This is a genomic window from Shinella yambaruensis, assembly GCF_022899355.1.
In the GTDB taxonomy this organism is placed as follows: domain Bacteria; phylum Pseudomonadota; class Alphaproteobacteria; order Rhizobiales; family Rhizobiaceae; genus Shinella; species Shinella yambaruensis.
On sequence record NZ_JALJCK010000012.1, the window covers coordinates 110,469 to 219,336 of the forward strand.

Annotated in this window: 109 protein-coding genes, 1 tRNA gene and 4 pseudogenes (1 of these 114 running past the window's edge); 47 read left to right on the forward strand and 67 right to left on the reverse strand. The window is 63.5% G+C overall.

Annotated features, from left to right (window positions below):
• From MUU56_RS25030 to MUU56_RS25040, 3 genes are all read left to right on the forward strand, one after another.
• Nucleotides 1-196, forward strand: the 3' end of a protein-coding gene (locus MUU56_RS25030) for an ABC transporter substrate-binding protein (protein ID WP_244769991.1). Its footprint begins 803 nt before the window's first position; only the last 196 of its 999 coding nucleotides appear in the window; its start codon lies off the left edge, out of view; the stop codon is at nucleotides 194-196.
• A 145-nt stretch (nucleotides 197-341) separates the two neighbouring features.
• On the forward strand, nucleotides 342-1,229 hold the full coding sequence (locus MUU56_RS25035; RefSeq protein WP_244769992.1) for an ABC transporter permease: 888 nt from the start codon (nucleotides 342-344) through the stop codon (nucleotides 1,227-1,229).
• Between the two features lie 76 nt (nucleotides 1,230-1,305).
• Nucleotides 1,306-1,890 carry a methyltransferase gene (locus tag MUU56_RS25040; protein ID WP_244769993.1) on the forward strand — a complete coding sequence of 195 codons (585 nt, stop codon included), beginning with the start codon at nucleotides 1,306-1,308 and terminating at the stop codon, nucleotides 1,888-1,890.
• 3 nt (nucleotides 1,891-1,893) lie between these two features.
• Here the strand turns inward: MUU56_RS25040 and MUU56_RS25045 are convergent, their stop codons facing one another.
• Nucleotides 1,894-2,802, reverse strand: coding sequence for a DMT family transporter (locus MUU56_RS25045; protein ID WP_244769994.1), 909 nt, complete (start codon nucleotides 2,800-2,802; stop codon nucleotides 1,894-1,896).
• A gap of 140 nt (nucleotides 2,803-2,942) precedes the next feature.
• Here MUU56_RS25045 and MUU56_RS25050 point away from each other — a divergent pair, with 140 nt between their 5' ends.
• A complete protein-coding gene (locus tag MUU56_RS25050; protein WP_244769995.1) occupies nucleotides 2,943-3,413 on the forward strand; it encodes an Lrp/AsnC family transcriptional regulator in 471 nt (156 codons plus the stop codon).
• Between the two features lie 107 nt (nucleotides 3,414-3,520).
• Here the strand turns inward: MUU56_RS25050 and MUU56_RS25055 are convergent, their stop codons facing one another.
• Nucleotides 3,521-3,937, reverse strand: coding sequence for a DoxX family protein (locus tag MUU56_RS25055; RefSeq protein WP_244769996.1), 417 nt, complete (start codon nucleotides 3,935-3,937; stop codon nucleotides 3,521-3,523).
• Nucleotides 3,938-4,148: 211 nt separating this feature from the next.
• The gene (locus tag MUU56_RS25060) at nucleotides 4,149-5,387 is read right to left on the reverse strand and encodes an MFS transporter (protein ID WP_244769997.1); all 1,239 of its coding nucleotides are present in this window, start codon (nucleotides 5,385-5,387) and stop codon (nucleotides 4,149-4,151) included.
• Between the two features lie 354 nt (nucleotides 5,388-5,741).
• Between MUU56_RS25060 and MUU56_RS25065 the strand changes: the two genes are divergently transcribed.
• Nucleotides 5,742-6,680, forward strand: coding sequence for a diacylglycerol/lipid kinase family protein (locus MUU56_RS25065; protein ID WP_244769998.1), 939 nt, complete (start codon nucleotides 5,742-5,744; stop codon nucleotides 6,678-6,680).
• Nucleotides 6,681-6,851: 171 nt separating this feature from the next.
• On the opposite strand, the gene MUU56_RS25070 is transcribed toward MUU56_RS25065, so the two are convergent.
• Complete coding sequence (locus tag MUU56_RS25070; protein ID WP_244769999.1) at nucleotides 6,852-8,210, reverse strand: glutamine synthetase family protein; 1,359 nt, start codon at nucleotides 8,208-8,210, stop codon at nucleotides 6,852-6,854.
• 147 nt (nucleotides 8,211-8,357) lie between these two features.
• Here MUU56_RS25070 and MUU56_RS25075 point away from each other — a divergent pair, with 147 nt between their 5' ends.
• Entirely contained in the window at nucleotides 8,358-9,731 is a 1,374-nt protein-coding gene (locus MUU56_RS25075) for an aspartate aminotransferase family protein (RefSeq protein WP_244770000.1), read from the forward strand.
• Nucleotides 9,732-9,736: 5 nt separating this feature from the next.
• On the opposite strand, the gene vapC is transcribed toward MUU56_RS25075, so the two are convergent.
• From vapC to MUU56_RS25110, 7 genes are all read right to left on the reverse strand, one after another.
• On the reverse strand, nucleotides 9,737-10,126 hold the full coding sequence (gene vapC, locus MUU56_RS25080; RefSeq protein ID WP_244770001.1) for a type II toxin-antitoxin system VapC family toxin: 390 nt from the start codon (nucleotides 10,124-10,126) through the stop codon (nucleotides 9,737-9,739).
• A complete protein-coding gene (locus tag MUU56_RS25085) occupies nucleotides 10,123-10,353 on the reverse strand; it encodes a type II toxin-antitoxin system VapB family antitoxin (RefSeq protein WP_244770002.1) in 231 nt (76 codons plus the stop codon). Before MUU56_RS25085 ends, vapC begins: the two co-directional genes overlap by 4 nt.
• Before the next feature lie 64 nt (nucleotides 10,354-10,417).
• On the reverse strand, nucleotides 10,418-11,920 hold the full coding sequence (locus tag MUU56_RS25090) for an AMP nucleosidase (RefSeq protein ID WP_244770003.1): 1,503 nt from the start codon (nucleotides 11,918-11,920) through the stop codon (nucleotides 10,418-10,420).
• 114 nt (nucleotides 11,921-12,034) lie between these two features.
• Nucleotides 12,035-12,355 carry a YnfA family protein gene (locus MUU56_RS25095; protein ID WP_244770004.1) on the reverse strand — a complete coding sequence of 107 codons (321 nt, stop codon included), beginning with the start codon at nucleotides 12,353-12,355 and terminating at the stop codon, nucleotides 12,035-12,037.
• 121 nt (nucleotides 12,356-12,476) lie between these two features.
• Complete coding sequence (locus tag MUU56_RS25100) at nucleotides 12,477-12,653, reverse strand: hypothetical protein (RefSeq protein ID WP_244770005.1); 177 nt, start codon at nucleotides 12,651-12,653, stop codon at nucleotides 12,477-12,479.
• Between the two features lie 31 nt (nucleotides 12,654-12,684).
• Nucleotides 12,685-12,849 (reverse strand): hypothetical protein, encoded by a 165-nt coding sequence (locus MUU56_RS25105; protein WP_244770006.1) that lies wholly within the window; start codon nucleotides 12,847-12,849, stop codon nucleotides 12,685-12,687.
• Between the two features lie 348 nt (nucleotides 12,850-13,197).
• Nucleotides 13,198-13,536 (reverse strand): DUF2147 domain-containing protein, encoded by a 339-nt coding sequence (locus tag MUU56_RS25110; protein ID WP_244770007.1) that lies wholly within the window; start codon nucleotides 13,534-13,536, stop codon nucleotides 13,198-13,200.
• A 466-nt stretch (nucleotides 13,537-14,002) separates the two neighbouring features.
• Between MUU56_RS25110 and MUU56_RS25115 the strand changes: the two genes are divergently transcribed.
• Nucleotides 14,003-14,272 (forward strand): SEL1-like repeat protein, encoded by a 270-nt coding sequence (locus MUU56_RS25115; RefSeq protein ID WP_024270734.1) that lies wholly within the window; start codon nucleotides 14,003-14,005, stop codon nucleotides 14,270-14,272.
• 76 nt (nucleotides 14,273-14,348) lie between these two features.
• Here MUU56_RS25115 and MUU56_RS25120 read toward each other — a convergent pair whose 3' ends face one another.
• From MUU56_RS25120 to MUU56_RS25135, 4 genes are all read right to left on the reverse strand, one after another.
• Nucleotides 14,349-15,470, reverse strand: a complete 1,122-nt coding sequence (locus MUU56_RS25120) for a pyridoxal phosphate-dependent aminotransferase (RefSeq protein ID WP_244770008.1) — start codon at nucleotides 15,468-15,470, stop codon at nucleotides 14,349-14,351.
• Nucleotides 15,471-15,595: 125 nt separating this feature from the next.
• On the reverse strand, nucleotides 15,596-16,024 hold the full coding sequence (locus MUU56_RS25125) for a PilZ domain-containing protein (RefSeq protein WP_244770009.1): 429 nt from the start codon (nucleotides 16,022-16,024) through the stop codon (nucleotides 15,596-15,598).
• Between the two features lie 126 nt (nucleotides 16,025-16,150).
• A complete protein-coding gene (locus MUU56_RS25130) occupies nucleotides 16,151-16,507 on the reverse strand; it encodes a hypothetical protein (RefSeq protein WP_244770010.1) in 357 nt (118 codons plus the stop codon).
• Between the two features lie 116 nt (nucleotides 16,508-16,623).
• On the reverse strand, nucleotides 16,624-17,847 hold the full coding sequence (locus MUU56_RS25135; protein ID WP_244770011.1) for an acyl-CoA dehydrogenase: 1,224 nt from the start codon (nucleotides 17,845-17,847) through the stop codon (nucleotides 16,624-16,626).
• A gap of 229 nt (nucleotides 17,848-18,076) precedes the next feature.
• On the opposite strand from MUU56_RS25135, the gene MUU56_RS25140 reads away from it, so the two are divergent.
• The gene (locus MUU56_RS25140) at nucleotides 18,077-19,105 is read left to right on the forward strand and encodes an extracellular catalytic domain type 1 short-chain-length polyhydroxyalkanoate depolymerase (RefSeq protein WP_244770012.1); all 1,029 of its coding nucleotides are present in this window, start codon (nucleotides 18,077-18,079) and stop codon (nucleotides 19,103-19,105) included.
• A 120-nt stretch (nucleotides 19,106-19,225) separates the two neighbouring features.
• On the opposite strand, the gene iolB is transcribed toward MUU56_RS25140, so the two are convergent.
• The 5 genes from iolB to MUU56_RS25165 form a co-directional block, all read right to left on the reverse strand.
• Nucleotides 19,226-20,020, reverse strand: a complete 795-nt coding sequence (gene iolB / locus MUU56_RS25145; RefSeq protein ID WP_244770013.1) for a 5-deoxy-glucuronate isomerase — start codon at nucleotides 20,018-20,020, stop codon at nucleotides 19,226-19,228.
• Between the two features lie 35 nt (nucleotides 20,021-20,055).
• Complete coding sequence (iolE, locus tag MUU56_RS25150; RefSeq protein ID WP_244770014.1) at nucleotides 20,056-20,973, reverse strand: myo-inosose-2 dehydratase; 918 nt, start codon at nucleotides 20,971-20,973, stop codon at nucleotides 20,056-20,058.
• Nucleotides 20,974-21,121: 148 nt separating this feature from the next.
• A complete protein-coding gene (gene iolD / locus MUU56_RS25155) occupies nucleotides 21,122-22,972 on the reverse strand; it encodes a 3D-(3,5/4)-trihydroxycyclohexane-1,2-dione acylhydrolase (decyclizing) (RefSeq protein WP_244770015.1) in 1,851 nt (616 codons plus the stop codon).
• Between the two features lie 81 nt (nucleotides 22,973-23,053).
• Nucleotides 23,054-24,988 (reverse strand): bifunctional 5-dehydro-2-deoxygluconokinase/5-dehydro-2-deoxyphosphogluconate aldolase, encoded by a 1,935-nt coding sequence (locus tag MUU56_RS25160; RefSeq protein WP_244770016.1) that lies wholly within the window; start codon nucleotides 24,986-24,988, stop codon nucleotides 23,054-23,056.
• A 121-nt stretch (nucleotides 24,989-25,109) separates the two neighbouring features.
• On the reverse strand, nucleotides 25,110-25,967 hold the full coding sequence (locus tag MUU56_RS25165; protein ID WP_244770017.1) for a MurR/RpiR family transcriptional regulator: 858 nt from the start codon (nucleotides 25,965-25,967) through the stop codon (nucleotides 25,110-25,112).
• A 213-nt stretch (nucleotides 25,968-26,180) separates the two neighbouring features.
• Here MUU56_RS25165 and MUU56_RS25170 point away from each other — a divergent pair, with 213 nt between their 5' ends.
• Nucleotides 26,181-27,302: a Gfo/Idh/MocA family protein gene (locus MUU56_RS25170; RefSeq protein ID WP_244770018.1), complete on the forward strand. Its 1,122-nt coding sequence runs from the start codon at nucleotides 26,181-26,183 to the stop codon at nucleotides 27,300-27,302.
• 98 nt (nucleotides 27,303-27,400) lie between these two features.
• A complete protein-coding gene (locus MUU56_RS25175; protein WP_244770019.1) occupies nucleotides 27,401-30,754 on the forward strand; it encodes a caspase family protein in 3,354 nt (1,117 codons plus the stop codon).
• 372 nt (nucleotides 30,755-31,126) lie between these two features.
• Here the strand turns inward: MUU56_RS25175 and MUU56_RS25180 are convergent, their stop codons facing one another.
• A complete protein-coding gene (locus tag MUU56_RS25180; RefSeq protein ID WP_244770020.1) occupies nucleotides 31,127-32,239 on the reverse strand; it encodes a calcium-binding protein in 1,113 nt (370 codons plus the stop codon).
• Between the two features lie 246 nt (nucleotides 32,240-32,485).
• Between MUU56_RS25180 and MUU56_RS25185 the strand changes: the two genes are divergently transcribed.
• Nucleotides 32,486-32,575: transfer RNA gene (locus MUU56_RS25185), tRNA-Ser, on the forward strand.
• 590 nt (nucleotides 32,576-33,165) lie between these two features.
• Nucleotides 33,166-33,285: pseudogene (locus tag MUU56_RS25190) on the forward strand (transposase); the annotation flags it as partial.
• Nucleotides 33,286-33,316: 31 nt separating this feature from the next.
• Here the strand turns inward: MUU56_RS25190 and MUU56_RS25195 are convergent.
• A protein-coding gene (locus tag MUU56_RS25195) for an IS3 family transposase (RefSeq protein ID WP_244770021.1) occupies nucleotides 33,317-34,530 on the reverse strand; the annotation gives its coding sequence in 2 pieces (ribosomal slippage) (nucleotides 33,317-34,194 and nucleotides 34,194-34,530; 1,215 coding nt in all).
• A gap of 70 nt (nucleotides 34,531-34,600) precedes the next feature.
• Between MUU56_RS25195 and MUU56_RS25200 the strand changes: the two are divergent.
• Together MUU56_RS25200 and MUU56_RS25205 are read left to right on the forward strand one after the other, a co-directional pair.
• Nucleotides 34,601-35,688 (forward strand): annotated as a pseudogene (locus MUU56_RS25200) (IS3 family transposase); the annotation flags it as partial.
• 261 nt (nucleotides 35,689-35,949) lie between these two features.
• Nucleotides 35,950-36,435: a hypothetical protein gene (locus MUU56_RS25205; RefSeq protein ID WP_244770022.1), complete on the forward strand. Its 486-nt coding sequence runs from the start codon at nucleotides 35,950-35,952 to the stop codon at nucleotides 36,433-36,435.
• A gap of 432 nt (nucleotides 36,436-36,867) precedes the next feature.
• On the opposite strand, the gene MUU56_RS25210 is transcribed toward MUU56_RS25205, so the two are convergent.
• Entirely contained in the window at nucleotides 36,868-37,248 is a 381-nt protein-coding gene (locus MUU56_RS25210) for a hypothetical protein (RefSeq protein ID WP_244770023.1), read from the reverse strand.
• A gap of 383 nt (nucleotides 37,249-37,631) precedes the next feature.
• Here MUU56_RS25210 and MUU56_RS25215 point away from each other — a divergent pair, with 383 nt between their 5' ends.
• Nucleotides 37,632-38,465 carry a hypothetical protein gene (locus MUU56_RS25215; RefSeq protein ID WP_244770024.1) on the forward strand — a complete coding sequence of 278 codons (834 nt, stop codon included), beginning with the start codon at nucleotides 37,632-37,634 and terminating at the stop codon, nucleotides 38,463-38,465.
• Between the two features lie 49 nt (nucleotides 38,466-38,514).
• Here the strand turns inward: MUU56_RS25215 and MUU56_RS25220 are convergent, their stop codons facing one another.
• Nucleotides 38,515-38,793: a hypothetical protein gene (locus MUU56_RS25220; RefSeq protein ID WP_244770025.1), complete on the reverse strand. Its 279-nt coding sequence runs from the start codon at nucleotides 38,791-38,793 to the stop codon at nucleotides 38,515-38,517.
• 142 nt (nucleotides 38,794-38,935) lie between these two features.
• Between MUU56_RS25220 and MUU56_RS25225 the strand changes: the two genes are divergently transcribed.
• Nucleotides 38,936-39,277 (forward strand): hypothetical protein, encoded by a 342-nt coding sequence (locus MUU56_RS25225; RefSeq protein WP_244770026.1) that lies wholly within the window; start codon nucleotides 38,936-38,938, stop codon nucleotides 39,275-39,277.
• Nucleotides 39,278-39,469: 192 nt separating this feature from the next.
• On the opposite strand, the gene MUU56_RS25230 is transcribed toward MUU56_RS25225, so the two are convergent.
• On the reverse strand, nucleotides 39,470-40,237 hold the full coding sequence (locus tag MUU56_RS25230) for a DUF3800 domain-containing protein (RefSeq protein ID WP_244770027.1): 768 nt from the start codon (nucleotides 40,235-40,237) through the stop codon (nucleotides 39,470-39,472).
• 12 nt (nucleotides 40,238-40,249) lie between these two features.
• Entirely contained in the window at nucleotides 40,250-40,447 is a 198-nt protein-coding gene (locus MUU56_RS25235; RefSeq protein ID WP_244770028.1) for a hypothetical protein, read from the reverse strand.
• A 106-nt stretch (nucleotides 40,448-40,553) separates the two neighbouring features.
• On the opposite strand from MUU56_RS25235, the gene MUU56_RS25240 reads away from it, so the two are divergent.
• Nucleotides 40,554-41,579 carry a beta family protein gene (locus MUU56_RS25240; protein WP_244770029.1) on the forward strand — a complete coding sequence of 342 codons (1,026 nt, stop codon included), beginning with the start codon at nucleotides 40,554-40,556 and terminating at the stop codon, nucleotides 41,577-41,579.
• Here MUU56_RS25240 and MUU56_RS25245 read toward each other — a convergent pair.
• Nucleotides 41,568-42,137: a sce7726 family protein gene (locus tag MUU56_RS25245; RefSeq protein WP_263195026.1), complete on the reverse strand. Its 570-nt coding sequence runs from the start codon at nucleotides 42,135-42,137 to the stop codon at nucleotides 41,568-41,570. The two genes, MUU56_RS25240 and MUU56_RS25245, sit on opposite strands and share 12 nt — an antisense overlap.
• Nucleotides 42,138-42,489: 352 nt before the next feature.
• On the opposite strand from MUU56_RS25245, the gene MUU56_RS25250 reads away from it, so the two are divergent.
• A complete protein-coding gene (locus MUU56_RS25250; RefSeq protein WP_244770031.1) occupies nucleotides 42,490-43,887 on the forward strand; it encodes a caspase family protein in 1,398 nt (465 codons plus the stop codon).
• 310 nt (nucleotides 43,888-44,197) lie between these two features.
• On the opposite strand, the gene MUU56_RS25255 is transcribed toward MUU56_RS25250, so the two are convergent.
• From MUU56_RS25255 to MUU56_RS25280, 6 genes are all read right to left on the reverse strand, one after another.
• Entirely contained in the window at nucleotides 44,198-44,773 is a 576-nt protein-coding gene (locus MUU56_RS25255; protein ID WP_244770032.1) for a hypothetical protein, read from the reverse strand.
• A gap of 360 nt (nucleotides 44,774-45,133) precedes the next feature.
• The gene (locus tag MUU56_RS25260) at nucleotides 45,134-45,427 is read right to left on the reverse strand and encodes a hypothetical protein (RefSeq protein WP_244770105.1); all 294 of its coding nucleotides are present in this window, start codon (nucleotides 45,425-45,427) and stop codon (nucleotides 45,134-45,136) included.
• Nucleotides 45,424-46,707, reverse strand: a complete 1,284-nt coding sequence (locus MUU56_RS25265; RefSeq protein ID WP_244770033.1) for a hypothetical protein — start codon at nucleotides 46,705-46,707, stop codon at nucleotides 45,424-45,426. The genes MUU56_RS25260 and MUU56_RS25265 overlap by 4 nt, the downstream gene beginning before the upstream one ends.
• A gap of 135 nt (nucleotides 46,708-46,842) precedes the next feature.
• The gene (locus tag MUU56_RS25270; protein ID WP_244770034.1) at nucleotides 46,843-47,211 is read right to left on the reverse strand and encodes a hypothetical protein; all 369 of its coding nucleotides are present in this window, start codon (nucleotides 47,209-47,211) and stop codon (nucleotides 46,843-46,845) included.
• Nucleotides 47,211-47,414: a hypothetical protein gene (locus MUU56_RS25275; RefSeq protein WP_244770035.1), complete on the reverse strand. Its 204-nt coding sequence runs from the start codon at nucleotides 47,412-47,414 to the stop codon at nucleotides 47,211-47,213. The genes MUU56_RS25270 and MUU56_RS25275 overlap by 1 nt, the downstream gene beginning before the upstream one ends.
• The gene (locus MUU56_RS25280; RefSeq protein ID WP_244770036.1) at nucleotides 47,414-47,755 is read right to left on the reverse strand and encodes a hypothetical protein; all 342 of its coding nucleotides are present in this window, start codon (nucleotides 47,753-47,755) and stop codon (nucleotides 47,414-47,416) included. The genes MUU56_RS25275 and MUU56_RS25280 overlap by 1 nt, the downstream gene beginning before the upstream one ends.
• Before the next feature lie 118 nt (nucleotides 47,756-47,873).
• Between MUU56_RS25280 and MUU56_RS25285 the strand changes: the two genes are divergently transcribed.
• Nucleotides 47,874-48,107, forward strand: a complete 234-nt coding sequence (locus MUU56_RS25285; RefSeq protein ID WP_317633330.1) for a helix-turn-helix domain-containing protein — start codon at nucleotides 47,874-47,876, stop codon at nucleotides 48,105-48,107.
• 335 nt (nucleotides 48,108-48,442) lie between these two features.
• Here the strand turns inward: MUU56_RS25285 and MUU56_RS25290 are convergent, their stop codons facing one another.
• From MUU56_RS25290 to MUU56_RS25300, 3 genes are all read right to left on the reverse strand, one after another.
• The gene (locus tag MUU56_RS25290; protein ID WP_244770038.1) at nucleotides 48,443-48,691 is read right to left on the reverse strand and encodes a hypothetical protein; all 249 of its coding nucleotides are present in this window, start codon (nucleotides 48,689-48,691) and stop codon (nucleotides 48,443-48,445) included.
• A 131-nt stretch (nucleotides 48,692-48,822) separates the two neighbouring features.
• The gene (locus MUU56_RS25295; protein ID WP_244770039.1) at nucleotides 48,823-49,773 is read right to left on the reverse strand and encodes a calcium-binding protein; all 951 of its coding nucleotides are present in this window, start codon (nucleotides 49,771-49,773) and stop codon (nucleotides 48,823-48,825) included.
• A gap of 131 nt (nucleotides 49,774-49,904) precedes the next feature.
• On the reverse strand, nucleotides 49,905-50,090 hold the full coding sequence (locus tag MUU56_RS25300) for a YdcA family protein (RefSeq protein ID WP_244770040.1): 186 nt from the start codon (nucleotides 50,088-50,090) through the stop codon (nucleotides 49,905-49,907).
• A 254-nt stretch (nucleotides 50,091-50,344) separates the two neighbouring features.
• Between MUU56_RS25300 and istA the strand changes: the two are divergent.
• A pseudogene (gene istA / locus MUU56_RS25305) lies at nucleotides 50,345-51,094 on the forward strand (IS21 family transposase); the annotation flags it as partial.
• Nucleotides 51,064-51,552, forward strand: a pseudogene (gene istB, locus MUU56_RS25310) (IS21-like element helper ATPase IstB); the annotation flags it as partial. The pseudogenes istA and istB, both read left to right, overlap by 31 nt.
• 268 nt (nucleotides 51,553-51,820) lie before the next feature.
• Here the strand turns inward: istB and MUU56_RS25315 are convergent.
• The 19 genes from MUU56_RS25315 to MUU56_RS25405 all read right to left on the reverse strand — a co-directional run bounded on the left by MUU56_RS25315 (nucleotide 51,821) and on the right by MUU56_RS25405 (nucleotide 67,734).
• Complete coding sequence (locus MUU56_RS25315; protein WP_244770041.1) at nucleotides 51,821-52,159, reverse strand: hypothetical protein; 339 nt, start codon at nucleotides 52,157-52,159, stop codon at nucleotides 51,821-51,823.
• A 108-nt stretch (nucleotides 52,160-52,267) separates the two neighbouring features.
• The gene (locus MUU56_RS25320; RefSeq protein ID WP_244770042.1) at nucleotides 52,268-52,720 is read right to left on the reverse strand and encodes a hypothetical protein; all 453 of its coding nucleotides are present in this window, start codon (nucleotides 52,718-52,720) and stop codon (nucleotides 52,268-52,270) included.
• A 544-nt stretch (nucleotides 52,721-53,264) separates the two neighbouring features.
• Nucleotides 53,265-53,567 carry a DUF982 domain-containing protein gene (locus tag MUU56_RS25325; RefSeq protein WP_244770043.1) on the reverse strand — a complete coding sequence of 101 codons (303 nt, stop codon included), beginning with the start codon at nucleotides 53,565-53,567 and terminating at the stop codon, nucleotides 53,265-53,267.
• A gap of 320 nt (nucleotides 53,568-53,887) precedes the next feature.
• Nucleotides 53,888-54,277: a DNA-packaging protein gene (locus MUU56_RS25330; protein ID WP_244770044.1), complete on the reverse strand. Its 390-nt coding sequence runs from the start codon at nucleotides 54,275-54,277 to the stop codon at nucleotides 53,888-53,890.
• Nucleotides 54,278-54,315: 38 nt separating this feature from the next.
• A complete protein-coding gene (locus tag MUU56_RS25335; protein ID WP_244770045.1) occupies nucleotides 54,316-57,720 on the reverse strand; it encodes a hypothetical protein in 3,405 nt (1,134 codons plus the stop codon).
• Nucleotides 57,721-57,722: 2 nt separating this feature from the next.
• On the reverse strand, nucleotides 57,723-58,802 hold the full coding sequence (locus MUU56_RS25340) for a hypothetical protein (protein ID WP_244770046.1): 1,080 nt from the start codon (nucleotides 58,800-58,802) through the stop codon (nucleotides 57,723-57,725).
• Nucleotides 58,803-58,915: 113 nt separating this feature from the next.
• Nucleotides 58,916-59,245, reverse strand: coding sequence for a hypothetical protein (locus MUU56_RS25345; RefSeq protein WP_244770047.1), 330 nt, complete (start codon nucleotides 59,243-59,245; stop codon nucleotides 58,916-58,918).
• 101 nt (nucleotides 59,246-59,346) lie between these two features.
• Nucleotides 59,347-59,643 (reverse strand): hypothetical protein, encoded by a 297-nt coding sequence (locus MUU56_RS25350; RefSeq protein ID WP_244770048.1) that lies wholly within the window; start codon nucleotides 59,641-59,643, stop codon nucleotides 59,347-59,349.
• Nucleotides 59,636-59,818, reverse strand: a complete 183-nt coding sequence (locus tag MUU56_RS25355; protein WP_244770049.1) for a hypothetical protein — start codon at nucleotides 59,816-59,818, stop codon at nucleotides 59,636-59,638. The genes MUU56_RS25350 and MUU56_RS25355 overlap by 8 nt, the downstream gene beginning before the upstream one ends.
• Nucleotides 59,815-60,726, reverse strand: a complete 912-nt coding sequence (locus MUU56_RS25360; RefSeq protein WP_244770050.1) for a YdaU family protein — start codon at nucleotides 60,724-60,726, stop codon at nucleotides 59,815-59,817. The genes MUU56_RS25355 and MUU56_RS25360 overlap by 4 nt, the downstream gene beginning before the upstream one ends.
• Nucleotide 60,727: 1 nt before the next feature.
• Nucleotides 60,728-62,158, reverse strand: a complete 1,431-nt coding sequence (locus tag MUU56_RS25365; RefSeq protein ID WP_244770051.1) for a replicative DNA helicase — start codon at nucleotides 62,156-62,158, stop codon at nucleotides 60,728-60,730.
• On the reverse strand, nucleotides 62,155-62,604 hold the full coding sequence (locus tag MUU56_RS25370; RefSeq protein WP_244770052.1) for a hypothetical protein: 450 nt from the start codon (nucleotides 62,602-62,604) through the stop codon (nucleotides 62,155-62,157). Before MUU56_RS25370 ends, MUU56_RS25365 begins: the two co-directional genes overlap by 4 nt.
• A complete protein-coding gene (locus MUU56_RS25375) occupies nucleotides 62,601-62,909 on the reverse strand; it encodes a winged helix domain-containing protein (RefSeq protein ID WP_244770053.1) in 309 nt (102 codons plus the stop codon). Before MUU56_RS25375 ends, MUU56_RS25370 begins: the two co-directional genes overlap by 4 nt.
• Nucleotides 62,906-63,118, reverse strand: coding sequence for a hypothetical protein (locus MUU56_RS25380; RefSeq protein WP_244770054.1), 213 nt, complete (start codon nucleotides 63,116-63,118; stop codon nucleotides 62,906-62,908). Before MUU56_RS25380 ends, MUU56_RS25375 begins: the two co-directional genes overlap by 4 nt.
• An 11-nt stretch (nucleotides 63,119-63,129) precedes the next feature.
• On the reverse strand, nucleotides 63,130-63,306 hold the full coding sequence (locus MUU56_RS25385; protein WP_244770055.1) for a helix-turn-helix transcriptional regulator: 177 nt from the start codon (nucleotides 63,304-63,306) through the stop codon (nucleotides 63,130-63,132).
• Between the two features lie 137 nt (nucleotides 63,307-63,443).
• A complete protein-coding gene (locus MUU56_RS25390) occupies nucleotides 63,444-64,211 on the reverse strand; it encodes a hypothetical protein (protein ID WP_244770056.1) in 768 nt (255 codons plus the stop codon).
• Nucleotides 64,204-65,412 (reverse strand): tyrosine-type recombinase/integrase, encoded by a 1,209-nt coding sequence (locus MUU56_RS25395; RefSeq protein ID WP_244770057.1) that lies wholly within the window; start codon nucleotides 65,410-65,412, stop codon nucleotides 64,204-64,206. The genes MUU56_RS25390 and MUU56_RS25395 overlap by 8 nt, the downstream gene beginning before the upstream one ends.
• Nucleotides 65,413-65,614: 202 nt before the next feature.
• Complete coding sequence (locus MUU56_RS25400) at nucleotides 65,615-66,553, reverse strand: tyrosine-type recombinase/integrase (protein ID WP_398433089.1); 939 nt, start codon at nucleotides 66,551-66,553, stop codon at nucleotides 65,615-65,617.
• A 113-nt stretch (nucleotides 66,554-66,666) separates the two neighbouring features.
• Nucleotides 66,667-67,734 (reverse strand): porin, encoded by a 1,068-nt coding sequence (locus tag MUU56_RS25405; RefSeq protein ID WP_244770059.1) that lies wholly within the window; start codon nucleotides 67,732-67,734, stop codon nucleotides 66,667-66,669.
• A 659-nt stretch (nucleotides 67,735-68,393) separates the two neighbouring features.
• On the opposite strand from MUU56_RS25405, the gene MUU56_RS25410 reads away from it, so the two are divergent.
• Nucleotides 68,394-69,434, forward strand: a complete 1,041-nt coding sequence (locus MUU56_RS25410; RefSeq protein WP_244770060.1) for a porin — start codon at nucleotides 68,394-68,396, stop codon at nucleotides 69,432-69,434.
• 124 nt (nucleotides 69,435-69,558) lie between these two features.
• Here MUU56_RS25410 and MUU56_RS25415 read toward each other — a convergent pair whose 3' ends face one another.
• Complete coding sequence (locus MUU56_RS25415) at nucleotides 69,559-70,437, reverse strand: alpha/beta fold hydrolase (protein ID WP_244770061.1); 879 nt, start codon at nucleotides 70,435-70,437, stop codon at nucleotides 69,559-69,561.
• 197 nt (nucleotides 70,438-70,634) lie between these two features.
• The gene (locus MUU56_RS25420) at nucleotides 70,635-72,701 is read right to left on the reverse strand and encodes a transglycosylase SLT domain-containing protein (protein WP_398433226.1); all 2,067 of its coding nucleotides are present in this window, start codon (nucleotides 72,699-72,701) and stop codon (nucleotides 70,635-70,637) included.
• A gap of 326 nt (nucleotides 72,702-73,027) precedes the next feature.
• Here MUU56_RS25420 and dapA point away from each other — a divergent pair, with 326 nt between their 5' ends.
• The gene (gene dapA, locus MUU56_RS25425; protein WP_244770063.1) at nucleotides 73,028-73,912 is read left to right on the forward strand and encodes a 4-hydroxy-tetrahydrodipicolinate synthase; all 885 of its coding nucleotides are present in this window, start codon (nucleotides 73,028-73,030) and stop codon (nucleotides 73,910-73,912) included.
• Between the two features lies 1 nt (nucleotide 73,913).
• On the forward strand, nucleotides 73,914-74,393 hold the full coding sequence (smpB, locus tag MUU56_RS25430) for an SsrA-binding protein SmpB (RefSeq protein ID WP_244770064.1): 480 nt from the start codon (nucleotides 73,914-73,916) through the stop codon (nucleotides 74,391-74,393).
• 24 nt (nucleotides 74,394-74,417) lie between these two features.
• Here the strand turns inward: smpB and MUU56_RS25435 are convergent, their stop codons facing one another.
• Nucleotides 74,418-74,888, reverse strand: coding sequence for a hypothetical protein (locus tag MUU56_RS25435; protein ID WP_244770065.1), 471 nt, complete (start codon nucleotides 74,886-74,888; stop codon nucleotides 74,418-74,420).
• A 221-nt stretch (nucleotides 74,889-75,109) separates the two neighbouring features.
• The gene (locus MUU56_RS25440; protein ID WP_244770066.1) at nucleotides 75,110-75,685 is read right to left on the reverse strand and encodes a LabA-like NYN domain-containing protein; all 576 of its coding nucleotides are present in this window, start codon (nucleotides 75,683-75,685) and stop codon (nucleotides 75,110-75,112) included.
• A gap of 411 nt (nucleotides 75,686-76,096) precedes the next feature.
• Between MUU56_RS25440 and rpoZ the strand changes: the two genes are divergently transcribed.
• The 8 genes from rpoZ (at nucleotide 76,097) to era (ending at nucleotide 83,017) form a co-directional block, all read left to right on the forward strand.
• Nucleotides 76,097-76,501, forward strand: coding sequence for a DNA-directed RNA polymerase subunit omega (rpoZ, locus tag MUU56_RS25445; protein ID WP_244770067.1), 405 nt, complete (start codon nucleotides 76,097-76,099; stop codon nucleotides 76,499-76,501).
• A gap of 188 nt (nucleotides 76,502-76,689) precedes the next feature.
• Nucleotides 76,690-78,921, forward strand: coding sequence for a RelA/SpoT family protein (locus MUU56_RS25450; protein ID WP_244770068.1), 2,232 nt, complete (start codon nucleotides 76,690-76,692; stop codon nucleotides 78,919-78,921).
• Between the two features lie 171 nt (nucleotides 78,922-79,092).
• On the forward strand, nucleotides 79,093-79,245 hold the full coding sequence (locus MUU56_RS25455; RefSeq protein WP_244770069.1) for a DUF3563 family protein: 153 nt from the start codon (nucleotides 79,093-79,095) through the stop codon (nucleotides 79,243-79,245).
• Between the two features lie 105 nt (nucleotides 79,246-79,350).
• Nucleotides 79,351-79,944, forward strand: a complete 594-nt coding sequence (locus MUU56_RS25460; RefSeq protein ID WP_244770070.1) for a DUF2062 domain-containing protein — start codon at nucleotides 79,351-79,353, stop codon at nucleotides 79,942-79,944.
• On the forward strand, nucleotides 79,941-80,351 hold the full coding sequence (gene acpS / locus MUU56_RS25465; protein WP_244770071.1) for a holo-ACP synthase: 411 nt from the start codon (nucleotides 79,941-79,943) through the stop codon (nucleotides 80,349-80,351). Before MUU56_RS25460 ends, acpS begins: the two co-directional genes overlap by 4 nt.
• Before the next feature lie 226 nt (nucleotides 80,352-80,577).
• Entirely contained in the window at nucleotides 80,578-81,348 is a 771-nt protein-coding gene (gene lepB, locus MUU56_RS25470; RefSeq protein WP_280531173.1) for a signal peptidase I, read from the forward strand.
• Nucleotides 81,345-82,064, forward strand: coding sequence for a ribonuclease III (rnc, locus tag MUU56_RS25475; RefSeq protein ID WP_244770073.1), 720 nt, complete (start codon nucleotides 81,345-81,347; stop codon nucleotides 82,062-82,064). The genes lepB and rnc overlap by 4 nt, the downstream gene beginning before the upstream one ends.
• Before the next feature lie 8 nt (nucleotides 82,065-82,072).
• On the forward strand, nucleotides 82,073-83,017 hold the full coding sequence (gene era, locus MUU56_RS25480; RefSeq protein WP_244770074.1) for a GTPase Era: 945 nt from the start codon (nucleotides 82,073-82,075) through the stop codon (nucleotides 83,015-83,017).
• Nucleotides 83,018-83,021: 4 nt separating this feature from the next.
• Here era and MUU56_RS25485 read toward each other — a convergent pair whose 3' ends face one another.
• From MUU56_RS25485 to MUU56_RS25495, 3 genes are all read right to left on the reverse strand, one after another.
• Complete coding sequence (locus tag MUU56_RS25485; RefSeq protein ID WP_244770075.1) at nucleotides 83,022-83,987, reverse strand: glycerophosphodiester phosphodiesterase family protein; 966 nt, start codon at nucleotides 83,985-83,987, stop codon at nucleotides 83,022-83,024.
• Nucleotides 83,988-84,056: 69 nt separating this feature from the next.
• Nucleotides 84,057-86,420, reverse strand: coding sequence for a putative bifunctional diguanylate cyclase/phosphodiesterase (locus tag MUU56_RS32860; RefSeq protein ID WP_244770076.1), 2,364 nt, complete (start codon nucleotides 86,418-86,420; stop codon nucleotides 84,057-84,059).
• Complete coding sequence (locus MUU56_RS25495; RefSeq protein WP_244770077.1) at nucleotides 86,407-87,456, reverse strand: polyamine ABC transporter substrate-binding protein; 1,050 nt, start codon at nucleotides 87,454-87,456, stop codon at nucleotides 86,407-86,409. The genes MUU56_RS32860 and MUU56_RS25495 overlap by 14 nt, the downstream gene beginning before the upstream one ends.
• A 228-nt stretch (nucleotides 87,457-87,684) precedes the next feature.
• Between MUU56_RS25495 and MUU56_RS25500 the strand changes: the two genes are divergently transcribed.
• Together MUU56_RS25500 and bla are read left to right on the forward strand one after the other, a co-directional pair.
• The gene (locus MUU56_RS25500; RefSeq protein ID WP_244770078.1) at nucleotides 87,685-89,994 is read left to right on the forward strand and encodes a Tex family protein; all 2,310 of its coding nucleotides are present in this window, start codon (nucleotides 87,685-87,687) and stop codon (nucleotides 89,992-89,994) included.
• A 145-nt stretch (nucleotides 89,995-90,139) separates the two neighbouring features.
• The gene (gene bla / locus MUU56_RS25505) at nucleotides 90,140-91,033 is read left to right on the forward strand and encodes a BKC/GPC family carbapenem-hydrolyzing class A beta-lactamase (protein ID WP_244770079.1); all 894 of its coding nucleotides are present in this window, start codon (nucleotides 90,140-90,142) and stop codon (nucleotides 91,031-91,033) included.
• A 31-nt stretch (nucleotides 91,034-91,064) separates the two neighbouring features.
• Here bla and MUU56_RS25510 read toward each other — a convergent pair whose 3' ends face one another.
• Nucleotides 91,065-91,388: an ArsR/SmtB family transcription factor gene (locus MUU56_RS25510; protein WP_244770080.1), complete on the reverse strand. Its 324-nt coding sequence runs from the start codon at nucleotides 91,386-91,388 to the stop codon at nucleotides 91,065-91,067.
• Between the two features lie 71 nt (nucleotides 91,389-91,459).
• Between MUU56_RS25510 and MUU56_RS25515 the strand changes: the two genes are divergently transcribed.
• Together MUU56_RS25515 and MUU56_RS25520 are read left to right on the forward strand one after the other, a co-directional pair.
• Nucleotides 91,460-91,948, forward strand: a complete 489-nt coding sequence (locus tag MUU56_RS25515) for an SRPBCC domain-containing protein (RefSeq protein ID WP_244770081.1) — start codon at nucleotides 91,460-91,462, stop codon at nucleotides 91,946-91,948.
• 14 nt (nucleotides 91,949-91,962) lie between these two features.
• A complete protein-coding gene (locus tag MUU56_RS25520) occupies nucleotides 91,963-92,325 on the forward strand; it encodes a hypothetical protein (RefSeq protein ID WP_244770082.1) in 363 nt (120 codons plus the stop codon).
• Between the two features lie 46 nt (nucleotides 92,326-92,371).
• Here the strand turns inward: MUU56_RS25520 and MUU56_RS25525 are convergent, their stop codons facing one another.
• Nucleotides 92,372-93,103, reverse strand: coding sequence for a L,D-transpeptidase (locus tag MUU56_RS25525; RefSeq protein WP_244770083.1), 732 nt, complete (start codon nucleotides 93,101-93,103; stop codon nucleotides 92,372-92,374).
• 205 nt (nucleotides 93,104-93,308) lie between these two features.
• Between MUU56_RS25525 and recO the strand changes: the two genes are divergently transcribed.
• Nucleotides 93,309-94,073: a DNA repair protein RecO gene (gene recO / locus MUU56_RS25530; protein ID WP_244770084.1), complete on the forward strand. Its 765-nt coding sequence runs from the start codon at nucleotides 93,309-93,311 to the stop codon at nucleotides 94,071-94,073.
• On the forward strand, nucleotides 94,070-94,579 hold the full coding sequence (locus MUU56_RS25535) for a PaaI family thioesterase (protein WP_244770085.1): 510 nt from the start codon (nucleotides 94,070-94,072) through the stop codon (nucleotides 94,577-94,579). Before recO ends, MUU56_RS25535 begins: the two co-directional genes overlap by 4 nt.
• A 102-nt stretch (nucleotides 94,580-94,681) precedes the next feature.
• Here MUU56_RS25535 and MUU56_RS25540 read toward each other — a convergent pair whose 3' ends face one another.
• On the reverse strand, nucleotides 94,682-95,587 hold the full coding sequence (locus MUU56_RS25540; RefSeq protein ID WP_244770086.1) for a PhoX family protein: 906 nt from the start codon (nucleotides 95,585-95,587) through the stop codon (nucleotides 94,682-94,684).
• A gap of 163 nt (nucleotides 95,588-95,750) precedes the next feature.
• On the opposite strand from MUU56_RS25540, the gene MUU56_RS25545 reads away from it, so the two are divergent.
• From MUU56_RS25545 to MUU56_RS25555, 3 genes are all read left to right on the forward strand, one after another.
• Nucleotides 95,751-98,603 carry a DUF2339 domain-containing protein gene (locus MUU56_RS25545; protein ID WP_244770087.1) on the forward strand — a complete coding sequence of 951 codons (2,853 nt, stop codon included), beginning with the start codon at nucleotides 95,751-95,753 and terminating at the stop codon, nucleotides 98,601-98,603.
• Between the two features lie 36 nt (nucleotides 98,604-98,639).
• Nucleotides 98,640-99,293, forward strand: coding sequence for an HD domain-containing protein (locus tag MUU56_RS25550; RefSeq protein WP_244770088.1), 654 nt, complete (start codon nucleotides 98,640-98,642; stop codon nucleotides 99,291-99,293).
• Between the two features lie 79 nt (nucleotides 99,294-99,372).
• On the forward strand, nucleotides 99,373-100,218 hold the full coding sequence (locus MUU56_RS25555) for an MOSC domain-containing protein (RefSeq protein ID WP_244770089.1): 846 nt from the start codon (nucleotides 99,373-99,375) through the stop codon (nucleotides 100,216-100,218).
• Here MUU56_RS25555 and MUU56_RS25560 read toward each other — a convergent pair.
• Complete coding sequence (locus tag MUU56_RS25560; RefSeq protein ID WP_244770090.1) at nucleotides 100,215-101,207, reverse strand: magnesium transporter CorA family protein; 993 nt, start codon at nucleotides 101,205-101,207, stop codon at nucleotides 100,215-100,217. The genes MUU56_RS25555 and MUU56_RS25560 overlap by 4 nt on opposite strands.
• Before the next feature lie 300 nt (nucleotides 101,208-101,507).
• Here MUU56_RS25560 and MUU56_RS25565 point away from each other — a divergent pair, with 300 nt between their 5' ends.
• From MUU56_RS25565 to MUU56_RS25590, 6 genes are all read left to right on the forward strand, one after another.
• The gene (locus tag MUU56_RS25565) at nucleotides 101,508-102,743 is read left to right on the forward strand and encodes an MFS transporter (protein ID WP_244770091.1); all 1,236 of its coding nucleotides are present in this window, start codon (nucleotides 101,508-101,510) and stop codon (nucleotides 102,741-102,743) included.
• A 170-nt stretch (nucleotides 102,744-102,913) separates the two neighbouring features.
• Complete coding sequence (nadA, locus tag MUU56_RS25570) at nucleotides 102,914-103,993, forward strand: quinolinate synthase NadA (protein WP_244770092.1); 1,080 nt, start codon at nucleotides 102,914-102,916, stop codon at nucleotides 103,991-103,993.
• A 220-nt stretch (nucleotides 103,994-104,213) separates the two neighbouring features.
• Nucleotides 104,214-105,812, forward strand: a complete 1,599-nt coding sequence (locus MUU56_RS25575; RefSeq protein WP_244770093.1) for an L-aspartate oxidase — start codon at nucleotides 104,214-104,216, stop codon at nucleotides 105,810-105,812.
• Nucleotides 105,813-105,998: 186 nt separating this feature from the next.
• Nucleotides 105,999-106,403, forward strand: a complete 405-nt coding sequence (locus tag MUU56_RS25580) for an endonuclease domain-containing protein (RefSeq protein WP_244770094.1) — start codon at nucleotides 105,999-106,001, stop codon at nucleotides 106,401-106,403.
• A complete protein-coding gene (gene nadC, locus MUU56_RS25585) occupies nucleotides 106,400-107,305 on the forward strand; it encodes a carboxylating nicotinate-nucleotide diphosphorylase (RefSeq protein WP_244770095.1) in 906 nt (301 codons plus the stop codon). Before MUU56_RS25580 ends, nadC begins: the two co-directional genes overlap by 4 nt.
• Nucleotides 107,306-107,374: 69 nt before the next feature.
• A complete protein-coding gene (locus MUU56_RS25590) occupies nucleotides 107,375-107,890 on the forward strand; it encodes a superoxide dismutase family protein (RefSeq protein WP_133033221.1) in 516 nt (171 codons plus the stop codon).
• Nucleotides 107,891-107,893: 3 nt separating this feature from the next.
• On the opposite strand, the gene MUU56_RS25595 is transcribed toward MUU56_RS25590, so the two are convergent.
• The gene (locus tag MUU56_RS25595; RefSeq protein WP_244770096.1) at nucleotides 107,894-108,724 is read right to left on the reverse strand and encodes a mechanosensitive ion channel family protein; all 831 of its coding nucleotides are present in this window, start codon (nucleotides 108,722-108,724) and stop codon (nucleotides 107,894-107,896) included.
• Between the last annotated feature and the right edge of the window lie 144 nt (nucleotides 108,725-108,868).

Below are 108,868 nucleotides of genomic sequence, written 5' to 3' on the forward strand. Positions count from 1 at the left end.
CGCCGGCGCCGACGTCATGGGCTATCTCAACAAGCGCGCCTGGTCGAACGACACGGTCAACAAGCTGATGGCCTGGATGACCGACAACCAGGCGAGCGGCGACGATGGCGCCAAGCATTTCCTGGAGGAGAACGAAGCCCTCTGGAAGGAATGGGTCTCGCCGGAAGCGGCCGAGAAGATCAAGGCCGCGCTCTGACCGGCTGATCGAACCGGGCGGCGCGTCCTCGGGCGCGCCGCTCCATCTTCGTTTCATCACATGCCGCCGGCGCCTGTTCGGGCGGCATCTATCAGGGTTGGCTTGAAGACCGACGCAGATCGGTCGGAGCCGGAAGGGGATCGACATGGAATGGTTCACGAAATTTCCGACGATGGACGCGAATACCCTGCGCGATCTCAAGAAGACGATCGATGAGGGCTTCCGCACCTTCACCCGCGCCTATGGCGACGGCATCGAATCGATCTTCGAGCCGCTGCAGCACTTTCTGATCTGGTCCGAGCGCTTCATGACGCGCACGCCCTGGCCGATCATCCTGCTATTGATCGCGCTCGTCGCCTGGTTCGCCAGCCGCAACTGGAAGATCGTCGCCGGCGCGGTCGGCACGCTGCTGGTCATCGGCTATTTCGACATGTGGGACGACACGATGAAGACGGTCTCGATGATCTTCGTCTGTACCGTGCTTTCCATCGTCATCGGCATCCCGATCGGCATCCTCATGTCGCGCTCGGACCGGGTGCAGAACGTCATCAACCCCGTCCTCGACGTCATGCAGACCATGCCGAGCTTCGTCTATCTCATCCCGGTCGTCATGCTGCTCGGCATCGGCAAGGTGCCGGGGCTCATCGCGGTGGTCATCTACGCCATCCCGCCGATGATTCGCCTCACCAATCTCGGCATCCGCCTCGTCGACAAGGACGTCCTGGAGGCGGCGGACGCCTTCGGTTCGTCGAGCTGGCAGAAGCTGAAGAACGTGCAGATGCCGCTGGCGCTGCCCACCATCATGGCCGGCATCAACCAGACGATCATGATGGCGCTCGCCATGGTGGTCATTGCTTCCATGATCGGCGTGCAGGGCCTCGGCCAGCCGGTGCTGAAGGCGATCTCCAACCAGTATTTCACGCTCGGCATCTTCAACGGCCTCGCCATCGTCGGCATCGCGATCATCTTCGACCGCGTCAGCCAGGCCTTCGGCAAGCGCCTGCAGAAGCACCGCGAGATCATTCACGGTTGATCGCACGCGCGATGTCGCAATATCCTGCGGCCCGGTAGCCGCAGGATTCTCCGGCCGGAACAGCGAGCGCCGGTCGATGCAAGGCAGCACCCTCGACTTCTACAACTCCCATGCGGCCGCCTATGCTGCGGACGGGAACAGGCCAAACCCGAAGCTCTTCCCGTTCCTGCAGCGCTGCAAGGCCGGCGGCAGGATCCTCGAACTGGGCACCGGCGGCGGCGTCGATGCCGCGGCCATCCTTGCGGCGGGCTTTGCGCTGGATGCGACGGATGGATCGGCGGAACTCGCCGCCATCGCCTCGCGGCGGCTCGGCCAGCCGGTCCGCACCATGCTGTTCCGGGAGCTGGACGTGGAGGAGGCCTATGACGGGGTCTATGCCTGTGCGTCCCTGACCCACGTCGCCCGCGACGAGCTTGCCGGCGTGATCGGCAAGGTGCACACGGCCCTCGTGAAAGGCGGCGTCGCCTGGGCCAGCTTCAAGGCGGGGTCCGCCGAAAGCGCCGACGCCCTCGGCCGCCACTACAACTATCTGTCGGTGAAGGAACTGACGGCCTATTGGCGGGACAGCGGTCCGTGGGCTTCGCTGGAAGTGGAAAGCTGGAGCGGCGGTGCCTATGACCGCCGCCCCACCGACTGGATCGCCGTTACCGCGATCCGCTAGATGTCAGCGTTTCGGCGAGAGGACGCCGGTGGAGAGGGCGACGCCTGCCCCGACGACCAGCGCCGCCGTGATTTCCGCCGCGCCGAAGCTCTCGCCGAGGAACACCGCGCCGCCGAGCGTCGCCAGCACCGGCGTGATGGCGGTGAAGGCGGCGGCCTGGCTGCCGCCGAGCGTGCGGATGGCGGTGCCATAGGCGAAGGTGGCGATGAGGCCGGAAAGGATGCCCTGGCTGGTGACCTGCAGGGCGAGGTCGGGCAGGGAGGCCTCGCCAAGATGCGTGCCGAAGAGCGCGGCCAGGACGAGATGGATCAGGAAGGACCAGACGGCGATGAGGGCCGCGCCCTCCAGGGCGGAAAGGCCCGAGCGGCGGAAGGCATGGGTGAAGCCGGCCCAGAGCACGGCGCCGAGCGGCAGCAGCAGGAAGCCGGTCATGGTCATGCCGCTCTTCTGCAGGCTGGCGGCAAGCAGGATGACGACGCCGGCGACGATGGCCGCAAGCCCGGCAAGCCGCATGCGATCCGGCCGTTCGCCGAACAGCGCCATGCCGATGAGGGCCGTCGCGAGCGGCATGGACCCGCCGAGCAGGATGCCGCCGGGCGCGGCGGGCGTGGTGTGCAGCGCCGCCGCCGTCACCTGGAAGAACAGGGCGCCGGCGCCCGCCACCATCACGACGACGAGCCTTGCCGGCACAGAATTCGGCAGCAGCCCGGTCCTTAGCCAGACCGGCGCGAGGAGGAGGGCGGGCACGCCGTAGCGGATGAGGCCGATATCGATCGTGCCGAGCGGCGTCGCCGCCGTGTGGCGCGTCGCGAGCACCCAGGTCGCCCAGATCAGGACCGTGACGACCGCGCCGGCATAACCGGCGACGAGGGGATTGGTCTTCCCCTCTGAAGAAAGCGAGACCATGGCCATGGCGATGTCCTTTCTGCGCTGTGGCTCAATTCATGGTCAGACTCTAGCGCCGAAGGCCGGGGCATGTCCTTGCGTGTTGTGCCTTTAGAAATGTAGGATGCGCACGATCATGCCGAAAACTATCGGGAAAGTTCTCGAATATGCCAAATCTTGATAAATTCGACATCGCCATCCTCAAGGTGCTGCAGGAGGACGCGCGCGCGACCAATGTGGAGATCGCCGAGCGGGTGAACCTGTCGCCGTCGCCCTGCCTGCGCCGCATCCGCAACCTGGAGAAATCCGGCGTGCTGCGCGGCTATCGCGCCGATATCGACCGCAAGGAGGTCGGCCTCGGCCTCACCGTCTTCGTGGAGATCAAGGTGGGGCAGCACAGCCGGGAGAATGCGGCCGCCCAGCAGCAGGCGCTGCTCGCCATTCCCGAGGTCGTCTCCTGCTTCCTCATTTCCGGCAATGCGGATTTTCTGGCGGAAGTGGTGGTGGAGGACCTGTCGGCCTATGAGACGCTGCTGACCGAAACCCTGCTCGCCTTGCCCGGCGTCACCGACATCCGCTCCAATTTCGCGATCCGCAGCATCAAGACGGGCGGCCCGCTGAAGCTGCCGACGCTGTGATACGGAAAACCGCCCCGACGAGCGGCGTCGGGGCGGTTGGGACGGCCGGAGAGGCAGGGCCGTCCAGGGCGTGCTCCCGGAGAGAGGGGGCGCCGCCCGGCCTGTCGTCACTGCGCAGGGACGACAGGCGCTTTCGAGGATTTCCAGGCGACGACCATCAGCGCGCCGATGACGGTGATGTGCTCCATGACGACATGGAATTCGATCGTGCGCATCGGCTCCTGCATGGTCCAGAACGTGTGCGCGATCGGGATGGTGAGGGCGGTGAAGACGGCAAGCATGCCGGCGCCGAGCCAGGTCCAGCGGTTGGCGATGATCAGCACCGATCCGACGATCTGGGTGACGGCGGTGGCGATGTTGAAGAGGGCGGGGGGCTCCAGCCCGAAATGCGCCATTTCGGCGATGCCGGCGTTGAAATCGGCGAGTTTCGCGATGCCCGAGAGCCAGAACATCGAGGTGAGGATCGTGCGGGCGAGGAAGCCGAAGGCGCGGCTGCCGGTGATGCTGTCGATAAGGGCGGACATGCAATGTCTCCAGGGGCGTTCATGGGCCTGCGGAGTGTCTTTCGACCGTTCTCCGATTGCAACCCGCCGTTTCATTCGAGGCGTTCGGCGGGTTGCGATGACCTATGTCTACCAGAGTTCCGGCCCGGCCCTGTCACTCTGGTAACAGGGCGCACAAACGAAAGCGGCGCCCGAAGCGGGCGCCGCGCAGATCGTTTCCGGTCGTGGCGGATCACTCGGCCGGGCAGGCCGGCGTTGCCGCCCGCTCGGTCTTTTCAAGCGCCAGGGAGACGAGGAAGACCCCGAAGCCGACGACGGCGGTCGCCGCCCCCACGAAGCCCATCGCGCCGTAGCCGTAGCCGGCGCTGATCGCCATGCCGCCGAAGAGCGCGCCGAGCGCGTTGGCGACGTTGAAGGCGGAGTGGTTGAGCGCGGCGGCGAGGGTCTGCGCGTCGCCGGCGACATCCATCAGCCGCGTCTGCAGCGCCGGGCCGACGACGAAGCTGCAGCCGATGAGGAAGCAGCAGATGCCGAGCAGGACCGGGTTCTCCGCCGTCAGCGACAGGCTGACCAGCACGAAGAAATAGAGCGCCAGCGACCAGCCGATGGTGCGCATCAGCGAGAGGTCGGCCAGCTTGGCGCCGAAAATGTTGCCGACGATCATGCCGCAGCCGAAGATCGCCATGATGACCGGCACCATGCCGACATGGAGCCCCGCGACCTCGGTGACGATCGGCGAGATGTAGGAGAAGACCGCGAACATGCCGCAGAAGCCGCTCGCGGCGATGCCGAGCGTCAGCCAGACCTGCTTGCGCTTCAGCGCGCCGAGCTCGGTGAGCGCGTTGATGCCCTTCGGTGCCTTGTCGCGCGGCAGGAAGATGGCGATGAGCGCGACCGTCAGCAGGCCGGTGATGCCGACGGCGACGAACATGAACTGCCAGTCGAATACCTGGCCGAAGAAGGCGGCGAGCGGCGTGCCGATCAGCGTTGCGACGGTGAGCCCCAGCATGACCTTGCCGACCGCCTGCGTGCGCCTGTTGACCGGCACCATGGAGGCGGCGACGAGCGCGGCGACGCCGAAATAGGCGCCGTGCGGCAGGCCGGAAAGGAAGCGGAAGAGGATGAAGCTCTCGAAGGTGGGCGCGACGGCGCTGGCAAGGTTGCCGGCGGCAAACAGGCCCATCAGCACGAGCAGCAGGTCGCGCCGGCGGAACCGCGCGCCGACGACGGCGATGACCGGCGCGCCGACCACCACGCCGAAGGCATAGGCGCTGATGACATAACCGGCCTCGGCCGTCGTCACGCCGAAAGTGGTGCCGACATCCGGCAGGAGGCCCATGATGGCGAATTCGCCGGTGCCGATGCCGAAGCTGCCGACGGCGAGCGCCAGGATGATGAGGGTGACGGTGAGCGCCGAAAGCGGCGGCTGCCCGGAGGAGAGGGCGGCATGGGGCAAGGCATGTTCGGACACGGGATGGCTCCGCAGGGATTGCCCAGGCGCGACAAACCGGTGACAGACCCTGCACGGGCGGCCACTCCTCCTGGCTGCTGATGCGGTATGGTCCGGCCGGAAGGGCCACGATGGGGAAGGTACAGTCCGGCCGGCATGCGTACTCCCGACGCAGGCGACCGGCCGGCAATATATCAGAGCCGGGCGTGCTGCCTACTGCGATTTTTCACCCGTCCCGCATTTGGCCGGGGCATGCGCGCTCACGAATTATTGCACCCTGTTGCGCGATCGCCTGTTAATCGCCGCTTTCTCGCTTATCTAATGGGATCCACAATCACCCATCAGGCGTTCTCGGCCAAGACGCGGAGTATGCGAATGAGAGTACAGGCGATATTCAACAGGGACGGGGGGACGTTCCGCACCACCGACATGGAGGCCTATGCGCGCCACGCGGAGAAGGTCTTCTACGAGGCGGGGCACCACCTCGACTGCGATATCGTCGAGGGGGCCGATATCGAGATGGCGCTGCGCCGCTGCTCGGACCGCACGGATCTCGACGCGATGCTGGCCGGCGGCGGCGACGGCACGGTTTCGGCCGCGGCCGGCCTTGCCTGGCAGAACAGGATGCCGCTCGGCATCATCCCGGCCGGCACCATGAACCTCTTTGCCCGCTCGCTGAACATCCCGCTCGACATCTGGCAGGCGATCGACGCGCTTGCGGACGGCGACATCGCGGCGGCCGACATCGGCACGGCGGACGACCGGGCCTTCGTGCACCAGTTCTCCGCCGGGCTGCACGCCCGCATGGTGCGCCTGCGCAACGCCATGACCTACCGCTCGCGCATGGGCAAGATCGCCGCCAACACCCGTGCTGCCGTCGGCGTCATATTCGACCCGCCGGAATTCGAGGTGCAGTTCACCGTCGATGGCGCCGAGGAGCACCGCAAGGTCTCCGCCATCAACGTCTCGAACAACCGCTTCGGCGAGAACGGCCTGCTCTATGCCGATGACCTCACCGGCGGCCATCTCGGCTTCTACACGACGAATCCGCTGAAGCCGGCGGGTGTCGCCAAGCTCGCCTTCGACATCCTGCGCGGCAAGCTGCGGGAGAATGCCGACGTCACCGAGATGACCGGCACCGCCGTCGACCTGCATTTCCCCAAGGTCGACCGGGCGATCAACTGCGTCATCGACGGCGAACTGCTGCCGATGGACCGCGACGTCTCGATCCGGCTGCATCCGGGCGAACTGAAGGTCATGGTGCCGAAGGTGCAGGCGAAGAACATGGCGACGACCGAGCCGGCCGCGGCGTGAGGCCGTGTCACGGGCTGCCCCTCACCCTAACCCTCTCCCCGCAAGCGGGGAGAGGGGACTTGCCCCACGAAAGAATATTGGCCGAGGAAACCAGTGCGGCATATCTCCTTCGCCCCGTTTACGGGGAGAAGGTGGCCGGCAGGCCGGATGAGGGGCCGGGTGCCGCTTTCGTCAAATCCGCGGCAGATAGGTCTGGTAGTCGAAATCCGAGACCGTGCGCAGGTAGACGATCGCCTCCTTGCGCTTCGTATCGCCGTAGAGCTTCTGGTATTCGGCGCCAAAGGCATCCCGGATGAAGGGCGAGGCTGAAAATTCCTCGACCGCCGTCAGGAAATCGTGCGTCAGGCGCTTGGCGTCCGGCGCGTCCTTGCCCGGCTCCGTCACGGGGCCTGGATCGAGATTCTCATCGAGGCCGAGCAGGATGCCGCCGAGGATGGCGGTCAAGAGCAGGTACGGGTTGACGTCGGCGCCCGCCACGCGATGCTCGACGCGCGCCGCCGGGCCGTCCTTGTCCGGAATGCGGATGGCGGTGCCGCGATGGCCGAACCCCCAGGTGAGATCGACCGGCGCGAAGGAGCCGGGCTGGAAGCGCCGGTAGGAATTGGCGAAGGGCGCGAAGACGAGCTGCGCATCGCGCATCGTCTGCAGCATGCCCGCGCAGACGGATTTCAGCTTTGCCGGTTCGCCGCCCCTGGCGTCGAGGATGTTCTTGCCGTCCCGGTCGATGACGCTGCAATGCACATGCAGGCCGGAACCCGCCTGGTCGGCATAGGGCTTCGCCATGCAGGTGGATTTGAGGCCGAAGCGGCGCGCCGCCTGCTCGGCGATGCGCTTCAGGTAGATGCAGTCGTCGGCGGCGGCAAGCGCGTCCGGCCGGTGCAGGAGGTTGATCTCGAACTGGCCGGGGCCGAATTCCGCCGTCGTCGCATCGGCGGGCAGGTCCATGGCCTTGGCCCAGGCCCGCACCGTCTGGAGATAGTCGTCGAGCGCATCCGTCGCGCGCATGTCGTAGAGCTGGAAACCGTTCGGCTGGTCGCGGTACATCAGCGCCGCCGGCGGGCGGGGCTTGCCGGTCACGCGAAAATCGTCCTCCACCACGTAGAATTCCAGCTCCGTCGCGACGACGGGCGTCAAACCCCTGTCGTCGAAGCGCTTCAGCATGCGTGCAAGAATGGCGCGCGGGTCCATGAAGGAGGGGGAGCCGTCGAATTCGTGCATGGTGGCGAGCACCTGCCGGGAGCCTTCCGGGGCCCAGGGCATGGCCGTCAGCGAGCGGCGGTCGGGAATGCACACACCGTCCGGGTCGCCGACGGAAAGGGACAGGCCCGTGATGTCGTCATTGTCGTCGCCCCAGATGTCGAGCGACTGGGTGGAGGAGGGCAGGCGCACCGAACCGTCCCAGATCTTCTTCTCGCCTTCCGGCGGAACCTGCTTGCCGCGCAGGTCGCCATTCATGCCGACGAGGAGGATTTCGATACGGGGCGGGGTATTGGCGGGCGGCGAACCGGCTGCCTTGGTGTCGTTTGTCATGGTGCCTGCTTCGGTTTGGCGGGAAGCATGGACAAGAAATTTGCTTTCGCTCGATCTCTTGCCAAATGCCTGTTGTATGGGCATTTTCGTAACCCATTCTGTCCCGCCGTTCAATAAGGCGGGATCTACCCCCAAGGATGTAGTCAAATGTCGAACAGCAGTGCAGCAGCCGTTTCCAACCTCGGTGCCCTCGATGCCGCCCATCATCTTCATCCCTTCTCGGACATGAAGAAGCTGAACGCCACCGGCACGCGCATCATCGAGCGCGGCGAAGGGTGCTACATCTTCGACAACCACGGCAAGCGCTATCTCGACGGCTTCGCCGGCCTCTGGTGCGTGAACATCGGCTATGGCCGCAAGGAAATCGCCGAGGCCGTCATGCGCCAGATGAACGAGCTGCCCTACTACAACACCTTCTTCGGCACGACGACGCCGCCGGCCGTGCTGCTCGCCCAGAAGATCACCTCCCATGCCGGCCCGAACATCAACCGCGTCTTCTTCACGGGCTCCGGCTCGGAGGCCAACGACACCTGGTTCCGCATGGCCCGCGTCTATTGGGGCGCCATGGGCAAGCCGACCAAGAAGGCGATCATCGCCCGCAAGAACGGCTATCACGGCTCCACTGTTGCCGGCGCCTCGCTCGGCGGCATGAAGTGGATGCACGAGCAGGGCGACCTGCCGATCGAGGGCATCCACCACATTGACCAGCCCTTCTGGTATGCCGAGGGCGGCGACCTCTCGCCGGAGGAATTCGGCCTGAAGATGGCCCGCCAGCTGGAGGAGAAGATCGACGAGCTCGGTGAAGACAATGTCGCCGCCTTCGTCGCCGAGCCGATCCAGGGCGCGGGCGGCGTCATCGTGCCGCCGGCCACCTACTGGCCGGAGATCGCCCGCATCTGCAAGGCGAAGAACATCCTGCTCGTCGCCGACGAGGTGATCTGCGGCTTCGGCCGCACCGGCCACTGGTTCGGCCACCAGCATTTCGGCGTGGAGCCTGACCTCGCGCCGATCGCCAAGGGCCTTTCCTCCGGATATCTGCCGATCGGCGGCGTCATGGTGTCCGACCGCGTCGGCAATGTGCTGGTGGAAGAAGTCGGCGATTTCAACCACGGCTTCACCTATTCCGGCCACCCGGTCTGCGCCGCCGCGGCGCTGGAGAACCTGCGCATCATCGAGGACGAAAAGCTCGTCGAGCGCGTGCACGACGATATCGGCCCCTATCTCGCCGCAGGCCTCAAATCGCTGGAGGACCTGCCGATCGTCGGTCAGGTCCAGCAGGTCGGCCTGATGGCCGCCGTCCAGCTCGCCGAGGACAAGGCGAGCCGCAAACGCTTCGAGGACAAGGAAAAGGCCGGCGTCACCGTGCGCAACCATTGCCTGGAAAACGGCCTCGTGCTGCGCGCCACCGGCGACCGCATGCTCTTCTCCCCGCCGCTCGTCATCACCCACGCGGAAGTCGACCAGATGATCGACATCACCCGCAAGGGGCTGGAGCATGCGTGGAAAGTGCTGACGGCCTGAGAAGTTCAGGCGATCCGAAGGCCGAGATGCTCGGCCATCGGATCGAAATCCCTGTCTGCATGGAGCAGGCTGTAGCCATGCTCCATGCAATAGGTGCCGATGATGAGATCGGCGGTCTTGCGGATGGTGATGCCCTTTGAACGGAGAAGGCGGAAATTCGCGGCGGCTTTTACTGCAATTTCTGGCGAAAGCATCGCGGCTTGCGCGAAGGCCGCCAACTCTTTCTGCAGGTCGGTCGCATGCTTATCGCTACGAGCCCCGCGCAGAACTTCCAATAAGACGATATCGCCAACGATGATTTGTGCCGGGTTCGAAATTGCCCTGAGCCGCATGACCTCGGGCGTATCGCGGTCGTGGATCAGCGCGATCCAGACAGAACTATCGACAGCGATCATTCCGCAGCGTCTGGAAGCAATTCTTCGTCCGGATCGATATCCGTGCGCATCTCGTCGAGGTCGCCCTCCCAGCCCATGCCGCGAAGGTTTTCGAGAGCTTCGCGGCGCTGGCAATTTTGCACGAGTTCACGAAGCGCCAGATCCACGATAGCCTTCTTCGTGGGCAGGCCGGTGAATTCTTTTGCTTTCGCAATCAAATCGTCATCGAGATCGATGTTTGTGCGCATGGCAACCTCGCATGTGTATGAAACAGGAAGATCATACACCAAGGCGAGGTCCCTTACAACAAAGTCACTGAAACGCCGTCTCGAAGAAGCTCCTCAGCTTGCGCGAATGCAGCTTCTCCGTCGGCATGCCCGCCAGCTTCTCCAGCGCCCGGATCCCGATGCGCAGATGCTGGTTCACCTGCGTTCGATAGAAGGCCGTCGCCATGCCCGGCAGCTTCAATTCGCCGTGCAGCGGCTTGTCGGAAACGCACAGCAGCGTGCCGTAGGGCACGCGGAAGCGGAAGCCGTTGGCGGCGATGGTGGCCGATTCCATGTCGAGCGCGATGGCGCGGGACTGGGAGAGGCGTTTGACGGGGCCGCGCTGGTCGCGCAGTTCCCAGTTGCGGTTGTCGATCGTCGCCACGGTGCCGGTGCGCATGATGCGCTTGAGGTCATAACCTTCGAGGCCCGTCACCTCCTCGACGGCGCTTTCCAGCGCCACCTGCACTTCGGCGAGCGCCGGAATCGGCACCCAGACCGGCAGGTCGTCGTCCAGCACGTGGTCCTCGCGGACATAGGCATGGGCGAGCACGTAGTCGCCGAGCGTCTGGCTGTTCCTGAGGCCCGCGCAATGGCCGAGCATCAGCCAGGCATGCGGACGCAGCACGGCGATATGGTCGGTGATCGTCTTGGCGTTGGAGGGGCCGACGCCGATATTGACCAGCGTGATGCCACCATGGCCCTTCTTCTTGATGTGGTAGGCCGGCATCTGCGGCAGGCGGGCGAGCGTCAGGTCGGTCTCCGGCATGTCGGCGCCGGCGGGCGTGATGATGTTGCCGGGCTCGACGAAGGCCGTATAGCCGTTGCCCCCCTCGGCCATCTGCAGGCGCGCCCAGGCGCAGAATTCGTCGACATAGAACTGGTAGTTCGTAAAGAGCACGAAATTCTGGAAATGGTTGGCGCTCGTCGCCGTGTAGTGGCTGAGGCGGGCGAGCGAATAATCGATGCGCTGCGCGGTGAAGGGCGCGAGCGGCGAGGGTTCGCCGGGACCGGGCTCATAGGCGCCGTTGGCGATCTCGTCGTCGGTGGTGGTGAGGTCCGGCGCATCGAAGAGATCGCGCAGCGGAAGCTCGATGCCCTCGGCGATCTCCGCCTCCACATAGGCGCCTTCGCCGAAGGCGAAGTGTAGCGGGATCGGGGTCGTCGATTCCGAGACGATGACGCGAACGCCGTGGTTGCGCATCAAAAGGCCGAGCTGTTCCTTGAGATAGTGCCGGAAGAGTTTCGGCCGCGTGATGGTGGTCGTGTAGACGCCGGGCGAGGCGACGTAACCGTAGGACAGGCGGGAATCGACATGGCCGAAGCTGGTCGTCTCGATGGAGACCTGCGGATAGCAGGCGCGGAAGCGCTTGTCCGGCGTGCCGTTCCTGCCGAGCGAAACGAAGGCGTCGGTCAGGAAGGTCGTGTTGCGGTCGTAGAGGGCCTGCAGGGCATCGACGGCGGCCGTGGAATCCTCGAAGGATTGCGGCTCGTAGGGCTCGGGTGTCGCGAAGGAAAGAGGCTTGGGGGAGAAGATTCGTTTGCTCATGAATCACTATAGGTGTTGTTTTTTGACAAGCAAACGACAAGTTCGGCGCGCCCGCAAGCCCCGGGACCAATCGCCCTTCAGCCGAGGCCGGACGGGGCTGAAGGGCGATTGGTCCTAGCGCGGGGCCGCGAGGACGACGCCGGCACCGACGAGCGCCAGCGCCGCGCCGGCCACGTCGAAGCGGTCGGGGCGAAGCCCTTCGGCAAACCAGAGCCAGAGGAGGGAGGCGGCGATATAGACCCCGCCATAGGCCGCATAGGCCCGCCCGGCAAAGGCGCTGTCGACCTGCGCCAGCAGCCAGCCGAAAAGCGCGAGCGAGGCCATGCCGGGAACGAGCCACAGGATGGACTTGTCGAGCCGCCACCAGGCCCAGAAGGCAAAGCACCCGGCGATCTCGGCAAGGGCCGCGAGGGAAAAGACAAGGAGGGATTTCATCCGCGGCTCCGGGCTCAGGCATGTCGACTTGCGCCTGCCCGTTTCGGATCGGTGACGACGGGAAAGGGGAAGCGCTGGCCTGACCCGTTTAGCACGGATGGCGGGAGGGCAAAGCGTATTCTCAGCTCATCGACTGGCGCTGGAGCGTGACGAAGAGGACGAGGCCCGCCCCCTGCTTCTCGATGCCGAGGCCGCCGGCATTGCTCCAGGCGAGCGCACCGACCGGGGCGATCATCATCGCCGAGAGGGCGAGGATGCGCATGGCGGTGGCGCAGGTATGGGCAAGGGCGGTCGTCATCTCGGCGTGTCCAGGTGTCTTGGAAGAAGTGTCAGAGCGAGGCGCGGCACATGTCCGGCGTCGCGCAGGCGACGAACTTGCCGGTCGTGTTGTGCGTGCTGCGGCGGTAGTCGGTCTCGACGGCGGCGGCGAGCATGATCGCGAAAATGGCCATCAGCAGGGTGATGATCGTCAGGCGGCGTGCGAGGATGTCCATGGTGTCGTCCCTCATTGACATGTTTCAGTGTGACCCTTGTCGCATTGCGGGACTGAACGCTCCCTGAGAGGCCGGTTCATCTCCCGTTCAGGAAAGCTGTGATCGGCCTTCGGGAGGGCTTTGAGCGGGGGCAGGCGGGCATGCCGGGAGCGGCCCTGATCGGGCGGGGGAATTGGCCAGCCCGGGCGGCTGTGAGCCCGGCATGCGGCCGGGGAGCCGGTACTTTCATGTGGAGATGCAGATTGTGGCCCGGGCAAGGGCAAGCAGGCCCTGACGGCGCGCTGAAAGTCGCGCGGAAAGCCGAATGCCGGCGCCCGGGCGCCGGCCGGTTTCCTCAATCCTTGCGGTTCAAAGCCGCGACCAGGTCTGCGACTTGCAGAGCACCTTCAGGACGCAGCCCTTCATCTTCAGCGAATTGCCGCTCACCGAGCCGGAGCCGCTATAGGTCTTGTCGGCCGCCGGATCGGTGATCGAACCGGTATAATCCGCGCCGGCGCCCTCCAGCTTGCCGATACGCTTGCCGGCGAATTTCCCGGTTTTCAGCGTGATGCAGAAGCTGCCGCCGCATTTGGCGATCGCCGCGGTCTCGCCGCTGGCGGTCTTCCAGGTGCCCTCGATCGGCTCGGCGGCAAGGGCCGCGCCCGGGACGATGAGCAGGGCGGCGGCGATCCATGTCTTCAGGTTCATTCTCTTCCTCCTCCAGAATGCGCGCCGACAATATCTTACGCGAACGTAAAGGTAAATATGCGCGGAGAATGGATCTGCATGCGTTTTTCCGGCGCCGGCGACCCGGAGAATTGCATTGCGGAAAAACCCGACCGGTTTGCGTGGTTAGCGAAAGGTTGAAATCGCCGGTTGAACAATCGGTAAATTTTGAAGCGAATGCGGCGGTTTCCAGCGCCTTTGATGTTTAATGAAAACCCAATTTTACCAAGCGTTTGGACTTTGTTTGTCTCAAATTAAGCATGCATTTTAAGCGCATTTTGAAAGGCCCGCGGCATAGTGGAGCCATAAGACGAGCAGGGAAAACCCGCCGGAAAAACTCTGAAGGAAGACCAAGGCCGCTGAAGACGGCAGGCGCCCAAGGAGGCCCGAAAGGGCAGGTAAAACAGGACAATACGAGCAGAAAACCAGGTAGACAGGGACAATCGAAATGGCACGCTTTGACTTTCAGAACACCGAAACGGCCGCCATGACGGGCGGCGAGAACCGCGCCGAGATCTTCTGCGACATGGGCCTCATGTATGCCACCGGCCGCGGCTGCGCCGTCGACGTGGTGCAGGCGCACAAATGGCTCAACATCGCCGCCATCAAGGGTTGCGAACGCGCCGCGGAGCTGCGCGCCGACCTTGCCGCGACGATGACGAAGACCGACCTCGCCCTGGCGCTGCGTGCAGCGCGCGAGTGGATGACGGTTCATTGATGGGCGAATGGCGAATGGGGAGTAGCGAATAGGGAAGCGTAAAGAAGACCGTGGAGACGGCACCGCCCCCAATTCGCTATTCACTATTCGCTATTCGCTTCAAAACCAGCGGCAACGCCTCCTCCAGCAACGCCATATCGTCATCCGGCGCGACGCTGATGCGGATGCATCGGCTGAGGGGGGCGACGCCCGGCATGCGGATGAAGACGCCATGTTCCATCAGGCCGTCGACAATGGCGCGGGCGTGGGTGCCGTCCCGGCCGCAATCGATGGTGACGAAATTGGTGGCGGAGGCGAGGGGAGCAAGGCCGTTGGACCGCGCGATCTGCGAGATGCGCTCGCGGGCGGCGGCGATACGGGCGATGACGTCCGCAAGATAGGCCTGATCCTTCAGCGCGGCGAGCGCCGCCTGGACCGAGATCCGGGCCATGCCGAAATGATTTCGGATCTTGTCGAAGGCCTGCGCATTGCCGAGCGTGCCGATCGCATAGCCGATCCGCGCGCCGGCAAGGCCGTAGGCCTTCGAGAAGGTGCGCATGCGCAGGATGTTCGGCTGGCCGATCAGCGCGCCGATCGGGGGAATGGTGCCCGCCGGCGCCGTCTCGCCATAGGCCTCGTCGAGAATGAGCAGCGTCGTTTCCGGCAGCGCCCGCGCGAAGGAGACGACGCTGTCGGCATCCCACCAGCTCCCCATCGGATTGTCCGGATTGGCGAAATAGACGAGCGGCGCATTCTCCCGCCGCACGGCGTCGAGAAGGCCGTCGAGATCCTCCCGGTCCTTGACATAGGGCACGGTGACGAGCCGGCCGCCGAACCCGTTCACATGGTAGTTGAAGGTCGGATAGCCGCCGAGCGAGGTGACGACCGGCGTGCCCGGCTCGATGACCAGCCGCGCGATCTCGCCGAGCAGCCCGTCGATGCCGCCGCCGATCGCGATGTTGTCGCGCGAAATGCCGTGATGGAGGGCAAGCGCCTCCCGCAGGTCGAAATTCTCCGGATCGGCATACATCCAGGTCGTGCCGGCGGCAGCGCTGATCGCCGCCAGGACGGACGGCGCCGGGCCGAAGCCGCTCTCGTTCGCGCCGATGCGGGCGCGCACGGCAAGGCCGCGGTTGCGCTCGATGGCTTCCGGCCCGACGAAGGGCACCGTTGCGGGCAGGGACTGGGCGAGGGCGGTGAAGCGGGAAAATGCGGACATGGGGCCTGCCTGGGATCGATCGACACGGATGCGGGACGCCGCCGAGGCCGATGCGCCGGGAAGGCGCGGCGCCGGAATCGGTTCCCGGCGGGCAGCCTAGCCAATAATGTCGTGGCGCGAAACGATCAGTTGGTGGCCGAGCCGACGCCGCCCTTCTCGACGCCCACCATGTAGCGCCGTTCCGGCTGCTTGAGGCGGCCGGTGATGCCGCCGGTGAAATAATCGGACCGTACGATCATGCGCAGGAGCTCTTCGTCGATCTCCTTGATGAACTGGACGCCGATGCGGTTGTCGTTGCGGTAGACCTCCGCACAGCCGATGCGCGAGGCGACGCCGACGATGGAGAGGTAATAGTGCAGCGGCAGGCCGATCGTCGTGCCGACGGTGAAACTCGCGCCGCCGAGCGATATGTCGATCAGTTTGCAGTGGCGCGTCTTGGGCGCCATCAGGTCGAAACCCACGGTCATCAGCATGCCCTGTCGGTTGACAGCGAACCGCTCCCATTTCCGCTCGTAGAGGCCCGCGCCGGAGCGCTTCTTGGCGTCGTCACTCATTGCCGCTTTCTCCCAAAGGGGACGTCATGTCCGACAGAGACGGGCAGAGTGTCGCAGGCGAGTATTTTGTTTCATTAAAACAAATGCTTAAAAGTTTAGACGTTCGATCTTCCGCAAGGGCGCCGCTCAGGCGCGGTGGTCCTGGGGCGCACGGCCGAGCACGAGGTCGAGGAAGTCCGTGTCGAGGAACATGTTGAAGCGCACCACCAGCTCCTCGCCGTCGCGCTTGAATTCCGTGCAGGGGATCTCGTCGCGGATGCCGTGGATCTCCAGGTAGAAGTTTTCCGGCAGGGTCAGCGTCTTGTTGATGGAGAGCACCGCGCCGGCGCTGGAAATGCTGCGGATGAGGCAGGTATAGCGCATCGCCGTGCTGAGATGGTGGCCGATCGGCGTGACGAAGCCCGGCCTGTCGATGCGATACTGGACGAAACTGCGCTTGGGGTGGCGCAGGCGAAGCTGGTCGTGGACGTGTTCGAGGGGCATGGCTCCCTCCCGCTCCTGTGGCTCGCTGCCGATTGTATCGAAACGGGATGGAGGAAAGGTGAAGACGGCCGCTCGCATTTGAACGAGCGGCCGTCGGACGGGTATGGGGCTGCGGCTTACTGGAAGGCCTGGAGGCCTGTCTGGGCGCGGCCGAGGATGAGGGCGTGGATGTCGTGCGTGCCCTCGTAGGTGTTGACCGCCTCGAGGTTCATGACGTGGCGGATGACGCCGTATTCGTCGGACACGCCGTTGCCGCCATGCATGTCGCGCGAGACGCGGGCGATGTCGAGCGCCTTGCCGCAATTGTTGCGCTTCATCAGCGAGATGAGCTCGGCCGGGGCGCGGTGCTCGTCGAAGAGGCGGCCGAGGCGAAGCGCGCCCTGCAGGCCGAGGGCGATCTCGGTCTCCATGTCGGCGAGCTTCTTCTGGATGAGCTGCGTGGCGGCGAGCGGCCGGCCGAACTGCTTGCGGTCGAGCGTGTACTGGCGGGCGGCATGCCAGCAGAACTCGGCGGCGCCCATGGCGCCCCAGGCGATGCCGTAGCGGGCGCGGTTGAGGCAGCCGAAGGGACCGGCAAGGCCGGCGACCTCGGGCAGCAGGTTCTCTTCGGGCACGAAGACGTCCTGCATCATGATCATGCCCGTCACCGAGGCGCGCAGCGAGAACTTGCCCTCGATCTTCGGCGTCTCGAAGCCCTTCATGCCGCGTTCCAGCACGAAGCCCTTGATCTTGTTGTCATGCGCGTCGGATTTCGCCCAGACGACGGCGACGTCGGCGATCGGCGAATTGGTGATCCAGTTCTTGGCGCCGGAGATCAGGTAACCGCCGTCGACCTTCTTCGCGCGAGTGATCATGGAGGAGGGGTCCGAACCGTGGTCGGGCTCGGTGAGGCCGAAGCAGCCCACCCATTCGCCGGAGGCGAGCTTCGGCAGGTACTTCTTGCGGGTCTCTTCCGTGCCGTAGGCGAAGATCGGGTGCATCACGAGCGAGGACTGCACGGACATGGCCGAGCGGTAGCCCGAATCGACGCGCTCGACTTCGCGGGCGACGAGGCCGTAGGAGACGTAGTTGGCGCCGACGCCGCCATATTCCTCCGGGATCGTCGGGCCGAGCAGGCCGAGCTCGCCCATCTCGCTCATGATCTCGCGGTGGAAGATCTCGTGGCGGTTGGCCTCGGTGACGCGCGCGGCGAGCTTGTCCTGGCAATAGGCGCGGGCCGTGTCGCGGATCATGCGCTCTTCGTCGGTGAGCTGGTCTTCCAGGAGGAAGGGGTCTGCCCAGTCGAAGGGCGCCATCTTGGCGCGGGCCTGCTGCGGGGTGGCGCTGTGATGCTCGCTCATGGATGTCCTCCTGTCGCGGTTTTGTCGTTGCAGAAGTGCTACATCAGCTTGCCCCTCTCCGAAAGGTCGGGAACGAACCGGATCGGCAAACGCTTTGGCTATTTATGAATGCCCTCATGAGCCTGGAGAATGAGCCGTCCCCCGCATTTTTCCCGTTCCGCCTTGATCCTGCCCCGCCTGATGAGCAAATAACCTGACGATGAGCAATTCCACGAAAGAGAGGCCAAGCATGCGGGACCGCTTCAAGCGATCGGTCGAGCGGCTGCTGCCGACCGAAGCGCGGCTGGGAGACCTGTTCTGGCCGTTTCACCGCAACCCCGAGCGCAAGGCGCCTGCCGCCCGCCGCCGCCCGCCCGGCGCCTCCCGGCTTGCCGAAGTCACCGGCTTCGGCAGCAATCCCGGCTGCCTTCTGATGTTCGAGCACATTCCGGAGGACCTTCCGGCCGGACGGCCGCTCGTTCTGGTGCTGCACGGCTGCCGGCAGGATGCCGAGAGCTACGATCGCGCGGCCGGCTGGGCGTCGCTGGCGGAAGAGCGCGGCTTTTCGGTCGTCTATGCCCAGCAGCGCGAGGCGAACAATCCGCGGCGCTGTTTCACCTGGTTCCGGCCGAGCGAGGTGACGCGCGACCGCGGCGAGCTGATGTCGATCCGCCAGATGGTGGCCTATGCGGCCGGCCGGGCGGCAAGCGACCCGGAGCGCGTCTTCATCACCGGCCTTTCGGCGGGCGGCGCGATGACGGCGGCGATGCTCGCCAACTATCCCGAGCTCTTTGCCGGCGGCGCGATCATCGCCGGCCTGCCCTTCGGCGCCGCGCGCGACGCCACCCGCGCCTTCGACGCGATGGGCGAGGCGCCGGAAAGGAGCCCGCGCGAATGGAGCGAGCTGGTGCGCACCGTCTCCCCACGCATCTCGCGCAAGCCGGCCATCTCCATCTGGCACGGCACGGCGGATGAAACCGTCGCCCTGTCGAACGGCCTCGCCCTGGTCGAGCAATGGCGCGACCTCTATCGCCTGCCGAAGGAGGCCTTCGTGGAAAAGCGCATGAAGGGCCGCCGCACGCGCATCTGGCCGGACAAGGAGGGCAGGCCCCTCGTCACCTTCCACGAAATCGACGGCATGGGCCACGGAACGCCGGTGGAACGCGGGGAGGGCGGCGGTTACGCCGCCGCGACCGAGCCCTTCATGCTGGAGGCCGGCTTTTCCTCGACGCTGGAGATCGCCAAGACCTGGGGCCTGACGCGCAGGTGGAAGCGGTAGCCGTCACCAGGCGGGCCGCTCCACCACCTCTCCTCCGTCGTGGTCGGGCTTGACCCGACCATCCACGCCCCGGGTGAGGATGGCCATCGGGTAGAGCGGGCTTATGCGTGAGGGACTTCCTCAGGCGAGCAGCCACTCGTGCTCCTTGGCGTTGTGGAACTTCCACACCCGCTTCGGCCCGGCCATCACGTTGAGATAATAGAGGTCGTAGCCGTGGATGGTGGCGCAGGGATGGTAGCCCTTCGGCACCAGCGTCACGTCGCCGTCCTCCACCGCCATCGCCACGTCGAGCGAGCGGTCGTCCGTATAGACGCGCTGGAAGGCGAAGCCCTGCGGCGGGTTGAGGCGGTGGTAGTAGGTCTCCTCCAGGAAGCTTTCATGCGGCAGGTTGTCTTGGTCGTGCTTGTGCGAGGGGTAGGAGGAGGTGTTGCCGCTCGGCGTGATCACCTCCACGACGAGCAGCGAATGGGCCGAATTGTCGTCTTCCGGCATGATGTTGTGGACATGCCGGACATTCGAGCCCTTGCCGCGGCTGACCTTCGGATGCGTGCCCGGCGGAATGGCCTTGGCTCTGTAGTCGCCGCCGCCCGGCGCCGAGCAGACGGCGAGTTCCAGGTCCGTCTCCGCCGTCACCGACCAGTTGGAATCGGCCGGGATATAAAGCGCGTGCGGCGCGCCGTCGAACGGGCTCATGCGTTCGCCGAGGATGCCGAAATCCTCGCCCGCCGCCGTTGCCTTGCCCTTGCCGGAGATCCACACGAGGCAGACCTCGCGGCTTCCCGTCTCGGCCGCCAGGATCTCGCCCGGCTTCATGCGGTGCAGGTCGAAGCCGACATAGGTCCAGCCGGCGCTTTCCGGCGTCACATGGCTGACGCGGCCATGGTTGCCTTCGGGTTTGATGAGCAGGGTCGACATGGGCTTCTTCCTTTCAGTCGGCATCGGGGGAAGGGTTATCCTTTCGGAAACCCTTCCGTCTCCACGGTATAGCCCGCCGCCGTCATGACGCGCATCAATTCCGCATGCCCGACCTCGGCCATCTTCTGCGGCGGCGCCTTGCGCGGGTCCTGCTCGGCCTCGACGACGAACCAGCCTTCATAGCCGTGATCGGCGAGACGCTGCACGATGGCGCCGAAATCGAGGGAGCCGTCGCCCGGAACGGTGAAGGCGCCGAGCGCCACGGCGTCGAGGAAGGACTGTTTCGTGCGGTCGAGCCCGTCCACCACGGACCGGCGGATGTCCTTGACGTGCACGTGGTTGATGCGGGCGTGGTGGTTGTCGATGGCGCGCAGCACGTCGCCGCCGGCAAAGGCGAGATGGCCGGCATCGAGCAGCAGCGGAATGCCTTCGCCCGAATTCTTCATGAAGGCGTCGAGCTCCGGTTCGGTCTCGACGACGGCGGCCATGTGATGGTGGTAGGAAAGCGGCATGCCCTCACCGGCGCACCATTCGCCGAATTCGGTGAGGCGGCGGCCATAGGCCTTCATCTCGTCGTCGGAAAGGCGCGGCTTGGTGGCAAGCGGCCTGGAGCGGTCGCCCTGGATGGAGCGGCCGACTTCGCCATAGACGATGCAGGGTGCGTTGACCGCCTTGAACAGCTCGATCATCGGGAGGATGCGGTCCTTGTTGACCGCAAGCTCCTCGTCGACCAGCGTGCCGGAGAACCAGCCGCCGCACAGCGTCACGTCGGCCGCGCGCAGGATGGGCAGCATGACCGCCGGATCCTCGGGGAAGCGGCGGCCCTTTTCCATGCCGGTGAAGCCGGCACTGCGGGATTGCCGCAGGCATTCTTCCAGGGATACGTCGTCGCTGAGCTCCGGAAGGTCGTCGTTCCACCACGCGATGGGCGACATGCCGAGTTTGGCTTTCATCATCGTCTCCTTGCAGGAGGCAACGGCCTCCCTTGTCCTTGTTTCTCTCCCTCCCTCTCTTCCGTCGCCACTCTCTTCGGCGTGCCGTGTGGGTGGATCCTCGGGTCAAGCCCGAGGATGACGGAGGGGAGAGGGGGCGTTTTCTGTCCTAGCCGATCCGCTGGGCTTCGAGCGCCTTCACATAGGCCTCGCGCGCCTTGTTGACCTCGTCGCGCGCGCTGACTTCCGGAACCGCGACATCCCACCAGTGGCCGCCGTCCTTGGTGGTGATCAGCGGGTCCGTGTCGATGACGATCACCGAGGTGCGGTCGTTGCCCTTGCTTTGCTGGATGGCCGTCTCGAGATCGGCGATGGAGGAGACCTTGACGGCGACCGCGCCCATGCTTTCGGCATGCGCCCTGAAGTCGATGTCCGGCATCGTCTCGATCATCGAGTCCTTCAGGAGGTTGTTGAAGTTCGCGCCGCCGGTCGCCATCTGCAGCCGGTTGATGCAGCCGTAGCCGCGGTTGTCGAGCACCACGATCGTCAGCTTCTGGCCGAGCATGATGGAGGTCGACAGCTCGGAGTTCATCATCATGTAGGAGCCGTCGCCGACCATGACGACGACATCGGCCTCCGGCCGCGCCAGCTTGACGCCGAGGCCGCCGGCGATCTCGTAGCCCATGCAGGAGAAGCCGTATTCCATGTGGTAGCCGCCGGGCCTGTTGGCCCGCCACAGCTTGTGCAACTCGCCCGGCAGGCCGCCGGCGGCGCAGACGAGAACCGAATTGTCGCCGCCGATCGCGCGCTGCACCGCGCCGATGACCTGCGCATCGGAGGGCAGGGCCGCGTTGGTGGCGGCGGTCGCCCGGCTGGCGGCGGCCATCCATTCGTCCTTGCGCGACTTTGCGGCCGCCTCCACCGCGGCCGGCGCCTTCCAGCCGCCGAGCGCCTCGGACAGCAGCGTCAGGCCCTCGCGCGCATCGGCGACGAGCGGCTGGCTGTTGTGCTTGGCGGCATCGAAGGCGGCGGTGTTGAGGCCGATCATCGTCACGGCGTCGTTCTTGAAAAGCGCCCAGGAGCCGGTGGTGAAGTCCTGCATGCGGGTGCCGACGGCAAGGATGACGTCCGCCTCCTCGGCAAACGCATTGGCGGCCGAGGTGCCGGTGACGCCGATCGAGCCCATGCAGAGCGGATGGTCGTCCGGCAGCGCCGACTTGCCGGCCTGGGTGACGGCGACCGGAATGCCGTGCATGCCGGCAAAGGCCTTCAACTCGGCGGTCGCCTGCGAATAGAGCACGCCGCCGCCGGCGATGATCAGCGGCTTTTCCGCCTTGCGCAGCGTGGCGATGGCGGCGGCAAGCTCGTCGCTGTCCGGACGCGGCCGGCGGTGCGTCCAGACCTTCTCTTCGAAGAGGCTCGCCGGATAGTCATAGGCTTCGGCCTGCACGTCCTGGCAGAGCGAGAGCGTCACCGGCCCGCAATCGACCGGATCGGTCAGCACCTGCATGGTGCGCTTCAGTGCGGGGATGATCTGCTCCGGCCGGGTGATGCGGTCGAAATAGCGCGAGACGCAGCGGAAGGCGTCGTTCACCGAGACGGTGCCGTCGCCGAAATTCTCGATCTGCTGGAGGACCGGATCGGGAATGCGGTTGGCGAAGACGTCGCCGGGCAGGAACAGCACGGGCAGGCGGTTGACATGGGCGACGCCCGCCGCGGTGATCATGTTCAGCGCGCCGGGGCCGATGGAGGTCGTGCAGGCCATGAAGCGCTGGCGGAAGCTCGCCTTGGCGAAGGCGACGGCGGCATGCGCCATGCCCTGCTCGTTGTGGGCGCGGAGCGTCGGCAGGTCCTCGCGCACCTGATAGAGCGCCTCGCCCATGCCGGCGACGTTGCCGTGGCCGAAAATGCCCCAGACGCCGGCGAAGATCGGCACCTTCCTGCCATCCACGACCGTCATCTGCGCCTTCAGGAAATGCGCGACGGCCTGCGCCATCGTCAGCCGGATCGTCTTTGCCATGGTCTTCCTCCCGAATTCTCTTCATTGCCGCAATCCCTGACGGGGCGAACCGCCACGCGTCTTGCGGGATTGCCCTGTCCCTTAAAGGCCGCGCGTCCGCAGCCAGGCGTCGGTCAGCGCGCGGAAGCGGCCGGCCATGTCCGCTATCGCCGCCTCGTCGTCGATCTTGCCGGCCATCCAGGCGCGCGCGGCGTCGACGAAGATCGTGCGGCCGACGGCAAAGCCCTTGACGGCCGGCGCCACCCTGGTCGCCTCGAAGGCCTTCACCAGCTCCTCGGTCGGCGCTTCGAGGCCGAGCAGCACAATGCCGCGGCAATAGGCGTCGTTCCTCGCGATGACGGCCTCGATGTTCTCCCACGCGCCGCTGGAGGCCTGGGGCTCCAGCTTCCACCAGTCCGGCTTGATGCCGAGATCGTAGAGCTCCTGCAGCGCCGTCGACACCGTATCATCCTTGAGCGGCCCGTTCTTGCCCGCGATGATCTCGATCAACAGTTCGCGTCCGACGCGGCGCGCGGCCTCGAAGAGCGCGCGCAGCTTCTCCTGCTGCTCCGTCTTGAGCGCGGCCGGATCGTCGGGATGATAGAAGCACAGGCACTTGATGCAATGGTCGAGCGGCCATTCGACGAGCTGCGAGCCGATGTCCTGGCTGAACTCGAAGCGCAGCGGCTTGGAGCCCGGCAGCTCGACCGGCCGGCCGAGCCAGGAGAAATTCTGCGTTGCGGCGTCGAAGAAGGCGTCGCGGCCGAAGCGCTCGTCGATCAGCATGCCATAGCCGGGACGGCCGTCCGCGACCCGTGCGGCGGCCTTGACGGTCAGGCGCTTGAATTCGGAAATCTTCTCGTGCGGCACCTTCAGCTCGTCGGCGACGTCGACGAGCTGCATGCGGTGGTCGCAGGCAAGCGCCATCAGCAGCGGGATGTCGTCCTGCTTGCGGTTGGTCGCCCAGTGGATGTGGTTGATCGCCTCGTCCTTGCGCAGCGCCCGGTGCTTGCTGCCGTTCGCGAGGAAGAAGGCGAGTTCGTCCCAGCTCGGATATTCCGGCGAGCAGAGCAGGCGGGAGACGGCGAAGGCGCCGCAGGCATTGGCCCAGGTGGCGGAGGTCCTGTGATCCTCGCCCTTCAGCCAGCCGCGCAGGAAGCCCGACATGAAGGCATCGCCCGCGCCGAGCACGTTGTAGACCTCGATGGGGAAACCCTGCCCGACGACGCCGTCCTCCAGGTCGTCGGAGATCGGGCCGTCATAGACGATGCAGCCCATGGCGCCGCGCTTCAGCACGATCGTCGCCGCCGAGACGGCGCGGATCGCCTTCAACGAGGAGAGCACGTCGTCGGCGCCCGAGGCGATCATGATCTCCTCTTCCGTGCCGACGATGAGGTCGCAATCCGGCAGCACGGATTTCATGATGGCGGAGACGCGGTCGGATTTCACGTAGCGCTCGAAGCCTTCCGCATGGCCGGCAAGACCCCAGAGGTTCGGGCGGTAGTCGATGTCGAAGATGACCTTGCCGCCGCTCTCCCTGGCGATGCGGATCGCCTTGCGCTGGGCGGCCTCGGTGTTGGGGCGGGAAAAATGCGTGCCGGAAACGAGCACGGCGCGGGAGGAGCGCACGAAGGCCTCGTCCACGTCGCCCTCGTCGAGCGCCATGTCGGCGCAGTCGGTGCGCACGAAGATCATCGGCGAGACGCCTTCGGATTCGATGGCGAGCAGCACGAGCGCCGTCAGCCGCTCCCTGTCGGTCCTGATGCCCTCCACATTCACGCCTTCGCGGGCGCATTGCTCGCGGATGAAGCGGCCCATCTGCTCGTCGCCGACGCGGGTGATCAGCGCGGACCTGAGGCCGAGGCGGGCGGTGCCGATGGCGATGTTGGCCGGGCAGCCGCCGACGGATTTGGCGAAGGAGGCGGTATCTTCCAGCCGCGTGCCGAGCTGCTGGCCGTAGAGATCGACGGACGAGCGGCCGATCGTGATGACGTCGAGCGTCTTGTCCTGGCTCTGGCCCTGGTCAGTGTGCGGCATGTCTTCCTCCCGGTCTCGCGGCGCCGTCATTCAAGGTGCGGCGGTCCCTGCGGAAAATGAAACATGAATTCCATTATTATGTCAATTCGGAATATACATTCCGTTTTTATTCCACAGCATTTCACTTCGCGGCGCGCTTGAGGCTGCGTCGCTTTTCGGCGATGGCGACCGGCAGCGCCATGGCGAGCGCCATGGAGGCCGAGAGCGAGCGGAAGCCGGCATAGTCCGCCTCGGAAACCTCGAACCAGTGGGTGGCGGAGGCGGCCAGCGGCGAGAAGACCGAGTCGGTGATGGCGACGATCGGCACGCCGCGGGCGGCCAGTTCCTGCGCCTGCGTCAGGCTTTCGGCGGCATAGGGGGCGAAGCTGGCGGCGATCACCGCATCCTTGGCGGTGGCGAACTGCGTCATCTCGGCGTCGATGCCGTTCGGCGAGGCGATGATCTGGTGGCGGATGCCGAGCTTGCCGAGCGCGTAGGCCATGTGCGCCGTCAGCGGATAGGAGCGGCGCTTGGCGACGAGATAGATCGTCTCGGCCCGTGCCAGAAGCTCGACGGACCTGGAGAAGGTCTCGCCGTCGATGGTGCTGGCGAGCCGCGCGACGGACTGGCTGGCGGCGGTGAGAAAGCCGGAAAGCAGCTCCGTGTCGCTGTTGGACGCCGGCCCGGCCTCCAGGGAGAGCAGGCGCTCCTCATAGGAGAGCGTGCGGTCGCGCAGCCGGGCGCGAAAAACGTTCTGCAGGTCGGAAAAGCCTTCATAGCCGAGGTGGTGGGCAAGGCGCACCAGCGTCGAGGGCTGCACGTCGGCGGCCGTCGCGATGCTCGCCGCCGTGCCGAAGGCCATCTCGTCCGGATTGGAAAGCGCATAGGCCGCCACCTGCGCCAGGCGCTTCGGCATGCTCACCTTGCGCTCGATGATGACGCTGCGCAGGCTGTCGAAATCACGGGGCACGCGTGTAAGGGCCGCTTCGGTGCTGTTCATGGTTCTGTCCTCCCTCGTGCGGCCATTCTGCGACAAACGAAATAAATATTCCATATTATCGGAAAAGATAGTTTTCGTTCCAAATCTTTCCCGCTATGCATGGTGCCGAAGACGCATATACGGCGAGGTATAGAGCAAATCCGGCGCGAATGCGTAGCGGTTTTGCGGCTGCATGCGCGTGGAAATGGAACCCCGGCAGATGGAGGAGGCGGCATGAAGGCCTTGGGAATAGGACTGATCGGTACCGGCTACATGGGCAAGTGCCATGCGCTTGCCTGGAACAATGTCAGCGCGGTCTTCGGCGACGTGGAGCGTCCGCGCCTCGTGCATCTGGCCGAGGCCAATGCGGAGCTTGCTGCCAGCCGCGCCCGCGAATTCGGCTTTGCCAGATCGACCGCCGACTGGCGCGATCTCCTCGCCGATCCAGAGATCGACGTGATCTCGGTGACGACGCCGAACCAGTTCCACGCCGAGATGGCGATTGCCGCGCTGGAGGCGGGAAAACACGTCTGGTGCGAAAAGCCGATGGCGCCGGCGCTGGCCGATGCCGAGCGCATGCTCGCCGCCCAGCGCTCCTCCGGCAAGGTCGCGGTCATGGGCTACAACTATATCCAGAACCCGGTCATGCGGCACATCCGTTCCCTCATCGACGAGGGCGCGATCGGCACGGTCAACCATGTGCGCGTCGAGATGGACGAGGATTTCATGGCCGATCCGGAAGCGCCGTTCTACTGGAAGAGCGAGGCCGCTTCCGGTTACGGCGCGCTCGACGATTTCTCCGTTCACCCGCTCTCGCTGCTTTGGAGCCTGTTCGGCCATGTCGAGGCGGTGATCGCCTCGCTGGCAAAGCCCTATGCCGACCGCCCGCTGAAGGAGGGCGGCCGCCGCGCCGTGGAGAACCACGACATCGCCAGCGTGCTGATGCGCCTTCCCGGCGGCATTTCCGGCGTGCTGATGGCCAACCGTTCCGCCTGGGGCCGCAAGGGCCGCATCGCATTGCAGATCTACGGCTCGAAGGGCTCGATCCTCTTCGACCAGGAGCGCATGAACGAGTTCCAGCTCTATACGGTGGCGGGCCGTGCGAGCGAGCAGGGCTTTTCCACAATTCTGACGGCCCCGCATCACAAGCCCTATGACCGGTTCATTCCCGCCCCCGGCCACGGCCTCGGCTTCAACGATCTCAAGGTCATCGAATGCCGCGAGCTGATCGCCGCCATCGCCGGCATGGCCTCGCATTCCATCGATTTCAACCATGGCCTGCGCATCGAGAAATCGGTGCACGCCATGGCGCAATCTTTCCGCGAGGGCCGCTGGGTCGAGATCGCCCCCGCATGACGTTCTTGCCGGCCGGGTCAAAAAAATCCGGCCGGCCGCACATTGAAACGGCAGGGGCCATACGTAATACTCTCGGCAATAATGCCGGAGGGAAGGGCATGATCAAGCAAATGCAGAGACGCTGGGCGCCGGTCCTCTTCGTCTCGGTTGCCGTCGTCGTGTTCAATGCGGGCGCCGCAGAGGCGAAACGCGTTGCACTGCTGATAGGCAATCAGAAATACGAAGAGACCGCCCAGCTCAACAACCCTGCGAACGATGTCGAGCTGATGCGCGCCTCGTTCGAAAACGCAGGTTTCGATTCCGTCAAGACCGTCCACGATCTCGACCGCGCCGCCATGGTGAAGGCGCTGCGCGAGTTCGAGGACGATTCGATGGATGCCGAAATGGCGGTGGTCTACTATTCCGGCCACGCCATGGAGATGAACGGGGTCAACTACCTCATCCCCGTCGACGCGGCGCTGAGGAGCGACCGCGACGTCGAGGACGAGAGCGTCGCCATCGACCGTGTGCAGCGCTCGCTGGAAGGCGCCAAGAGGCTGAAGCTCTTCATCCTCGATGCCTGCCGCAACAACCCCTTCTCCGCCTCGATGACACGGTCGATCGGCACGCGCGCCGTCACGCGCGGCCTTGCCCGCGTCGAGCCGGAATCGGCCGACACGCTGATCGCCTTCGCCTCGAAGGCCGGCACCGTGGCGCTGGACGGCGAGGGCAGGAACAGCCCGTTCGCCTCCGCCCTGTCGAAATACCTGACGGAGCCCGGCCTCGACGTGCGCATCGCGCTCGGCAAGGTGCGCGACGAGGTGGTGGAAGTCACCAACCGCGAGCAGGAGCCCTTCGTCTACGGTTCGCTCGGCGGCGCGCAGATCTTCCTGAACATCAAGGAAGTGAACATCAACGTCAACAACAGCGGCAACACGCAGGAAATCTCGCCGAACGGCCAGTCGGAAGCAGCCGCCGACTGGCAGAACATCCGCGACCTCGCCGACGAGGACCTGATCAACGCCTTCATCGAGAAGCACGGCAAGGATCCGGTCTACAAGATGCTGGCGGAAAAGAAGCTCGCCAGCCTCAAGGAAGCCACCCAGAACGACGGGCAGGATGCAGCCGGCATCGCATGGGAGGCCCTGAAGGGCTCGACCGACGCGGCCGCGCTCCAGCGCTTCATCGAGCGCTATCCGGACAGCCAGCACCGCAGCGATGCCGAACAGCTCATCGCCGCGCTGGAGCCCAAGAAGGGCCTCAGCGTCGACGTCACCGGCAAGGAGACGCCGGCCTCGCGCGACTGCTTCCTGCTCGCCGGCGAGCCGCAGTCGCTGCCTGGCTTCATGGGCGTCAACTTCCTGAAGATCGATGCCAAGCGGGCGCTCACCGCCTGCGCGCAGGCCGTCAACGAGAACCCGTCCGACGGCATGCTCGTCAACCTGCTCGGCCGCGCGCACGACGCCGACCGCAACTATGTCGAAGCCCGCCGCAACTACGAGAAGGCGATCGAGCTCGGCAACATGTACGCCCTGACGAACCTTGCCTGGTTCTCCGTCTACGGCACGGATGGCCCGGTCGATGTCGCCAAGGGCCTGTCGATGTTCGAGAAGGCCTCGATCGCCGGCAACTCCTATGCCCAGGCCTCGCTCGGCTGGCTCTACCGCGAAGGGTACGGCGGCACCCGCCAGGACTACAACGAGGCGGTGAAGTGGTACCAGCAGTCGGCCAACCAGGGTTATGCCAACGCCATGGCGACCATGGGCTGGTTCTACCGCGAAGGCCTCGGCGTCTCGCAGGATTACGTCCAGTCGCTCAACTGGTACCGCAAGGCTGCCGATGCCGGCGACGCCAATGCCATGTCCTCGCTCGGCTGGGCCTACCAGAACGGCCTCGGCACGGCGCAGAACTATGCGGAGGCCAAGGTCTGGTACGAGAAGGCCGCCAATATCGGCGATTCCTACTCGATGGCCTCGCTCGCCTGGCTCTATGACGTCGGCAACGGCGTGAAGCAGGACTATGTCGAAGCCCGCTACTGGTACGAGAAGGCCGCCAATGCCGGCAGCGCCTATGCCATGGGCAACCTGTCGCGCCTCTACGACCAGGGTCTCGGCACGCCGGCCGACGCCAAGGAAGCCGTCCGTTGGGCGGCCGCCTCGGTCGAAAGCGGCGATGCCAACAAGCTGAAGGAGCTCAAGGACAATCCGGGCAACTTCACTGTCGCCTTCCGCAAGGAGATGCAGAACCTCCTGAAGGAACGCGGCTACTACAGCGGTTCGGCCGATGGCGAGTTCGGCGCGGCGACGCTCGCCGCCATCGACAAGCTCGCAACGGGCCGCAACGACAGCACCACCACCTCGCTGACCAACAGCAACACGACCACCACCGACAACAGCCAGTCGACGGTGACCCTCGGCGGTTCGGATGCCGACCAGTGCTACGAGCTCGCCGGCGAACCGAACCTGCGCCCGGGCTTCCTCGGCAAGCTCTTCGCGCAGATCGACTACGGCCGCGCGATCCCGGTCTGCGAGGCGGCGCTCAACGCCAATCCGTCGGACAACTCGATCCGCAACATGCTGGGCCGCGCCCACGACGCGGCACGCAACTTCCCGAAGGCGCGCGAGCTGTACCAGAAGGCCGCCGACGAGGGGAACCTCTACGCGCTGACCAACCTTGCCTGGTACTCGATCTACGGCACGGATGGCCCGGTCGACATGGCCAAGGGCACCCGCATGTTCGAGCAGGCCTCGAATGCCGGCAATCCCTATGCCCAGGCCTCGCTCGGCTGGCTCTACCGCGAAGGCTACAACGGCACGCGCAAGGACTATGACGAGGCCATCAAGTGGTATCGCAAGGCCGCCGAGCAGGGCTATGCCAATGCGCAGGCCACGATGGGCTGGTTCTACCGCGAGGGCCTCGGCACGGCGCGCGACTACAATGCCTCGCTCGACTGGTACCTCAAGGGTGCCGAGGGCGGCGACGTCAACGCCATGTCCTCCGTCGGCTATGCCTACCAGTCCGGCCTCGGCGTCGCGGTCGACTATGTCGAGGCGCGCAAGTGGTACGAGAAGGCCGCGGCCTTCAACGACTACTATTCGATGGCCTCGATCGGCTGGCTCTACGACGTCGGCAACGGCGTGAAGCAGGACTATGCCGAGGCCCGCAACTGGTACGAGAAGGCGGCGAACGGTGGCAACACCTATGCCATGGGCAATCTCTCCCGCCTCTACGACCAGGGCCTCGGCACGCGCGCCAACGCCAAGGAGGCCGCCCGCTGGGCCGCCGCCAGCGTCGAGGGCGGCGACCAGGGCAAGCTGCAGGAGCTCAAGGGCTCGCCGGCGAACTTCACGCCGCAGTTCCGCAAGGAGTTCCAGCAGATCCTCAAGGATCGTGGCTACTATAGCGGCCCGATCGACGGCGACTTCGGCACCTCGACGCAGAACGCGATCGACCGCCTGGCCGCCCGAACCTGAGGCATGCCCCGCCGAAGCGGCACCGCTTCGGCGGCGGACAGACAAGGTGCCAGCGCAATTCCGGTGGACCGGATTTCAGAACCGCCAGCGACCGGAAAGGTCGCTGGCGGTTCTCCTTTTGTGGGGAAAAGTCCATGAAGGCCGAAACGGCGCGTCGGATTGCCCTGTCCCCGCGTGAAGGCCGGGTTGCCGCAGGGCGCCATGTCGTCGCCTGTCCGAAGATCTGATTCGGCGGGCCTGGCCGCGGCTGACCCTGCCCGAACGGCGCGCCGCGCGCTTTTTCACAAGGATTACAACGAGAAATGCCGCACGCGTTGCTGGCGCGTGCGGCATGACAAGCTCGGAGGCGCCCCCTGGTGCCGGGGGCGGAGCTTAGAGCAGGAAGTCGCTCGAATAGTAGCGCGTGAGGCCGGCGTCAATCTCGAAATCGGCGCGGCCGTCGCCGTCCACGTCGCCGGAGATGATCGTGCCCGAATAGCGCAGTTCCCCGGCGGTGCCGGAGAAGGCGTCCTTGCCGATGAAGGTGAAGGCGTTGTTGCCGCCCCGGCCCGTATCGGCGTCGATGTCGCGCAGGTCGATGACGTCGCCCTGGCTCTCCGGCTTGAAGTCGTCGATCACGTCGCGCTGCGAGCCGACCTTGCTGTCGGAGGTGCGCACGAAGCGGAACGTATCGGCACCGGAGCCGCCGACAAGGAAGTCGTTGCCGCTGCCGCCGACCAGGAGGTCGTTGCCCGCGCCGCCGACGAGGTCGTCGTTGCCGGAGCCGCCGTAGAGCCGGTCGTTGCCGCCGCCGCCGTAAAGGTCGTCATTGCCGTTGTCGCCGTAGAGGACGTCCTTGCCGGAGCCGCCATAGAGCTTGTCGTTGCCGCCGAGCCCTTCCAGCTGGTCGTTGCCGTTGCCGCCGCGCAGCGTGTTGCTGCCGCCGGTGCCGATCAGCGTGTCGTTGGCGCGGGTGCCCGTGGCGTTCTCGATGCTGCTCAGCTTCTCGGTGCGCCCTTCGACGGCCTTCGCAAAGCCCTTGTCAAGGTCGACATAGATGCCGCGGCCCCTCTCGCTGGAGGAATCCTGCAGCGAGTAGTTGATCGTGTCGTTGCCGGAGCCGCCGTTGAACGAGTTGCGGTAGCCGACCGAATAGAAGGTGTCGTTGCCGCTGTCGCCCTTGTAGACGCTGGCGAGCGTCTTCACCTCGAACCGGTCATTGCCGTCGCCGCCGCGGACGATGTCGTATTCGCCGCTGGCCTTGGCCGAGCCGTCGTGCTTGTAGACGTCGTTGCCGGAGCCCAGGAAGATGTCGTTGCCGCCCTCGAAACTGTTGCGCACGAGATCGTTGCCGCTGCCGGCTTCGACATAGTTGAGGCCGCCCCGGCTGTCGGTCCGGTTCAGAACGATTTCGTCATCGCCGCCATAGGTGTAGATCTCGACCTCGGTGCGCGAGTTCTGGACGACGTAGTCGTCTCCGTTCGTGCCCTTGTATACATAGGCCATGTCCTCGTTCCTTTCTGCAACCATGTGCTGTTGTCCGACTTCTAGCGCCGGCAAGCTGAACCGCTGTTGAACAAAGTGGGGAGGCAGAAGGCATTTTCGAGGCCGGCCGGCAAAAATTCCGCAGGCGGAAGCGGGGAGGGCGCAGTCGCGGTTCCGGCCCGAAGGCGCGGCACCGTCATCAAAATGTGGGTGAAAACCAAAAAAGCCTTGCAATCGCAAGCGCTGCCGCATAGTGAGACCGCGAGCGGAGAGGTGGCCGAGTGGTCGAAGGCGCTCCCCTGCTAAGGGAGTATACCGGAAACGGTATCGAGGGTTCGAATCCCTTCTTCTCCGCCAGTTTTCATAGTTATCATTTTGATATTTTTTCGCTTTCTAGAGCGATCAAAGAGTCTTCCCCACTTCCTTCCCTACTTTTATATGAGGTTGCGTGCGAACGAGCCCGCACGAATGCGAATGCATGATAGCATTGAGCCCCGGCTTGCATCCTCGAATCGGAGGAAGAGACCAGTACACGTGGGACAGGGCGAGGGAGCTACTGCTGTCATGGAAAAGGCGAATAGAAAGCCCGCTGCATGACGTTGGTCATATCGGGTTGGATGATCAATAGCAGTCTGAGCAGCTTCATAAATTCTGGCACCCCGTAGAAGTGGAGATGCACAGCCAGCCAGACGGATAATCCATCACGGCGGGGGAGTAGCATGACGGACGATTTGAACCTAAAGACAGATACCCGGCAGGCGAACTGGCGGCGAGCCAATGCCGAGAAGTATCGGGCACACCTGGCCGTCCAGCGAGCCTTGAAGAGCGGAACACTGACCAAAGGCGTTTGCGAGGTTGAATTAGCCCCCGAAAGGCCCGGACATGCTCCCCCACTTAGCTAAGTGGGTAGGAGTAATGTTGGTATTATGACTATCACCACCCATAAGATGCAGGTTCTTTCGGGACCTGAACGGCGGCGGCGCTGGAGCACGGCAGAGAAGCTGGCCATTATCCAGGAAACTTACGAGCCGGATGCGACGGTTAGCATCGTCGCGCGACGGCATGGTGGAGTGCTCCCCGTTTCACCGGACAGATCGGCTAGATTGATTTAGCCCTGATGAACTGCCGAGGGGAAGCCATCTTGAGCGCGGAGTGTGGGTGGATTTCGTTATAGTCCTCGATCCATCCGTCGATGAGCCGGAGCGCTGTTTCGGCGTCCGGTAGTGCCGAGATGCGGATGTAATCCCGCTTCAGGGTTTTGACGAAAGCCTCGGACATTCCGTTTGACTGGGGGCTGGCGACCGGCGTGAAGCAGGGCGTCAGATTGAGTGCCTGGGCAAATAGCCTGGTCTCCCGTGCTGTGTAAGCCGAACCGTTGTCCGAGAGATGTTCGATAGCGTGCGGGGTTCGGGTTGCTGCGAACCGCTTTTCGATTGCCTCCAGCATCATGTCGCGCACGTCCGAGCCGGAAATGCCTGCATTGGCGACCGCCGTCCAGGCGATGATCTCCCGGTCGAAGGCGTCGATGATGAAGGCGAGACGAATGATCTCGCCATTCCAGCAGGTGAACTCCAGACCGTCCGAGCACCAGCGCAGGTTGGAGCGCATGACCATGACCTTGCCATCGTGGAGGCGGCCCTTGCGAACGGCCGTATGCTTCTCCAGCAGCATGGCGTGCTTGCCCATGATGCGATGGACCCGTTTGGCGTTGACGACAGGCTTATCGGCGGCTCGCCTTTCGCGATTGAGGAGCGCGGCGATCCGCCGATAGCCATAGGTTGACCTTTGATGCACCAGCCTGCGGATGTCGGGCAGAAGCTCTGCATCCCCGACCTTGTGGTATGGCCCACGCGGCTTTGATCTGCCTTTCAGCCGCTCGACGAGATTGGAACGGGAGACGCCCAGCGTGTCCGCGACGGTCTTCATCGCGAACCGTCCTTCGGCAACAAGATCGGCCGCGATATCCGTTTTTTTGAGTCCGCTTTGGAAAGGGCTTCGCGGAGGATTTCGACCTCCATCGTCTTGCGGCCGAGCATGCGCTCCAGCTCGCGGACGCGATCCTCCAGCTTCTTCACTTCCGAATTGCCGACAACCGGCTCGTCAGAATCCACGGCCGCAGCACCTCCCTCGCTCAAGAGCCTGCGCCACCGGTAAAGCAGATTGGGTGCAACGCCATGGCGGCGAGCGGTCGAAGATACCGTCTCGCCCGGTTCGAAACTCTGCTCGATGATTGTCAGCTTTTGCTCGGTTGTCCACCGCCGGCGGCGGACATCGCCCGTCAGCAATTCAACGTGTCGATACGCGTTAGACATAAGCCTGTCCTCAAGCCTGTGCTTGAGCCTTTCTGCTTATGCCGACTGTCCGGTCGAAATGGGGGGCAGTTCACATGGCATCCAGCCGAACCAGTTGTTCGCCTGGCGCAAGCTGGCGTCACAAGGCGCGCTGACGGCGACGGCCGCCGAAGAGGAGGTTGTCCCGGCTTCCGAATACCGGGCGCTTCAGAACCAGGTGAAGGAGTTGCAACGCCTGTTGGGCAAGAAGACGATGGAAGGCGAAATCCTCAAGGAAGCCCTCGAAATCGCCACCGGCTCAAAAAAACAGATGTTGCGCTCGCTCTCTCTTCCGAGGGGGATTTTAGGATGAAGACCGTCTGCGAGACTTTGGGTGTCGCCCGGTCGAATATCGCTGCGCGTGCCGCGTGCTCCCCTTCAAGAACCAGAGGACGGCCACCGCTCCCGGATCGGGAACTGGTGGAGGAAATCAGGGCCATCATCGCCGACATGCCCACCTACGGCTATCGGCGTGTCCATGCCATTCTGCGCCGCAACGCCCGGAAAGATGGGCGTTCGTGGCCCAACGCCAAGCGCGTCTATCGGGTCATGAAGGTGCATAACCTGCTGTTGGTGCGCCACACCGGAGCGGCCGATGATCGCCGCCATGACGGTCAGGTCGCTGTCGAACGCTCGAACATCAGATGGTGCTCCGATGGCTTCGAGATCGGCTGCGACAACAAGGAGAAGGTCCGCGTCGCCTTCGCCCTCGACTGCTGCGACCGCGAGGCCATCGCCCATGTCGCCACCACCGAGGGTATCAAGAGCCAGGACGTGCAGGACCTCGTGATCACCGCCGTCGAGAACCGGTTCGGCCGCATCAACATGCTGTCCGAGCCCATCGAATGGCTCACCGACAACGGCTCCTGCTTCATCGCCAGGGACACCGCATCCTTGCTCCGCGAGATCGGCATGGAGCCATGCACGACGCCGGTGCGCAGCCCGCAATCGAACGGTATGGCCGAGGCCTTCGTCAAAACCTTCAAGCGCGATTACGTCTCGGTGAACCCCACCCCGGACGCCGAAACCGTCATGGCGCAACTGCCGTTCTGGTTCGACCACTACAATAATCTTCACCCGCACAAGGCGTTAGGATATCAATCCCCGCGCGAGTTCATCAGCTCGCAATCTCAAACCTGAGCATGTCCGGTCTTTTGGGGGCAACTCCAGAGGTCTGTGGCGGCGAGAGCGTCGACGCTCACCACGATGATTATGGAAAGCCCCTCGTTGTCCGCTGGTTCTGCCGGCGACATCACACACGTCTGCACTCCGGTGGTGAAGACCTGTTTCCTCTTCAGGCCTGATCCAACTCGTTAAAGCCGTTCCCGGTTTTTATACCAGGCCCCAGGCTGATAGGTCGTCCCACTGTGTTATGCTTCTTGACGGCAGAAGGACGAAAACATGGCTCTTTCAACATTGGGAAGATGGTCAGCAGAGGAAATTTGCGCGGCGGCGGATATAGCCCGTGAGAAAGGCGTTGGCGTCCGGCTACAGGCAGATGGGTCCGTTTCCATTGGAATTGTCCCGCCACCATTTCAAGCCAGCCAGGCGGACGCCGCTGGAGGGGGTAGCGCAACCGAGACAACACGCGTCTTCTCCCCCGCCACACTTGCGAAGCGATGGCATTGCTCGGGCCATCACATTCGAAACATGGTGGCGGCTGGGCGGCTAGCCGGATTCAATCTGGGCGGAAAGCTTCTTCGTATCAGCCGCGAAGAGGTAGAACGGATCGAAAACTCAGCGTCGAACGCCCTTGAAGCTCCGATCGACCCAGAACTGATTGAGCCGCCCGCCGATACGCTATCGCTCAAGAAGGAGCGGGCCAAGACGCTCGGCAATCCACTCGCGCACGCACGGGTAAATGCTTTACGCGATGGCAGGGTGTAGCGCTGCGGCCCGGACGAATATCAGCACGACTCCGCGCAAAGCCGAGCGCGGGGAGAGGGTCATCCCCGAAATCATCGACATGGGATGAAGCTCAGCACCACGGCCGGCGGCGCCCTTCCGCGGTGCGAGCGAGACCCTCAGCAACCAGCTTGTCACCGATCGACTGGCCGTTTCGCATGAGGATGCGGAGCGAACTGCGGTACTGGTCGGTCTCCTTATCCGGTAACGGGCGCATTCCGAACGGTCCCGTACTCAACAAGACCAAGCGCATCTTCGCCTTTTGCCCAAGCGCCAATCCCCGCGCGCACTGAGGGGTTCCGATTTCGGGCATGTGAGCAGACTCATCGATCAACCATGGAGAACATCGGATTGCGCGAATGGGCACACAGCCGGGATGGGTGGTGCAAGTATCACGCGAATTCGCGGTGGAACTCAGCTCAGCGCCCATGCGCCAGAAATTGTCAGCAAAAGAAACACGACCCATTGAGGCATTTCCTGGTGCTTTTGCCGCTTCCAAACCACGACCGCAAAACTCAAGAGGGTCAAGGCGCCAGCAATCACAGTGGCGGCAAGAGCATACGGACGAAATCCTTGATCGATCGCCGCGGCCAGATAAGCCACCAGAGATGCGGTCAGGACGATTGTGACGATATGCCAGCAGAGATAGAGCGTATAAACTACGTCAAGCGGCAGCTCGCGCGAAGCAAGCAACGGACGAACGACCTCCGGACCGCCGGAAGCGAGATGGTAAGCGATCAACCCGAGTGATATTGCTGCGGGTAGCAAGAGGGCGGGCGTCACAAGGCTTTCCATATGCGTTTCTCCAAATCTTCAGGTTGAGCAGAACGCTTGCCCTGTTATTTCCCTGCTTTAGCAGGGCTTCCTTAGTGCAACGACGACACCGTTTCTCAGATCACTCAGAGCGAACCTTTAGCGTACCGGTCCCGCTCAAATGCCCAATGCCCTGAAGCTCTTTGTCACATCCTGCCGGTGCCGCACAATTACCCCATCGGCGACTCCTCACCGCCCCATGTGGATGATACTTCGCGATTTGCGGCAAAAGCCGTCGGTCCATGCATTGCCGTTCTCGGTCCAGCGTAGGCAGTGAGCGTCACTCCTGCTCGCTTGCGGGTACTTTGCCGTTCCTTCGGCTTCGACGCGACCTTCCCAATCTCGATGAATATCAGGAGATAGCTATGGCTAGTCTACTATCGATCATCCGTGAGCGAACTGGTGATACACCAAGCCCAGGGCAAAGACGTTGGCTTGAAGGCGTCGAGAGGGCCGACCGCCTGGGCCACGAAGCAGGTGCAAATGATGACGCAGGGGAAGATAATTGCCCCTACATCAAGACCCCTCATCGTGACTGCTGGCTTCAAGCCTTTCGGCGCGTCAGAGGCATCGTGGATGCTGCCGGGAGCATCAACGAATTTGGTGTCCCGGTGTGTGAGTGGATCGCCATGCCCGAGGCTGAAAGACAGCTTGTGCGAGCAAGACGCTGGTATCGTAGAATGAAGGTTGATCCAATTCTGCTTGCAAGACATAAGGACAGAGAGGCAAAAGCCCGTGTACGGTTCAAGGAGCGCTGGGCGGAAAATCCTGAGCCCTTTCGCGCCAAACTTCGGGAAATCTACTGGAACGACGCGGAGGTTGCTCGCGCAAGGAACCGCGAGAAGTATCAGCGTAATCGCTCATCAGAACTCGCCCGAAAGGCGCGAAACTGGAGGTCAAAAAAAGCCAAGCGCGAAATTACCAAATCGCCCAATGAGGTGTATCGGATGATTGACAAGGCCGTCTCAAAATCCCTGCCGAGTTTTGCGAGGGACGAGATTGTCTCCTCCATGTGCTTGGCTGTTCTCGAAGGCAAATTGTTCATTGAGAACATCGGCAAGGAAGCAGGCAATTATCTGCGGGCGTACAACCGTGACTTCGACAACTTCAAGACCGCATCCCTCGACGCGCCTGTGAACGGCCATGACGGAACGACATTCCTCGACTTACTGGCCGACGAAACTGGAGGCGACCGGTAGCACCGAGTTTGCAAGCGGGCGCTCGCGCTTATCGGGGGCGCCCCCACCCCTATGTCATCTCCCTGACCCGCCCTCGTATCTTCCAGAGAAACCATATCGGAAAACCGAACTCGACCGAAAGGATGGTGACGAGCACGACAAGGTAATGAGGGTCAAGAAGGGCCAGCAGCAGCACGAGGGGGATAGCAGAGGCCATCCCTGCCATGAGGATCCATAGCGCTCGGCGGCCCGCGGAAGCAACCGGGACCAGGCGCCGGGGGTGATGCGGGTCCGTTTCGAACCACGGCTGCAAGCCCGTTTCCGGTTGCCATTTAAAGAAATCGCTCATGTCTCCCCCTGATGACGTCGAGACTACCCGCGCCGGCTGTAAACTATCAAATCCTTGTGGGTTTATCACCGCCAACACGCTTGCGCGGGATGCCTACTTACGAGAGCATCCGGCGCTACTTCATGGATCGCACGAAGGGTAAATGCGATTTCTGATAATGCTGGTGGGGCTGGCTGTCACGTTTCCGGCCGCGGCGCAGGAACTGACGGCGAAACAGTACAAGGAGGTCCAGCGCAATCTCCGAGAGAAGCCGGGCCTGATAGACAGCATCATCTCGAACTGCGCCACGCAGATGCATGCGCGCGGTCGAGTATCGAGCGAAATGGCAGCAAGCGTCGGCGCGGACGAGAAGGGTGCTGCCAGGATTTACTGCTCACGGCTTTTCACCACTGTTGCCGCCGAGCGCCTTTCCCTCAAAGACTTCAATTCATTGGAGAGAGGAAAGCCCACGACCAACGCCGACAGGATCCTGCGCGGCGGATAGCAGCGCTGCCCCTGTCGCACGCACGAAAAAAGCCCGCCGGTGAGGGCGGGCTTAGAACGCGGATATCTTGTAATTAGAAAAGCGTTTCGCGGGTGCCTATGGGAATCAGATATGTCAAGTGCTATATATGTTGCGCCGGGAGTGCGTCACTTAGCACGTTGAGGTTACGGCCTCACCCGGCGTCAAACATCCTCAGATTATTGGTCCCGTCCAACCCTTCTTCGGGAAGCGACATACCCCGAAGCCATCGATCCTGCCCTGTGGACTGGCACGTAGCGCGTCTTTTATCGCATTGAACCACTGGTCGTCGTTTGATTCAAAACGCCGCCAGATGGCGCCGGCAACCATATCAGCGAATTGGATGCCAACGCTCATGTGAGATGGGGCAAGAAACACGCCCTCAATCAGATTTGGATAGTTCGATGTGTAGGACGAGTCCGCCTCCACTAGCCGTTGATGCTGCTCCCGGAGCCGTTTGTCGTCATCTCTGCCCCTGTGATCAGCGACGATTATGCCGTGAAATTTAGTTCCGCTGGCCTTCGAGATATCTTGCAGAGCGTACTGGAACCGCTCTGTGATTACCTTATAGGTGCGGAAGTAAATATCGGCTTGGGTATTTACGTTTGGTAAGCTATAAGCCAATGCGGAATCGCAGATACCGGCAACGATCCTGATCGACTTGTCTGAGGTCAATATCCTGAAAATCAATGAGCGGAAAGCGTTACGCTTTTCCATGGTCCATTCGACCATGGGGTTTTCTTTATCCTTATTTCCAGGTGCGAAGAAGCGCCACTTTAACTCCCCTTTGTAACCTCGGTTCGCCTTGAGGCCCTGTAAGTGGCCGCTGATCCTATGCCACCTGTCCTCAGGAACAATAAGGCCGGCAATCACAAAATATTTTGGATTGCCTGATCCGGGTTTGGCGGGTGTCCCGCTTTCATCAACGAAGCACAGATGCATGACTTCCCCCGCTCAATGCGTCGTCCCCTTACGTCTGGCGATGTACGCATCGTTCAATTCTCTGACCATGAACCTGGCTACCACTTCGTCGAAGCCATCCTGAGGAATGCCGTTGAGCTCAGCCGTCAGCCCCGTGAAAATGTCGTAGACCGCCCACATGCCCGTTCCGTCCTCGCGCATGTCGTAGCGGTTCTCTGGTTTCCTCTTCATCCGCGCAACGTGCCATGGCTCGGCCTAGAGTCAAGATTGAAGCGAAGTGAGCCACTCGACTCTTGCGAGAATAAGTGCTTCTTTTCCCGAAAAAGGGGAGAGAGCCATGCCGCAGTACACGCCAATCTTGCGATGGAAACGAGGGGAGCGTGTTGGCCTGCAACACCTGACAGCGGGGGCTAAGCAGCGAAGTCTCCCACTATTTCTGCTTGGAGCAGACCAGTATAAGCTACGCCCCGCGACGGCTCGTCGGGATGCCGTCCCTGCACCAGATGCATTCATTCAAGAGGTGCGGATAGCATGGGGTACTACGCCATTCCTGCTCGACGCGTCCGCGCTTCCTTCTCAAGGGTTACATCACCCCCTCCAGGCTATTTCCGCCGCCTGCGCGGGGGCCGGCCTTGCGATGATACCGACTACTGCTCTTGCCGTTTCGCCCGCATACCAAGCCGCGGTTAATGCATCCGTTGCTACTGGCAACGGGGTTTGTCTGCGGATTGATCTGCAAGAGGCTTCATCGATGCAAACATGGATTGGCGCGTGGCCTCATCCGCTTGAGCAAACCGACCTTATTCTGGATTTCGGCGCCGAAATCGGCACCGTCGCACAGCTAGGTCCGGCACTCGATGACGTATTTTTGAACCTTCATGCAGGTAATCGATGGCGGTCTGTATCTATGGCAGGCACATCAATGCCTGAAAATTTTACAGGCTATCTCGCCGGCCAGCATTTGATTAATCGGCGAGAATGGAGCCTTTGGCAGCATCTGCACGGTCTTAGGTTGCCTTATCGTCTCGACTACGCCGACTTCACATCGACGTCGCCTGGCGCGCCTCCCCCGAATATTGCTTGGGGTTACCCCATAAACGTCAAGTACACACTGCCTGATAGTTTCTTGATTTGTCGCGGGGTCCGGACGACGGGCCCGCAAGGTGTTGAGGCGGATGTCCAATTGGTGAATCACGCCAACAGCATTAGAAACTTTGCACAACGGCATGCCCTCGCTCACATCTGGGCCGATTCGAAAATTGATGACATCGCCGTGGGCAATGCTAGTCCACAAGGACTCGAGCACTGGGTTCAACTGGGGGTGAACCGGCATATAGAATTGATGGCTACCCTATTGCCTTAGAAGCCAGTTCTGCCGTGATTTTAGTGCAAGGCGCACTTTGTCCGAGAGTTCGGAGAACGGAAGCTGAGCAGCTAAGCAGCGATAAATTTCCTTGACGCGCTTAGAGCGCAAGCCTTTTGCCAAACTATATTCCGCAAGGATCGAAATGGCTTCATCCTTGCGGAGCAATTCCGCCACTAAATATGGATCAGGATTCGGGTTGATCTGGGCAGATCTGAGTAAGGAGAGCTCCACTTCCGTCCCGATCATTTTCGCCTGCATTAACCCCCACCAGTTGGGGATATGGTCATTTGCATCGGCAATGTGACGCTCACCGACCACTAGAGTAACTTGATCGAATATTCGGCTGTAAATGTCTGCCTGTAGAGGCAAGCGGGCCAATGTGTCGCGTTCGCTCTTAAGTTCGTATCCCGAAAGTTTCCCATTGATAACAGCAATGTCGATCCGAACGGTTCCTGCCCACAGGTTCATTTCTTGCACGATGCGCGTATCACTGTCGCCGCGGTGGTCGCGTGACAGCCTTTTCATCACCGCTCGTCGTACGTCTGCGTCTCGCAAATTGCTGCTGTCCTCTAACGAACCTGACCAATCTGATCGTCTTGGGTTACCATGAAGTTACAAAATAGGTCAATCTTACTGACCAATCTTCCCTATACTGCCGCAAAACGCCCCGTTAAGAAGTTAGCGGTTGCGCGAGAGGCAGGGTGGCATCCTTGGCCGCGCGGGCGCGATATGCAAGCCGGCAATGTCGGGTGCAGTATGGCTTAGCCGCCGCTGGCCGTTCGCTGCAGAGCAAAATGCGAGCCGCAAGAGGCTGCGTATCTCTCCTATGTCAGCGACGTGAATATTCCCCCTTTAAGATTCGTTTGGCTCAAAGCAGAATGCTGCAATCGATGATTGGGAGGGGAGAATGGTATTGCGGGCAATCGTTTTTGCTATTGCGTTGCTTGCGAGCAGCGGCGCATTTGCCGAACGTAAGGTGGCACTCCTGATCGGCAACGCGAGATACAGTACGGCCGCCTCCTCTCTCCGAAATCCGCTGAACGACGTCGCCGTGATGCGCAAGACCCTGGCCGGTGCGCAGTTCGAGGTGGATATTGTCGAGAATGGCAGCCTCGACCAGATGTCGGCCGCCTTGGATCGCTTCGAGGAGAAAGCCCGGGGTGCTGAAATCGGCTTGATCTACTATTCGGGCCATGGCGTGGAGATCGGCGGCGAGAACTATCTCGTACCCATTGATGCCGAACTGCCGTCCGACCGCAGGGTGAAATACGAGGCCATCGCCATGGCCGACGTCTTGAGCCGCCTCGACGGCGTCACCAAGCTCAAGCTCGTGCTGCTCGACGCTTGCCGCGACAACCCGTTTCTCGACACGATGAAGAAGCTGGCAACCAAGGGCATAGGCTCCAAGGGACTGGCTAGGGTCGAGACCAGCGGTAGCAACATGTTGATCGGCTATGCCACGGCACCTGGCGAAGTCGCCCGGGACGGGGATGGGGATAACAGCCCCTACGCAGCCGCGCTCGCGCGCCATCTTGTCGCGCCGGGGCTCGAGATCGAGAGTGCATTGCGCGCGGTCACCAGGGATGTGCGAGAGGCCACGGGCGGCGGCCAAACGCCGTTCAAGACAGGCTCCATCTACGAAACGGTCCTGCTCGGTCCCGCCATCACTGAACAACTCGACACACCCGCCTACGAGAAGGAGCAGGAGTCGGGCTTTTCCGGCCAGCAGGCGCTCCCGGTCGATCCCTGCCGCGATGCGGCCACACATTGGGGCGAGGTCAAGTCGTCCGAGGACAAGACGCTGATTGGCGAACATGTCCGTCTTTTCGGCGACTGTGCCTTTGTCGGTCTAGCAAAGCACCGTATCGCTGTCTTGGAGACGAAGGAAGCGAACCTCGCCCTCCAACAGAATGAAGCCCTGGCGAAGAAGGAACTCCAGGCCGAGTTGTTGCGCCTCAATTGCGAGCCCGGATCGCTCGACGGTCTTTGGGGCAGGCAGTCCGCTACCGCATTGGACCGCTTCCTGCGCGCTTACGGCAATCATCTCGGTGGTGTCGACAGGGGCAACCTGTCAGCGGTGTTGTCGAAGGCGAGAAGTATCGCGCCAAAGGCCTGCCCGGCCTTCTGCAAGGCGGATCAAAGACTTGTCGGCGGCATCTGCCAACAGGTCGCGCACACGCGGAAAATAGACAGGCCGGCCGGCAAGCCGACGCGCAAGAAGGAAGGTTCAGGAGGTTCGATCGGCTTCGGCAGCCAGGGAAATTGCAAAATTTTCAATGGCCAGAGGATTTGTCAGACCCCCTAGCGTCTTCGGTATGATGCAGCCGGAGACCTGTATTCTCGTCTCGAAGAATTTCCCGTCCTGCACGGTCGCGATGAGCTGCCGGGATCCACTGCACCGAAGGTACAACTCGCTGTCCTTGTCACTGTTCTTCTTGACGTAGCGGGCCTTGTAGGCTGTCATGCAGCTCTTGTAGGCCTGATGGAGCGGAAACCGGCCGAGTTGGATCGTCTTGCCCTCGACCTCGACGGTACAGGCCGCCAGGGCCGGCGCCGCTGAAAGCGTAAGTGCCATTACGGCCGCGCCGCAGGATATCGTGGTTCTCCCGTTCATTTCAGCCCCTTCGTTTGCATGACAGCGCTTCGAATTTGAAGGTCGTGGACCCCATCGGAATTCCCGCCGATCCCTGGGATATCCGGTAGAACCGCTCCCCACGGCAGCCCTGCTTCGAAAAAACGATGCTCACCTTGTTCTCGAAATGGACTTTCTGGGAACTGCGCACGCCTGCGGTGACGTCCTTAGCGGAGCCCGACACCTTGTAGATCAGGGACGTCTCGTTGAATGTCACAGATGTCGAATAGCGGATCTCAAACTTGACTGACCCATCGTGGCAAAGAAAGCTTCCCGATGCCCGGCGATTGAGGAAGGCGTCGTAACCGACCTCGTTTCCCCGTCTTTCGTTGCCGCAGAAGAAGCCGTTCTCCTGAAGTTGAACGCGCCCCCCCTCGAAGGTCCTTATTCTCTGGGTGAAATTCTTACATTTCTCACCGAAGCTTGATTGCTGCGTCCTGCACTTCCAGTTTACGAGAATATCGAACCCAGTGGTTGCGGCCCTTGCTGAAGGCGACGGTGTGTAAGAAACTGCGGTGCAAAGCGCCGTCAACGCCAGAATAGAAAGGGCTCTTTGCAAGGGCTCAAATCCGATAATGATAGATCGCGTTCAACAAACACTCTCACCCACAGATTGTAAACAGAAAACTTAATTCTGTGCTCTTCAGCTGATATTATTCCAGCCAGTCAGTAGTCATCCCAATCCCGGTAGTCCGGGTGGGTGTGAACTTGATAGAGTAACCCTTGGCACCAGCACACTCTGCCTGGTCAGGCGGCATAGTCCCGGAGCAGAGGCGGCATTGCCCGAATCGCCCCTATGCGCGTCTTCGCGTCGCACTAGTCGATTGTCCATAACCCGCAGCCGGCCACGAATTCGCTGGCCCAGGCGATGCGCTTGGCGCCTTCAGGAGGCCGATTGCAATGAGGAGGGCAATGAGCTTCATCGGCCTGCGCCTCCCCGAAAATCGTAGATCAGCGGCGGCCGCGGTGTGTCGGCGTATTCGTCGGCCCGCCTGGATGCTGCCGGCGAGGCTTCAATCAGGCGCAGCGCCTTTGCCACGCCGTCGCCCGACCACTGGCGGATAGGCAACTCCTCCTCATAGCCGGACCAGTCGGCATCGCCGCCGTCCTCAAGATCTGGGTCACCGTCGATCCGATCGAGGAGGGCAATCAGTTCCTCGATGTGGCGCTCCAGTTCGAAACGGCGGAAGTCTTTGAGGGCGAGGCTTCTCATTGTCCGGCCTCCTTTGCCTTTTCGCTATCAATGTAAGCCTCAACCTGTTGGTCCATCCGTTCGGCCTCATCGCGGGCGAGAATGATCAGCGAATTGAGCCGTTCGGCGGAACGGTCCCTGCTGCCATCAGGGAGCTGATATTGGATCTCGGTCGAAACCTCGTAGACGCTTTCCAAAAGGGCATGAAGGCAACCGGTAGCGGTCTGGATATCGTCAATTTCGATTGTCGCCCGCGGGGCGGGGCGGCACACCGGTGCAGGCATAGCTTCGACGTCCAAACCGCCAACCGAAGGACGTCGAGCAGCGTCCTGGGAAACATTATTGTTCTCCAACCCGGCCAGCGCAAAAACGTGCGTCATGAAGTCATCGCTGCAGTCGCTACAACCGGCTGTCGTTTCCACGTAGAGTATGATGGCCAGTTCTCGAACCGTCGCCGGCCGCATTCCGGTTATCCGTTCGCGAAGGCTGCCATACTGCTTCAATTTCTCTTCATGAATATAGGGAGTATCGCCGCCGCTCATGCTCTGACTGACAAACATCCATTCGCCGAAGAGAGTTTCAATCGTCTCGGCCGGCGGCGCGGCGTCGTCCGCTGTACTGCCAACAGCTATTTCGCGAACACGGCTCTCGAACTCCTCCGAGTGGTCGCTTTCCATGTAGTCGCTGTCGACGATGAACATGATGGCAACGTCGCGTGGTGTCTGCGGCTCGGCTGCAATGATCCTGGCTTGAAGGATCTGATAGCGCGACAGTCCCTCGTCCATTTCCTCATCGGTCCTATCCCACGGCGCATTCCGCACGGCGAGCCATTCCTCGTACATTTCGGGGATCGTCGGTGATGCAGTGGCAACGGTCCGGCCCGTAGCAGCGCAACCGCCAAGTGCTTCGATCCCGATGAGCGAGCCAAGAAGCTCATCGAGATAACCAGCCTGAACAGTGTCATGCGCCGCCCGCGCCGCTTCGGTATCCTGTTGGTATAGGTAGCCGACCTTAGCCAGGACGTCCGCATGCGAATGGCAAGGGAAATGAATAAGCTTCTTCTCGGCCTGATCCGCGGCCTTCTCCTCCATGGTGCCGGTCGGCAAATCTTCATCGGACGTTGCCAACCACGCAGCGTTTGCGGCCTCATGCTCCCGGATGGCGTTCAGAAGATCAGGGCTGACATCGGCCCTTGCTTCCGTATGAACTTTTGCCAATACAGCAAGGCTTGCTGCGACCTGCACCTCATCCGGCTTGCTTACTTTACGCGCGCCGCTGTGAATTGTCGTCTTAGCGTTCATTTGGTCCTCCTTCGATTGAACCGATCTATTCTGTCGCGTTGGCGAGCCGGCAACTTTGAGTTTGAAACGTCGTAACAGTGCCGTTGCTTTCCACAGGTGGCTGTGCCGAGACGGCAAAAGGGCTAGACGATCCGCCTATGCAGCCTGCTGGCCGTTGGCTTTCGCCAAGGCTTCGATTTCGGAGATGACGGCGGCGGGGTTGCCGGCGAATTGGTGGGCGCGGGCCTTGATCACCAGGCCGGCAAAGCAGGCGGGGCGGATCGGCGCGATTTCCTGCGCCAGATCCTCCAGCTTCTCGTAAAGCGCGTTGACGTGATGGACGGTGCGGCCGGTTACGGCGAACCGGTGCGCGGACCAAGCCGACGAACCGTAGACCAAGCCGGCGTCGGCGGCGGTGCGGTCGGCTTCGTGCTGGAGCGCTGAGAGCTGAGATTGCGCGGCACGGTAGTCCGCCATGAGGACGGCGAAAGATGCGCCGAGGCAGTAGAGGTTGGTCTCGGACATCACACAATCTCCGGCTTGGGCTTGATCGGGCCTCGGTCGCGAATGCGGGCGACCGTCACGAACTGGTGATCGTGCTCGATCTGGATGCGCCAGCGCCCGCCGTGTGCCCGTTCCATGGCGTCGGCCAAGCATTTCGCGGCAGCTTCGACTTCGGCGAACACGGCACTGCCTGTGCACGCGGCTTTGATGAGAGTTGCATGCATCACGCGGCCTCCAGCGTTGACAGTTCGGCCACCAGCGCCCAGCGCTCCGCGCCAATGCGGATGCCGAAGGGCTTGCAGTCGAGGGTGAGGATTTCGGCCTTCAGGGCATCGATGCTGGCGACCACGGCAGCATCCAGCCTCGCCTTGGCGACCAGGGCCTTGGCGCGCTTCCATTCCGCCTTGAGGCAATCACCGAAGCGGACGACGGAGCCGCGCAGGTAGGGATTGCTGGCGACATATGCCTTGGCGCTGCGATAGTGGGCCCAAGCGGCTTTCATGATCTGCGAGCGGTTGAATTTTGGCATGCCTCCGGCGGTGGCCGGAACGGGGGCGTTCGGCATCTGGGCTGCTCCATTGCATTTTGATCCTTTAGGAATTATTTAATCCATATGAGATCATATTGCAATACCATTGGGATCAAATTATCCGAAAGGGATCAATTTAATGGATGCTGAGCAGATGCGAGCCGCCCGCGCTTTGCTGCGTTGGTCGCAGCAAGAACTTTCCGACCAGTGCGGGGTATCCGTTCCGACGATTAAGAGGCTGGAGGCTATGGAAGGAGAGCTTACCGGGCACCTGAACACTATCCGCGCTATTGAACGGACACTTATTGAGGCTGGCGTTACCTTCATTCCCGAGAACGGGGGTGGTGCCGGGGTGAGGCTGGCGAGGCCGAAAGGTGGTGGTGGCTGAGTATTCCAGGCTCGATCGAAAGCCGCTGCTCACCCTCTCTCATTTGACGGGGCTTGGGTCGATTGGTACCTGCAAAAATTCACGGGACACCGTCTCTTCTATCGCCCTCGTATCCCTGGCCTGACTTATGGTGCAGGTGTCGATATCCCGTCTCTCATAATGGCCAAAACGGGTTGGGAGTATCAACGTTGCAACCGTCAGAATTATCCGGCGGCCTGGTTTGGGGGCCATGACCATAGCCATCGCGCAATCGATGATGCTCGTGGTTATGCTCATTTGCTAAAGCTCGTTCTGAGCGGAAACGCCCTCGAATTAAGCTCCGGCCTGTGAGCATCCTACCAATCCGCGTGCGGATCTGCGATAAACGGCGAGAGGTCGTCACTGGAAAAGCCGGCGGCCTCGATGAGATCGATGCAGCGGGCCCGTTCCTGCTCGATGGCGTCGACGATCATCTTCACCGGATCGCGCTGGCCGCAGCCGAGATGATGGGTTGCGATCCGCCATGCGGTGCGCTCCGTCTGCGATGAAAAGATTGCGGAATCCACGTTTACCTCTTTCTCCCCCAGCCGGGCGGAAGCTGCCATCCATACCTTGCGTCAAGTTGGAGGACAGGAACGCGTCAGCTTCAGTTCGGCACGGCTGTTAGCATCGCAGCAGCAAATGCAACGGGGCAGACGCGGTAGAGGTCGCCCCTTGGGACTTTTTTATCCGCTGCTCAGAGGATGAAATCGCTCGCTTTGAGAGTGAGAGCCTGGTCCAACTCGATTGAGAAGTCAGCCTTACCATCCCCGTCCACGTCACCATGAACGACTGTGTCGCCGCTACTCTTCTCAAAGCGCAATTCACCAGCCTTTTTGTGAAAGGCATCGCTGCCTATGAACTTGAAAGCCTGATCACCTCCAGATTTTGTGTTTGCGTCAATCGTCTTGAGATCGATCTTGTCGCCTTGCGAGCGCCGGAAGTCGGTGATTATGTCGCTGGCGGCGGAGTTCACCTTGGAATCTGATATCTTGGTGAAGATGAATGTGTCGGCACCTCGGCCGCCGGTCAGCTTGTCGGCGCCTAAACCGCCGTTTAACTGGTCATCGCCAACCCCTCCGTTCAGCGTGTCGTTACCAGTATTACCGAAGAGTATGTCGTCGCCACCTCGACCGTGTATGATATCGTTACCCCTGTTTCCCCGAACAATTTCGCTGTGATTAGTCATTTTTAAGATGTCTGCATTACCAGTACCGTTTACTGTGTCGTTGTCCTCTATCAAATCTCCTACAGTTTTTCCTAAGAGAGATTTATAGCTCACCAGTCCGTTAAATTCGATTCTCCACTCAGTATTACTTGCAGTAAATGGAGCTGGTATGAGTTTGTCAATTTTTGATAGATTAATATCCGCGGTTTGAGTTCTAATATATCGCGCTTCTCCATATATTGTAACTTTTTCGACTTTATAGTGAACTACTATCTCCCCTTCAATTGTGTATCCCAGGCCATCTCCAAATTCTCTTACTGTATCCGTCCATTCCCTTTCAGGCGGCTCATCGTATATTTCCACTCCACTATTGAGAATTAATTCTGAGAATGGAACTTTCTTGCTAGTTCGAAAGTCTATATCAAGCCCATGCATGAAATAATACTTTGAAAGTGAGGAAAATGTAATGGTCTTGCGCATCTTCACGTCCCGGATTTAGGTCATGCTTCCCGATTTTGTAGAGTAGCGTCGCAGAATACACGCAGGAGTCAAGGTGCAGGCCTTCATGGCCTGACGAATACGCCACTACCCCGTTCAGCTGCGAGGCGCGATCAATCCCGAGTGCACTTACGCTTTGAGGCGCTGGTCGTGCCGTTCCGGCACAGGAATTTCCCGTCCTTCGTGCAAGCCTTGATCCCTCCCTTTTTGCCGGAGCAAGGCTGGTTTCTGGCCTCAGCAGTCGGCGCGGCAACAAGCAGCATCGACATGGCGGTAATGACGACATGATGGATTTTCATGCTTTCCCCCTTTTGTTTGTTGCGGACGATAGTAGCCGAACACTACGTTAAGTCGAGCCGGCATCGGTGGCCGCCCACAAACCTCCGGAGCGGGGTGGAGATGATGGAGCTCACTGATGAGGGGAAACTAAAATGCCTGCGAAACGAGGGGCCATTGCGATTGCCGTCGCGCTAACGCTTTTGTCGGGCGAAATGAGAAAGTGCCCCCCGCTCGAAACGAGGAACTGACCCCTCTCTTTTGAGAGGACGAATGGATGACGATTGAGATTCGGGTGCACCCTGCATTGTCTGGGACAATGCAGGGAGATGGGATGCTTCAAGCGGAAGAAGTGATGGCCATGATGCGCCTTCACGAGCACGGCTGGGGAGCCAAACGGATTGCGCAGGAGTTCGGCTGCGCTCGCAATACGGTTCGCCGTTACCTTCGCGAAGGCGGTGTTGTTGCGTATCGCCAGCCGGTTCGCCGCACGGCCTTCGACGGTCTGGACGACTGGCTTCGGGAGCGTTTCTTCCGTCACAACGGCAATGCCGATGTCATCCGGCAGGAACTGGCCAGCGAACATGGGATCGTGATCGGGCTTCGCTCTGTCGAGTTACGGGTGAAGCCGTGGCGGCGGGAATTGAAGGCGCAGCAGCGGGCCACGGTGCGCTTCGAGACGCCCCCGGGCCATCAGATGCAGATCGACTTCGGCGACACGAAGGTCTGGATCGGCGGCGAACGTGTTCGGATTCACCTGTTCGTCGGGACGCTGGGCTATTCGCGCCGGCTGCATATCCGGCCTTCGCTGCGGGAACGCCAGGCAGACTGGTTCGAGGGCATGGAAGGTGCGTTCCTGCGGTTTGGCGGGGTTCCGGCGGAAGTTCTGATCGACAATGCGAAGGCGCTCGTCGAGCATCATGATGCGGTGACGCGGGAGGTGAGGTTCAACGCGCGCCTGCATGCCTTCGCCCGGTACTGGGGCTTCACGCCGCGGTCCTGTTCCTCGGGCCGCCTGGAACGGGGAAGACCCATCTGGCCGTGAGCCTCGGCCGCGAAGCAATCCGGCAGAATTATAACGTACAGTTCGTCACAGCGGCGACGCTGGTAGCGATGCTGGCCAAGGCCCACGGCGACGGCACGCTCGACAAACAGCTCACACTCCTGTCGCGGCCGAAACTGCTGATCATCGATGAACTGGGTTACCTTCCCTTCGAGGCCAACGCCGCCCACCTGTTCTTCCAACTGGTGTCCCGGCGCTACGAAAAGGGCTCGATCCTGATCACCTCCAACCGCTCGGTGGGCGAATGGGGAAATGTTTTTGGGGACGCGGTCGTCGCCACGGCGATATTGGACCGCCTGCTTCACCACTCGACGGTGATCACCATCCGCGGCGACAGCTATCGCCTTCGCGAAAAGCGCCGGTCCGGCCTTCTGCAGAAGGCCGGACCGGCGCTCGAAACCAACGAAACCGCAAACCAATGAAGGGGTCAGTTCTTCAATTCGCTAAGGGGGGCAATTCCTCGCTTCGCTTGACATTGTTGCCCCGCAGCCAGCCTGTCACTGAATAATGCAAGTCCCCGGCCAATCACTGCATTGGCGTCCGGCACAGCTCGCCAGAGACAGGCCGGCAATCAGGATGCAGGCGATGACGATGATCTTCCTCAATGCATCGTCGCCTTAAAAGAACAGTGTCACGGCGCTTAGGGCAGCGCCGATGACCCGCGGTCAGACGCATTATCGGCAAAGCGGATTACTCTGCGGGATCTTCCTCGTCACTTCCTTCACAGGCCGACACACCCACAACTTCATAGGTCGTCTTGCCCAGCGCCTCTGGAGGGATCGGCTTCAACGTGGCGATGACATAGCATTCGGAGTTCTGTACCCGCCATTCCACATCACCGTTGTCGCGGGTCCGGACTTGCTCAAGCGTGTCAAACGGCATTTCCTTCATGGCCGAGGATACATCAGTGCTGCTCATAATGGCCTGGACCTGCTCGGCCGCATCGAAGAAGCCCGACAAAGCTGCGGAAGCTGGGCTACCGAGACTGACGGAGAGCGTGAAGAAGCCGGCGAGCAGAGCAGTTTTCATGGGGCTGCTTAATCCGTGTTGTGAAAATCCAAGATGGAATGGCGGTTCTCTATCATCTCCCTCGCGTACTTTCAAAATATTGATCGATTTCGTAACCACAGCCAGCCCTCAATAATCGAGCAGTTTCAAAAGCTCCCATCCCTCCACCGTCAACACGGTCCAGAACAGCCCCTCGGCATCCTCCTCGCCAGTTGCCCAGCCCCGCAGTCGCAGCCTGCGCACTGTATCCTTCATCTGCGCGGGGATGTCGTTGAAATGCCGCGGCCGTTCAGCGAGGAAGCGCAAGGCGAGGAATTGCGGCGCTGTTAGGCGAACAACGGGTTTCTTCGAGATGTAGCCGGCCGCCCGTACCTGGAGCCCTTGATCGGTAATGACGACCTTGATCTTCTTTCGGGGCCCGACGCGCATTTCAGCAAAGCCGAGTTTCTCTAGCTCTTGGTGAGCGACCAGATCGGGGTAAGTGAGGCCGTCCATCGCGATCCCGTCGCTAGCGGCCAGGCGATTGATAAGCGCGATCTGGACGGGCGTCAGGCGATATATGAGGATGGTGTCAGCGGGCATAGCCTTTATCGGCGTGAATGGATCATTCAAACTCTACCCAATCGACAGAGGATGACGCGGATAACAAGGGCATCCCGACGGAGCACGCACATCATGCTTGGCGCGGCCTGGTCCGAACTACCGTGCGGATTTGGTCCACTTCGATAACGCGGCCGTTTCGGCAAAACGTGCATGTCTCCACGGAAGTTCGGCCGTCTCCCCCTTTTGTCCGCCATTCCGTTGCCGCGCATGAAGTGTTCGTGCACCGGAATAGTCGCAGTTTGAAGCCAATCGAACCCAACTCCGCCCCTCCTAAATTAGCCCAAGCGTAGGATGCAATGTCTGATCGAAGGAGTCGATAGGCGAAAGCAACTTCTATTATGTGCCTGACCGGACGCAGGTGCACATCATACCTGACATCCGGAAGATAATAGCGATGGTTTGCAGATCGTCGGCCGACCTTTACTGTCGGTGTTGCGCCGGGCCTGCGTCGGCCTTCCCGTGTGAGTTTATCTCGACCAAAACGAGAGGCCGCATTCGCAGCCTCCCGCCATCGATATTTGATTCAGAGGGAAACGCGCCCGCCGCCGGTGGACGGCTTGACCATCCACGGCTGGACGGCGGGTTCCTTCACGAGAAGGCCCTTTTTCTTTCCGTACGCCCGGATTGCATCACGAGCCACGCGAAGCGGCTTATGCCCGTCGTGTGCCATGTAGCAGGTCTTCAGGGTTGCATCGTGGATCAGATCGCGGTCCCGCTCGGGGAATTCCTCAAGGAAGTCGATCGCGTCTTCCACGCACGTGATTTCCCTCACCAGATCCTTCCGCTCTTTCAGATAGACCGGGCGATCAAACATCTTGGAGATCATTTCTACCTCACTGACAACGTTGGTGATCAACAAGGAAAGCGCCGCATAGCAGCGCCATGATCGAATCTATTGATTCCGCGATTTGTCTTCAAGGCCTTCTCGGAGGTGGGATAGTTCTACCGCGGGCGCCAAGCCGTGCTCTCCGGACAAATGCTAACCGACAGGTGCTTCGCTCGCGCGCGTAAGCTTCCGAAAACCCCGAAAACGGACATAGGGCCTCGCTGAGAGGCATTTATGAGTTTCCGTCCCCGACACCATTCGCACGGCAAATGCTCGTCCTGCCTTATAGGTGAGTCAATGCGTGCCCCCTTCGCCAAAGCCTATTGATCATGAATCCGCTTGCCATGCTCTGCAATGTGCGCCAGCAGAGCCGTAAGCGGATCTGCTGCTTCGACCGTCGTTCTTTGTTCGACTTCCTGCTTTTCGCGCCAGTCGTCGGCCCCCATGTTCTTTAGGCCGAACATGACGAGCGCCGCATTGCCGCCGCCCTCTACGGCCAACTCTCGCCCGCGCTGCTCCCACCAGGCCGCGCACTTCGCCTTGGCAATCCTTACGCTGTCCGCAAAGTCGGAATGGGCTTCCATCCATTCGTTGATCGTCGAACGCGCCACGCCGATTTCGGCGGCGAATGAAGTCAGGCTTGCGCCTTCGGCCATGTGCTCAATCACAAGGTCGCAATAGGCAGGCTGGAATTTGCTTGGTCGTGCCATGTTCTTCCTCGTCTCGATCGCCGTTGCAGGCTCCGTTTTCATCTCACGCGGACAGGAACCGTGATTTCCAGCGGTATCTTGTCGGCGTTCCCGCTGCGCTGCCCCTGCCACCTGGAAGCGGGCGAGTTTGGGCTCTGCCCAAGCGTGCCTTCAAGGATGTAGCGGATCGCCGCCGCCTTATCGGTCTCGGAGAGTTTCATGCCCTCCAGGCCAATGAGGTCTTTCATGACCTTGCCGGCCGCGCCTGAGCGATCCGAACGCAGGGCATCCATGACGCCGCTGATTTCATTGTCGCCCATGCCGCCGAAGGTGCTGAGGCGCTGCGCGATCCACTGGTGGGTTTGATTGCCGCCGCCGAGCCTTGCCGCCTTCTTCTGCCTATCCCCTTCGCCCTGAGTGGTGCCGGCGGTGGCAACCGGCATCCGACGATAAAGCTCCGCAAGACGGTCGATCGCGCCGCTATCCGTCCTGGTCGGCATCTTCTGAAGGAGAAGTTTTGCGCGGGTCGGATTCAGCAGGGCATCGGCCAGAATATCGTCGACGCTCTGAAACCCTGCCTCGCGAAGGGCTGAAGCCATCTTGCCGCCCACCACGGACACGATGCTGCCGCCGGCAGCATATGCGCCGAGCAGCCGGGAAAGGATGGAGCTGGCAGCATCGCTTTTTGCCGCGGCGTAGATGTCCTGCGCGGTGTTGCTGCCACCAGGGATGCGCAGCGCAGAAATCGAGCGGTTTGACCGGCGAATGTCGGCCGCTATGTTCTGGATGGTCTTGATTTCGTCATCACTGAAGCCGGCGGCGCGCAACGCACCTGCCTTTTCCTTGACGAAGGTCTGAAACGCCTCACCCTTGATAAGGGACTGCCCGCTCGTACCGGCCTCGGCATTGCCGACGAACTTTCCGAGAATGTGGTCAACCACGGCGCGGCGAAGACCGGCCCGCGCTTCCGGATCGCCTCGCGTGGCAAGGTTCAGCTTCAACATCTCGGCACCGGCATCCTTGCGGGCAAAGACGCTCCCGATCTGCTTCACCACGGCGTCGGCGCTGTCAGCGTTCATCACCTTGCCGAGGCGGCTGCGCTGCGCAGCGTCCGTCATGAGGCGTTGCCGGCGAGCGGCTTCAGCAATCTGGGCATTCGACACTTTCGCCGCGGCCTTGCCAATGCGAGTGGCCGCCTCCGTCCTGTCAGCAAGACCGCGTGCGGAGTGCGCCAGCTCGTCCACCTGCTGGCGAAGAGCAGGAAGCTTGTCGAGCGCTTCGGCATGGGACCGGCGCCAGGTGTCCAGTTTGGACAGGTTCACGGAACCGTCCGCGTTGGACGCCGCCTGTCTCAGCTTTGAAACGGCATATTGCTGGAGTTGCTGATCGGCGACTTCTTGTCCGACCGCACGGCGGTACTGATCGATGGCGCGGGCGCTCTCCGGCCGGCCAAAGAACACTTTGGCCGGGACAGACTCCGCGGCCATGTCATAAGGAGCCGCATAGGCGGGGCGGCGGCGCATAGGACCGAGCGTCTTGTTGTCGAAGGTTTCGACACGCTCGCGGGTGGCCGTGCGGGCGGCGTCTAGTCGGTCTCGGGCGCCGGGGTCGAAGTTGGGGAGGAGGCCCGTTTCCTGTACGCCCGGATTGCTCGAAGCGTCGTTATGTCCGCTCCGCGCTTGGCTTCCGCCTCCAGATGCTGGAGAAATAAAGGCCTGTCGGCCGGCTCCAACGGTTCCAGTGCTTTCGAAAGCTCCCTCACCAGCTCCGCGTCCGCGATTTTCGAGCCATCGATTTCGAGATTGTTCGACAAGGGAGCCCCAACGCGCAGCGAGCGTGTCAGCCTCAGCCATTTGCCCGCTGGCAACGGCCTGCGCTTCCTGTTGGATCTTGCCCGCGACTGCCATTTCAATATCAGCATCAGTCGCCTTGCTCAACATGGACAGGCGGCGATAGGCGGGCGTCTCCCCGAAGCTGCGGCGCTCAGCGCGCATCTCAGCCTTGATCCGGCTTTGAAGCGCGGTCAGCTCGGAAAACGGGATGGTGTCCCCGTACTGGCTCACCACGTCGAAGATGGCCCCCTCCTCACCGCTCGGCGGCTTCGCGGATCGGGGAAGCTCGGCAATCAGGGTGGTGGCCTGCTGCCGGGTGTTCTGTGCGGGAAGAGCCAAGGAACCATCCGGGTCAACGGCCTCCCAAAGCGAGCGTTCGGCGGCCTTCGCAGCGGCGCGGGCCTCCTCAAGGGAGGAACGCATTGCATCGCCGCTGGCGCGGGCTCCAGCGCCTTCTCCCATGCGCTGGTTCAGAAGGCCCATTTCCGCCGACGCTTCATCAACCGATCGGCGTGCGCCCGCCATGACTTCATCGGCACCGGCCGTCGCCCGCGCCACAACATCATCATAGGCGGCCTGGGCACGCTCGCTGACGGCCTGGACGATCTGACGGGCGGCATCGGCCACCTTTTCGGGTGAGCCGTCGCGCTGGACGCCTTCAAGGGCGGAGAGGCGGGCGGAATTCTGATCAACGCGCCGCTGCTGGAAAACCTCGGGCCGCTTCGTCTGGATGCCGCGCTCAAGCCCGCCGACGCCCATGTCTCCCGTCGCCTGGAACGTCGTCGGCTGAGAACCGGATACCAGATCCTGTGCAGGTTCTTCCAACGACCGGCGGAAAGTGGAGAGGTCGGTTGCGCTATCGGCGAGCTGCCGAGCTGCAAGGCGTTCCCGGCCGGCCTGGTAGAGTGGTGCAGCAGCGTCCCGTGCCGTGCGGAAACCACTCTGGAGCATTGCTGGGACGCCAGCGGCGAGTGCGCCGACGCCGCCGCCCATGATGCCGCCGCCCATCCCGGCCAGGGCATCGTACCTATCCGGCGTGGCCTCCATGGCCGCCGTCGCGCCGGCACCGGACGCACCACCGACAATCGCGTCACCGGCCAGACGCCCCACGCTGTTCCCCGAGCCGAGCATGCGGGTTGCTGTATCGAGGGCTCGCCCGGTCAGGGCACCGGTACGGGCACCAGCACCGACGATACCGGCAGGCGTGACGGTATATCCGACGCCTTCGCCGACACCTCGGGCTATCCGTTCTTCCGGTGTGAGCGCCTGAATGTCCTTCGGCTCGGGAACGCCCACGGCGCCGAACATGCTGGAAATGGATTCGCTGCCGCCGAAACTGTCGGTCGGGATGGTGTCCATTTCAGAGCCGGTGACGTAGTTCGCTCCCTCGATACCCTTGTTGATCAGCCAGCGGGAGAAATCGACCGGCGCGCCGAGGGTGTTATAAATCGACTGATTGAGGCCAGCCGTCGCATTGAGAGCCATCCCATCGCCCTCTGGTGCCGGCTCCTGCGCGGCAGCCTGTTCCCGGCGCAGGCGGCCGACCTCGCGGGCAAGCTCGGTAGCCGCTTCCGTGTCGCCGGCTGCATCAGCGTTGATGAGGGCAGTTTCGAGCTGGTCGAGCGTGGCCATGCTCAGCCTCCGTATTTCCGCACGAGGTCGTCGATACGGCCGGAGCGCTGGCGGGGCGATTGGAAGCCGCCGCGGCCACGGGAGGCCTCATGTGCCGTTGCTTCAAGTTCCTCGACAAGGCGGTCCAGCTTGCTTGCGGCACTCCACGCCGTATCCCGGGCGGAGGGCAGATACCGGGAAGCGTATTGCCTGGCCTCGGTTTCGTTCATGCCCGCGCCGGTCATGAGGCGCATGAGAGCATCAGTTCCCGATTGCAGATCCTGGTAGATCTGCCCCTTCTCACCATAGCCACCCTCGGCAACGGCCTGGTCCCACCAGCCCGTGACCTGGCCATCCTGGATTTTCCTGCGTAGGTCCGGGGCTCTCGCGATGAAGCTCTTTGCCATGCCAACGCGGGCTGCGAGCTCGCCCGGCATCTCCTCGGCGGGGCCGCCAGGAATGGGCTCGACGCCGAGGCCCGGATTGGCTGGATCTTTCAGCCGATAGCCACCCGGCACCTTGAAGCCGGCATTATCACCGCTGCCGCCGCCGGAGCGCTTCAACTGAACGTAGTCGGTGAAGCCGCCTTCAAAACCATTCTCCCGCGCGAACTGGTATTCCTGGGCAAGGGCGGGCTGGGTCTTTTCCTTCGGCGCCGTGCCCAGAGGCATCCAAGTTCCCGCATTTTCGTCTGCCCATCCGAAAGTGCCATCGGGCAAGGTCTGAAATTTCCGGCTAGGGCGCTGAGCCTTCTTCGCTTCCAGTGCCTCTTTGTAGTGCAGGCTGAAGGCGTCGGATGGGGTGAGAATACCGGCTTCGACGGCTTGGACGAGCTGAGGGCTGTCCTTCCCCAGTATTTCGAGCGTGCGGTTCCTCTGGCGCGCGTCCTTGCGGTAGTTCGCAAACCCCATGGCCGCATTGCCAAGCTGTTCCTGCGTGGTCTTGCCGGTCAGAAGGCCAGTGCTGATCGAAAGCAAAAGATCTGGGTCCAAGCGATCGAAGAATCCGCCCTGTGCCTGCTGGGGCGCAGACGCTGTCATCTGGTTGCCGCCGGCACCACCGGTTCCCATGCCGCGAAAGAGATCAAGAAAAGTGCCTGCCATGGTCGAAACCCCTTTTGGATTTCATTAAATATGACGTTATTTCAATAGTTTATCAATTGGACATAGTTAGACACCGTTGGACATGGTTGGACATTTGGCGGAACTTTTTTTGATCAATCGAGGTCCGCGAGCGTGCGATAGAAGCCGATGAGCCGATGTCCGCGGTCACCGGCCTTCAGTCGCTCCAGCGCCGGCCAGTCGCCGTGAATGACCATATCGAGGGCGATCCGGGACACCTGAAGCGGAGAATTCTTTCGAACCTGACGCGCAATTCCGAACTGCTCGCACCATCGCCGGATTGTCTTCGTCGACTTGCCGGCATGTGCGGATGCCTCGGCAATCGTCATCACCTCGTCCGGCAGAATGTGGAGCCTGACCGCCGACGCATCGACAAGCGCGATGACGTTGCCCTCCTCGGGCTCGATCCGATTGGCGGCGTTCATCGGTTTAGCCTCCAGACGGTGAGGCCAAAGGCCGGGACGATGCATACGGCGAAGACGGTGAGGCAGGTTTGCAGGTAGTCACCAATCGACATGACCGCCCCTCACATCTGCGCCCGGCGCGCGGCCTGAAGCGTGCAATCGAAGAGAGGCACGCCGAAGCTCGCAGCAAGGCCCGCAGCGTTTTGCCGGATCTCCGGGAGTGGATTTCCGAAGATGATACCTGCCGACATCCGGTTGTTGTCGGTGGCTACCAACTCCAGCGCGATGCACGGCATGTCCGTGATGGTCTGAACAAGAACGAGGTCGTTCCTGCTGTCTTCGCGGAAGTAGGCGCTGAGCGTCACGCTTACGATTTCAAGCCGAACCCAAGGGGCGGCCGTTTCAATCTCTTCATTCATCGTTCTGGCCTCCTGGCCGGGGCGTGATGTTTCGAGCGAGCGCGATGGCCTGGCAGGCCTGGAAGCCGGTGAGACCAAAGCGCTCCTTCAGGGCGGGGATGACATGCGAGATCGGCTCGGGCTGCGCGGCCAGCCAGCGAGCGGCAGCGCTCATCGGTTCGTCAGGCGCTGTCATGCCGCCACCTCGTATTTCGTCCAGCCGTCACCGTCGCCGGCCTGGAGCAAGGAGGCCGGGACCAGGCAACCATCGGAGCCGGGGCACGGCCCCCACCTCGCGAAATCCCATATCCGGCTGGTGCGCGCATAGTTCAGCCGCGTCATCCAACGAGCGTCATCAACCGCCGTACTCGTGGGGTCGCCGGAGGCAACGAACCCCTCGAAGCGCCGCTCATTGATGAACGTCGTCGCATGCATGGTCGGGTGATCTGGCTTTGAGGCGAGGAAAGCCTTGTAGGCTGGCACTGCGCGGTGGCAGGCGGTGCGCTCGTCCTCGGTTAGCTTCTTCCAACCGTCCATAGCCTTCGACTTCGACATGTTCGGTGTTCGCGGATACACCTCCCAAAAGGCTTCGAAAGCCTCTGAATATCTAGCCGGTGACTTCGATTTCCGCTGCCGGTCCGAACCCGTCTCGGACAAGAGAGAAGAAGATTTATCTTCTTCTTTAAGGTTCAGGGTTTGGGAGGCATCAAGGTGGCATCCATTCGGGATATGCGAATGGGGGTCGGTGGCATATGCATCGGCATGCCTAATATCTCTATTTTTCCGCCACTTAGCCCGTGCGTTGTCAGACTGCTTGGCCCTTTTCTGTCTGACGGCAACTAGCTCATCTGTCAGACGGCCTTGGGTGATGCTGTCAGGAGAGGCCCTGAAAAACGGCATCATCGTCGGCTTAATCCGAGCCCACTGCGCAGCCGTCATTCGTGCATATCGGGCAAGCTGCTTATCGTCGTTCGGGAGGGAGCCGCCAGAGCGCCACATGGTCATGAGCAGGAGCATGTAAGCGCCGTGCTCGATCGTGGTCAGGTGGCCCGTATCGGCGAGATAAGCGTCCGTCCAAAGGGGGAAGGCAGGGAACTGTGCCATGCTATGTCCTCGCTGCGTTTCTCACCGCGGAACTGGCAACGTCAATGAACAGCTCCACCGTCCTGGTGGCGCCCATGCGCTGCTTGGCGATGATGAACTCAAGCTTGTTCTGGCAGGCCGCAAGCTTCTCCATGCGGTCAGCCTCTTCATCGGCGTTCTTGCCCTTGGCCTTTCCGAGATAGTAGGCCTCGCGGAACAGGAAGATGACCGTATCGGCGTCCTGTTCGATCGACCCGCTTTCCCGCAGGTCGGAGAGCATCGGGCGCTTGTCGTCTCGGCTCTCGACTTGGCGCGACAACTGCGAGAGCGCCAGCACCGCCACATTGTACTCGCGGGCGAGATTGCGCAGGCCGGCCGATATCTCGGTGATTTCCGCCGTGCGGTTGCCCTGATAGCGTGCCGAGGCAGCGATGAGCTGGAGATAGTCCACCGCCAGCACCTTCAACGGCGTGCCGGCCCGCTCGGCATTCTCCGCCATCCGATCGACCTTGGCGCGGATCTCGGGTATGGACAGGCCGGAAGCGTCCTCGATCATCAACGGGAGAGCATCCAGCTTCCGTTGCGACAGGACAATGTGTTCGAACTCTGCTTCGCTGACGCGGCCGGTCAGGAGGTCGGAATAGGCGATCGAACCATGTTCGTTGAAGGCAATGTCGGTCAGGGCGCGCAAGGCCAAGGAGCGGGCTGCCATTTCCAGCGAGATAAATCCTACACCGGCACCGGCTTGCGCCGCCTGGATGGCGATGGAGAGAGCCACGGCCGTCTTGCCCATCGACGGGCGAGCGCCGATTATGGTCATTTCCCCCGCCTGTATTCCACCCGTGGCGCGGTTTACGTCGGTGAGGCCCCAGGTGGTGCCCGTGAGGCCGCCGCCCTGCTTCATGGCTTCAGACACTGCGGAGACAGCGTTGTCCGAAGCCTCGCCGATGCTGAACAGGGTCTTGCGATGCTTGCCGCGCCGCAAGTTGGATGCCACATCGTCAAAGGTCTGGGCCGCGGTGCGGATGATATCCGCCGGGCTGGTGCCCGGGTCGGCGGCCGCCAGCAGTACGCGTTCGGCCTCGCGTCCCAAAGAGAAGCGCGCCCACTGGTGCATCATGGCAGGAACGCTGTCCTTCAGCCCGGCGGCGCCGCGGACGGTGCTACCGACCAGGCGGGCGAGGTATTCCGGCACGGGAATGCCGATCTGCTTTGCTACCCCCTCCATGTCGACGGTCGCGGCCAGCACATTGCGGACGAGATCCAGCCGGATGGACCGATACTGCTCTGCCGCCTGCTTCACGCTGGCGAACAGTTCGCGGTGGAAGGGTTCGATGAAGTGTCCCGGCTCCAAAGAGCCGGGCACGTGTTTGACGTCACCAGAGAGGAGAAGGGCGCCAAGCACTTCCTGCTCCAGTTCGGGGATATAGCTGGCTTCGAGGGCGGCGCTCATTTCGCACCCCGCATATACGGACCACCCTGATTGTGAAAGGCTTCGGCAAGCTGCGCGATGGGCAGCGGCCAATGGTCAGCCATCATCTGGCCAGCAGCTATGCAGTACGCGGTTTCTGCCGGACCGCCGCCCCATTCCTCATCGGACTTCTGATAGCCGTGTAGTAGTTGATCGATTGCACCGCAGAGACCTTGCGCCATGGCGTGGCACATGATCGTCACGATTGAGCTACCATTTTGAGCAGCTACCACGGGCCGGTTATCCCGGTCGAAGTTGTGGCAATGCTCCAGCATCCGGTGCGCTGCATCTTCTGGCAGAAACGCCCTAGCGAGGGCTTCAACCTCAACCCACAGGAAATCAGACTCGCCGTGCGGCGGAGTAAAGAACCCTACCAGCCGGCCGTTGATTTCCTTGCTACCGATGTGGCGAGCTTTGATATTCTTCATGCTGCCACCGCCTTTCGGCTGTCCGCGATGATGCGAACCTTGGATAGGAGGCGAAATCGACCATGTCGGCCTGGGAATGGCCCGCCGTGCTCTTCGTATTCGGTCGATATATCGAAACCGAAGCCGCGCAACTTCCAGCAGTAGTGGGAAATCCTTGGGGCCGGCCGCTCGATCGATGTCAGGCCGCGGGAGCCGACTTCGATGAGCTGATCAAGCATCCAGGCATCCCTCCCGATGACGGTGACCGGCAGGCTTTGGGAGCCGTCCGGCAGGGTGATGACTGCGCGAAGGGTGAGCTTTTTCATGCTGCCGTACCTCCAAGGCCGGAGAGCTGGCAGACGGTCAGGGCGTGGAAATACGACACGCCGAAACGACGCATGACGGAGCGGGCCGCCAGCATTTCAGATTGAGATTTGTCGGGATTTTCGGTAAGGTTCGAAACATCAGCTCCGCCAAGATGCTGGATATTTCGAGCCTCGCCCCGGATACCCGTGGCGGGGTTCTTCCTTTTCATGGTCGCCTCCGTTAAGCGGCAACCGGAAGATTCTTGAGGTAAGCCTCAAGCTCTTCAACGATGATGAGGGTGCGCGTCCCAACCTTGCGCGGCTTCAGCGCACCATCCTTGAACAGCTCGTAGAGCTTGGTGCGACCAATCCCACTCAATGCGACTGCTTCGGGGAGAGTTACTGCGATTTTTGTCATGTGTCTTCGTCCTTGTTCGCTACAAAGCGTAAGGATGGTCACACGGTTGCTTAGGTTTGAGACGCTCCAAAATGCGAAATTAGTTCAACCATCTATTATGGATAGTACCATCCAGAATAGAGCCGGAAACATGCGGGCTAATCTGAAGGGGCGGCCTTCTGTTCATCGCGCCTGTCGTCATCCAGCTTTCGCCCAAGAGCGTCCGCACTGGCGAAGCCGGCGGCGAATTCCTCGGGGAAGCGGCGAGAGAGTTGAAACAGAAAACAAGCCAGGGGTGTTCCATTTGGTCTATTCGTTTGATCCCGCAAAGCCTTCGGGAAGTCGTTTTCATCCGCCCATTTTCTGACGGCGAGCCCGAAACGACTGAAAGCTGAACCCGGCACAAAATTCTTGGCTTTCGCGGCAATTTCCTCTTCGTAGCGCTTTCGAACGCGGTTCAGTGCGACTTTGATTTCAATTGCGACGTTACTCGCGTCATCCAGGGTTAGTGTGTAGGTGGAGGGAAACATCGGCGCATGCTCCTCCCTGGTGTTGGAGTCGCGTATCGAAAGCCGCGCCGAGGAAAGAGGAATGTCGCCCGAACTCAAGGCGTGTTCGAGATCTGACATTGCCTTATGATCTGCGTCCGATTGGCCGGGCTCGTGGATAAGTGTCAAGAAGCCGGCCAACTGTTTTTCCATACGCTCTATTGCCCGTAAGGCTTCCGTATAGGTCTCCGCATTGTCCTCTGCTCGTTTGCGGCGAAAGAAAACATCGACAAGTTGGAGAAGCGTGGACCTTGCGGTGTCCGGGATTTCTACCTCTAGCAGCGTCTCAAGCTCTTTCCATTCCGCCTCCGAGAGATTCAGTTCGGGCATCGGGCCGGCGAATGAAGAGAGTGGGAGTCGCGGTGCAAACCTAGCCATTTGCTTTCCTCGTCAACGTTATGACGTTGCCGGAAGCTTTCGATTCCAGAAACTTCGACCAAGCGACAAGCAGCCTCCGGCGTTTTTCAAGCGCATCAGCTCGACGATAGGCCTGCTCGGTGGCATTCCCGACCCGATGAGCCAGCGCCATCTCCGCAACATCTCGCGGGAACGTCGTCTTGTCACCGCACCAATCACGAAAGGTGCTGCGGAAACCATGGACCGTCAGATGCCCTAATTTCAACCTTCTCATGACCGCGGTCATGGCCATATTGGAGAGTGGGCGCTTCGGCTTTGCTCCGGGAAAGACGTAATCGCCTACCGCTACCTCCTTCATGCATGTCAAAATGGAAAGGGCCGCGTCCGAGAGGGGCACGACGTGGGCGCGGCCAGCCTTCATTCGCTCCTTGGGAATCGTCCATGTCTTCGCATGGTCGTCAATTTCATCCCATCGCGCCCCAAGCACCTCGCCTGACCGGGATGCATTCAGTATAGCGAACTCCAACGCCCGGGCCGCTGTGCCATCTGCTTCGCGTAGACACGCCATGAAAGCAGGCATTCCGCCATAGTCCATAGCCGCGTGATGTCCACGCTGAAGCTTCTGCCGGGCCGGGAGAAGGGATTTCAGATGCCCGCGCCAAAGGGCAGGGTTTTCGCCCTCCCTCCATCCTTTCGCCTTCGCGAAATCCAGCACGCGTTCGATCCGTCCCCGGATTCGCGAAGCTGTCTCGTTCTTCTCGTTCCATATCGGGGAAAGGACGCGCAACAGCTCATCGGTGCCGATCTGCGATACCCGCTTCGAGGAAATCGGCTTGCAATAGGCGTCCCCGAGCGTCATGCGCCATTGAGCCCGGTGCTTATCGTTCCGCCACTGGCCTTCCATGCTGCCGAGGAATTTCTCGACGCATTCGGCGAAGGTAGGTTCGTCTTCCTTGGCCTTCTCTGCAATCGGGTCTCGTCCCTCGGCAACCGCCTCCCGCGCCTCTCCGGCCTTCACTCTCGCCTTGGCAAGTGAAAGGGCCGGATAAGGGCCAAGACCCATTTCGCGCCGTTTTCTTCCGACCGTCCACATGAACAGCCAAGATTTGGAGCCTGTCGGGGTGACATTCAGATAGAGGCCACCGCCGTCACTATGTCGACCAGGCTTGAGTTTTGCGGACTTAACCAGAACATCCGACAGCTTCTGAAGGGCGCGCGCCATGCCTTCCCCACTTTCTTCCCCACTTTGAAATTTTGATGGCGGAGAACATTTGCGAACGACTGTGAGCGACGGAAGCAAAGAATGCAAGAAAAACAAACGGGTCGCGGACAGGGGCGAATGAGAGCGACTGTTTATTAGGCGGACTTCTTCTCCGCCAGTTCCTTGTGCTTCGGCAAGGCTCCCAGACACGTCCGGAAAATCGTCAGCCTGCCTTGCGGCGGGCCGCGCGTTCCAGAATGGGCACGCAGATGTCCAGGTCGCTGGAGGCGAGATGCGCGTAGCGCATGGTCATCTGCAGGGTCTGGTGGCCCAGCCAGGTCTGGACGCGCCTGATATCGATGCCGCCCTGGACAAGCCGTGAAGCGCAGGTGTGGCGCAGGATATGCGGCACGACGTCGGGATCCGTGCCCAGTCCCACCGTCTGCTTCGCCTCGTTCCAGGCCGCGCGGAATTTTGGCTGGGCGATGCCCGCGAAGGGGCCGCGTTTTCGCCTGTCCGACGCGTGGATGGCGGCGGCCGCGCGTTCGGTAAGCGGCACGGAACGGCTTTTGCCGCTCTTGGTCAGCCAGAAGGTGACGCGCTCGCCCTGGATGTCCTGCCATCGAAGGCCGATGCCTTCGCCGAGCCGCGCGCCGGTATCGACGAGGAAGATGCAGAGGCGACCGTAAAGATCGGATATTTCAAGGATCCTTGCAAAAAGCCGCGCCTCCTCGTCGGGATCGAGAAAGCGGATACGGCCAGCCTTTTCCCGCTGGCGCTTGAATTCCGGGAGGCTCTCGATGTCGCCCATCCGGTATGCCTTGCGCAGCAGCTTGCTGAGCGCAGCCATCTTCCGGTTGATCGTGGCATTGCTGTTGCCGCGCTTGCGCAACGCCGCGATCAGGCTGTCCACCATCGCGTCGGTGAAATCCGTAAAGGTTGTGCCGAGAAGGATTTCGTCGAGCTCCCCGACGAAGGACAGGACATTATATTTGTGAGATCCCGGCTCCCAAAGCACGTCGCTATAGCGATCAAGCAGCCAGCGCAATGTAACACGCTTTGATATTTTTGGCTGAATTAATGAAGAAAAATTATAGTTCAGGTTGTAGTTGCCAAAATTTGGGGCAACTTTTTGCATTTGGGGACCCCGCGGCGCATGCATCGCGCAGTGGTTGCACAAAATGATTGCTGGATTCCTGCTAAAACATCCCCTAAATTAGCAGAAAACAAAAACCCGGCTTACAGCCGGGTTTTCTATTTTCGGTCGCTATTCTATCAGAACGAGCGCTGCAGGCGGACGAAACCGGACCAGTCGTCCATGCCGCTCTTCTTGCCATCGAAGCGCGGGCCGTCGACGTCGGTGTACTGCAGGCTGACCTTGGCGGTCAGGTCGGTCACGATCGTGTAGTCGAGCGTGACGCCGGCGCGCCATGCGTCGCGGTCGCCGACATAGTCGCCGCTCAGATCGTAGTCGATCGTGCCCCAGTACTGGAAGCCGGGGGTGATGGCCAGCTTGTCGGTCAGGTTAGCCTTGTACGAGGCAGCGACCGACCATTCGGAAGCGTCCCAGTAACGGTTTGCGCCCGACGACCAGACGGCTGCGCCCTGCAGGGTGCCCGGGCCGACGTCAGCGGAGATGAGGCCGCGGATGTTGCCGTTTTCGGCGTCGAAGTCGTAGGAGCCGAGCAGGTCAGCGCTGACAGCGCCGAACGAGCCGGTGACAACGCCCGAGATGCCGAGGTTGTCGGAGAACTCCGACCAGGTGTTGGTTGCGAAGGTCTCGAGCGAAGCCGTGGCGGAGAAGGCGCCGCCTTCGTACTTGTACGAGATGGCGTTCAGCAGCGTGTTGCCGCCGATGACGTTCAGGAAGCCGCCGTCGAGAGCGTCGGTTTCGCCGTTGATGCCCTTATCCCACTCCGTGTAGAAGTAGCCGGCCTTGAAGCCGCCGAGCTGGATCCATGCGCCGTCCAGGAAAGTGTCGGCACCAGAGTCGCTCTGGAGGTCGATGTGGCCGGTCAGCGTGCCGAGCTCGGTGTCGCTCTTGGCGTCGATGGAGAGATAACCACGGGTATTGGTCTTGTAGGCAGCGTCATTCGTCAGCCAGGCGCCGGTGGAGCCGCTGCGGCCATGCTCAGCGAAGTCAACCTGGAAACGGACATAGCCGCTGATCCGCAGGCAGGTTTCGGTGCCCGGAATGTAGAAGTAACCCGTGCCGAATGCGTCGCAAACGCGAACGTATTCCATCGGCTCCGGCTCGGCGGCAACGATAGCGTCGGCGGCCTGAGCGCCGGAGACTGCTGCGAGAGCAGCAGCGGAGCCGATGAGAAGGCTCTTGATGTTCATTTTCTGACCTCCAGTCAGAAAAAGCAGCATCGCGCGCCGCCGGCCCCTGGCGTGCCGGGGGCAGGCCTCTTTTCTGCGTGCTGAAATGCGTCCTGTTCGACATTATATATATGACGGGCGGGCGGCATCCCGTCGCCGGCGTGAACGAAGGCCGTTTCGTTCGCTGCGCGCGCCCTGTCCATATCCTCGTAAAGTCCGCCGCCTGATTCTCCCGAACCACTCCCGAAACGGGCCGTGCCGATTCCCGTTTCCGGTCCTGCCGGGGCGTTGACGATGGGGAGCGGCGGCGGGAAAAATGCCCGTCTGCCACGTTAAAGCGCAGGCTTCGCCCTCTTTTTGCCCGGTCTATGGCGGGAGGATTCGGAAAAACCGCCCGGCTAAGTGCCCGCTTCATAAGGCCTTTTGTTAAGGATCCATAAACTTTTAGCGATCTGCCCCGCCATTTTGTGTCCTTTCCGCAACAGCGCGGGGCGAAGGCTGACACAAACCCTGCCTCCTTTCAGTTTGGAGATTGCTTACGGAGGCGCGTCTTGTATTTTCACCTTCGGAAGCAGGGGCGGTTGATCGTCCGCTTCCTGAACTTGGGGATGGGGCAGGGAACGCTGTCCTTCAGCAAAAAACCCAGACCCGTTTGAAACTTTTTGACTGGAGGTCAGAAAATGAACATCAAGAGCCTTCTCATCGGCTCCGCTGCTGCTCTCGCAGCAGTCTCCGGCGCTCAGGCCGCCGACGCTATCGTTGCCGCCGAGCCGGAGCCGATGGAATACGTTCGCGTTTGCGACGCATTCGGCACGGGTTACTTCTACATTCCGGGCACCGAAACCTGCCTGCAGATCAGCGGTTACGTCCGTTTCCAGGTTGACTTCGCTGAAAACGCTGTCGGCAACGACGCTGGCTACCGCGTTGGTACGCGTGGTTACATCTCGCTCGACGCCAAGAGCGACACCGAGCTCGGCACGCTGACCGGCCACATCGACCTTCAGGCTGACTCCCACCAGGACACCTTCCTGGACGGCGCATGGATCCAGCTCGGCGGCTTCAAGGCCGGCTACTTCTACACGGAGTGGGATAAGGGCATCAACGGCGAAACCGACGCTCTCGATGGCGGCTTCCTGAACGTCATCGGCGGCAACACGCTGCTGAACGCCATCTCGTACAAGTACGAAGGCGGCGCCTTCTCCGCTACGGTCGCTCTCGAATCGTTCGCCAACAAGGCTTGGTCGCGCTTCGAAGACAACCTCGGCATCTCGGGCGTTGTAACCGGCTCGTTCGGCGCTGTCAGCGCTGACCTGCTCGGCTCCTACGACTTCGACGCCGAAAACGGCAACATCCGCGGCCTCATCTCCGCTGACGTCGGCCCGGGCACCCTGCAGGGCGCAGCCGTCTGGTCGTCGGGCGCAAACCGTTACTGGGACGCCTCCGAATGGTCGGTCGCTGCCTCGTACAAGGCTAACCTGACCGACAAGCTGGCCATCACCCCCGGCTTCCAGTACTGGGGCACGATCGACTACGATCTGAGCGGCGACTATGTCGGCGACCGCGATGCATGGCGCGCTGGCGTCACGCTCGACTACACGATCGTGACCGACCTGACCGCCAAGGTCAGCCTGCAGTACACCGACGTCGACGGCCCGCGCGGCGGTGCCAAGGGCGGCCAGGACGACTGGTCCGGCTTCGTCCGCCTGCAGCGTTCGTTCTAAACTGATCTGACCTCTGTCAGTGATGGGAGACCCGGCTTTCGAGCCGGGTCTTTTCGTTTTGGAGCGCCCCTCGGGCCGCGCCTTGCGGGAGGCGCGGGCGGAACACGGGGGTATGGCGCGGGGTTCAGCCGTCCAGGCCGGCGAGGAACGCCTCGACCGACGGGAAGACGTCGACATGGTGCAGGAGCGGGGCATGGCCCTGTCCCGGCGCGGTCACCGTGCGGACGGTGGCGGCATGGGCCGCCATGCGGGCAAGCGTCTGCCGGGAAAACAGCCCGGACTGTTCGCCGCGCACCACGAGCAGCGGCTTTTGCGCCAGCAGCTCGAATTGCGGCCAGAGCGTCGGAAGCGGCTTTGAAAAGTCGATGGCCTGCAGCTGGTCCGTCAGCCCGGGATCGAAGTCGGCGACGATCCGGCCGTCCCGCTCGGCATAGATCGCTTCGGCCATGTCGTGCCAGTCGGCGTCCGAAAGGGCAGGGAAGGTGGCGCCGTGCAGCGCCCTCAGCCCCTCGGCCGCCGCCGCGAAACTGGCGGGAAAGGTCGCGCGGGAAAGATAGTCGCGAATCTCCTTGAGGCCGTCCGCTTCGATTTCCGGTCCGATATCGTTGAGGATCGCGCCCGCAATGCAGTCGGGCCGCACGGCCGCCATGACATGCAGGATCAGCCCGCCGCGCGAGGTCCCCGCAAAAAGCGCGCGGGAGAGGCCGAAGGCGGACAGGGCGGTGAGGACGTCCCGGCATTCCACCGCGACAGTGTAGTTGGCCGCATTGCCGTCATGGGCCGAAAGCCCGCGCCCGCGGTAATCGAGCGCGATGACGCGGCGTGGCGCGGCGGGATCCTGCGCGAGGCGCAGGGCAAGCGGGTGGAAGTCGCGCCCGTTGCGGCTGAGGCCGGGCAGGCAGACGAGCGGCAGCCGGCCGTCGGCCGCGGCTGGTGCATAATCGCGGGCATGCAGCATCAGTCCGTCTTCGGCTGGGAAGAAGCGGCTTTCGAATCCGTCCATGTCTGTGCATCCGCCTGACTGTTGGGGAGGGACGTTCGGCCGGGACACACCGAACGCGTGGGGACGGCCAGCCTAGAGCAATTCCGGCAAAAGTGCGAAGCGGTTTTGCGTCCGCACATAGTGTGAAAGGCCGGGCGCGCGATCCGGGGGAAAGCGGAAACGCTCCGGCCGGCCTGCGCACCGGGAGCAGGGCCGCCTTAGCGGCCGACGCTGAGATCGTGCACGATATCGGCCTTCTGGCCAAGACGGGTCTTGTAGACCTGGTAGTTCTCCATCACGCGCTGCACGTAGCTGCGGGTTTCGGAGAAGGGGATGCGCTCGATCCAGTCGACGACCTCGTCGATCGGCTTGCCGCGCGGGTCGCCATAGCGCGCGATCCACTGCGGCACGCGGCGAGGACCCGCATTGTAGGCGATGAAGGTCAGCACATAGGAGCCGCCGAAATCGCTGATCTGCTCGCCGAGATAGTGGGCGCCGAGCGTGGCGTTGTAGGCGGCGTCCGTCGTCAGCCGCTCCTTGGAATAGGCAAGGCCATAGCGTTTCGCCACGCCCTGCGCCGTGCCGGGCATGAGCTGCAGCAGGCCCTGCGCATTGGCGGGAGAGACGGCAGCCGGGTTGAAGGCGCTTTCCTGCCGGGCGATGGCATAGGCGAGCGCCTTGCCGGAACCGGCAATGTCGGCATCGTCGGGAATGACGCCGATCGGGAAGGCCAGCGCCACCACATCGATGCCGCGCCCGAAGGCGATCTTGCCGATCTGCAGCGAGAGCTGGTGGTTGCCACCCTTCTCGGCCTGCGCGGCGAGAAGCGCGAGCTCGCCGGGGCTCATCAGCTCGCCGGCGAGCGCCCGGTAGAGGCTGTCGCCGCGCCAGCCGTGCCCGGCCGCCTGCAGGCGGGCGATCGCCTGCACGGCCTCGCGCTGGTTGAAGCGGGCGCGTTCCTCCTCGGTCGGCTTCGGATAGGCGACGTTCAGCGCCGTGCGGCCGAGCCGCGCGGCGGCGAGCTGGCCGTAGAAGGTGCCGGGGAAGTTCGCCGCCTTGGCGAAATAGTCCTTTGCCTCCTTCGGATTGCCCTTTTCCGCCGTCCGTCCCAGCCAGTACCAGGCGCGGGAGACGGAGAGCGGCCGGTCGGAGGCCTGCAGGATGCGCCGGAAATGGCCGGCCGCGGTCTTCGGGTCGTCGAGATCGCGCAGCGCATACCAGCCGGCATGGAACTCCGCCTCGACGATATCCGTCGGGTCGTCCGCGCCGTGGCGGGCCGCGACGCGATAGGCATCGCGAAAGTCGCCGAGATCGGCAAGGCCGCGGCTGACGATGCGCTGCTCGTTCCACCAGGCGCCGGGATTGACCAGCCGCGCCGGATCCTCCGGCATGGCGGAGAAGAGCTTTCCGGCTGCGCGGTATTCCTCGTTGTTGCGCAGATGGCGGATGCGCAGGAACGTATAGGCGGGGTCCTTCTGCCAGCTCGCATCGACGGCCTTGATCAGGGTGCCGGCCGTCTTGTTCTTGCGAATGACCGCCGCCCAGGCGCGATAGAGCGACTGCGCCTTGCCGAGATCGCCGAACCGCTGCGCCTGGTCGACGCGGTCGCGATAAAGCAGCATCTCCATGCGCATCTTGTGGTCGGCGACGGTCAGGAGCGCGCCGAATTCGCCGAGGATCCTGCTTTCGAGTTCCTTGGAAAGCGTTTCCTTCTGCCAGAAGGACCGCAGGACCTCGCCGGCGCGCGCCGCATTGCCGGTCGCGACGAGCGCGCGGCAGAGCGCGACCGCGCCTTCCGCCGTTTCCGGGCGGGTCGTGCCGAAGGCGGCGAGCACATCGGCCGCCGGCGGATTCTCACGGGAAAGCGCCCGCTCGGAATTGGCACGCAGCGCCTTCAGGCCCGGCCAGCCCTTCAGCTCCTTCTGGGCGGCGGCGATCTCCCAGGACGGAACGCCGCGCTGGCCGGAGACGGCGATCGCCCAGGTCAGGATATGCCGGTCGAGGCTGTCGGGCGGCAGGCGGTTGCGCGCCGCGATGGCAAGGGCCGCATCGCGATTGGAAAGCGCGTCGAGCCCATCGCGCAGCTCCGCGCTCGCCGGCTGCAGGCTGTCCGTGCGCGGAATGGCACTGGTGATGATGTCCTTCGACGGCATGTCCGCGGCAAAGCCGAGCGGCTTTATCACCGGCACCGTGGTGTTTTCCGCCTCGACCGGCGAAGAACGCAGCGCAAGGCCGGCCGCACCGGCAAGCAGCAAGGCACAAAGGATGAAACTGTTTCTCGAGATCATGCTACATCCCGGATGCCTGACCGGCGCGCGTCCAGAACGTCATTTTCCGCCGGAACCTTGACAATCAATTAACCCTTTGTTGCCTTAACGAAGCCTTAACCGCAGCCCTCACTAAGCCGTGAACGGGCCCGCTTTCCAAGCGACGGATCAGGGGAAGCGAATATTCGCGCATCCGCCGCCCTTCCGCCTTGATCATGCATGAAAAACGCCCGTCGCGCCGCTTGCCGCAGGACTGTCACATGATTATTGTGCGGGCGTTTTTAACCACGGAATACGGCCAAAGCATGTAAGCCCAAGGGCGGCTCTGGCCTCAGGAGTTCTCGATGTTCAAGGGATCCATTCCCGCTCTCGTCACCCCGTTCACCGATGCCGGCGCCGTCGATGAAGACGCCTTCGCCGCGCATGTCGAATGGCAGATCGGCGAAGGCAGCCACGGCCTCGTCCCGGTCGGCACCACCGGCGAATCGCCGACGCTGTCGCATGACGAGCACAAACGGGTGGTGGAACTCTGCATCAAGGTCTCGGCCGGCCGCGTGCCGGTGATCGCCGGTGCGGGCTCGAACAACACGAAGGAAGCGATCGACCTCGCCCAGCACGCCGAAAAGGCGGGCGCGGACGCCATCCTCGTCGTCACGCCCTATTACAACAAGCCGACGCAGAAGGGGCTCTTCACGCATTTCGCGGCGATCGCCGAAAGCGTGAAGCTGCCGATCGTCATCTATAACATTCCCGGCCGCTCGGTGGTCGACATGTTGCCCGAGACGATGGGCGCCCTTGCCAAGGCATATGCCTCGATCGTCGGCGTCAAGGACGCGACCGGCAAGATCGAGCGCGTTTCCGAACAGCGCATCGCCTGCGGCAAGGATTTCGTCCAGCTTTCCGGCGAGGATGCCACCGCGCTCGGCTTCAACGCCCATGGCGGCGTGGGCTGCATTTCGGTGACGGCGAATGTCGCGCCGCGGCTCTGTGCGGAATTCCAGGTGGCGACGCTCGCCGGCGACTACGCCAGCGCGCTGGAATACCAGGACAAACTGATGCCGCTGCACAAGGCGATCTTCCTCGAGCCGGGCCTGTGTGGCGCGAAATACGCGCTGAATCGCACGCGCGGCATGAACCGCACCGTCCGCTCGCCGCTGCTCTCCACGCTGGAGCCGGCCACGGAGGCAGCCATCGACGCGGCGCTGCGCCACGCCGGCCTGCTGAACTGACATGGCGACGAAAGCGCGTCCGACGACGGTCAAGAAGATTGTGGCGGAGAACCGCAAGGCCCGCTTCAACTACGAGATCATCGACACCTACGAGGCCGGTCTCGTCCTGACCGGCACGGAGGTCAAGTCGCTGCGCGAAGGCAAGGCGAACATTGCGGAATCCTATGCTTCGGACGAGGGCGGCGAGATCTGGCTGATCAATTCCTACCTGCCGGAATATCTCCAGGCCAACCGCTTCAACCACGAGACCCGCCGGCGGCGCAAGCTTCTGCTGTCCCGGCGGGAAATCCATCGCCTGCGCAACGCGATCAATCGCGAGGGCATGACGCTGGTGCCGCTCAAGATCTACTTCAACGATGTCGGCCGGGCAAAGCTCGAACTCGCGCTCGCCAAGGGCAAGAAGCTGCACGACAAGCGCGAGACCGAGAAGGAGCGCGACTGGAATCGCCAGAAGGGCCGCCTGCTGCGCGAGCGCGGCTGAGGCGCCCTTCCTCGCTTCTCTTCCTTAGAACTGGCTGTAAAGCTGCGCGATGACCGACTGGCGCGCAAGCTGCTCGCTGCCGGCATCCGCCGGCACGTCCGGCGAGGCGGCCGGGTTGGCGCTCGGGGTGCGGGCCGTCAGGAAGCTCGACATCAGGCTGTTGAGGTCGTTGCTCTCGATGGCGAGGCGCGCGGTCGGATTGCGGCTGTTGTTGGCGACCTGCTCGTCCGCTGCCGCCTGGGAGGGCGGCACGGCGTAGGCGGGCAGGGCGGAGATGCCCGGCAGCCCGTTCGGCGCATAGAGGAAGCTGAGGTCGCCGATCTCCCCGGCGATGTCGGACGGGGTCGAAACCTGGGTGACCGGCTGCGGCGCGGCAAGCGCGGCGAGGGCGGAGACCGCGGGGCGGGTTTCCGCCGCCATGGCCGGCGCGCGCATGTCGAGCGCGCTCGATGCTCCCCGGTAGCTGTTTGCCGAAAGCGATACTGCGTCCACCATCGTCCCGATGTCCCAATGCGAAATGGCTGTCCGACATCGGGAATAGCAGGGGAGTCTTGAAGAAGCTTGAGACCCCGCAAGGGAATTTGATTCAATGTTTAAGGAAAGCTTGAAAAGGCCGTTTTCCGGCGCTTTTCCCGCATCGGAGCATGCACGAAGTTGGGGAGGGGAGCCTCGCCCCGCCCACTGCCGTCAGTCATCCTCGGTCCGATCCGCTTGCCTCAGTCGCTGACGGTCTCCACCGGTTCGGTGGCGCGCTGCGGGCGTTCGGAAGGGTCGCGGCCGATCTCGGCCTTCAGCGAGCCGAGATCGATGAAGTAGTCGGCCTGGCGGCGCAGGTCGTCGGCGATCATCGGCGGCTGCGTCTGCATGGTCGAGACGACGGACACCTTGCGGCCCCGGCGCTGCAGCGCCTCGACGAGCGTGGTGAAATCGCCGTCGCCGGAGAAGATGACGAGGTGGTCGACGGTCTCGGACTGCTCCATCGCGTCGATGGCCAGCTCGATGTCCATGTTGCCCTTGATCTTGCGGCGGCCGAGCGAGTCGGTGAATTCCTTGGCCGGCTTGGTGACGACCTTGTAGCCGTTATAGTCGAGCCAGTCGATCAGCGGGCGGATCGAAGAATATTCCTGGTCCTCGATGAGGGCGGTATAGTAATAGGCGCGCAGAAGATAGCCGCGCTTCTGGAAGGCCTTCAGGAGCTTTCTGTAATCGATGTCGAACCCGAGTGTCCTGGAAGCCGCATAGAGATTTGCACCGTCGATGAAGAGGGCGATTTTCTCGCGGGGGTCGAACATACTGCGAAATCCTTTTAAATAGAAGTTGATGTAAACGGTCGCGTTTTGGCCAAGTGCCGAGGTGGCCGGATGCACTATCCGGTTGAATTAACTGTTTTTCATATAATCTTCATTTAGGGCAGAGGGCCCGGCTTTCCAAGCAAATCTAGGTTGCGAAGGCGATTTTTCCGGCCGGTATCGTTTCAGCAAATTCAAGGACTTCGGAATTGGGGAATAGTTCCCGCACTTTACCTCATTTGTCCGATCTTTCAGCTTTTTACTTCCCGTAACGTGAGGCACCAATCAGAAGTTATATGGGCTGCCTTACGACACGCGCGCCAGCGGTAAGGGGAAGGAAAAACTTGAATTTGCCTTCCATTGCCTGTATCGGGCATGCAAACTCCTGAAATTCATGACCGCAAAGGACAGGCAATGGCCCGTGTCACCGTTGAAGATTGCATTGACAAGGTAGACAACCGCTTCGAGCTGGTTCTTCTTGCAAGCCATCGCGCCCGCCTCATCTCGCAGGGCGCCGCCATCACCATCGACCGCGACAACGACAAGAACCCCGTCGTCGCGCTGCGCGAGATCGCCGACGAGACGCTTTCGCCCGACGACCTCAAGGAAGACCTGATCCACTCGCTGCAGAAGCATGTGGAAGTGGACGAGCCCGAGCCCGATCCGGCAAGCCTGGTCGCCGATGCCGCATCCGGCGTCGTCGCGATCGAAGAGGACGAGGACCAGCCGGAGACCATCGCCTTCGACCGCATGTCGGAAGAAGAGCTGCTGGCCGGCATCGAAGGCCTCGTGCCGCCGGAAAAGAGCGACGATTACTGATGCCGGGGCAGGCAGTAGGCAGTAGGCAGTAGGCATTTCGGCCCACAAGACGGCCGACATGCCAATCCCTATTGGCTATTGCCTAATTCCTATTGCCTATTTTTATATTGCGGATGCCGGTGCGCCCCTCTTAAGGTCGGGGCGCACTTTTTTTTGCCCCCGCGCGGCGGGGAGGGAGCCGACCGAGGATGATGCGTCAATATGAACTCGTCGAACGGGTTCAGAAATACAAGCCGGATGCCAACGAGGCCCTGCTGAACAAGGCCTATGTCTATGCCATGCAGAAGCACGGGCAGCAGAAGCGGGCGAGCGGCGATCCCTACATTTCGCATCCCCTCGAAGTCGCGGCCATTCTCACCGAGATGCGTCTGGACGAATCGACCATCGCCGTCGCGCTGCTGCACGACACAATCGAGGATACGAGCGCGACGCGCGCCGAGATCGACGAACTGTTCGGCGAGGACATCGGCGCCCTGGTCGAAGGCCTCACCAAGATCAAGAAGCTCGACCTCGTCTCCAAGAAGGCCAAGCAGGCGGAAAACCTGCGCAAGCTCCTGCTCGCCATTTCCGACGACGTGCGCGTGCTCCTGGTCAAGCTCGCCGACCGCCTGCACAACATGCGCACGCTCGACCACATGTCGCCGGAAAAGCGCGCCCGCATCTCCGAGGAGACGATGGACATCTATGCGCCGCTCGCCGGCCGCATGGGCATGCAGGACATGCGCGAGGAGCTGGAAAACCTCTCCTTCCGCCACATCAACCCGGAAGCCTTCGACACCGTCACCCGCAAGCTGGAGGACCTTTCCCGCCGCAACGAGGGCCTGATCCGCAAGATCGAGGACGAGCTGCGCGAACTGCTCGTGGTGAACGGCCTGCCGGACGCCCTCGTCAAGGGCCGGCAGAAGACGCCCTATTCGGTCTTCCGCAAGATGCAGTCGAAGTCGCTCTCCTTCGAGCAGCTTTCCGACGTCTATGCCTTCCGCATCCTCGTCGACGACATTCCCGCCTGTTACGCCGCGCTCGGCATCGTGCACACGCGCTGGCGCGTCGTGCCCGGCCGCTTCAAGGACTACATTTCGACGCCGAAGCAGAACGACTACCAGTCGATCCACACGACCATCGTCGGCCCGTCGCGCCAGCGCATCGAGCTGCAGATCCGCACCAAACGCATGCACGAGATCGCCGAATACGGTATCGCCGCGCACTCGCTCTACAAGGACAAGGAAGTGGTGAACGGCGACGAACGCACGCGCTCGCCCCGCTCCAACGCCTATGCCCTGCTGCGCCGGACGATCGAATCGCTCGCCGAAGGCGACAACCCGGAGGAATTCCTCGAGCATACCAAGCTCGAGCTCTTCCAGGACCAGGTGTTCACCTTCACCCCGAAGGGCCAGCTCATCACCCTGCCGCGCGGGGCGACGCCGATCGATTTCGCCTATGCGGTCCACACCAATATCGGCGATACCTGTGTCGGCGCCAAGATCAACGGCCGCATCATGCCGCTCGTCACCCGCCTCAGCAACGGCGACGAGGTGGAGATCATCCGCTCGGGCATCCAGGTGCCGCCGCCGGCCTGGGAGGAGATCGTCGTCACCGGCAAGGCGCGCGCCGCCATCCGCCGGGCCACCCGCGCCGCCGTGCGCAAGCAATATTCCGGCCTCGGCTACCGCATCCTGGAGCGCACCTTCGACCGTGCCGGCAAATCCTTCTCGCGCGACGGCCTGAAACCCGTGCTGCACCGTCTCGGCCAGAAGGATGTGGAAGACGCCATCGCCGCCGTCGGCCGCGGCGAGCTCTCCTCGCTCGACGTGCTGCGTGCCGTCTTCCCGGATTACCAGGACGAGCGCGTGACGGTGAAGCCGAGCTCGGACGACGGCTGGTTCAACATGCGCAGCGCCGCCGGCATGGTGTTCAAGCTGCCGGGCAAGGCGAAGACGACGCTGGAAGGGGGCACGACCGAAACCGGCCCCGAGGCGCTGCCGATCCGCGGCCTCTCCGGCAATGCCGAGGTGCATTTCTCCGCCGGCGGCGCCGTGCCGGGCGATCGCATCGTCGGCATCATGGAGAAGGACAAGGGCATCACCATCTATCCGATCCAGTCGCCGGCCCTCCAGAAATTCGACGACGAGCCCGAGCGCTGGATCGACGTGCGCTGGGACCTCGACGAGGCCAACAACACCCGCTTCATGGCGCGCATCATGATCAATGCGCTGAACGAGCCGGGCACGCTCGCGGAAGTCACCCAGACGATCGCCACCAGCGACGTCAACATCCGCTCCATGTCGATGGCGCGGGTGGCCGCGGATTTCACCGAGGTGCATATCGATCTGGAGGTCTGGGACCTGCGCCAGCTCAACCAGCTGATGGGCCAGCTCAAGGAACTTCAGTGCGTCTCGACGATCAGTCGGGTCTTCACATGATGGTTCCTATGCAAAAATGTGGCATCCTGCCCTGAATAGGGCAGGTTTGCCCAAGATTTGACCAGTCATTATGCGCCTTTTGCATGGCTGTATTGGCATAGTGTCGCTGGTGCCTTTGGGGTGAAGATCCTATCTTCTGCGTCGGGAGGTCAAACCGAAAGAGGTTTACCAATGTTGAAGCAGATCAAGAATTTCACCCGCGCCCTGCGCATCCCGACCGCCGAAGACCGCGAACTGGCCTACCTCAACGGCGCCATCGACCGGATCGACCTGGAATACCGCCAGCGTCAGATCGACCGCGGCCTCTTCCGCAAGTCCTACTGAAGACCAGCCGGTACGTGTGGCGCATTCCGTGCGCCACGGCGACCGCCGCGTGGCGCCATACGGGCGCCATTGAAATGCCACTAACGGATCGGCTATGTCTGGGCCATGTTGTTCCGACGCCGAAAGAAGGCCGGCTGGCTTGACCGATTGCGCGAATTCTTCTGGCCGCGCAAGGGGTTCACGCGTCCCGCGCGCTATCTCGCCAAGCGGATCCTCCGCCTGTCCGCCTCGCCGCATGCCGTGGCTGCCGGTGTCGCCGCCGGCACTTTTTCCGCCTTCACGCCGCTCCTCGGCTTTCATGTGATCCTGGCGCTGGCGCTCGCCTATCTGATGGCCGGCAACCTGCTTGCCGCCGCGCTCGCCACCACCATCGCCAATCCGCTGACCATTCCGCTCATCGCGCTTGCGACCTTTCGCGTCGGAGAAGCGCTTCTCGGCATGAAGTCCGCCGAAATGGTGACGGCCGCCGAACTCTTTCACCGGCTGGAGCACCTGGAACTGTCCGAACTGTGGCAGCCGGTGCTGAAGCCCATGCTGGCCGGCGCCGGCCTTCTCGGCATCGCGGCCGCCGCGCTCGCCTATGGCGTCACGCGCCTTGCCGTGCGCTCCTTCAAGGCCCGCCGCCATGCGCGCCTTCTCGAGCGCGCCGGCCTCGCGACGACCCATCCCGCCCTTTCCCGTGGAGACAAATCCCTATGATCATCGGCATCGGCAGCGACCTCATCGACATCCGCCGGGTGGAGAAGTCGCTGGAACGGTTCGGCGAGCGCTTCACCCAGCGCTGCTTCACCGAGATCGAGCGGGCGAAGTCCGACGGGCGCAGGAACCGCGCGGCCTCCTATGCCAAGCGTTTCGCCGCCAAGGAGGCCTGCTCCAAGGCGCTCGGCACGGGGCTGGCGCAGGGGGTGTTCTGGAAGGACATGGGCGTCGTCAACCTGCCGGGCGGCAAGCCGACCATGAAGCTCACCGGCGGCGCGCTGGAGCGGCTGGGGCGGCTTCTTCCCGAGGGCCACGAGGCGCGCATCCACATCACCATCACGGACGATTTTCCCCTGGCGCAAGCTTTCGTGATCATCGAGGCGCTGCCGGCCGGAACGCCGGGATAAGGGGCGCGGTTTGCTGACGAACCTCGCCCCACTCACCGACGTCATCCTCGGGCTTGACCCGGGGATCCGCGCGGCACCCGCGGCCGCGAATGGTCGCGTCAAGCTTGACCATGACGGAGGAGGGGTTGGCGGCTTTTGCCGGCAGCGGGAGCTCGCACAACCGGCGCCAGCGTCTTTTTGACCGACACGATTTCCAACAGGCAACCTTTCCTCTATAGAGGGCCCCATGTTTGCAGATAAGGACAGATCCGGCGTGGCAGAGAAGACTGAGAAGGCCGAAAGCGGCCTGTGGGAAAACGTCAAGGTAATCATCCAGGCGCTGCTGCTCGCCGTCGTGATCCGCACCGTGCTTTTCCAGCCCTTCACCATCCCCTCCGGATCGATGATGCCGACCCTGCTCGTCGGCGATTATCTCTTCGTCAACAAGTTCTCCTACGGCTATTCGAAATATTCGCTGCCGTTCTCGCCGAACCTGTTCTCCGGCCGCATTTTCGCGAGCGAGCCGACGCGCGGCGACATCGTCGTCTTCCGCTTCCCGCCGAACCCCGACATCGACTACATCAAGCGCCTCGTCGGCCTGCCGGGCGACCGCATCCAGGTGCGCGACAGCGAGCTCTTCGTGAACGGCGTGCCGGTCAAGCGCGAGCACAACGGCTTCTTCCGCGCCGACGACCAGTACGACACCGGCGAGGACGTGCCGGTCTTCCGCGAGACCATGGACAACGGCGTCGCCTACGACACGCTGGACACGCGTCCCGGCACGGTCGGCGACAACACGCGCGAGTTCATCGTGCCGGAAGGCCACTATTTCATGATGGGCGACAACCGCGACAACTCGGCCGACAGCCGCTTCGACGTCGGCTTCGTTCCGGCTGAAAACCTGATCGGCCGCGCCAGCCTGATCTTCTTCTCGCTCGGCAACGACACGTCCTTCAGCGAAGTCTGGAAATGGCCGACGAACCTGCGCTGGGATCGCCTGTTCAAGGTCGTTGAATGAAGGGCGCCATTCCGCTGAACGACGTCAACCGCAAGGCTCTCGAAGAGCTGATCGGCTATGTCTTCACCGACAAGGATCGTCTCGACCGGGCGATCACCCATGCCAGCGCGCGCCCCGGCAAGGGCAGCAATTACGAACGGCTGGAATTCCTCGGCGACCGCGTGCTGGGCCTGTGCGTCGCCGAGATGCTGTTCCGCACGTTTCGCGAGGCGAAGGAGGGCGAGCTTTCGGTCCGCCTGAACCAGCTCGTCAGCGCGGAAAGCTGTGCGGCAGTCTCCGACGATCTCGGCCTGCACCGCTTCATCCGCACCGGCGCGGACGTGAAGAAGCTCACCGGAAAAGCCATGCTGAATGTCAGGGCCGATGTGGTAGAGTCGCTGATCGCCGCGATCTATCTCGACGGCGGGCTGGAGGCGGCGCGCGGCTTCATCCTGTCCAACTGGGAGGGCAGGGCCGCCCGCGCGGAAGGCGCGCGGCGCGATGCCAAGACCGAATTGCAGGAATGGGCGCATGCCAGGTTCGGCGTGACGCCGAACTACCGGGTCGACGAGCGCTCGGGACCGGACCACGATCCCCGCTTCACCGTGACGGTGGAGATCCGGGGCGTCGCGCCGGAAACCGGCATCGACCGCTCGAAACGGGCCGCCGAACAGGTGGCCGCGACAAGGATTTTGGAACGCGAAGGCGTCTGGCCGAAGAGCCAAGCCGCGGATTGACGGATATCATGAGCGAAGAACACGAAAACCCCGCCGAGATGAACACGAACGGTGAGGGCACGACCCGCTCGGGTTTCGTGGCGCTGATCGGCGCGACCAATGCCGGCAAGTCGACGCTGGTCAACCGCCTCGTCGGCGCCAAGGTGACGATCGTCAGCCACAAGGTGCAGACGACGCGCGCCATCGTGCGCGGCATCGCGATCCACGACAATGCCCAGATCGTCTTCATGGACACGCCCGGCATCTTCAAGCCGCGCCGCCGGCTCGACCGCGCCATGGTGACGACCGCCTGGGGCGGGGCGAAGGACGCCGACGTCATCATGTTCCTGATCGACAGCGAGCGAGGGCTCAAGGGCGATGCCGAGACGATCCTGGAGGGGCTGAAAGAGGTCCACCAGCCGAAGATCCTCGTCCTCAACAAGGTCGACCGCGTCAATCCGGAAGACCTGCTGAAGCTCGCCGCCGCCGCGAACGAGGTCGTCAAGTTCGAGCGCACCTTCATGATCTCGGCGCTGAACGGTTCGGGCTGCGAGGACGTGATGAACTATCTTGCCGCCGCGCTCCCCGAAGGCCCGTGGTATTATCCGGAAGACCAGATCTCCGACCTGCCGATGCGCCAGCTTGCGGCCGAAATCACCCGCGAAAAACTCTTCCTGCGCCTGCACCAGGAGCTTCCCTATTCCTCCCATGTCGAGACGGAGAAGTGGGAGGAGCGCAAGGACGGCTCGGTGCGCATCGAGCAGGTGATCTATGTCGAGCGCGACAGCCAGAAGAAGATCGCGCTCGGCAAGAACGGCGAGGCGATCAAGGCGATCTCCATGGCCTCGCGCAAGGAGCTGTCGGAGATCCTCGAACAGCCCGTGCACCTCTTCCTCTTCGTGAAGGTGCGCGAGAACTGGGGCGACGACCCGGCCCGCTTCCGCGAGATGGGCCTCGATTTCCCGACCTCGTGACGGCTTACGGCCGAGCCTTGACGGCGGGGCCGACTTCCAGGATGCGGTTCGTCCAGACATAGCCGGGGAATTCCTCCGGCAGGTTCTCCACCTCCTCGGCCGTGTCGATGCCGACCGTGCTGCCGCCGGTATAGGGGCCGATGAGGACCACGTCGCTGCCGGCGTCCTTCATGCGCGTCAGGAAGCGGTTCGGCCAGCCCCAGAACAGGAAGGCGTAGTTGCTCGGCACCGGCACCAGCGTGTTGCGGCAGGCCTCCGGCACATAGCCGATCCAGCCCGTGCCGAGATAGCGCAGCAGGCAGGCCTTCACCGAGGCCTTCGTGTAGCCCTTGAGGCCTGGCACCGCGGCGAGCGCCGCATCCGTCGGCTCCGCCCCGCCATAGATGCCGAAGATCTTGTCCTTCCAGGCCGGATTGGCCGCCAGCAGCGCGGCCAGCGCCTCGCCTTCCTCCGCCCGCCGGCTCTTGAAGTTGATCAGCAGCTTGCCGGCCGGATTGGCGGCGAACATGTCTTCCAGCATCGGCATCTGCCCGACGCCCTTGCCGCGGAACGGGTAGGTCTTGCCGCCGTCGGGCGTATAGCCGTAACCGATGTCGAGCGTCTTCAGCGTGGCGCTGTCCGTCTCTTCGGTCACGCCCTGGCCGTCCGTCCGGCAGTCGAGCGTCCAGTCGTGGAAGACGGCGAATTTCTTGTCCGGCGTCAGGTGCACGTCGATCTCGACGACCTCGGCGCCCGCGGCAAAGGCCGCCTGCATGCCGGCGACGGTGTTTTCCAGGAAATCGTGTCCGGGCGGGTCGATGAGGCCTGCCGTGCAGGTGTCGTCGTCGATCCCCTCACGGCTGAAGGTCTGGTGCGCGCCGCGATGGGCCATCAGCTTCGTTGCGCCCTCCGGCGCGCTGGCGATCAGCGAACTGTTGAAGGACCAGATGAGCAGGGCGAGGCCCAGAATGAAGATCGGCGCGTTTCGCATAAAACTCCTCCTGCGGCCCCGCAAACAGGGATAGGGGCTCCCAGGAGAGACGGCAAGTGGCGGAAAGTATCAGGCGCGGGCGCGGCGATCCGGGCTCTGTGCGACCTCGCGTGCCTTTTCGACAAGCCGCTGCATCGCCCAGATGCCGATCTCTTCGAGGGAGAGGGGACGGCTGATGAGATAGCCCTGGTAGAGATCGCAGCCCGCGGCGGCGAGCAGCGCCATCTTCTCCGTCGTGTCGACGCCTTCGGCGATCACCGACATGTCCTGCGCATGGCAGAGCGCGACGAGCGCGCGCAGCGTCGGCAGCGCGGCGGAGCGGGTGAGGCTTTCGACGAGCTCGCGGTCGAGCTTGATGGTCTCGGCGGGATATTCGATGATCTGCTGCACCGAGGTATAGCCCGCGCCGAAATCGTCGATCGAGATGCGGAAGCCGCGCGCGCGCAGGATCTCGATGTTGCGGCGCGACTGCTCGCCGAGCTTGACGGCGAAGGTCTCGGTCAACTCGATCTCGATCATGCGGGCATCGATGCCGTGCCGGTCGGCGCTGTCGCAGAAATGGTCGCTGATCGACTTCGTGTAGAGTTCGGCCGACGAGATGTTGATGCAGAGGATCGTGTCGGCGCCGAAAAGCTTCTTGATCTGCCCGTATTCGGCCATCGCCCTGTCGATCACCCACCAGTCGATCTTGCTGAAGAGGCCGGTCGTCTCGGCGATCGGGATGAATTCGTCGGGCGTCACGCGGCCGAGGACGGGCGAGGTCCAGCGCAGAAGCGCCTCGCAGCCCGTCACCTTGCCGTGTCCGTCGACGATCGGCATGTAGACGAGGTGGAATTCGCGGTCGGGATCGAGGATGCGCAGCTCCTCCTCGATGCGGCGCTGGCGGTTGCGCTTCTCGTGCAGCGAGCGGGAATAGCGGGCCGAGCCGTTCTTGCCCTGAGATTTCGCCTGGTACATGGCCGCATCGGCATTGGCGACCAGCTCCGGCAGGGTGCGGGCGTCTTCCGGATAGACGGCGATGCCGATGCTGGCGGTGACCGGATAGGCCTTGTCCAGCACCGCGAAGCCTTCGGCAAAGAGCGACAGGATTTCGTTCGAGACTTCCGTGATCGTGCCGCTGCCCGGCTGGCAGCGCAGCATGATGGCGAATTCATCGCCGGAGAGGCGGGCGAAGAGGCCGGCCGGCAGGCCGCGCTCGCAGACGATGCGGGCGACGATGGTGGAGATGCGGTCGGCGAGGGTCTTCAGCAGCTCGTCGCCGATCTTGTGGCCGTGCTTGTCGTTGACGAACTTGAAGTTGTCGACGTCGATGAAGAGCAGGGTGCAGCCGGTATCCTCGGCCTCCGCCTCCTCAAGGATCTGCGTGGAGCGGATGTTGAAATATTCGCGGTTGGAAATGCCCGTCAGCGTATCCGTCCAGGAGGCGTTCTGCACGAGGTCGAAGGACTGCAGGGACTGGTCGTGCAGCCGCTTGACGTTCGCCGAGAGGCGGCCGATCTCGCCGATCTCGTTCATCTCGGGCAGGGCGCTGCGGTTGCCGGTCATCACGTCGGTGAGCTGGCGGTCGAGCCGGGCGATCGGATTGGTGATGTAGCGGCGCACCAGGCCGAGCACGAGGATGATCGTGCACAGGCTGAGCGCGATGGCGCCGAGCGCGAGCAGCGACTTCAGCGTCCACAGCCGGTTCTCGATGAAGACCGGATCCGGCGTCAGCCGGGCGAAGAGAGACGGGCTCAGCGTTGCGGTCGCGGAGAGGCTGCCCTGCGCGAGGAGCTGGTGCTGGCCGATTTCGATCGTCGTGCCGTACTCCTTCTCCAGCGCCCGCTTCATGTCGAGGAAGAGTTTTGGCCGCACCGCGGTCTGCACGAGGATCGCGCTGCCCTTGGCGCTGGCGACCGGACGGTTGAAGGTCAGCGGATCGATGAACTCCGAATGCACGATCAGCGGTTCGATGCCGGCGGCGTTGAGATAGCTCCAGGAGGAGAGCCGCGGGCTTTCGATCACCTGCCTTGCATGCCGGATCTGCTGCGGCGTGATCTCCGCGAACGGATCGTCGCTGTCTTCGAAATAGTAGTCGACCGTCAGCGGCGGGCGGATGATCGCCACGGAGATGAAGCGCTTGCGGTCGTCGGAGAGCGAGGTGATGCTCTGCTGCAGGCGCACGCCGAGCGCGGTGTTGCGATAGGCGGCATCCGGCTCGTTGACGAACAGGCGCACCGCGCCGCCCTCGACGAGCGAATAGATGAAGCTGCGGTTCTGCGTCACCTCGTTCTGGAAGACGGCGGTGAGCAGGCCCATCTGCTGCCACAGGCGCGCGCGTTCCAGCGCGAGGATGGAGGAGCTCTGCACGTAGTAGATCAGCGAGGCGGCGAGCACGTAGCCAGCAAGCACGACCGGGAAGATGAGGGAGAGGGCGCGTTTACCGAGCGTCACTGATCTGGGCCAGACTGCTGATGATGCGGCGGCGGGCCTGGACCGATTGCACGGTCAGTTCCTCCTGGAACTGGCTCTTGGCCAGGATTTCCGGTGCGGCATAGATTTCGGGATTGGAGCGCATGTCTTCCGGCAGCAGGGCGAGGGCGGCGGAGCTGGCGGTCGGCATGTTGAGCTTGATGGCGTTGCGGGCGCCGTTCTCGGCATTGCTGATATAGTCGACCAGTTGCAGCGCCAGCGCCTTGTTGTGCGAGCGCTCGCTGACGGAGATGCAGTCGAGCCAGGAGAGCGTGCCCTCCTTCGGCACCACGTAGCGCCAGAGGCCGGGCGAGGCGACCTTGTCGTTCAGCGTGTACTGGTCGCCGCTATAGCCGAGCGCCATGTGGATGTCCGGGCCCTTGTCGGGGTTCTGCACCGAGGTGACCACATAGTCGTAGGTCAGCACATAGGGCGCCTGTGCCTTCATCAGCTCGTAGGCCGCCTTCAGCGTCTCGTTGTCGTTGGCGTTCACCGATTTGCCGAGCAGGACGAGCGGGGCGACGAAGGCCTCGGCATGGTCGTCGTACATGGCGATATGGCCGCGCAGGCTTTCGGCCGGCTTCATCATGTCCGCCCAGGAGGTCGGCGGCGTCGTGATCTTGTCGGAGCGGTAGAGGATGCCCATCGTGCCCCACAGATAGGGCACGCCGTAGCCGCCGCAGCGGCTCGCCCAGCTCTTCGCATAGTCCTTCAGCGACGGCACGTTGTTCTGGTCCAGCGCGGCGATGACGCCGCGCTTGCCGTAGAGCCGGGCGCCGTTCTCGTTGGTCACGACGACATCGACATTGCTGTTCGGATCGGCGAGGATCTCGTCGCGCACGTCGCCGCTGTCATAGAAGGTCTGGCGCACCTTGATGCCGGTTTCGGCGGTCCAGTCGGCAAGGATCTGCTCGTCGATATAGGCTTCCCAGATCAGCAGGTTGAGGGTTGCCGCATGCGCGGGACCTTCCGCGGGGAGGGCCGCCAGTGAGACTGCTGCAAGAAAAGCGCCGCGCATGCCGAAGGCCCCGTTGCCGTTACGTGCGGTGAGGATAGACGGCAAGACTTTATGAAGCGTTACAACCTCTAAGCCTGTATTAACGGGTGTTCAACCGTGGCACAGTCCTGCCGTCCTTTCCGGCGGTGATATATATTGTGGACGTGGTCGCGGGCTCACGGGCCTGCGATTGGCCTGCCGCCGGCCGCGCACTATGGTCGCCGACCGCGCCAACCAGAGGAATCCGACATGGCCCCGACACCGCTCAAGATCGCGAACCTGATCGCCGCCGAGATCAAGGCGACCTCCGCGCAGGTTTCCGCCGCCGTGGAACTCATCGACGAGGGGGCGACGGTGCCCTTCATCGCGCGCTACCGCAAGGAAGTGACCGGCGGCCTCGACGACACGCAGCTGCGCACGCTGTCCGAGCGGCTGACCTATCTGCGGGAGCTGGAGGCGCGCCGCGCCTCGATCCTCGAATCGATTTCGGGGCAGGGCAAGCTGACGGACGAGCTGGCCGCGAAGATCGCCACTGTTTCGACCAAGGCGGAGCTCGAGGACATCTACCTGCCCTACAAGCCCAAGCGCCGCACCAAGGCGGAGATCGCCCGCGAGCGCGGCCTCGGCCCGCTCGCCGAGCAGATCCTGGCCGATCGTGCGCAGGTGCCGGCGGCGCTGGCCGAAAAATTCCTCTCGGCCGAGGTGCCGGACGTCAAGGCGGCGCTGGAGGGCGCGCGCGACATCGTCGCCGAGCAGTTCACGGAAAATGCCGATCTCCTCAAGCGCCTGCGCGACTACATGAAGGACAATGCCTTCCTGCGCTCGCGCGTCGTCGAGGGCAAGAAGGAGGCCGGCGCGAAGTTCTCCGACTATTTCGACCATACCGAACGCTGGGCGACGGTGCCCGGCCACCGGGCGCTCGCCATGCTGCGCGGCTGGAACGAGGAGTTCCTGTCGGTCGACATCGTGGTCGACCAGGACAGCACCGAGGCCGTCAAGCCGGTGGAGCGCATCATCGCCTCCTTCTATGCCATCGGCACGAAGCCCGGCGACAAGTGGCTGGCCGAGGTGATCGGCTGGACCTGGCGGGTGAAACTCTCCATGTCGCTCTCGCTCGACCTGATGCGCGAGATGCGCGAACGGGCCGAGGAGGAAGCGATCCGCGTCTTCGCCCGCAACCTCAAGGACCTCTTGCTCGCCGCGCCCGCCGGCACGCGCGCCACGATGGGCCTCGATCCGGGCATCCGCACCGGCGTCAAGGTCGCCGTCATCGACAATACCGGCAAGGTGCTGGAGACGACGACCGTCTATCCCTTCCCGCCGAAGAACGACGTGCGCGGCACGCAGGCCGAGCTCGCCAGCCTCGTCCGCAAGCACAGGATCGAGCTGATCGCCATCGGCAACGGCACCGGCAGCCGCGAGACGGAGAAGCTGGTGGCCGACATGCTGGCCCAGCTGCCTGCGCCCAAGCCCACCAAGGTCATCGTCTCGGAGGCCGGCGCCTCGGTCTATTCCGCCTCGGAAACGGCGGCCGCCGAATTCCCCAACCTCGACGTCTCGCTGCGCGGCGCCGTCTCCATCGCCCGCCGCCTGCAGGATCCGCTTGCCGAACTGGTGAAGATCGAGCCGAAGTCGATCGGCGTCGGCCAGTACCAGCACGATGTCGACCAGGGGAAGCTTTCCCGCTCGCTGGATGCGGTGGTGGAAGACGCGGTGAACGCTGTCGGCGTCGACCTCAACACCGCCTCCGCGCCGCTGCTCGCGCGCGTCTCCGGCCTTGGAAAGTCTTCGGCCGAGGCGATCGTCGCGCACCGCGATGCCAACGGTCCGTTCGAAAGCCGCAAGGAGCTGATGAAGGTCCCGCGCCTCGGCGCGCGCACCTTCGAGCAGTGCGCCGGGTTCCTGCGCATCCCGAACGGCAAGGAGCCGCTCGATGCCTCCTCGGTGCATCCGGAAGCTTACGGCGTCGCCAAGAAGATCGTCGCGGCCTGCGGGCGGGACGTGCGCACGCTGATGGGCGACAGCGCGGCGCTGAAGAGGCTCGACCCGAAGGTGTTCGTCGACGAGCGCTTCGGCCTGCCGACGGTGAAGGACATCCTCGCCGAACTGGAAAAGCCCGGCCGCGACCCGCGCCCGGAATTCCGCACCGCAACTTTTGCTGACGGCGTCGACGACATCAAGGACCTCAAGGTCGGCATGCTGCTGGAGGGCACGGTGACGAACGTCGCCGCCTTCGGCGCCTTCGTCGATATCGGTGTGCACCAGGACGGGCTCGTGCACGTCTCCCAGCTTGCCGACCGCTTCGTCAAGGATCCGCACGAGGTGGTGAAGGCCGGCGACGTGGTGAAGGTGCGCGTCACCGAGGTGGACGTGCCGCGCAAGCGCATCGGCCTCACCATGCGCAAGGACGGCGGCGCGCCGGCCGCCCGCGACAATGCCCCGCGGGGCGACAGGAACGCCCAGATGAAGCCGAAATTCAGCCAGGCGGCGCCCAAGCAGCAGGCGCCCGCGCAGGGCGCCTTCGGCGCGGCGCTGGCCGAGGCGATGAAGCGAAAATAAGGCGGAGCCCCAGTTTTCCTAATGGCTGTCGGCAGAAATCGTCGTTTGTCCTGAGCCGCCCCGCCGTCCATAGTCGCGGCGTGGGCGGGCTCAAACGGGCCGGGCCGCAAGGCGCGGCCGGTATCCGACAGACAGGAAAGCAGACATGACGATCACGATTTCCCGCCGGCAGGCCATGGCCGGCGCCCTTCTTGCCGTTCCCGTGGTTTCGGCGCTGGCGGCCGGCACCGGCCTTGCCGCCGGCGGGGACCTTGCCGAACGGCTCGCCGCGCTGGAGGCGCGCCATGGCGGACGCATCGGCGTTGCCATACTAAATCTTGCGACGGGCGCACGGCTCGGCCATCGCACGGAGGAACGCTTCCTGATGTGCAGCACCTTCAAGGCGCTGCTGGCGGGCCACATCCTCGCTCGGGTGGACCGGGGCGAGGAGACGCTGGACCGGCGCATCGTCGTGAAGGAAGCGGACCTCGTGGACTGGTCGCCGGTGGTGGAGAAACGTGTCGGCGGAGAGGGCATTTCGATTGCCGAACTCTGCGAGGCGACGATCACGCTCAGCGACAATGCCGCCGCCAACCTGCTGCTCGCCGCATCGGGCGGGCCGAAGGCCGTCACGGCGTTCCTGCGCGGCTTCGGCGACGCGGTGACGCGGCTCGACCGCACGGAGCCGACGCTCAACTACCATGAGGCGCCGGACGACGAGCGCGACACGACGACGCCGACCGCCATGGTGGAGACGCTGCGCAGGCTGCTCTTCGCCGAGGTGCTGTCGGCCCGCTCGAAGGCGCAGCTCGCCGCTTGGCTGGTGATGAACAAGACGGGCGACACGCGGCTGCGCGCCGGTTTCCCGGCCGGCTGGATGACCGGCGACAAGACCGGCACGAACGGCGACAAGGCCGGCAATGCCAACGATGTCGCCGTCGCCTGGTCGCCGGACCGCGGCGCCGTCATCGTCGCCGCCTTCTGCGAAATCCCCGGCATTTCCGGCGACGCGCGTAATGCCGTCATCGCCGAGATCGGGCGCATCGCGGCCGAGGTCTGAGACGGGGGCGCCGTCTCGCGGCGGCGGCGCCTCAGACCTCCAGCTCACCCTTGAGCGCCGAAAGAACGCTCATCGCGTGGCCGGCATACCGGCTGATCCAGCGGTCGTGGATCGCCTGGATCGGCAGGGCATTGAGGTGGTTCCAGCGTTCGCGGCCCTCGCGGTGGGCGACGATCAGGTCCGCCTCTTCCAGCACCTTCAGGTGCTGCATGACCGTGCAGCGGTCCATCTCCGCGAAACGCTCGCACAGCGCGCCCGTCGTCAGCGGCGCATCCTTGAGCGCATCCAGCATCTGCCGCCGTTTGCCGTTGGCCAGCGCCCTGAAAACGGCGTCCTCTTTCGATTCGCTTGACATGTTATATTTTTATAACATATTTTGGCGGCAGACAAGATCGAGAGGGGCCGTGCGCCCCGGAGGAGGACGGCATGACGCTGGAATTTCGTGTGAACGGGCGCATCGGCAAGCCGGTCGCCGAGGTCTTCGACGCGGTGGTCAATCCGAAGAAGCTCAGCGGCTACTTCACGACCATCGGCGGGGCGAGCGCCCCGCTGGTCGAGGGCACGACGGTCACCTGGTGGGGCATGGCCCCGGTCATCGTCGACAGGGTGGAGGAGAACGCGCTGATCGTCTTCTGCTGGGATGCCATGGTGGACGAGGGGGAGGCGCCCTACAAGACGCGCGTCGAGATGCGCTTTGCACCGCTGGAGGACGGCGGCACGATGGTGACCATCGCCGAGACCGGCTGGCGCGACAACGCCCGCGGCCAGAAATCGTCCTACATGAACTGCGAGGGCTGGTCGCAGATGCTGGCCTGCATGAAGGCCTATGTCGAATACGGCATCAACCTGCGCGAGGGCTATTACCCGAGCGAGCTCAAGGGCGTGGTCGCCTCCGAGCAGCAGGATTTCACGTGAGGCGGGAGGTTGCCATGACGGCTGAAATCAAGGGCGGCATCAACATCGCCATGAAGGTCCCCTCGCACCAGTACGAGGCGACGCTCGCCTTCTACCGCGACGTCGTCGGGCTGGAGCCCTTCGACGACAAGGCCCCGGCACGGGGCTTCCTGCTCGGCCCGAACCGGCTGTGGATCGACGAGGCACCGGGCTACAGCCAGGCGGAGGTGTGGCTGGAGCTCTTCACGCCCGACCACAAGCTCGCCCTCGGCCATCTGGAGCGGAACGGCGTCGTGCGCTGCGATCCCATCGAGGATCTGGGCGCGGGCTTTCGCGGCGGCTGGGTGATGAACCCGGCCAACATCGTGCACATGGTGCGCGAGCCCGACGCCTGGTGATGAAACCGGTCCGGGGACGGGCGCAGGGCCGCCCCCGGGAAATGCCTCAGATGGCGGCGGGCGGCGTCAGGCCGTCGGCGGCGGCCATCGGCCCCGGCTGGTCGGCCGGCGCCTGGTGCTGCAGCACGACGACGCGGCTGCCGGTCGGCACGCGGCCGTAGAGGTCGATGATGTCCTGGTTGAACAGGCGGATGCAGCCGCTCGACACCGCCTTGCCGATCGACCACGGCTCGGACGTGCCGTGGATGCGGAAGAGCGTGTCCTTGCCGTCCTTGTGCAGGTAGAGCGCGCGCGGCCCGAGCGGGTTTGTGAGCCCCGGCTCCATGCCGCCGGCCCATTTCAGGTTCCGCTCCGGCTCGCGCGCGATCATGTTCTGGGTGGGCGTCCAGCGCGGCCATTCCGCCTTGCGGCCGATGCGCGCGCCGCCCTCGAACTCCAGTCCCGCCTTGCCGACGCCGATGCCGTAGCGCATCGCCATGCCGTCGTCCTGCACGAGGTAGAGGAAGCGGTTCTGCGTGTCGATGACGATGGTGCCGGCCGGCTCCGCCGTCTGGTAGGCGACCTGCTGGCGGAAATATTTCGGATCCACCTTGCTGATATCCATCGCCGGCAGCGGGAAGCGCTCGTCCGGATGCGGCCCGTACATGGCGACATGCATCGGGTCCGGCCCCTTCTTCACCGGCTTGGCGGTGGTGGCGCAGCTTGCGAGCGTCGCCGCAAGGGCAAGGAGGGCGAGGGGGCGGAGAGCCGCGAAAGCGCGGGCGCGGGACACACACATGAAGGGGGCACCTGTAGTTCTTCAATTCCGGAATCTGGCTTGAAAGCCTTGCGCGGGGTTCTTTGTCGGCAAAGCGGGCACCGGCGCGGCGAGAAAAAAGCGAAACTGTGGCAATGGCTTGGGTGTGTCCCTGCGGCCACGCGTCGTTCCGCCGCATGCTGCGGCCCGCTTGCCCCGGTGCCGGCGAGGGCGTAAGGCTTTGACCATGCAATGGAGTGAGGAAGCCATCGTTCTCGGCGTGCGGCGCCATGGCGAAAGCTCGGTGATCGCCGAGGTGATGACGCGCAGCCGTGGCCGGCATCTCGGCATGGTGCGCGGCGGGCGCTCGCGGACCATGCAGCCGGTGCTCCAGCCCGGCAATTCCGTCGACGTCACCTGGCGCGCGCGGCTCGACGAGCATCTCGGCGAGTTCCGCATCGAGCCGCTGGAGCTGCGCGCCGGGCGGCTGATGGAGACGGCGACCGCCGTCTACGGCGTGCAGGCCATGGCGGCGCTGCTGCGCTTCCTGCCGGAGCGCGATCCGCATCCCCATCTCTACGAGGCGCTTTCCGTCATCCTCGACCACCTGCACGAGCCGGCCGATGCCGGCGAGCTCTTCGTGCGCTTCGAGCTTGCCGTGCTCAACGACCTCGGCTTCGGCCTCGACCTCCTCGAATGCGCCGCCACCGGCACGCGCGAGGATCTCTGCTACGTCTCGCCGAAATCCGGCCGTGCCGTCTCGCGCGCGGCCGGCGCGCCCTGGGCGGGCAAGATGCTGGCGCTGCCGGCCTTCCTCGGCGACGAGAGCCGGCACGCCGCCGATGCCGCCGCCCTTGCCGACGGCTTCCGGCTGACGGCCTTCTTCCTCAACCGCCATGTCTGCGAGCCGCGCGGGCTGGAACTCGCCAGCGCCCGCGACGGCTTCATCCAGGCGGCCCTGAAGGCGCTCGGCACGCCGCGACACGACCAACCCGAAAAGGCGCATGCATGACGGTCGAAATCTATCCGGGGCTGACGGTCGCCGGCATCGGCACGCTGCCGCTCGACGTGGTGAAGCGCGACGGCGGGCTGAAGGTGTTGCAGGCGATGCTGGCAGGCGACCTGCCCGCTCCGCCGATGGCCAAGACGCTCGCCTTCAGCCTGACGGAAGTGGAGGACGGCCGCGTCGTCTTTTCCGGCCTGCCGTCGGCCGACCATCTCAATCCGCTCGGCACGGTGCACGGCGGCTGGACGGCGACGGTGATGGATTCGGCGCTCGGCTGCGCCGTCTTCTCCGTCGTCAGGCCGGGCGAGGCCTACACGACGATCGAGTTCAAGCTGAACCTCGTGCGCCCCGTCCTGCCCGGCATGGGCGAGGTGTTCTGCGAGGGCAGGATCGTGCATCGCGGCCGCACTATCGCCACGTCCGAGGCCTGGCTGCGCGATGGGAGCGGCAAGCTGCTGGCCCACGGCACGGAAACCTGCGCGCTCTTCCCGATCGAGAACCTGATGCGCTAGAGCATTTCAAGCCGAAGCGAGATTGCTTCGGCGTCGGGTGAACTCCGGTCCACCGGAAATGCTCTAGGCAGTGGCCCGGGCCTCGGCCCCGCCGTCGAGGGGTCAATGGCCGCTGTGGGTCGAAAGCACTTCCCAGTGCGCGCGCAACGCGGCGGCGTCGCCGCCGGCCTCGGTGATCTCGATGACGTGGTTGAACCGGCTGCGGGCGTCCGTCTGCCTGCCAGCCAGCCGGAGGCGGGCCGTGCCGGCCTCAGGATCCGCCATCACATCCGTGATGCCGTCCATGCGGGTGGCGCGCAGGAGCGCGGCGGCGCGGCGCGTTTCTGTCCGCACGCCGGCCGGTCCGGCATAGCCATAGGCGGCGGTTAGCGGGCGTTTCCCGGCAACGACCGGCATCCATGCCAGCGTGCCGTGCTCCATCACCAGCGGTGCCGCGTCGAACACGACGGGCATCCCGTCCTCTTCGCCATCGGCGGCAAAATGCGCGACGAAGAGCGTGCCGTCGTCGAGGAGGTCCCGGTCAGCGGGGCGGTCCCCAGGCTGCCAGGTGCCGTGCGTGATGAATTTGTAGAGGTGCCCGGAACCTCCGCCATCGCCGCAATAGACGACCACGCGGCCATCCCCGTTGACGAGGCAGGAGAGGCCGCGATGCCCGAGACGGCCGAGCGCGGTCCGCCTCTTCGGGGCGGCGTCCGGATCCTGCGGATCGACCTCGACGATCCAGCCGGCAGGGGCGCCGGAAGGGCCGGCGGCGTCATCATGAAGATCGACCTCCGCCATCAGCCGCGTCCCCCACGGCGTGAGGCAGCCGGCAGCGGCGACACGCCGGTGCGAAGCTGCACGGTCCGCCGTGGAGGCCGGAGCCTTCTCCGGGGCCTGGCCGGCAGCCGCGGAGCGGCGGCCGAGAAGATTGCCGAGGCCGCGAACGATGGCGTGCGCATAGCCGAGGCCGCCCCCGGGGTGCCGTTCCGCATGCATGGCGGCGGCGTTGCGAAGGGTCTCGGTCATGGCGGGCTCCCAAGCTGACGTAGAGAGGCACCATTCTGCCCGCCTTGCATGAAAACCATGCGACAATCCCGAAGAGAACGCCGGCCTCAAACGTAACCCCGTTTAGTCTTTGGAAAAAACCGGGTAGTCTCCGCGCCCGGACAATGCCCGCGTTGGAGTCGCAATGCTCGAAATCCTCTCCCTGGTCGCGATCGGCCTGGCGCTCTATACCCTCAATGCTTCGCGAAACAGCGCGCAGAAACTCGGCGAAGAGGTGATGCGGCTGAAGCGCGAGGTCGAGGCGCTGAAGGCCGAAGGGGTGACGGCCCCGGTGGGGACGACGGCCGCGGAAACCGCCGAAGCCGCCCCCGAAGAGGCGGCGGAGGAACCGGCGCCTGCCGATTTCGCAAGCCCCTGGGCCACGGCGCAGGCAACGGGGACGGACGAGGCCGGGAAGGGCCGCTCCATCTTCGGCGGCGAGCCCGCCGTTCCGGCCGAAGCGGTGGTTGCAAGCGAGGGCGCGGACGAAGCCGTCGCGACGGCCTCCGCCGTTCCCGCAGCCGCGGCAAAGCCGAAGGAGAGCTTCGAAAGCCGCATCGGCGCGCGCTGGGCCGTCTGGGTGGGCGGCATCGCGCTGGCGCTCGGCGGCATCTTCATGGTCAAGTATTCCATCGAGGCGGGGCTGCTCAGCCCGGCCGTGCGGCTGTCGCTGGCCGCCGTCTTCGGCCTCGTGCTCATGGCGGTCGGCGAGTTCGTGCGCCGCCGTACCCTGCCGGTCATCGCCAACGCCTTCCAGAACGCCATGATTCCCGGCGTGCTGACGGCCGCCGGCGCCATCACGCTCTTTGCCGTCACCTATGTCTCCTACGAATTCTACGGCTATTTCGGTCCGCTGACCGCCTTCGTGCTGCTCGCCGCCGTTTCCTTCGCGACGATCGGCCTGTCGCTTCTGCACGGGCAGGCGCTCGCCGGCCTCGGCCTCCTCGCCTCCCTGGTGACGCCCGCGCTGGTCGCGACCGAGGAGCCGAGCGCCTGGGGCCTCTTCGGCTTCCTCTCCGTCGCCTGGCTTGCCACCTTCGCCGCCGCGCGCATCCGCCGCTGGCAGGTCGTGCCGGCGCTCGCCAATGCCGGCATGGCGCTCTGGGCGGTGCTCTATCTTTCGGAGGCGAGCACGGTCGCGGTCGTGCCGCTGCTCTTCGCCATGCTCGTGCTGGCGCTTGGTCATGGCGTCATCTGGCCGGGCAGCATCACGGCGGAAGACGTGCCGCCCGCGACGGGCGCCGCCTCCGCCGATCCGCTCGATCGCCTGCTTGCCCCGCCAGCCGTCGCCGTGTCGCTGACCGGCGCGCTGGCGCTGACCTTCCCGGCACTGGTTCTGGCCAATGCGGTGCCGGCGCTCCCCCGGGCGGACTACGGTTTTGCCGCGATCGTGATGGCGCTTGCCGTGCTTGGCGCGCTGCGCGGCTGGGCGATCTACCCGGCGCTCTTTTCCGCCATCGCGGCCGTGGTCGGCGTCGGTGCGATGGTGGTCGGGCCGGGCGGCCTGCTGTTCGACGATGTCTCCATCCTGGCCCCGCCGGCGCTTGACGACACCGCGGCGCTGCCATTGCCGGTGCCGGTGATCGCCGTCGTGCCGGTCGACCTGCTGCTCCTGCTCGCCGTCGCCTATGCGGCGGTCGGCCTTGCGGCGGTGCGCCTGCGCATGGCGGGATCTTCCGCCTTTGCCGCGCTCTGGAGCCTCATCGCCCCGGCCGTGCCCTTTGCCATTCTCGCCCTGAGCTTCCTCAATTTCGGCAACCTCTCCTTCGACCTCAAGCATGGTCTTCTCGCCGTGGCGCTCGGGCTCGCCTTCCTTGCGGCTGCCGAAGTCTTTTCGCGCGGGCGGGCGGAGGAGGACGGTCCGTTCATTCCGCAATGGGCGCTCGCCGCTGGCGGCTTCGCCTTCCTCGTGCTGGCGCTGCATGCCATGACGGACGGCCTTGCCACGACGCTCGGCATCGCGTTCCTCGGCACGGCCGCCGTCTTCGCGACGCGCCTTCGCCGCTGGCCGGTCCTGCCCTGGCTGATGGCCGGGGCGGCCGCGATCGTCGCCGGCCGCATCGGCTGGGAGCCGACCATCGTCGGCGCGGCGAACCTTTCCAAGACGCCGGTCTTCAACCAGCTTCTCGCCGGCTACGGCATTCCGGCCGCTCTGCTCGCGCTCTCGGCCTTCGAGCTGCGCCGCTGGCCGGGCACGCAAATCCGCAATCTCCTGCAGGCTCTGGCCAGCCTCTTCCTTCTGCTGACGGCGGCGATCCTCGTGCGGCACGGCATGAACGGCGGCGTGCTCGACAGTTCCGTGCCGACGCTCGGCGAGCAGTCGATCTACACGCTGCTGGTCATCGGCGCTTCGGCGATCCTGATGTCGCTCGACCTGAAGTCGCCGAGCCCGGTTTTCCGCTACGGCTCCATGGTGGTCGGCGGGCTTTCGGTCCTGTCGATCCTCAGCGCCCATTTCGTCGGCCTCAACCCCTATTTCACCGGCGAACTGCTCGGCAAGTGGCCGTTCCTGGATCTTCTCTTCGTCGGCTACCTGCTGCCCGGCATCGCCTATGGCGGCCTTGCCTTCCATGCGCGGGGCCGGCGGCCGATGCCCTATGTGATCATGCTGGCGCTGACCGGTGTGGCGCTCGCCTTCGCCTGGGTCACGCTCAGCGTGCGCCGCTACTGGCATGGCGAGGGCATCGCCGACTGGAAGGGGTTCCTCCAGCCGGAGACCTACACCTATTCGGTCGTCTGGCTGCTGCTCGGCGTGCTGCTGCTGGCGGTCGGCTCGAAGTTCGATTCCAAGAGCATCCGCCTTGCCTCCGCCGGCCTCGTGCTGATCGCGGTCATCAAGGTCTTCCTGGTCGACATGGCCAATCTCGAAGGCATCCTCCGGGCGCTCTCCTTCATCGGGCTTGGCGCGGTGCTGATCGGCATCGGCCTGTTCTACCAGAAGATCCTCTCGGGAAAGTCCGGGACCGGCGAAAAGGCGGAATTGAACGCCGAGGCGTGACAGGCTAGGTCATGGGCAACCACTTGCGGATCGCCCATGACCTTCGCCTGCCTCGCCGCCGCCTTTTCGCCCCTCGGCCCCCTAGCCGAGCGCCTGCTGCCGCAGGCCTTTTCGGCCGATGACGGCTCGCACGACGCCGCGCATCTCATCCGCGTCTGGAAGAGTGCGCGCCGCATCCAGGCGGAGGAGGGCGGCGACCCGCGGCGGCTGGCGGCCGCCGTGCTGCTGCACGATTGCGTGGCGGTGGAGAAGAATTCGCCGCTGCGCGCCGAGGCCTCGCGCCTTGCCGCCGAGAAGGCGGCCGGCCTGCTTGCCGCCGAAGGCTGGGGCAAGGAGGATGTGGCCGCCGTCGCCCACGCCATCCTCACGCACAGCTTCTCCGCCAATCTTGCCCCGCAGACGCTGGAGGCAAAAATCCTGCAGGATGCCGACCGGCTCGATGCGATCGGCATGATCGGTGCCGCGCGCTGCTTCTACATTGCCGGCCGCATGGGCAGCGGCCTCTACGATCCCCTGGATCCGCTCGGCGAAAACCGCCCGCTCGACGACAAGGCCTTCGCCATCGATCATTTCGAGGTCAAGCTGTTCAAGCTGGCGGAGGGGTTCCAGACGGCGGCGGGCGCGCGCATGGCGGGGGAGCGGACGGAGCGCCTGCGGGCGATCCGCGCCATGCTCCTGGATGAAATCTGAAGAAAAACATGCTTTTGTGCCGCCGTATTGAATCTCTCCGGCAGGCCGTTGAATCAACGTTTCAGGAAAGGTCGCCCGCATGAAGGTCGAGGGTCTCAACATTCACCCGCTGAAGAGCGGCCGGGCCATCCCCGTAGAAAGCGCCGCCGTGCGCCTCGACGGCCTTGCCGGCGACCGGCGCTTCATGGTCGTCGAGCCGGACGGCCGCTTCATAACCCAGCGCGAACTCGAGGCGCTGGCCCGCGTCGAGGCGACGGCGGTCGGTGACAGCCTGCACCTCGAAATGGAAGGCCGCCAGCTTTTCGCCAGCTTCGATCCCGAGGACCGCCTCGACGTGACCGTCTGGGACAGCCCGGTCAACGCCGCCGTCACCGACGAGGCCGTCAACGACGTCCTGTCGGACTGGCTCGCGCGCCCGGTCAAGCTCGTGCACATGGATGCGCGGGCCGAACGGCTGGAGGGCGAGGACTGGGCCGGCAGCCCGGCACCGGTCGCCTTCGCCGATGGCTTCCCGGTTCTCGTCACGACCACCGGCTCGCTCGCCGACCTTAACCGCACCCTTCTCGCCAAGGGGCAGGAGCCCGTCGGCATGGACCGCTTCCGCACCAACATCCTCGTCTCCTGCGACGAGCCCTGGGCGGAGGACCTGTGGGAATCGATCGAGATCAACGGCATCGCCTTCGATTTCGTCAAACCCTGCGCCCGCTGCATCATGACCACGCAGGACCAGATGACCGGCGAGCGCATCGGCGGCAACCCGATCCAGGGCCTTGCCGAAAAGCGCATGTCCGCCGACCGCCGCGTGCCCGGCGTGCTCTTCGGCTGGAACGCCGTGCCGCGCGGCGAGGGCGAGGTCCGCCTCGGCGATACGGTGCGCGTGACGCGGACGCGGAGCGAACGCTGGCCGATGAAGGTGCGGGCTTAAACCCACCCGCGCCGCTTGAAGTAGAGAAACGGCATCAGGGCGGAGAAGATCATCAGGCCGATCGCATAAGGATAGCCGAAGGTCCATTGCAGCTCCGGCATCAGCTCGAAATTCATGCCGTAGGCCGAGGCGACCAGTGTCGGCGGCAGGAAGACGACCGAGGCGACGGTGAAGATCTTGATGATCTGGTTCTGCTCCAGGTTGATGAGGCCGAGCGTCGCGTCGAGCAGGAAGTTGATCTTGCCCGACAGGAAGGCGGCGTGGTCGCCGAGCGAGGCGGCGTCGCGCTGCACGAGCTTGACGAGCTGGCGGATGTCCTTCGAGGGCCGGCGGGCCGGGCTCTCCACCGCCGCATGATAGGCGACGAGGCGCGAGATGCTGACGAGGCTTTCGCGCACGCCGCTGAGGAAATCGCCCTTGCGGCCGAGCTGCTCGATCAGCGCTTCCAGGTCCCGCGTCTTCTTGGTGGAGGAACCCGTCTTGCTGCGGAAGACCCCGCGCGAAATGCCGTCGATCTCGTTGCCGAGCCGTTCCAGCACGTCCGCCATGCGGTCGATGACCGCCTCGATGACACCGAGCATCACGTCCTCGCCGGTCTCGTAGCTGTGGCCGTTGCTGCGCAGTGCCCGGTTGCAGAAGGTCGTGAAGGGCTTTGCGTCGGCATGGCGCACCGTCACCAGCGTCGGGCCTTTGAGGATGAAGGTGACCGGCATCTTCATCGGTTCGTCGCCGTCGAGATTGGTGAGCGCCGTCATCGTCATGAACTCCGCGCCGTCCTCCTGGTAGAGGCGGGCGGACAGCTCGATATCCTCCATCTCCTCCCGCGTCGGGATGGAGACATGAAGGGCCGCCTCCACGTCCGTCACCTCCTCGGGCGTCGGGCTGAGGAGGTCGTACCAGAGGGCAGGGGCGATCGCCTGCTCGATGGCCGGGTTGGAAATTTCGCGCAGGCAGAAGCGGTCCGCCCTGCGGGCATAGATTTGCAGCATGCTTCACTCCTTGAGGCATTCTCGCCGTCCGGAGCAAAGCCTTTTCGGGGCTCCTACCGGCTCGGTCGCTCGATTGCTCTCGATAGTCGACTGTCGGGGTCCATGATCTTATCCGGGTTCGGTTGGCGCCATGTGACGCCGGACGGAGGCATGCGCCCAAAATGCCGTGGCGTAAGCACATCCGGTGGAGCGCGGCGCATCGGGCTTTCATCAATCCGGCTGATCGTCCGGTCAATTAAATTCGCTTTTGTTAATGCATGGTGCGGCGTAGGGTCCGGGCCTGATTTCCGGAGACGCACCATGTCCACCCCATCCGTCGTTGCGGCACCTGCCGCCAGCCGGCCCATGCCGTGGCTCATCATTCTCGCCGGCTCGCTGATCGCGGTGCTCACCTTCGGCCCGCGCTCGGCGATGGGTTTCTTCCAGCTGCCCATGCTGCAGGATACCGGCTGGGACCGCACCACCTTCGGCCTTGCAATGGCGCTGCAGAACCTTGCCTGGGGCGTCAGCCAGCCGTTCTTCGGCGCCATCGCCGACAAGTTCGGCACCTGGCGCGTGCTGCTCGTCTCCGGCCTCGTCTATGCGCTCGGCCTGTTCCTGATGTCGCTCGGCACTTCGCCGCTCTGGCTGCATGTCGGCGGCGGCGTGCTGGTCGGCCTCGGCGTCGGTGCCGGCTCCTTCGGCATCCTGCTCTCGGCCTTCGCGCGCAATGTGACGCCGGACCAGCGCTCCATGGCCTTCGGCATCTGCACGGCCGCGGGCTCGGCGGGCATGTTCCTCTTCGCGCCGCTGTCGCAGGGCCTCATCAGCGCCTATGGCTGGTCGGACAGCCTCGTCTATCTCGGCATCCTGATGCTCGCCGTCCCGCTCATCGCCATTCCGCTGCGCGGCAACTCCTCTTCCGGCATCACCGCGGCGAGCGAATACAAGCAGACCATCGGAGAGGCGCTGCGCGAGGCGCTCGGCCATCGCAGCTACCTGCTGCTGGTCGCCGGCTTCTTCGTCTGCGGCTACCAGGTCGCCTTCATCACCGCGCATTTCCCGGCCTATCTCGGCGATATCGGCATCGATGCGCGTTATGCCGTCATCGCGCTGGCGCTGATCGGCTTCTTCAACATCATCGGCTCGCTCGCCGCCGGCTTCATCGGCCAGCGCTATTCAAAGCCCTATTTCCTCGCCTATATCTACCTTGCCCGCTCGGTCGCGGTGGCGGCCTTCATCCTCCTGCCGAAGTCTCCGGCCTCGGTCATCGTCTTCGCCATCGTCATGGGCCTGCTCTGGCTCTCCACCGTGCCGCCGACCAACGGCCTCGTCGCCATCATGTTCGGCACGAAGCATCTCGGCCTGCTCGGGGGCATCGTCTTCTTCTCGCACCAGGTCGGTTCGTTCCTCGGCGTTTGGATGGGCGGCTATCTCTACGACCATTTCGGCACCTACGATCCGGTCTGGTGGCTCGGCGCGGCGCTCGGCATCTTCGCGGCGATCGTGCACTGGCCGATCGAGGAGAGGGGCGTCGTGCGCCCGGCCGCCGCCTGATCCGGAATCCCGCCCCGCCCGAAGGAATTCGGACGGGGCTTCTTGCAAACCGTCACAAAAGTTTCTAAATCTGAACCACCGGCAATGCCGGTTTTGTTTTGGAGCTATTATGCTCAAATTGAGCAAAATAGCCTTTCCGCCGGAGGGCGGCGGAAGAAAGGGAGGGTTCCATGACCGTTCTGGCCCAGCATGCGGGGATGGCCGAAGCCGCTCGTCCGCTCACTGCCGCGGAGCGCTTCGGCGTCGCCGAGAAACCGGACCTCACCTTCACGCCCGAGATCGCCCGCGAGACGGAACACCTTTACGAGAAGGTGAAGCAGTTCATCCCCGCCTTCGAATGGCCGGTCTATGCGCCCTATGTCGCCGCTATCAACCGGCTGAAGAAGGAGCGCGGCGCGGTCATCCTCGCGCACAATTACCAGACGCCGGAGATCTTCCACTGCGTCGCCGACATCGTCGGGGATTCGCTGCAGCTCGCGCGCGACGCCACCAAGGTGGATGCCGAGATCATCATCCAGTGCGGCGTGCACTTCATGGCCGAGACCTCCAAGCTGCTGAACCCGGAAAAGACGGTGCTCATCCCCGACGCCAGGGCCGGCTGCTCGCTGTCGGATTCGATCACCGGCGAGGACGTGCGCCTGCTCAAGCAGCGTTATCCCGGCGTGCCGGTCGTCACCTACGTCAACACCTCCGCCGACGTGAAGGCGGAGACGGACATCTGCTGCACCTCCTCCAACGTGCTCGCGGTCGTCGAGAGCCTGGAGAGCGACACCGTGCTCTGCATCCCGGACGAGTATCTGGCGATGAACGTCGCCAAGCAGACGAACAAGAAGATCCTCACCTGGAAGGGGCACTGCGAGGTGCACGAGCGCTTCACGGCGGCCGAGCTGCTCTCCTACAAGGAGGCCCATCCCGGCATCGAGATCATCGGCCACCCGGAATGCCATCCCGATGTCATCGCCGTCTGCGATTTCGCCGGCTCCACCTCGGGCATGATCAACTATGTAAAGGACCACCGTCCCCCGCGCGTGCTGCTCGTCACCGAATGCTCCATGGCCTCCAACATCCAGGCCGAGCTGCCGGGCGTCGATTTCGTCAAGCCGTGCAATCTCTGTCCGCACATGAAGCGCATCACGCTGCCGAAGATCCTCGACAGCCTGGTGCACATGACGGAAGAGGTCGTGGTCGACCCGGCGATCGCCGATCGTGCCCGCCTTGCCGTCGAGCGGATGGTGAATTTGAAGCAGTAGAGTAGCGCGTCAGCGCGAAATTTCGAGAAAGGCAGCGCCGAAGAGCCATTACGCCGATCCGTTGCCGCTGCCCCTCATCCCCTGCCGGGACCTTCTCCCCGCAAGCGGGGAGAAGGCGGAAAGCGGCGAGCCCAGCGCTCCTCGCCCCGCTTGCGGGGAGAGGATGCCGGCAGGCAGGTGAGGGGCATACTGGCGGACCGAAGCGTCGGAGGAGTATGACATGCCCATAGACAGTTTCCGCCCGCAATCCTGGAACGGCATCGACGATATCGTCATCGTCGGCGGCGGGCTTGCCGGCCTGTTCTGCGCGCTGAAACTCGCGCCGCGTCCCGTCACCATCCTCGCCGCCGCGCCGATCGGCCAGGGGGCGTCCTCCGCCTGGGCGCAGGGCGGCATCGCGGCGGCGATGAGCCCCGGCGACACGTTCGAAAAGCACGTTGCCGACACGCTCGAGGCCGGTGCCGGCATCGTCGACGAGAAGATGGCGCGTTTCATGGTCTCCGAGGGCCCGGCGCGCATCCACGACCTGCTCGAATACGGCGTGCCCTTCGACCGTGACCTCGAGGGCAAGCTGCTGCTCTCCCGCGAGGCCGCCCATTCGGAACGCCGCATCGTGCGCGTCAAGGGCGACATGGCCGGCAAGGCCATCATGGAGGCGCTGATATCCGCCGTGCGGAAGACGCCGTCGATCCGGGTTCTCGAAGGTTATGTCGTCGAGGAGCTGGTGCGCGAAGGCCGCTTCATCTCCGGCGTCGTCGCACGTCCGGATGCCGGCCAGTCGAAGAACCGCGTGCATTTCCCGGCCCGCGCCGTGGTGCTGTGCTCAGGCGGCGTCGGCCATCTCTACGCCGTCACCACCAATCCGTGGGAGGCCTGCGGCCAGGGCGTCGGCATGGCCGCGCGCGCCGGCGCCATCATCGCCGATCCGGAATTCGTGCAGTTCCACCCGACCGCCATCAATATCGGCCGCGACCCGGCGCCGCTCGCCACCGAGGCGCTGCGCGGCGATGGGGCGCACCTCGTCAACGCCGCGGGCCATCGTTTCATGCTGGATATCCACGAGGACGGCGAGCTCGCCCCGCGCGACATCGTCTCGCGCGGCGTCTTTGCGGAAGTGCAGGCCGGGCGCGGCGCCTTCCTCGATTGCACCAAGGCGGTCGGCGCCCATTTCCCCGACATGTTCCCGACGGTCTACGCCTCCTGCATCGCCGCCGGCATCGATCCCGTCACGCAGCCGATCCCCGTCGTGCCCGCCGTGCACTACCACATGGGCGGCGTGCTGACGGATGCGGAGGGACGCACATCGATCGACGGCCTGTGGGCGGCCGGCGAGGTCACCTCCACCGGCGTGCACGGCGCAAACCGCCTTGCCTCGAACTCGCTGCTCGAAGCCGTGGTCTTCGCCGCGCGCATCGCGGAAAACATCAAGGGCATGCTGCCCGAGCCGAAGATCAACGACTGGGGCAAGAATGCCGGCGAGAGCGACGACCTCGTCACAATCGAGGACAGCCCGGCGCTGAAGCGCCTGCGCCGCGTCATGAGCGACCATGTCGGCGTCATCCGCAGCCGCGAGGGCCTCAAGACGGCGATCCGCGAGATCGCCGCGCTGGAGCGCGAGAACAGCCGCATGCGCTTCCACAACATCGTCACCACCGCAAAGCTCATCGCGACGGGCGCCTATCTGCGCGAGGAAAGCCGCGGCGGCCACTTCCGCTCCGATTTCACCGAGCAGAAGGCGGACTGGAAGCACCGCACCTTCCTCACCCTCGCCGATGCCGAGAAGGTGGCGGCGGACCTTTCGGAAACGGCGGTGGCGTGAGGTTAACCCCCCTCTGCCCTGCCGGGCATCTCCCCCTCAAGGGGGGAGATCGGCAAGACTTACGGGCACTACTTACATAGCGGCGCCTGTAAGGGGCAAAACGCTTTCCACACCCGATCTCCCCCCTTGAGGGGGAGATGCCCGGCAGGGCAGAGGGGGGAGTCCCACAAGCACAGGGAGTGCAGTATGTCTCGCCACGAAGTCAAACCTGCCTTGCGAAAGAACGCCCGCACAATGCGCAAGGCTATGACAGAGGCGGAGCTGAGGTTTTGGAATGCGGTTCGTGCACATCGTTTGATGGAGCTGCACTTTCGCAGACAGATGCCAATAGCAGGTTACATCGTTGATTTCGCTTGCCCTGAGCATAAGATCATAGTCGAAATCGATGGCTCTGGACACGGAAGGACGGAAACGTTGATCGCCGATGCGCAGCGCGGTGAAAGGCTTGCGACACTGGGTTGGGCTGTTCTTCGCTTTTGGAATGATGATGTGCTGAAGGATATCGATGGCGTTTGCACTCACATTCTTCGGGTCATTGGTTTTGATGCATTAGAGGAAAAGTCTCCTCAGAAACTTAGGATAGTCCCATGACCACCCCCTATCTCCCCGTTCTCTCGCCCCTGATGGTGGAGGAGCAGGTGCGCGCGGCGCTGTCGGAAGACCTCGGGCGCGCCGGCGACATCACCAGCCAGGCGACCATCGCGCCGGAGCGTTCGGCGCGGGCGGAGCTGAATGCGCGCGAGGACGGCGTCATCGCCGGCCTCGATCTCGCCCGCGCGGCGTTCCGGCTGATGGATCCCGAAATCCGCTTCGAGGCCTTCGTGAAGGACGGCGACCGGCTTGCGCCCGGCACGGTGATCGCGCGGGTTTCCGGCCCCGCCCGCGCCGTGCTTTCGGCCGAGCGGGTGGCGCTCAACTTCCTCATGCACCTTAGCGGCGTGGCGAGCTACACGGCGCGTTTCGCCGCCGAGATCGCCCATACGCCGGCCAGGGTCTGCTGCACGCGAAAGACCATTCCGGGCCTGCGCGCGCTCGAAAAATATGCGGTGCGCATGGGCGGCGGCTCGTCGCACCGTTATGGTCTCGACGACGCGATCCTCATCAAGGACAACCACATCGCCGTCTCCGGCGGGGTCGCCGGCGCCATCCATGCCGCGCGCGCCTTCGCCGGCCATCTCGTCAAGGTGGAGGTCGAGGTGACGACGCTGGAGGAGCTGGAGGAGGCGCTGGAGGCGCAGCCGGACGTCATCCTGCTCGACAATATGGGGCCGGAGCTGCTGCGCCGCGCCGTCGAGATCAATCGTGACTGCGCGGGGCTGAGCGAGGCGACCTATGCCGCCGATCCGCGCCGCGTGAAGCTGGAAGCCTCCGGCAACGTGAACATCAAGACCGTCCGCGCGATCGCCGAAACCGGCGTCGACTACATCTCGACCTCCAAGATCACCATGGCCGCGCCGACGCTCGACATCGGCCTCGACGTCGTCGTGAGCTGACCCGTCCGGAACACCCCGGCGGACGATGCGTTCCGGTTCCATGGACAATGGCAATCGGAAGGATGCATCATGTGGAAGATCGTTGCAGGTGCGGTGCTGGCCGCCCCGCTCATGAGCCTGCCCGCCGCCGCCCAGCAGGCGACGGATACGGCACGGGCGAATTTCGTCGATCGTGACGGCAAGGAGACCGGCCGCGCCCAGGTGACCGCCGGGCGCGACGGCGTGCTGTTCGAGGTGGAGGTCTCCGGCCTCGAGCCGCGCAAATGGGTGGCGCTGCATATCCACGAGAACGGAACCTGCGAACATGCGGGCGGCCACGAATCGGCGGGCGGCCATTTCAACCCGGATGAAAAGAGTCACGGCTTCGTCTCGGCGGACGGCCCTCATGCCGGCGACCTGCCGAACCAGTATGTCGCCGAGGATGGCGTGCTGCGGGCCCAGGTCTATTCGACGATGGTGCGCCTCGACGATGCCGAGCGCGGCATCCGCGGCCGCGCGCTCGTCGTGCATGCCGGCTCGGACGACTACCGCACCGATCCGGCAGGCGGCGCGGGCGACCGCCTCGCCTGCGCCGTGATCGAATAGAGCCTATTCGGCCGGGGCCGCATCCGGCTCCGGCCCGCCAAGTTTCTGCCCGAAGGCGATGCGCACGCGGCGGTTCATCTCCCGTGTCGTCTTGAACCATTGCGGCGTCGATACCCAGTAGCGCAGCGTCAGGACGGCCGCGCTCTCCTCCAGGCTGTCGACGAAGACCTGCGGCGGCGGCACGGATTCGATCATGGGATCTTGCTTTGCGATCGACAGCAGCCGGTCGATCTCGTTGTCGATGTCGCGATCGTTCGGCACTTTCACCTGGAGATCGTGCTTGCGGGTGCGTTCGCGGCTGTAATTGGTGACGGGCGTGTTCCAGAGCGTCGAATTCGGCGCCAGGCGATAGAGGCCGTCGCTCGTCTTGAGTTCGGTGGCGAAGAGCCCGACTTCGGTGATCGTGCCGGAAACGTCCTTCGTCTCGATATATTCGCCCACCCGGAAGGGGCGCAGCACCAGAAGCATGATGCCGGCGGCGATGTTCTGCAGCGTGCCCTGGAGGGCGAGGCCGATGGCGAGGCCTGCGGCACCAAGAGCGGCGATGATCGAGGCCGTCTGCACGCCGAACTGGCCGAGCACCGTCACGAAGACGAGCACGAGGACCGCATAGCGCAGGATGTTCGCGAAGAAATGCGCGAGCGTCGCATCGATGCCGCGCACATGCGAAAGCCCGGTGAGCGCCCAGCGGTGCAGGATACGGGAGAGAAACCAGCCGAGCACGAGCAGCACGATCGCGCCGAGGATGGAGAAGGAATATTGCACGGCAAGCGCGCTCGCCTGCGCCAGCGCCGCCCGCGTCGCAACGATGATGTCGGTTGCCTGTTGTTCCATGAACCTTTCCCCGTTGATATCGAAGGGGGAATGGCAGGATGCAGGATAAGTTCCGGCTGGAGTTGCTCTAGTTGTTCAGTCCCGGCATCTGGTGGATTGGATCGAGGATGAATCTGCCGGGCTCTGAAGTCCAGACCTTGCAGA

What these genes read in the sequence shown, in the direction of transcription:
- MUU56_RS25035 (WP_244769992.1), top strand. Translation starts at nt 342, where the DNA reads ATGGAATGGTTCACGAAATTTCCGACGATGGACGCGAATACCCTGCGC.
- MUU56_RS25040 (WP_244769993.1), top strand. Translation starts at nt 1,306, where the DNA reads ATGCAAGGCAGCACCCTCGACTTCTACAACTCCCATGCGGCCGCCTAT.
- MUU56_RS25045 (WP_244769994.1), bottom strand. Translation starts at nt 2,802, where the DNA reads ATGGCCATGGTCTCGCTTTCTTCAGAGGGGAAGACCAATCCCCTCGTC.
- MUU56_RS25050 (WP_244769995.1), top strand. Translation starts at nt 2,943, where the DNA reads ATGCCAAATCTTGATAAATTCGACATCGCCATCCTCAAGGTGCTGCAG.
- MUU56_RS25055 (WP_244769996.1), bottom strand. Translation starts at nt 3,937, where the DNA reads ATGTCCGCCCTTATCGACAGCATCACCGGCAGCCGCGCCTTCGGCTTC.
- MUU56_RS25065 (WP_244769998.1), top strand. Translation starts at nt 5,742, where the DNA reads ATGAGAGTACAGGCGATATTCAACAGGGACGGGGGGACGTTCCGCACC.
- MUU56_RS25070 (WP_244769999.1), bottom strand. Translation starts at nt 8,210, where the DNA reads ATGACAAACGACACCAAGGCAGCCGGTTCGCCGCCCGCCAATACCCCG.
- MUU56_RS25075 (WP_244770000.1), top strand. Translation starts at nt 8,358, where the DNA reads ATGTCGAACAGCAGTGCAGCAGCCGTTTCCAACCTCGGTGCCCTCGAT.
- vapC (WP_244770001.1), bottom strand. Translation starts at nt 10,126, where the DNA reads ATGATCGCTGTCGATAGTTCTGTCTGGATCGCGCTGATCCACGACCGC.
- MUU56_RS25085 (WP_244770002.1), bottom strand. Translation starts at nt 10,353, where the DNA reads ATGCGCACAAACATCGATCTCGATGACGATTTGATTGCGAAAGCAAAA.
- MUU56_RS25090 (WP_244770003.1), bottom strand. Translation starts at nt 11,920, where the DNA reads ATGAGCAAACGAATCTTCTCCCCCAAGCCTCTTTCCTTCGCGACACCC.
- MUU56_RS25095 (WP_244770004.1), bottom strand. Translation starts at nt 12,355, where the DNA reads ATGAAATCCCTCCTTGTCTTTTCCCTCGCGGCCCTTGCCGAGATCGCC.
- MUU56_RS25100 (WP_244770005.1), bottom strand. Translation starts at nt 12,653, where the DNA reads ATGACGACCGCCCTTGCCCATACCTGCGCCACCGCCATGCGCATCCTC.
- MUU56_RS25105 (WP_244770006.1), bottom strand. Translation starts at nt 12,849, where the DNA reads ATGGACATCCTCGCACGCCGCCTGACGATCATCACCCTGCTGATGGCC.
- MUU56_RS25110 (WP_244770007.1), bottom strand. Translation starts at nt 13,536, where the DNA reads ATGAACCTGAAGACATGGATCGCCGCCGCCCTGCTCATCGTCCCGGGC.
- MUU56_RS25115 (WP_024270734.1), top strand. Translation starts at nt 14,003, where the DNA reads ATGGCACGCTTTGACTTTCAGAACACCGAAACGGCCGCCATGACGGGC.
- MUU56_RS25120 (WP_244770008.1), bottom strand. Translation starts at nt 15,470, where the DNA reads ATGTCCGCATTTTCCCGCTTCACCGCCCTCGCCCAGTCCCTGCCCGCA.
- MUU56_RS25125 (WP_244770009.1), bottom strand. Translation starts at nt 16,024, where the DNA reads ATGAGTGACGACGCCAAGAAGCGCTCCGGCGCGGGCCTCTACGAGCGG.
- MUU56_RS25130 (WP_244770010.1), bottom strand. Translation starts at nt 16,507, where the DNA reads ATGCCCCTCGAACACGTCCACGACCAGCTTCGCCTGCGCCACCCCAAG.
- MUU56_RS25135 (WP_244770011.1), bottom strand. Translation starts at nt 17,847, where the DNA reads ATGAGCGAGCATCACAGCGCCACCCCGCAGCAGGCCCGCGCCAAGATG.
- MUU56_RS25140 (WP_244770012.1), top strand. Translation starts at nt 18,077, where the DNA reads ATGCGGGACCGCTTCAAGCGATCGGTCGAGCGGCTGCTGCCGACCGAA.
- iolB (WP_244770013.1), bottom strand. Translation starts at nt 20,020, where the DNA reads ATGTCGACCCTGCTCATCAAACCCGAAGGCAACCATGGCCGCGTCAGC.
- iolE (WP_244770014.1), bottom strand. Translation starts at nt 20,973, where the DNA reads ATGAAAGCCAAACTCGGCATGTCGCCCATCGCGTGGTGGAACGACGAC.
- iolD (WP_244770015.1), bottom strand. Translation starts at nt 22,972, where the DNA reads ATGGCAAAGACGATCCGGCTGACGATGGCGCAGGCCGTCGCGCATTTC.
- MUU56_RS25160 (WP_244770016.1), bottom strand. Translation starts at nt 24,988, where the DNA reads ATGCCGCACACTGACCAGGGCCAGAGCCAGGACAAGACGCTCGACGTC.
- MUU56_RS25165 (WP_244770017.1), bottom strand. Translation starts at nt 25,967, where the DNA reads ATGAACAGCACCGAAGCGGCCCTTACACGCGTGCCCCGTGATTTCGAC.
- MUU56_RS25170 (WP_244770018.1), top strand. Translation starts at nt 26,181, where the DNA reads ATGAAGGCCTTGGGAATAGGACTGATCGGTACCGGCTACATGGGCAAG.
- MUU56_RS25175 (WP_244770019.1), top strand. Translation starts at nt 27,401, where the DNA reads ATGATCAAGCAAATGCAGAGACGCTGGGCGCCGGTCCTCTTCGTCTCG.
- MUU56_RS25180 (WP_244770020.1), bottom strand. Translation starts at nt 32,239, where the DNA reads ATGGCCTATGTATACAAGGGCACGAACGGAGACGACTACGTCGTCCAG.
- MUU56_RS25205 (WP_244770022.1), top strand. Translation starts at nt 35,950, where the DNA reads ATGGCTCTTTCAACATTGGGAAGATGGTCAGCAGAGGAAATTTGCGCG.
- MUU56_RS25210 (WP_244770023.1), bottom strand. Translation starts at nt 37,248, where the DNA reads ATGGAAAGCCTTGTGACGCCCGCCCTCTTGCTACCCGCAGCAATATCA.
- MUU56_RS25215 (WP_244770024.1), top strand. Translation starts at nt 37,632, where the DNA reads ATGGCTAGTCTACTATCGATCATCCGTGAGCGAACTGGTGATACACCA.
- MUU56_RS25220 (WP_244770025.1), bottom strand. Translation starts at nt 38,793, where the DNA reads ATGAGCGATTTCTTTAAATGGCAACCGGAAACGGGCTTGCAGCCGTGG.
- MUU56_RS25225 (WP_244770026.1), top strand. Translation starts at nt 38,936, where the DNA reads ATGCGATTTCTGATAATGCTGGTGGGGCTGGCTGTCACGTTTCCGGCC.
- MUU56_RS25230 (WP_244770027.1), bottom strand. Translation starts at nt 40,237, where the DNA reads ATGCATCTGTGCTTCGTTGATGAAAGCGGGACACCCGCCAAACCCGGA.
- MUU56_RS25235 (WP_244770028.1), bottom strand. Translation starts at nt 40,447, where the DNA reads ATGAAGAGGAAACCAGAGAACCGCTACGACATGCGCGAGGACGGAACG.
- MUU56_RS25240 (WP_244770029.1), top strand. Translation starts at nt 40,554, where the DNA reads ATGCCGCAGTACACGCCAATCTTGCGATGGAAACGAGGGGAGCGTGTT.
- MUU56_RS25250 (WP_244770031.1), top strand. Translation starts at nt 42,490, where the DNA reads ATGGTATTGCGGGCAATCGTTTTTGCTATTGCGTTGCTTGCGAGCAGC.
- MUU56_RS25260 (WP_244770105.1), bottom strand. Translation starts at nt 45,427, where the DNA reads ATGAGAAGCCTCGCCCTCAAAGACTTCCGCCGTTTCGAACTGGAGCGC.
- MUU56_RS25265 (WP_244770033.1), bottom strand. Translation starts at nt 46,707, where the DNA reads ATGAACGCTAAGACGACAATTCACAGCGGCGCGCGTAAAGTAAGCAAG.
- MUU56_RS25270 (WP_244770034.1), bottom strand. Translation starts at nt 47,211, where the DNA reads ATGTCCGAGACCAACCTCTACTGCCTCGGCGCATCTTTCGCCGTCCTC.
- MUU56_RS25275 (WP_244770035.1), bottom strand. Translation starts at nt 47,414, where the DNA reads ATGCATGCAACTCTCATCAAAGCCGCGTGCACAGGCAGTGCCGTGTTC.
- MUU56_RS25280 (WP_244770036.1), bottom strand. Translation starts at nt 47,755, where the DNA reads ATGCCGAACGCCCCCGTTCCGGCCACCGCCGGAGGCATGCCAAAATTC.
- MUU56_RS25285 (WP_317633330.1), top strand. Translation starts at nt 47,874, where the DNA reads ATGCGAGCCGCCCGCGCTTTGCTGCGTTGGTCGCAGCAAGAACTTTCC.
- MUU56_RS25290 (WP_244770038.1), bottom strand. Translation starts at nt 48,691, where the DNA reads ATGGCAGCTTCCGCCCGGCTGGGGGAGAAAGAGGTAAACGTGGATTCC.
- MUU56_RS25295 (WP_244770039.1), bottom strand. Translation starts at nt 49,773, where the DNA reads ATGCGCAAGACCATTACATTTTCCTCACTTTCAAAGTATTATTTCATG.
- MUU56_RS25300 (WP_244770040.1), bottom strand. Translation starts at nt 50,090, where the DNA reads ATGAAAATCCATCATGTCGTCATTACCGCCATGTCGATGCTGCTTGTT.
- MUU56_RS25315 (WP_244770041.1), bottom strand. Translation starts at nt 52,159, where the DNA reads ATGAAAACTGCTCTGCTCGCCGGCTTCTTCACGCTCTCCGTCAGTCTC.
- MUU56_RS25320 (WP_244770042.1), bottom strand. Translation starts at nt 52,720, where the DNA reads ATGCCCGCTGACACCATCCTCATATATCGCCTGACGCCCGTCCAGATC.
- MUU56_RS25325 (WP_244770043.1), bottom strand. Translation starts at nt 53,567, where the DNA reads ATGATCTCCAAGATGTTTGATCGCCCGGTCTATCTGAAAGAGCGGAAG.
- MUU56_RS25330 (WP_244770044.1), bottom strand. Translation starts at nt 54,277, where the DNA reads ATGGCACGACCAAGCAAATTCCAGCCTGCCTATTGCGACCTTGTGATT.
- MUU56_RS25335 (WP_244770045.1), bottom strand. Translation starts at nt 57,720, where the DNA reads ATGGCCACGCTCGACCAGCTCGAAACTGCCCTCATCAACGCTGATGCA.
- MUU56_RS25340 (WP_244770046.1), bottom strand. Translation starts at nt 58,802, where the DNA reads ATGGCAGGCACTTTTCTTGATCTCTTTCGCGGCATGGGAACCGGTGGT.
- MUU56_RS25345 (WP_244770047.1), bottom strand. Translation starts at nt 59,245, where the DNA reads ATGAACGCCGCCAATCGGATCGAGCCCGAGGAGGGCAACGTCATCGCG.
- MUU56_RS25350 (WP_244770048.1), bottom strand. Translation starts at nt 59,643, where the DNA reads ATGAATGAAGAGATTGAAACGGCCGCCCCTTGGGTTCGGCTTGAAATC.
- MUU56_RS25355 (WP_244770049.1), bottom strand. Translation starts at nt 59,818, where the DNA reads ATGACAGCGCCTGACGAACCGATGAGCGCTGCCGCTCGCTGGCTGGCC.
- MUU56_RS25360 (WP_244770050.1), bottom strand. Translation starts at nt 60,726, where the DNA reads ATGGCACAGTTCCCTGCCTTCCCCCTTTGGACGGACGCTTATCTCGCC.
- MUU56_RS25365 (WP_244770051.1), bottom strand. Translation starts at nt 62,158, where the DNA reads ATGAGCGCCGCCCTCGAAGCCAGCTATATCCCCGAACTGGAGCAGGAA.
- MUU56_RS25370 (WP_244770052.1), bottom strand. Translation starts at nt 62,604, where the DNA reads ATGAAGAATATCAAAGCTCGCCACATCGGTAGCAAGGAAATCAACGGC.
- MUU56_RS25375 (WP_244770053.1), bottom strand. Translation starts at nt 62,909, where the DNA reads ATGAAAAAGCTCACCCTTCGCGCAGTCATCACCCTGCCGGACGGCTCC.
- MUU56_RS25380 (WP_244770054.1), bottom strand. Translation starts at nt 63,118, where the DNA reads ATGAAAAGGAAGAACCCCGCCACGGGTATCCGGGGCGAGGCTCGAAAT.
- MUU56_RS25385 (WP_244770055.1), bottom strand. Translation starts at nt 63,306, where the DNA reads ATGACAAAAATCGCAGTAACTCTCCCCGAAGCAGTCGCATTGAGTGGG.
- MUU56_RS25390 (WP_244770056.1), bottom strand. Translation starts at nt 64,211, where the DNA reads ATGGCTAGGTTTGCACCGCGACTCCCACTCTCTTCATTCGCCGGCCCG.
- MUU56_RS25395 (WP_244770057.1), bottom strand. Translation starts at nt 65,412, where the DNA reads ATGGCGCGCGCCCTTCAGAAGCTGTCGGATGTTCTGGTTAAGTCCGCA.
- MUU56_RS25400 (WP_398433089.1), bottom strand. Translation starts at nt 66,553, where the DNA reads ATGCATGCGCCGCGGGGTCCCCAAATGCAAAAAGTTGCCCCAAATTTT.
- MUU56_RS25405 (WP_244770059.1), bottom strand. Translation starts at nt 67,734, where the DNA reads ATGAACATCAAGAGCCTTCTCATCGGCTCCGCTGCTGCTCTCGCAGCA.
- MUU56_RS25410 (WP_244770060.1), top strand. Translation starts at nt 68,394, where the DNA reads ATGAACATCAAGAGCCTTCTCATCGGCTCCGCTGCTGCTCTCGCAGCA.
- MUU56_RS25415 (WP_244770061.1), bottom strand. Translation starts at nt 70,437, where the DNA reads ATGGACGGATTCGAAAGCCGCTTCTTCCCAGCCGAAGACGGACTGATG.
- dapA (WP_244770063.1), top strand. Translation starts at nt 73,028, where the DNA reads ATGTTCAAGGGATCCATTCCCGCTCTCGTCACCCCGTTCACCGATGCC.
- smpB (WP_244770064.1), top strand. Translation starts at nt 73,914, where the DNA reads ATGGCGACGAAAGCGCGTCCGACGACGGTCAAGAAGATTGTGGCGGAG.
- MUU56_RS25435 (WP_244770065.1), bottom strand. Translation starts at nt 74,888, where the DNA reads ATGGTGGACGCAGTATCGCTTTCGGCAAACAGCTACCGGGGAGCATCG.
- MUU56_RS25440 (WP_244770066.1), bottom strand. Translation starts at nt 75,685, where the DNA reads ATGTTCGACCCCCGCGAGAAAATCGCCCTCTTCATCGACGGTGCAAAT.
- rpoZ (WP_244770067.1), top strand. Translation starts at nt 76,097, where the DNA reads ATGGCCCGTGTCACCGTTGAAGATTGCATTGACAAGGTAGACAACCGC.
- MUU56_RS25450 (WP_244770068.1), top strand. Translation starts at nt 76,690, where the DNA reads ATGATGCGTCAATATGAACTCGTCGAACGGGTTCAGAAATACAAGCCG.
- MUU56_RS25455 (WP_244770069.1), top strand. Translation starts at nt 79,093, where the DNA reads ATGTTGAAGCAGATCAAGAATTTCACCCGCGCCCTGCGCATCCCGACC.
- MUU56_RS25460 (WP_244770070.1), top strand. Translation starts at nt 79,351, where the DNA reads ATGTTGTTCCGACGCCGAAAGAAGGCCGGCTGGCTTGACCGATTGCGC.
- acpS (WP_244770071.1), top strand. Translation starts at nt 79,941, where the DNA reads ATGATCATCGGCATCGGCAGCGACCTCATCGACATCCGCCGGGTGGAG.
- lepB (WP_280531173.1), top strand. Translation starts at nt 80,578, where the DNA reads ATGTTTGCAGATAAGGACAGATCCGGCGTGGCAGAGAAGACTGAGAAG.
- rnc (WP_244770073.1), top strand. Translation starts at nt 81,345, where the DNA reads ATGAAGGGCGCCATTCCGCTGAACGACGTCAACCGCAAGGCTCTCGAA.
- era (WP_244770074.1), top strand. Translation starts at nt 82,073, where the DNA reads ATGAGCGAAGAACACGAAAACCCCGCCGAGATGAACACGAACGGTGAG.
- MUU56_RS25485 (WP_244770075.1), bottom strand. Translation starts at nt 83,987, where the DNA reads ATGCGAAACGCGCCGATCTTCATTCTGGGCCTCGCCCTGCTCATCTGG.
- MUU56_RS25495 (WP_244770077.1), bottom strand. Translation starts at nt 87,456, where the DNA reads ATGCGCGGCGCTTTTCTTGCAGCAGTCTCACTGGCGGCCCTCCCCGCG.
- MUU56_RS25500 (WP_244770078.1), top strand. Translation starts at nt 87,685, where the DNA reads ATGGCCCCGACACCGCTCAAGATCGCGAACCTGATCGCCGCCGAGATC.
- bla (WP_244770079.1), top strand. Translation starts at nt 90,140, where the DNA reads ATGACGATCACGATTTCCCGCCGGCAGGCCATGGCCGGCGCCCTTCTT.
- MUU56_RS25510 (WP_244770080.1), bottom strand. Translation starts at nt 91,388, where the DNA reads ATGTCAAGCGAATCGAAAGAGGACGCCGTTTTCAGGGCGCTGGCCAAC.
- MUU56_RS25515 (WP_244770081.1), top strand. Translation starts at nt 91,460, where the DNA reads ATGACGCTGGAATTTCGTGTGAACGGGCGCATCGGCAAGCCGGTCGCC.
- MUU56_RS25520 (WP_244770082.1), top strand. Translation starts at nt 91,963, where the DNA reads ATGACGGCTGAAATCAAGGGCGGCATCAACATCGCCATGAAGGTCCCC.
- MUU56_RS25525 (WP_244770083.1), bottom strand. Translation starts at nt 93,103, where the DNA reads ATGTGTGTGTCCCGCGCCCGCGCTTTCGCGGCTCTCCGCCCCCTCGCC.
- recO (WP_244770084.1), top strand. Translation starts at nt 93,309, where the DNA reads ATGCAATGGAGTGAGGAAGCCATCGTTCTCGGCGTGCGGCGCCATGGC.
- MUU56_RS25535 (WP_244770085.1), top strand. Translation starts at nt 94,070, where the DNA reads ATGACGGTCGAAATCTATCCGGGGCTGACGGTCGCCGGCATCGGCACG.
- MUU56_RS25540 (WP_244770086.1), bottom strand. Translation starts at nt 95,587, where the DNA reads ATGACCGAGACCCTTCGCAACGCCGCCGCCATGCATGCGGAACGGCAC.
- MUU56_RS25545 (WP_244770087.1), top strand. Translation starts at nt 95,751, where the DNA reads ATGCTCGAAATCCTCTCCCTGGTCGCGATCGGCCTGGCGCTCTATACC.
- MUU56_RS25550 (WP_244770088.1), top strand. Translation starts at nt 98,640, where the DNA reads ATGACCTTCGCCTGCCTCGCCGCCGCCTTTTCGCCCCTCGGCCCCCTA.
- MUU56_RS25555 (WP_244770089.1), top strand. Translation starts at nt 99,373, where the DNA reads ATGAAGGTCGAGGGTCTCAACATTCACCCGCTGAAGAGCGGCCGGGCC.
- MUU56_RS25560 (WP_244770090.1), bottom strand. Translation starts at nt 101,207, where the DNA reads ATGCTGCAAATCTATGCCCGCAGGGCGGACCGCTTCTGCCTGCGCGAA.
- MUU56_RS25565 (WP_244770091.1), top strand. Translation starts at nt 101,508, where the DNA reads ATGTCCACCCCATCCGTCGTTGCGGCACCTGCCGCCAGCCGGCCCATG.
- nadA (WP_244770092.1), top strand. Translation starts at nt 102,914, where the DNA reads ATGACCGTTCTGGCCCAGCATGCGGGGATGGCCGAAGCCGCTCGTCCG.
- MUU56_RS25575 (WP_244770093.1), top strand. Translation starts at nt 104,214, where the DNA reads ATGCCCATAGACAGTTTCCGCCCGCAATCCTGGAACGGCATCGACGAT.
- MUU56_RS25580 (WP_244770094.1), top strand. Translation starts at nt 105,999, where the DNA reads ATGTCTCGCCACGAAGTCAAACCTGCCTTGCGAAAGAACGCCCGCACA.
- nadC (WP_244770095.1), top strand. Translation starts at nt 106,400, where the DNA reads ATGACCACCCCCTATCTCCCCGTTCTCTCGCCCCTGATGGTGGAGGAG.
- MUU56_RS25590 (WP_133033221.1), top strand. Translation starts at nt 107,375, where the DNA reads ATGTGGAAGATCGTTGCAGGTGCGGTGCTGGCCGCCCCGCTCATGAGC.
- MUU56_RS25595 (WP_244770096.1), bottom strand. Translation starts at nt 108,724, where the DNA reads ATGGAACAACAGGCAACCGACATCATCGTTGCGACGCGGGCGGCGCTG.